This window comes from Sunxiuqinia elliptica (assembly GCF_900113005.1).
In the GTDB taxonomy this organism is placed as follows: domain Bacteria; phylum Bacteroidota; class Bacteroidia; order Bacteroidales; family Prolixibacteraceae; genus Sunxiuqinia; species Sunxiuqinia elliptica.
The window spans coordinates 1-115,343 of sequence record NZ_FONW01000008.1 but is presented as its reverse complement, the minus strand read 5'-3'; the positions used below and the strand labels follow the sequence as shown (position 1 = coordinate 115,343).

Below are 115,343 nucleotides of genomic sequence, written 5' to 3'. Positions count from 1 at the left end.
GCTTTCGGGTGCAGAAGCCTCAAAGTTTCGAAACTGAGTTGGTATTTGATGGGACAGGAGTGATTGCCAACGATTTATTGCCGGGGTCGAACCTGTTGGGAACAAAGCAAGTTGAATCGGTTGATGCCCAAATTGAACGGTTTAAGGCAATTGTCTTCAAGTACAACGGCGATACTCATGCCCCGAACTTGTTGCAAGTTCAGTGGGGAAGTTTTTTGTTTCGCGGAAAGCTGAAGGACCTGACGTTGACTTATACCTTGTTTAAGCCGGATGGAACTCCACTCAGAGCAAAAGCGAAGTGTGTTTTTGTCGCTTCCATTGCTGATTCGTTGCGTGCTGCCCAAGAGCGTTCCGAATCACCGGATCTAACGCATATTCGCATTCAAAAGGAAGAAGAAACACTGCCTTTGATGGCTCATCGTATTTACAAGGACCCGGGCTATTACTGTGAGGTTGCCCAAGCGAATAAGCTGAAAAGTTTACGTCGAATTCCGGTGGGAACGACGCTTTATTTCCCCCCAATCGAAAAAAATAAAGGATGACTAACGAGCGTAACATACCGATTGGCTCTCCGGCTGAAGTGGTCACTTCAACCATTCTGATCAATGGCGAACCAATACCGGGCACCATTGGCATTTCAAGCATTCAGCTGGTGAAAAGCGTTAATCACATTTCGGCAGCCAGCATCATTATTCGTGATGGATCAGCAGCCGATGAAGATTTTGCAATTAGCAGTGGCGAATGGTTTGTGCCGGGAAATGAAATAGAAATTCAGCTTGGATACAGTTCCGATGAGCATTCGCTTTTTAAAGGCGTAGTTGTAAAGCATGGCTTGAAAACCCGTCGAAATCGATCCTCTGTTTTGAAGGTGGAATGCCGCGATAAAGCTTATCAAATGACTTTAAAGAAGAAGAGTAGGTACTTTCATGAGCTGACTGACAGTGAACTTTGTGAAGAGTTGATAGCTGCCTATCCTTTGGAAATAGGAACTATTGAAAGTACGGATTTTACACATGCCCGCCTGGTTCAGGTTCACAGTTCAGATTGGGACTTCTTGTTGGCACGGGCAAATGCTTGTGGCAAGATGCTGTTTACGGATGATGGCGCGGTGCATTTTAAAGCTCCTGATTTGACGAGCGAGCCCGTTCTGAGTTTAACGTATGGTGCTAACATACTTTCGTTTGAAGCTGAACTGGATGCGCGGACGCAGTGGGGGCGTGTTGTTGGAGAATCGTGGGATGGGGCTTCTCAGGAATTGCTTTCACAGGAAGCTGCCGATAATCCAGTGACTGAATCCGGCAACCTGTCAAGTGCAGATCTGGCAGATCTGGCCGGATTGGAAGAACAACTTTTTAAGCATGCAGGACAGCTGCCGGCCGAAGAGCTTCAATCCTGGATTGATACAGAATGGCTAAAGAGTAAGCTTTCTAAACTACGGGGGCAAGCGAGTTTTCATGGTTTTTCGGAAGTTAAACCAGGTGATTTGGTTGAACTGCAAGGCCTGGGTGATCGGTTTAATGGATTGGTATGGGTGTCTGCTGTGAGGCACGATGTTTCGCAAGGAAACTGGACAACTCACCTGCAATTTGGAATGGAAGACGATTGGTTGGAAAAGTGGAATAATGATAGCCAGAAAGGTTTTGCTGCCAATGTTATTCCTCCAATTCAGGGTTTGCAGGTGGGCATTGTTTCGGCCTTGCAGGATGATCCGGAAGGAGAATTCCGGGTGCAGGTTCGCTTGCCTTTGGTGTCTGCCGATGATGAAGGTATCTGGAGTCGTATTGCTACGCTGGATGCTGGCGAAAACCGGGGAACATTCTTTCTACCGGAGATTGGCGATGAGGTTATTGTTGGCTTTTTGAATAATGATCCGCGGGATGCCATTGTACTAGGCATGCTGAATAGTAGTTCAAAACCAGCTGCTTTTGATGCCAGCGATGAGAATCCAGAAAAGGGCTATGTGAGTCGCGAAGGGTTGAAAGTTGTGTTTAACGATGACGAAAAAAGTATCACGATTGCGACCCCGGAAGGAAAGACGATGCAGCTGAGCGAAGATAGCGGGCAAGTGTTGCTTGAAGATGAGCACGGGAATAGCTTCTCGATGAGCGATTCCGGAATCGAAGTGGCTTCATCGTCCGATATGGTTTTTAAAGCCAACGGTAATATTGAATTTGAAGGAACAAATCTGGAACTGAAATCGAATGCTCAGTTAGTGTTGAGTGGGGCCGCTTCCACCGAGCTAAACTCATCAGGAGTATTGAAAATTGAAGGTTCTTTGGTTCAGATCAACTAAAAAATTAAACGAATGACATTAGCCGCACGAGTAGGAGATATGCACACTTGTCCAATGGTTACAGGAACGGTTCCTCATGTTGGAGGCCCGGTTGCTCCGCCTGGTTGCCCAACGGTTCTTATTGAGGGGATACCTGCCGCTCGGGTAGGCGATATGGCGATTTGTACAGGCCCGCCAGATAGTATTGTTACTGGCTCTGGAACAGTAATGATTGGAGGGATGCCCGCTGCACGAATGGGTGATTCTACAGCACACGGCGGTACTATTGTGATTGGTGCTGGAACGGTAATGATTGGTGGCTAAATACATTAGGTAGAAAGGCTTTAAAAATGGGAAAGAATAACTTTTTAACCTCTTTTTTAGGAACTGGCTGGAGTTTTCCACCCGAGTTTTCGCGTAAGTCAGGCTCTGTGCGTATGTCGAGCGATGAGCAAGACATTGAAGAAAGTCTGCAAATTCTGTTGGCTACCAAGTTGGGCGAGCGGTTAATGCATCCTGATTATGGATGTGACTTGTCGTACCTGGTGTTTGAGCCACTTAGTGTTTCTGTAAAGACTTACATCTCGAACTTGATTGAAACAGCCATTCTGTATCACGAACCTCGCATTTTGCTGGATGATGTGACCATGGTAGCAGGAGAGGAAAACGAGGGACTGATTCGGATTATTATTTCTTATACCATTAGTGCTACCAACTCACGAAAAAACTACGTCTATCCATTTTATATCAACGAAGGCAGTAACATTAAGGAGTAAGGTATGAAAGTTGGCAAGAAACATATTTCTGTTTTACAGCGCAATGGGACCAGTCAATCTCAGCGGTTTCCTGAGTCGTTAGATCCAGAACAGTTGAAGATTGACGGAAGAACTGAAGCTGACCTGATTGACTATGCCCTTGAGTTTGCTGAGCAGTTGAATTTTTACACGCTCGATAATCTTGCCAATGGAGATTGGCGTCCGTTCTTTGAACAGTTGAAGGCGGCTCCCTTGGAGACCTTGGATGGTCAACTATCCCCGCAAGCTGGCTTGTTCCTGGCCTTTTTACGTCTTTTCAAAAAGCAGCAAGATCAGCTAAATGGACTGACTAAAAAGCACCTTGACTTATTTTTTCGGGACATCCTAAAAATAAAGCCCAAACAAGCTGAAGGTGACCAGGTTCATCTGCTATTTGAGCTTTCGGGGAAATTGCCGCCAGCCAAAATTGCAAAAGGGAGCTTGTTTAAAGCTGGTAAGGACAGCGATGGTTTGGAGCTTTCTTATGAATTGAATGAAGATATCATTGTTAATCATGCGATCGTGGAGTCGATCCGGTCTGTATTGGTTGATACAACAAATAACCAGCTGGTTCATAAAGGAGAGGCTGCTAATACGGCCGATGGCGTAGAAGCAAAGCTACCCGAAGAGAATCCGAAGTGGCCAGCTTTTGGAAAACGAAATTTTGCTCCAGCCGATTTGGGCTTTGCTTTTGCGAGTCCGGTATTGTGGTTGCAGGAAGGAACCCGGAAAATCGTTGTTACGCTCTTTTTGCGTGGAGACGAAAGCTTGGAGATTCCTGACGATGCACTTAATAATTCGCTTAAGGTATGGTTAAGCGGAGAAGAGGAATGGTTGGGGCCATACTTTGCTACTCCTTCTCAAAAAGAGGTATCCGGACGCTATCAGCTTCGTTTCGAGCTGCAACTGCCTGAAACGGAAAAGCCGGTGTCTTTCTTTAATAGCAGTGTTTTAACAGGTGATTTTCAGACCGTCTTTCCGGTGATGAAAGTTGTTCCGGATACCGCTTCATTTAGTTACCTCAATGCCTTTTTACAAGGAGCAGTGCTTGAAGATGTACGCATTGAAGTTGATGTAAAAGGGATCGAAAACTTCGATTTAAAAAATGATCAAGGCAAACTGGATGCTTCCAAAGCTTTTTTCCCGTTTGGCGCTGAGCCTGTGCGAGGTGCATCCTTTGAAGTGGGGTGCGAAGAGGCCTTTACTAAAAAGCTGAACAGCTTTTCGCTGGAAGTGGATTGGCTGGATGTCCCGTCAACAAATATGCGAACTCATTATGGGAGTTCATATGGTGGCAATCAGGCGGGCTTGAATTATTACATCTCATCCAATCAGTTTAAAGCCTTATTAAGCTACCGGAATAAGCGTGATCAGCCAACAAGAAAGACGGTCGATCTTTTTTACTCTTCCAACAATCAGTCTCAAGTAACCTATGACGTTGATAATACTGCTTTCATTGGGAAGATTGTTCCTTTAATGCCAGCTGTATTGTTGGCCGGTATGACTGAGAATCGAATGTTGGGATTGGCTCAGCAAAAATACCGCTTGCTGCCTGGTAATAAACGTTTAGGGCGAAAGTCAATCATTCGGGACTTACGTGTTGAAGCTCCGGATAAAGGTTATGTGAGTTTGGAACTGCTGGATGATTTTTTCCATCGCCAATATCGACAGAAGTACGTTAAGGCAACAGTTGAGCATCAAAGTGGTGGTGACTTGTTTTTACCCAAAGAACCTTATAGCCCGAAAATAAAGAAGCTTCGTTTGAACTACAAAGCGGTAGCATCTCAAGCAAATCTGAAGGAGGATAGCGAATCGGCTTTTCTGCAACGCGACATTGAGTTTTTCCAGTTAGGAGCGTTCGGACAACGCGAAGTTCATGCTTATTTGCAGCGGCAGGCAGCATGGACTACCAATGACGAAACCACCCTGTTGGCGGACTATTCGCAGCAGGGGGAGTTGTTCGTTGGGGTGAAAAACTGGGTAGCTGGACAAACACTGCAATTGCTTATTCAAGTGGCTGAAGGAAGTGCAAACCCTGAAAAGGATAAAGAGCTTGTTCAATGGTCGTTGTTGATGAGTGATGCTTGGCGCCCTCTGACTACCGAGTATTTATTGGCAGATGGGACAAATGGCTTGTTGCGAAGTGGAATTGTAAAAGTGAACTTACCGGAGGGAAAAGTAACTGAAAGTGGATGGATGCCGGTCGGTTTGGTTTGGCTTCGGGCTTCTGTTCAGGCTAATCCAGATGCGGTATGCCAACTGATTGGAGTTCATGCCCAAGCAGGGATTGCTTCGGTTGTCAGCCCACAAAAACATCCGGCTCATTTGAAGCAGCCCTTGCCGGCTGAAACCATTAGTAAGTTGCAGCGGCCCAATCCGGCCATCAAAAGGGTGATGCAACCATATGCAAGCTTTGGAGGAAGGGCTGTTGAGGCAGATACTGCCTATTACACCCGGGTGAGCGAACGTCTGCGGCATAAGAATCGTGCGATAAACCTGTGGGATTACGAACGCTTGGTTTTACAGGAGTTTCCGGACTTGAGCCAGGTAAAATGCCTGAATCATAGTTGCCCATCTAAGAATCTGGCCCCGGGACATGTGCATTTGATTGTTGTTCCTAATCTTCAAAATAAGAATGCAGTTAATCGCCTTCAACCTCGTGTTAGTAAAGATTTGTTGGATCAAATTCGGCGTTTTGTTGGTAGGCTGAGTTCTATTTTTGTCGAGCTTCATGTTAGTAATCCATTTTATGAAGAAGTTCAACTAGAATTTGAAGTAAGTTTTCTAAGGGATTATGAATTTGGGTATTATCAGAAAGAACTCAATCGAGAGTTGGTTGAATTCTTATCGCCGTGGTCGATTGGGAAACAAACCGAGTTTTCGTTTGGTGGTCGAATTGAAAAATCTGTGTTATTGAAGTTTGTTGAAACGCGTCACTATGTTGATTTTGTTTCGCATTTCAAGATGTATCACGAAGGCGGAACCGATCAGGAGTCCGCTATTGCAAGCAGCCCAAAAGCTATTTTAGTGTCTCACCGCGAACATCTCATTCATCGTTACACCAGAAATAATTAAGCTATGAGAGTAAGTCCCGTCATACCTAAAATTGATAAAAAGAAGGCCGATGCCGGAAATTATTATTGGTTACGCTCCGAAGGATTGAACTATATTCAGGAGTTGTCGGGCCGAATCTGGACGGATTACAACACACATGATCCGGGAGTGACCATTCTTGAAACACTTTGTTTTGCATTGACTGACTTGGATTATCGGACAAACTTTCCGATAGCGGATCTATTGGCCGAAGAAAAAGACAATGAGCAAGCGATGCATAAGCAGTTTTTGTCGGCTATTCGTGCGTTGCCTTCTCGTCCGGTTAGTATTGCTGATTACCGGCGGTTGCTAATTGATATTCCTGGTGTTCGAAATGCCTGGTTGGGGGAAGGTAAGCAAGAGGCTCCAATCTATTTTAAGCCGGATGAAAAAGAGCTTTCCACCTTGAAAGGGCAAGCTAAAAATATTGAATCCATTCATTTACGAGGAATTTATAAGGTTTGGCTCGAGTTGGATGAAGACCTTGGCAAGCAGGAGCAAGCTAAGGTGAGTGCCGAGGTTAAAAGGCGTTTGCAAGCAAATCGGAACCTGTGCGAAGTTTTTCAGGATCCAAAACCAATTGGTTCGCAGGATTTTATTCTGTGCGGTGAAATAAGCTTGAGTCCCAATGCTTCAGTAGAGCAGGTTCAAGCCAGGATCTTGTTTGAGGTTCAGTCTTATCTGACGCCTGCTGTGAAGGCTTATTCTTTGCAGGAAATGCTTGACTTGGGCAAAACGCCCGAGGAGATTTTTGAAGGACCATTGTATCAGGATCGCGAGCAACGGTTCTCGGGAGGCTTTATTACAAATGAAGATTTGGAAGCCTCGGAATTGCGCTCGACAATCTATTTGTCAGACATTATTCAGCGAATCATGGCTATTGATGGAGTCGAGGCCGTTCGCGACTTGGTGATTCAGCCCAATACGGCAAAGCTACCGGCCAATTGGGACAAATGGGTGGTGCCGGTTGAGGCCGGATGTCAGGCCATTATCGATTCTGAGCAATCTCGTTTTGTATTTTATAAAGACGTTTTGGCCTTTAGAGCGAATGATGAATTGGTACAAGAGAATCTGGACGAGCTGAACTTAGCAGCTCGCCAGGAACGTGAATCGATTCAGATTTCAGACTTGCCGATGGTGCAGGGAGAGTTTGTTGATCCGGAGCATTACGAATCAATCACGACCGAATTTCCGTTGAATTATGGGATTGGTGAGCACGGTCTTTCTCCACGGGCAAGTAAACAGGAGCACGCGAAAGCCAAACAGTTAAAAGCTTATCTGTTATTTTACGACCAGTTGATGGCGAATTTCTTTGCACAGCTGGCTAGTGTTAAGCAGTTGTTCTCAAACGATAGTGAAATCAAACAAACCTATTTTAGCCAACTTGTTTCTGGAATGAATGGCTTGGAGTATCTACTTGCCGATGGAGAGCATTTCCCAGAGAAACTTAAGGAGATCGGAGAGACGAAAGCGCTGTTTTTTGAGCGCCGTCACCAATTCCTGGATCATCTTTTGAGTCGTTTCAACGAACAGTTCAATGAGTATGTTTGGCTGATGTATTCCATGTCGGGAGAGCTGGATGAGCGGCAGGCCATGTTGGAAGAAAAAGCTCATTTTCTGGAAAATTATGAATGGATTTCCAGACATCGCTCCGCTGGCTTTGACTACAGCTTGATTGATGAATTATGGGATACCGATAATGTTTCCGGGCTTCAGCATCGTGTGGCACATTTGTTGGGATTTCGAAATTACAGGCGCCGAAACCTGGCCTACATTCAATATGATATTTATAATGAAGAAGATGATGATGACCTGGAGGAATACCGCTTTCGGGTGATCGATAGCCAAACCGATAAAATTTTGATCAGCAGCAGTACGCGTTATTTGGATGAAGATGATGCAATTGCTGAAATGAAGCGATGTGTTGAGTTGGGAACGGAATTGGCAAGTTATGAGCTGAAAGAAACGACTGATGGACGCTTTTACTTCAATTTGATTGATGAAACGAGTGAGGTCATTGGACGTCGTATCGAATATTTTGATACCCCGGAAGAACGCAAAGAAGCGATCGACTACCTCCGGCGCTTTTTGAAAACAAACTACAGCAGTGAGGGATTTTTTGTGGTTGAGCATATTTTGCTCCGGCCGCTAGCTGCTGGTTATCCGGTCTTTCGGGTTTGCGAGGGCAGTGAAAATGACTGCGTTCAGCGTGATCCTTATTCCTTTCAGGTGTCAGTTATTCTGCCGGCCTGGGAGAAACGTTTTCAGAATATGGATTTCCGAAAGTTTGCGGAAAAGACTATACGTATGGAAACTCCGGCTCACATATTTCCTAAAATATGCTGGGTGAATGAATTGCAGCTCTCGGAGTTTGAAGACTGCTATAAAGATTGGTTGTTGGCTCGTTCTGTTTATCCGAAGAAAGCTTCCAAATACAAAGAAATACTGGATTGCTTGCTTCGGAGTCTGGAGAAATTGAACACGGTTTATCCGGAGGGGACTTTACACGATTGTGTTGACGGTCAAGTCGATAATCCAATGGTTTTGAACTTGACGAGCCTGGGGACTATGAAAAAGCAGAAGGACTAGGTGGACTAAGAAAAGATACAATTGCCTATACGCACATTGCAGCAACTTTTAAGAAACAGCATCATGGAAAGTAATTTTTTAGAATTGAAAAACAGACTGGATCGTTATCCGGTGTTCGAAGAAAATCAGGTGCTTACCGAGGAGCATCTCAATGAGGTGGTAACTTACCTCGACCAACAAACCCGTTTGAATCGTCGCAATCTGCATGGCTATGGCGTGGTGTGCGGCCTGAAATTGAGTTTGGTAAATAGGCGGTTGCAGCTTTCCAAGGGATGTGCTTTAACAACGGATGGTGATTTATTGGAATGGCCGAAAACCGTCGCATTTCCAAATTTTAGGTTGTTTGAGGATTCAAATGCTGACTATCCTTTGTTTAAGGAGCTTGCTGTTTATGAGCTAATCCCTCAGGGGGTGAAGGAAGAGGGGCAGTTGCCGTTCAGTCAGCTAAATCAGCATACGAATAAGAAGTTGAGTGATTTTGCTGTTTTGCTGTATTTAGAGAGTTACCTTTTCGATCCGGATTTGTGCACCGGTGGTGATTGTGACAATAAGGGGCAAAAGCAAATCAACAAACTTCGGGTTTTACTAGTTCCTAAAAAGTTAGCTTCCAGGCAGCCATCCTTGCAAACTTCAAGTAAAGCTTTTTTCAATCTTCAAAAACTTTCCATCAAGCGTTTGCCGTTAACCCCCGGTGCTTTCGACAGTTATTCCAAATTGGCTAATGCTTACCAGTCCATCATTGCAAGTACAAGTAAATCTTTGCAAGGGGCCATTCGCAAATCTTATGCGCAGTTTCAATTCTTATTGGCTGATGCTTTTAATAATATTGACCCAACAGCTGCCTGGGCGCAACAGCTGGCTAGCATTAGTGGAACAACAACAACAGCTGGGAAGCAGTATGTTTATGCATTTATGCAGGATTTAATTGATGCCTACAATGAGTTTGTTGATTCTTGTTACCAGATAGATGTTGCTTGTTTACCCGATGTGGACCTTAGTCCCAAACATGCATTTTTGGGAGATGCAGCCGCGCAAATTAACGATCGAAAAGATCCCTATCGCCAGCACTTTGTGGCAATAGCCAAAGGGCAGCAAGAGGAGCAGAAATTGAAACGTTGTATTTTTAATTTTCAGCGGATTGGAGCACTGATACAGTCTGCCGGATTTGCGAATCTTGCTGCGATTCGAATTACGCCTTCACAATTTGACGGTTATCTAGGGAAAAAGGCAATTCCTGCTTATTACACGGTAAGTGGGGCTCAAAAGCTCTCTGAGCATTGGGATTTTGATCGCACTGAAAAGGAAGAAACTGATCAGATTGGTTCCTATCATGCTGCGCAGTACTCTTCGCGTGATGACATTCGCAATCCACTAGCCTATAACTTGTCTCCCTTCAATCATTTCCGAGTTGAAGGACATTTGGGACAACCATTTAAGAGTGCGTTGGAGGAAATTCAACAGCTTATCAGGTCACATAATCTTCCGATTAAGGTGCTTCCAATTATGATTGAAACTGATTTTACCCGGGCTTGGGTTTGGCCGGGACTGAAATACTATGGCATGGAGATTCTGCACAAGCTTTATCGTGATGAGCTGGTAAATAATCTCAACGAACTGAAGCGTTTTAATCAGGAGCTGAATACGAAAGTTCAGGCTGCTGCCGATGATGAACTGCCGCCATTGAATATTGAAGCTAATGCGTTGTCAATAAAAGCTTTTACGGCACAGCAAACCCAATTGGTTAATCAAAAGATTGGCGATACGAAAATGTTTCTGGCGAAGTCGATCGTTGATTTTGATCATGATGCATTTGAAAATAACTACAAAGAAGTGGTGGCCCAGGGTGCAATGCTGAATAAAGGGATTAAAGGAGTGACCTTTGCTTCTTCTTACACGCCACTTGAGAAAACGGTAAACAACATTAATTTTAGCAAGTTGAAAGGCTTAGCTGATTTAATTCGCAAGCGGGAGGAAAAGAGCAAAGAGAAGTCGATGTTGCAAACTTTTATTGAGGAAAATCCAGGCTTGGAGCATACCGGAGGCGTACAGCCTGGAGGTACATTTGTGCTGCTCTACAGTTCAACCTCAAAGCGGGTTGTTGCCGATATGAGTTTGCCCTATTGGTATATTGATCAGCCTATCCAGGAAGTTCCTGAGGAAACGGATATTTCAGACGATAATTTGGTGCTGGATTGGAAATTCAACAACGACATTTTTGTTTACACCAATCAGAATAAAAAATTGAAAGAAAATCTGGCAGAGCTTAACCTGCAGTTGGATCAGGTGAAGTTTGATTTAGCATCGCAAAAAACAAACTTAAACACCTATCAGGGAAGCATTAATACACTGATTCAAACAATTCCGAATTACCAGATTGACTATGGAAATATCGGAACAGTTGGAGAATTCGTCAATCCAGACCTTGCTAAAAATGTTGGTTTGCTGACCGAGATGAATAATTACAAAATGTATCTGGATAATCAAATAAAATCGGGTGCAGCAACAGAGTCAGAAAAGGCGGTTTACAATGATATGGAATTGGTGATGGCAGGAATTGTGGAAGATACAATTGAGAAGACTTCAAAATCAACCGTGGATATTCAAGCTGGTAGTGAGGAAGCAAAATCACTTGAAATGATGGTAGATATGACTAAAAACTTAACCAATGACAGTGCTGTTTCAAAGGTTAAGAATACGATTGAAAGTGCTAAGACAAGTTCTGGAAGTAAGACCAATTATTTGGCTGCTCTAAACTTGTTTAAACTGTAAGCTCATTTAGAAGATGACAAAAAAGCATTCACATATTATTCAGGGGATGCAGGTGGACTTTAGGGTAGATGATCGTTCTGCTGGCGATGAGGTTTTGCAAATGGCTGGTGATATTGTCAAAAGCAAGATTGTTCCAATTACAGAAAAAGTGCTGGATGAATGGGATGAGGACAATACACGGATTAAGTTGGATCGCTTGGAGATTGATTTGGGAACCATGCCTTTGGAAAGTTTTGTGAGTTCGATGCCTGATGTATTTGAAAAACGGATACGGGATAGTTTGAGTGAACTTTTTTCGAGAAGCAGTCCTAAAAAGAAGCAGGTGAAGAAAGTGGCTCAGGAGAAGGCCCTGTTAGAGGAGTTTATTGCTTATTTGAAGTTTGGTCGTTTTTCCTGGCAAGTGCATCGGGAGCTTACTCAGACCCCGGATGAGATGCTGGTTGTTCTGTTGGAGTGTAACAAAAAACAGCTGTTGAAAGAGCTGAAATCTTTACTCGATCAGCCTGTTATATTGAATCGCTTAGTCAGATCCTTAAAGACAGATACGATGGATTTGTTGTTGGCAGAGATGGCTTTTGGTGACGCTGCCACTCAGGCTATGTTGCTTATTGGGGCGTTGTGTCGTTTCACCCATGAGCAGTCAATTGAGCTGTCTCGTCAGCAGGTGGAGCGAGCGGTGTATCGTCAGGCACTAGGGAGGGCTATTCGTAATCAGGTGATATTCTCAGGGAAAACAGTGGCAAGTATCTTTCACGATTTAATGAATTTCTTGCAGGTCGATTCCGTAGAGAAGAGGCAATACGTGAAGTATTTTGCCAAGTTCAGGAAGAATGATGACTTTTTAAAGCAATATGCCGATTTGAAAAATAGCTTAAAGAAGGAGAATGAACTTGATTTGAGTGAAGAAGATAAACAGGTGTTTGTAACAGGGTCAAATGAAGAGAGCTCAAAAGAAGAAACTGCAAAGGATGCAGAGTCTCTTGAGCCAAAAGAAATGATTTTCCCAATAAAAAATGCGGGCTTAGTTTTAGTGTATCCCTATCTGAAGACACTGTTTGAGCGTATGGAGTGGATGTCGGCTAATACTTTCTCCAATGCCAGATCGGCCCAGCATGCTGTGTTGTTAACGGATTATCTTGTTTATGGCGATAAAGCAATTGTTGCTGAGCATGACTTGGTGTTAAATAAGCTGCTTTGTGGTTTATTGCCGCAACAAAGTATTGATCCTTTGCTGAGCATAGAAGAGCAGCATCGAAAGGAAGCTGATAGTTTGCTGGAATCTGCCATTCAGCATTGGTCGGTTCTAAAAAATACTTCAATAGAAGGTTATCGCTACTCCTTTTTGCAGCGCGAAGGGGTATTGTCTTACCGGGAGTCTCATTGGCACTTACGGGTGGAACGTAAAAGTATGGACTTGCTGCTCGAAGCTTTGCCTTATACCTTAAGTATTATTCAATTGCCATGGATGGCTGAAAAACTTGTTGTTGAATGGTAGCCGATAATGCACATAAAAATGCTGTTTCAATGGAGCAGGAGTTGAATTGGTTTTCAAAGGTACTCGATACCCGTTTGAAATTGCACATGGGGCAGGAGTGTTCGTATCAATCCATTGAAGAGGTTGAGGCGCCAAAGCATCAGGGAAAAGATTCGATTTATGCCGCTTTTATCAATTATTACCAATTGGATTTTGCAGAGCGCCTTTTGTTGATGTTGGCTTTCATTCCGCATATTCGTCCTCAGTTGCTCGATCCGTTAATGATCGAAAATAAGATGACAAATCGAGGATGGACAGAGTTTGGAGGTATCCTTGGGAAGAATCACAGTGGTGTTTTGCCAACAGGAGAGACCTTTTTGTTTCTAATGGCGGGCAATCACCTGGAGCAGCGTTTTTGGCTGACCAAACTTTTTCAAGGAGAACATATTTTTGCGCGTCATCATATTTTAAAACTTGATCCAGCTCCGGATGGGGAGCCGTTTTTGTCTGGAGTAATTCAATTGTCGCGCGATATGTTGGATTACCTGACGATGGGCGAATATCATCAGCCGGTGATGAGCTCACGTTTTCCAGCTAAGCGAATTACCACCGAACGGGATTGGAGTGATTTGGTCGTTGATGATAAAACGCGTATTCAGATTGATGAAATAAAAACCTGGTTGGAGTATGGAAATGCCTTGCTTTATGATTGGGGGATGAGTAAGAAACTTCGCAAAGGCTACCGCTGCCTGTTTTATGGGCCATCCGGAACTGGGAAAACGATGATCGCCTGTTTGTTGGGAAAAGATACCAATCGGGATGTGTATCGGGTTGATCTGTCCTTGGTGGTGTCCAAGTATATTGGAGAAACCGAGAAGAATTTGTCTGCTGTTTTTGATCAGGCAGAGCATAAAAACTGGATTTTGTTTTTTGATGAGGCCGATGCCTTGTTCGGAAAGCGAACAAATGTTTCTGATGCTCATGATCGCTTTGCAAATCAGGAAGTTTCTTACTTGTTGCAGCGAATTGAAGACTACAATGGACTGGTAGTGCTGGCATCCAATCAAAAAGATAATATGGATGATGCTTTTACGCGTCGTTTTGATAACATGATCAATTTTGCACTTCCGAAACCGGGGCAACGACTCAAAATCTGGGAGCAAGCTTTTGCTGAAAAATCGTCCTTGGCTCCAGATGTTTCTTTAAATGAATTGGCCAAAAACTACGAACTGTCGGGTGGGGCAATAATGAATGCTGTTGGCTATGCCTCACTGATGACTCTGAAGAAAAACTCGAAAGAGATTGCTAAAAATGACCTTCTTGCTGGTGTTCATAAAGAGTTTCAGAAGGAAGGGCGAACTGTTTGATGTTAAAAAATGGCAGCTATGCGAACTGAAAAACAAACAAAAGAAAAAGAAGAAGGTCGGGCCTTGGCTAATCAAATACAAACCGGGCAGAAGAAGAAAAACAAGCACTTCTCCGAAGACCTGCAAAACCGGGCTGAGTCGTCACTGGGCGAAGATCTTTCGTCTGTCAATATTCATCCAGAGTCAAAGCAGGCGGGGCAGCTCAATGCGAAGGCTTTTACTCGAGGAGAAAATATTCACTTTGCGCCGGGGCAATTTAAACCGAATACAACAGAAGGACAAAAGCTGCTGGGGCACGAGCTTGCGCATGTACAGCAACAGCGCCAAGGGAGAGTGAAACCGACACACCGGTTTGGGCAAACTCTGTTGAATGACAATCAAGGCTTGGAAGCTGAAGCCAATCAAAAAGGGCAGGAGTTGGCTAATTCCTCGAGTCGTTTCATCGCTGGGAACAATGGACAGAAGAGGGCTTCGGGCCGTGTTGCTTCTGAGGCTCAGGCTCCGGTACAGCGATTTAAAATAGGCGCCACAGATGAAAAGAAATACATCCGTTTTTCATCGTTTGTAAAAAGTGAGATGCCCAAGAAGCACAACGATCCTCGTGCACTTGCAGCACTCAATAAGTATGGCACTAACACGGGAGCCACCAAAAAAGATATTGCCGAGGAAATGAAGTGGGGGAAAGGGCCAATTATTAATGTTACGGCACTCTCTGGCGCCAATGGCGAGTTTTCGCCAGGCATCGGGTCGCAGGAATTACGAATTGATGATACCATCGTGAATGCTTATGAAAAGGCAAAAACCGATTTGCCGGCCCATAAATTGTTTTTAGAGTCAACAATTCTGCACGAGTTTACTCACTTTCTGGATGATCAGGATAGTACTGACCGCGCCGGAGAAGAAGGACAGGATTTTGAGGAAGCAACTTATGGGGTTGACATTGATTCGGTTAGCGATGCACCCAGTGTGCTGAATGCGCAGTATGGGCCTGGAAACTGGACAATCTCCTTGGTTGGAAAGAATGCCAGCTACAAACAAAGGTACATTGTATCGGGAGCTGCCAAAGGAAATGGAACTTACGAAGTTGATGGAACTGCATTTACAAAGAGCATTGAAGGACCAAAAGCTGGGAAATGGCGTATTCGCATCCAGCATAACGATGGCTCTGGCTGGAAAAACTCAGAACTTCGCAATGTGAAAGAAAGTGCGGGAGAATATACGTTACGTTCAGAAGATTGGACGGACTCTGATTTTAATGATCTGGAACTGAAGGTCAAGAAAAAGTAAGATTGGCTTATTCCGTTTCTTGAACTTGAAACTCTGGATTTTCTTGATTTATAGCTTCTTCGTTCTGATTTAGATTGAATTCTTTTCGAAGCAGTAAAATACATCCGATTGCTACGATCACTCCACAGGCTGTAATCAGGATCATATTTAGCATGCCTCCGTAATATTCTGCCGCTGGAGTCATCACTTCATCGGGCCCTACCAAGTGAAGTTGGATGAACGCAATTCCATTATTGGTCAGGTGAATTAGAATTGGCAACCACAGATTTTTTGTTCGATAATAGATCCACCCGGAGAACATCCCAATAACCATGGCTGCTACGAATTGCCATGGGTTGAGATGGACCAACCCGAAAAGAAAACTGGAAAACAGGATCGCTTTAACTGGAGAGTATCGTTTGAGCAGTCCATCCAAAATAATTCCCCGAAAGATCAGTTCTTCCAGAATTGGCGCTGCAATAACAATTGCTATAAAGGAAAGAAAACCCTTTTGGCCCGCAAACTCCATGAAAATCTGTTTGATAAAATCAGACATGGGAATAAGCTCTGTAATTGGAGCAACTACACCTATCTGAATGCCGAAGATACCAAGAGCCGCTAATAAGGTTATTTTTGTCGTCGTGAAGCTGAATGGATAGCTAGTCTGGCGGGTTTTGTCTTGTCTGATGCGATTGACGATGAAAAATGTTCCTCCCATTGAAAGCAGGTAGTAAACTAGAAAGCTAACTTCTTTACCTGCAGATTCATTCAGAATTAAATTGACCGGAGCCAGCACAAGCATGGCTAAAATGGCAATCCCAAAGATTCCCCAGCTTTGTTTTATTGAAGGATAAGATTTGGTGGTAGCTTGAGCTTTTTCGTCAGGCTGATTGGTAGTCATCGATAATTGGTTGTTTGAGTTTGTGTTTTCGATTTTAGCGAATATTTGAATAAAATGCAAGATTTAGATCCATATCGTGTTGGAAAACACTCGAAAGGGATGATGTTGAGGAAGTGGTGATTGGAAGTGGAGCAATAAAGGGATTGTTGCTAGATGGGATTACGCTATAAATTGTTAGAGTGGCTGCTATTTCCAGTTGTTTTTCTTTTTAATATCGTTCCATTCAGAGCGTAAAATACTATAGTAAATCGTATCTCTTCTTCGGTTATGAGTCATTAGGGTATGGCTTCTCAATATTCCTTCTTCAGTCATTCCAATTCTGGCTAATGCTTTTCTTGCAGGAAGATTTAAAACATCAGTTTTGGATTCGACCCGTTCAAAACCGATGTTTTCAAAACAATACTTTAGCATCAAGTACTTAATTTGGTCATTTATTCCTTTTCCTTGGAATTCTTTTGCAATCCAGGTCCAACCAATCTCAACCCTTTTGTTATTGTATGAAATATTCCCAAGGCTTGTAGACCCAATTATTTCAGCGTTTGCCTTGTTTTCGATTGTAAAGGCAAGCCTTTGTTGTTTTAATATTTGTTGGCAGGCAGTGTCAATCCATTTTTCTAATTCATTGTCAATAGATAAATCACTGGTGAAATAAGTCCACAACGAAGGCGTATTGGTTGTTTGACGGTACTGACTCAAGTCCTCTTTTTGCAATGGCCTCAATCGGACTTTTTTCGTTTCAAGGATAACATCAAAATCTATCATATTGGCTCAGGCTAATTGACAACTGCGAAAAGAAAGGGCTTACTCTTCTTTTTTGTTTATAAAGTTAAGCGATGCAGAGTTCACGCAATGCCGGGTGTTTTTGTCGGTAAACCGTTCTCCGTAAAAAACATGTCCCAAGTGGCCGCCGCAGTTGGTGCAGGTGATTTCTGTTCTCCTGCCGTCGGCATCGACTGATTTTGTGATTGCTCCGGCTATTTCATCATCAAAACTTGGCCAGCCGCAGCCCGAATCAAATTTATCCGAGGAACGGAAGAGGGGAGCATCACAACGTCTGCAACAATAAGTTCCTTCAGCTTTATTTTTATAGTACTTCCCAGTAAAAGCGGGCTCAGTTCCTTTGTTTATAAGCACGTATTCTTCAAATGGACTCAGTTCATTGTATTTCATACTTCACTCTTTTAACTTGCCGTAAAGGCAAGAATTTACACACAAACAATTCTCTTTTACACTAAGACAGATGAAGACGCCAGTTGGTTTGATGAAAGACTGAAAATGGAATGATATTATCGAGGCCGAATTCCGATTCCTGGCCGATCATTTAACGTTACTTTTCCGTCAATGATCTTAATACCATCGTAAACGTCGTTGCTTATCAATAGATTCCCATCCAGGTCGGCCCAATTGGTTAGCGGGGCAATTTGTGCAGCAGCAGATACGGCACAGGACGTCTCGGTCATGCAGCCAATCATTACCTTCATGCCAAGCGATTTAGCCAGCGATATCATTTTGTAAGCTTCACGCATTCCGGTACATTTCATTAGTTTCACATTGATGCCCGAATAAACTTGGTGAGCCTTTAAAACGTCCGGAAAACGTTGCAAGGCTTCATCGGCAATCGTCGGAAGCGGACTGTGTTGTGTTAGCCAGGCCATATCATCAATCGCTGTTTTGGGCATGGGCTGTTCGACAAAAACAATTCCTTTTTCTTTCAGCCAATGAATCATTTCCAGTGCTTCTTTTTTGTCTGTCCATCCTTGATTGACATCCACACATAGGGGAACATCAGAGACTGAACGAATTGTTTCGATCATTTCCTTGTCGTTTCCTGCACCTAGTTTAACCTTAAGGATTTTGAAATGGGCAGCTTCTTTTACTTTTTGTCGTACAACTTCAGGTTTGTCAATGCCAATCGTAAAAGAGGTGTTGGGAGTTTTGTCCGGATTTAGTCCCCAGAGTTTGTACCAAGGTTGCTTGACCAGCTTCCCAACCAAGTCGTGAAGTGCAATGTCAACTGATGCTTTGGCCGCAGCGTTTCCGGGCGCTAGCTCATCCACGTAGGCTAAAATTTCTTCCATCTTAAACGGATCTTTAAATTGACTCAAATCCAATTTAGAAAGAAAAGCGGTAGCTGTTTGGTGGCTTTCTCCCAAATACGGAGGCATGGATGCTTCTCCATACCCAATTACTCCATCGCATTCGAGCTCTGTTAGCATAACGGGAGTTGTTGTGCGCGAGCTGTTGGCTAGGGTGAATACATGTTTTAGCTGCAGATCATAAGGTCTGAATCGTAGCTTCAATCCCTTGTTGGACGAGGATGAGAATGCCGGAAATGAAGGGTATAACATACTGGTTGTGCTTATTATTGTTGCTTTTTTGATGAATTGTCTGCGTGAATTATTCATAGGTTTTGATTTGTTCGTTATTGGATTGCTGTTAATTATACCAAGGGTGTTGCTTTGCGGTTTGAATACCCGGAGTATTTAGCTGGCTTTTTATGCGACGTGCATGCAACAAGCTACTTTTTCGGTATTCGCTATAGCGCTCACTTGCTGGGTCAAGACTGTTAATTTTGATTGTTCCCGAAGCATGAACGTAATTTGCTCCGCCCAATGAAAATGCCACATGGGTAACACGTTCAGGCGATGACTCAGTTGCATTTCTGCCAAAATAGAGCAAGTCTCCTTCTTGTAGGTTTTGGAAGCCATTTTCCAACGAAACGGCCTCGCCATGCCGTACTTGAAGAGAAGCATCACGGGCAAGAATAATTCCTTGAGACCAATACAGTGTTTTTATAAAACCCGAGCAGTCCATCCCGACAGGAGAGGTGCCTCCCCAAAGGTAGGAGCGACCTAGTAGCTGGAATGCTAATTCCTGAAGCAAGTTGGTATTCACACTACTGTTTAAGCTCCATTCTCGGTAATCGGTTGCTGCCGTTTGTGGAAGGTAGCCAACTTGTTTGTTGGGTAGTTCAACTTCAAAAAAGTTGCCCTTGGTTCCTCGGTTGACTAAAAGGCTTCCTTTATAAAGCGTTGAAATACGAGGTGCTTCCGACTTCGCTTCACTTAAAACATAGGCTTGATCAGCAGTTAGTATTAATCTGTCACTAGCTTTCCATTGGCTGATTTGTTGGTCATCCATTTGGTTGACAGAACCGCTTAAAACCCAGGAAATATAGTTGTCAGGTGTTTGTATCAGCAACCAGCCATCCTCCTTTTTTAATACCATTACGGGAGTGCCTGCCAGAGCTTGAGTTACTAATTCGGCGCTGTATGCGGGCTTACTTCTGAGGTTTGAAACCGGAAGTATGGTTAAGCCCCAAGGTTTTTGATCTGTGGAGGGAAGCACAGCTACCTGATCAATCAGTGGAAAGGAGAATTCTTTTGCGAAGAGCGCTTCATGCGCTTCTTTGAGGTTGGTTTCGCCGGTTAACAAGAAGCTTTTTCCTTGTTGTTCAATTGCGATTTGAAACAATGCTTCACGTTTATCCGGAGCATACGTTTGCTGAATGGTATTGACGTGTTCTACTAATTCAGAGGGAATTGTGGGAGCCGAATTTTGACAGCCAATTAAGCTGATGAACAGCAAAAGGAGTAAGAAACTGAAGTTTTTTTGTTTGGTCATGATACGTTAGTTTAATTCTTTTACAACCAGCGAGTAAGTCCATTGGTCAAAGTATAGATTACCATTTTTCCACTCCACTTCGCCACGCTGGAAATCAATGGGTTCGCTTCTGGGATATGCTTTCTGGGGATTGAATTCCTGGCTGAAATCGTCATTGAAAATCAGGCGGTAACGATCCATCCCGTTGATATAGAAGTCACGTAATTGTTGATTTTGGGTGTTTTGTAAGCCGAAGGACTGGTCAAGAGGTACCCAGCCAATCCCTTCGTAGTAAACCTCACACCAATCGTGTAGGTTTTTGTTTCCTGGATGAAGCATCCAGCCGCTTTGCCATTTGCAGGGGATCCCTTTAATTCTTGCTAAGGTCATGAAAAGCAAGGTTTGCATACCACAATCACCTTTTTGATGGTCCAAAACATAAGCTGGGATGCATTCAAATGTTGAATACTCTAATGCGGATGCCCAAGGGATATGACGATTAATCCAATAATAGATTTTTTGGACCTTTTCAATTGGATCTTTACTGTCTCCAACTATGGAGTCAGCTAAATCCTTCATGCGTTGACTAAAGACAATGTGTGGTGGACGTTCGGAGATGTAATGTTGAAAGAGGGAATCATTGGTATGATAAGATTCCACTGATAGTTGGTTGAGGTTGAAATATGCTGGAAGTGTTTCAAATGAAGCGGTGTAGCTAAATTTTGTTGGTGTTTTCGCTAGCGCTTTTTGCTCCATGTACAGACTTCGCTGTAACTGTTGGTTATCTGCCAATTGGTAATTGTCTTGACTCGTTTTATGCAGTTCCACATTGGTTTGTCGTGGCGGAGCAACACGTGGAAATGGAAGCCAACAACGGAGGGTTTCTCCAGCAGGAACTGCATCGGCGTCAACTGTGAGCGTAAATGTTATTTCAAATTGTTTTGGTTCAAATCTTCCTGTTGCTTTTAGCTCGTTTAGTAAATTTTGAGTGTGCTGTAAGCGAAATGCAGGTAAGGTGGAGGAGTCGGGGCCATCAACTTTTAACTTGGCTTGATGAGCTACAGAATCCACCCGAAACAAGTTTGGAACAGCATTTCTAAAAAAACGCCTTTCTCCATTAATTAGACGATTCTCCAGTTTCTGAGATTGTTGCCATTGCAGGAACTGTTCTTCATCCAAGTCAGGAAAGTAAGCAGCCAGTTCGGCTCGAATGGTCTTTTCATCTTTTGAAAAATCAAGACTTATTCGTCGGTTCATATCATCCATTGACGCGTTTTTTAGTGGACTTTGACATGCTGTTACCAAAGAAATTAGTGTTAATATGTAAGATGTATGACATCTTAAATTCTTGGTGTGTAAAATGTTAGCTAATAATTCAATTCGTTTCACGGGTTTAGTCTTTATATGCTACTAAAAATAGTACTTTTGATTTTAAATCAAAACACCCTCATTGAATGGATATTCCTGTAATTTTTCAAGACGAATATTTAGTCGTTGTCGATAAGCCCGTCGACCTTCCGGTCCATAAAAATGATTTTATGCCGCATGATGCACCCTACTTAACAAAGCTCATTGGTGACCAATATGGAAAGTGGATCTATAATGTTCATCGGTTGGATTCCAAGACCTCTGGTCTTATTGTTTTGGCTTTTTCATCGGAGGTTGCTCATGAGCTGACTTTACAGTTTGAGCGGAAAGAGATTCTTAAAGAATATGCTGCGATTGTGGTTGGAGAGCTTCCAGAAAAAGGGGTGTTTGACGAGAAAGTGTTGGTTAAAAAGAAAAGTAAGTTTAAAAAGCCCGCAGTTACTCATTTCGAAAGGGAGAAGCTGGTGCCCACTTCTATTTCTTACAAGGAACAAGATGAGGTTTTCCTAAGTTTAGCCCGGGTTATGCCTGAAACGGGGCGATGGCACCAGATTCGCCAGCATTTTGCAAAGAACAGGCATGATATTGTTGGGGATTCTCATCATGGGGACTTTACATTGAATAAGCTGATCCGCGCAGAATGGGGCTTCAACCGATTGATGCTTCACGCACGGAAGCTTGGCTTTAAACATCCTGAGACAGAAGAGAACTTGTTGTTTGAAACAAACCTTCCTGATGAGTTTGAGGCTTTGCTTCAAGCAGTAGCTCCTAAATAGTCTTTGGAAGAAAACTTCAGGAAACAAATAGTTTGCTTACAAGGACTAAATGGGTAATAGGTACAGAAAGGCAAAAAAGTGACAAACAGAGCCACCGAGTATAAACAGGTGGAAGACCAAGTGAAAAAACGGAACCTTGGGGAAAAGGTAAAAAATGGCACCGGCCGTGTAGCTAATTCCACCTGCCAGTAAGAACCAAAGCGAAGTGTTCGGAACTTGCCTGATGACAGGTACAATCGCAAGAATTATAAGCCAGCCCATGGCAACATAAAGCCAAGCGGACAGGTTTCTCCATTTGGATGAATAGAACCAAATTTTAAAAATGATTCCGGCGATAGCTAAGGCCCAGATTAACCCAAAAATTGTCCATCCAACCCAGCCACGTAATGATATCAATGAAATTGGAGTGTATGAGCCGGCAATTAGAATGTAAATTGCCGAATGGTCAAACTTGTTCAACTTTATTTTTAACCTCGGGTTGGTGGCACTATGGTAGAGTGTCGATGCCAAATACAATAATACCATGCTTGCGCCAAAAACAGCAAAGCTAACAATGTGCCAGGCATTGCCATAGAGGGCGCCAAACACCGTTAGAAGTGTAACTCCGGCAACAGCCAGAGCAATCCCAATACCATGCGATACTGTATTGGCAATCTCTTCCGCCCGAACCAATCTTTTGCTCTTTCGTTTTGCCATCCTTGAATTGCTTTTTTTGCTGTTTAATTACAACTGGCAAAAATAGGAATTGTTGTTTCAGCTTTAAGTCCAAAATGGTGAATTGCATGTTTTATTGAGCTATCAGGAGGTTATTAAACGTATTTAGTTTGCTCAAATTGAGTGGTATGCCTGCTCCAATTCTGCTATGTTAATTTTTTTCATCTGAAAGAATGCTTTTAAAACTTGTTTTGACTTTTGACTGTCTGAGCTGGAAAGTAGTTGGTTGAGCATTTTGGGAACAATCTGCCAGGATACTCCAAATTGATCTTTCAACCAGCCGCACTGTTGAGCTTGTGGATTTCCGCCAACACGAAGCTTATCCCAATAGAAATCGGTTTCCTGTTGAGAATGAGTTTCAATAAGAAATGACGTGGCTTCGTTGAAGCTAGCCTGATGATTAAGATGACTGTCCATAGCGACAAAACCGGTATTGTGAATGCTGAATTTGGCATGTTTTATCGTACCAGGGATTCCTTGATCATTAGGCTCGTATGGATGCACTTCACCAATGTTGCTCTGTTCGAAAATTGATGTATAAAACTCTATGGCTTGAGCCGCTTTCCCGTGTTGCTCACCAGTAAACATCAGGCATGGTCGTATCGCATACTCATCGGGTGCATGAATTAGCTGCCAGGAGACCCCGAACCGATCCATGACCCAACCGTATTTTGAACTGAACGGGTAGGAGTCGAGCGGCATCATAACTTGCCCTTCTTTGGCAAGCTCTTTCCATAGTCGATCAATTTCATCTGTGGTAAGACAACTTACGTAAAATGAGATGGTCGGGTTAAATTGAAAAAGATCGCCTCCGTTTAGTGCGATGAATGGTTGGTTTAGTAGTTTGAATGATTGAGTCATTAAGCTACCGGGTTGCTGTCCATGCATTTCCTGTCCTTCCTCAGAGTATAACGTAGAGCTTCCGATTGCAGAAGGCTGAAAAATCTGGGTGTAAAAATTGATAGCTTCTGCTGCTTGGTTGTTAAACCATAAAAAGGGGGTGATGGGGGATTGATTTGCTTTCATTTTCCAATGTTTTAATCATTACTGAATAATCTTATTCTACTGGGTGAAAGGTGTAAGGTGCTGTTAGATTTTGGTTTAACCTTTAGCAAACTTAATGAATGTTTAACTTGTTTATACTGTGTAATGCCGACAATTGCCAGGGCAAAATACGACAACCCCCAAAAACTGATCTTATGAAACATGTTTCAATCCTTATTCCCAACGGACATTATAGTTTGGTAAATGTAGAAGGAACCTATCAGATATTCTCTTGGGTGAATGACTATTTAAGCCAAACGAATCAAGAGCCACTTTTTGAATTGCACTTAGTTGGACAAAGTCAAAAAGTGACCCAAACCAATGGCTTATTTACCATAACTCCTGATGTGTTATTGGATGATGTTTCAGCAACGGATCTGATTGTTGTTCCTGCCATTCATGGAGATTTGGATGAAAATTTGAAGAATAACTCGGATCTGGTCCCTTGGGTTCTAAAACATCATGAAGGGGGAGCAGAGGTGGTTGGTTTGTGTATTGGGGCTTTTTTTTTGGCAGCCATCGGATTATTGGATGGCAAACCGTGCTCAACACATTGGCAATTTGCCAATAAATTTCGCGAGCTATTTCCAAAAGTACATCTGATGGATCATAAAATTATGACCGAGTCCGATGGAATATACACCAGTGGAGGCGCTTATTCGTTTACGAATTTATTGATTTACCTGGTTGAAAAATATGGTGGGAGAGATTTGGCCGTGCTCGCATCTAAAGCATTTATGATTGATATAGACAGAAGTAGCCAGTCGCCATTTATCATTTTTTCAGGACAAAAGGCTCATCAGGATCAGTTGGTGCTGGATGTCCAGGAGTTTATTGAGCAGCATTTTGAAACAAAGATCTCCATTGATGAACTAGCTCGTGAGTTTAATATTGGCCGTCGCACATTGGAACGACGCTTTAAACGGGCTACTTCCAATACTATTGTAGAATATGCTCAACGCGTGAAGATTGAGGCTGCAAAGAAAGAATTGGAGTTGGGAACAACAACCGTAAGCGAAACCATGTATCATGTTGGGTATGCAGATACGAAAGCATTTCGTGATGTTTTTAGGCGGTTTGCAGGAATGTCGCCAGTTGATTATCGTAACAAATATGTCCGGGAGCTAAGTTCATATTCAGAATAAGAGCTGCTGAAAGTGGAGGTAAAATAAAAAGAGGCCCATTCATAATCGAAAGTGCCTCTCTAAAAAGATATCTTCTATTTGTTAGACTGCAGCAATTACTCGTTCCAGTCGTTCTGTAATATCGCTGGCAATCGCTCCTAAATTTTCGTTTTCAACAGCCATCATGGATGCAATTGGGTTGACTGCAGCCACCTCGACTTCACTTTCATTAAGTTGCTGTACAATAACATTACAAGGAAGCATGGTTCCTATTTTATCTTCAGCTTGCAAGGCCTTGTAGGCAGCGGGAGGATTGCAAGCTCCCAGTATGCGGTACTTTCTAAAATCAACATCCATTTTTTCTTTCAACTTCTCGTGGATATTAATCTCGGTTAGTACGCCAAAGCCTTCCTTTTTTAGCTCTTCAGTTACTTTTTGAATGGCCTCATCAAATGAATAGCTTGTCTTTTTCTCAATATAATACTTCATCGTTGGAGATTTTTATTGATTTATACTTGTGTTGTGATTTTCTTGATTTCTATTTTTTGAATGAAATCGGTCAAATGTTCAATTATTGTTGTATAGAAAACGATTGAGACAGCCCTTTTGTTTGAACCAGTTGAAAATAAACAAGAAGAGGGGCGAAAGGATTAGATTGCAGCTTGTAGGGTAAAAATAAAAAAGAGCTGAAAGCATCATTGAAATAATGCCTACAGCTCTTTCTTGCCAAAATTACTATTTAAAAAGTTGGTGCCAATAGCTCACAAACTTCCTCTAGAAAGCTTTGGTCGTTTGGGGTAAATGGAGCAGGCGAGTGGCTGTCGATATCTAGTTCGGCAATAAAATCACCATTTTTCAGAACGGGAACTACAATTTCTGACTGCACATCGAGGCTGCAAGCAATGTAGTTGTCTTCTTGGCTTACATCCTGAACAATGATGGTGGCTTTTTTCTCGGCAACTTGACCACACACACCTTTGCCAATTGCAATTTGGGTATGATCGGTAGGCTTACCTACATAGTCACCTAATTGTAATAAGCCATCTTTTAAAAGGTAAAAACCCACCCAGTCGTAGTGGTAAATCTTCGCTTTTAATATTTGGCAAACTTGTAGATGCAGATCAGATGGTTTTTGTGCTACCAACTCTTTGATCTCGGCTAAAACACCTTCGAAATCAGCTTTAATATCCATTTTCTTACTTCTCAATTAGTCGTTTACTTAATAACCATTTGGCTTTCATTCGTAATCTTTTCACAATACTTGCATTTCAATGCAACCGGTGATTTTGAAATGACTGAAAACGAGGTTGTAATGGGCTCGGCATTGGTGATGCATTTGGGATTAAAGCATTTTACGATGCCAACAACCTGGTCCGGAATCTCAACCACTTTTTTCTCAACAACTTCGTAATCCTTGATGATGTTGAGCTTTGCATGAGGGGCAATTAGGGCAATTTTATTAATCTCATCGTTTTCAAAGAACTGGTTAGAGACCTTAATAATTGCTTTATTGACCAACTTATCGCTGTCCAGATTAGCTCCAAAAGTAATCATGTTTGGAGTTTTGTCCAATTCCAGAATCGAGATGACATCAAACAGATTTTCGGATGGAATATGATCGATCACGGTACCTTGACTAATGGCACTTACTTTTAGTTTTAATTTCTTTTTCTGCTCTTTCATGATGATTACTTTAAGTTAAGGGCATGTGCAATGATTGCTTCACGGGTATACATACCATTCAGTGCCTGCTGGAAGTAGTAAGCTTTTTCGTTTTTGTCAACATCGGTTGCAATTTCATTTACTCGTGGAAGTGGATGAAGAATCCGCATGTTTGACTTGGTATTTGCTAGCATGCTGTTTTTCAGGATGTATACGTTTTTAACTTCTTCGTATTCCATTGGGTCTGAAAAACGTTCTTTCTGAACCCGGGTCATGTACATGATGTCTGCTTCGGAGATGATGTCGGTGAATTCACGATGTTCGAAGTAACGGATGTTTCGGTCGCGCAGAAACATTTTGTATTCCTCGGGCATTTGGAGTTCGTCCGGAGCAATGAAGTTGAAAATAGGATTTTCAAATTCAGACATGGCCATAAGCAAAGAATGAACTGTGCGTCCATAGCGCAGGTCACCAATCATGAAAATGTTCAGATTGTCAAAGGTTTGCTGGGTTTTCAAAATTGAATACATATCCAGCAAGGTTTGGGTCGGGTGCTGGTTGGCACCGTCGCCCGCATTAATAACTGGAACCGAAGAAACTTCGGCGGCGTAGCGAGCACTACCTTCCAAAGGATGGCGCATAACAATGAGGTCTGCGTATTGAGATACCATTCGTATGGTATCATGCAGCGTTTCTCCTTTGGTAACACTGGATGAACCGGCATCTGTAAATCCAACGATTCGTCCTCCCATTCGGCTAATCGCCGTTTCAAAACTTAAGCGGGTGCGGGTTGATGGCTCAAAGAACAACGAGGCTACCACTTTTCCTTCCAGAAGATTCTGGTTGGGATTTTTCTCGAAGTCAGCAGCCAGTTCCATAATTTTCAGGTACTCATCCTTGGAGTAATCCGTGATGGAAATTAAATCTTTTTTCTTCATGCGATCTGTTTCATTAAGGTTTCAAAAAAAAACCAACAGGATTAGAAATAATCACTGTTGGTTTTTCAATAGCCGGATAATATGCCGGTAATAAACTACTAAAATGCTTAGTAAATAAATGCCTTTTAAAAAGGCTGATGATACGTTTAACAAATGGGAAAAAATTTGTCAGGCGATCCTGATCACCGTTGGGAAAATCATATTGAATGATTAAACGTCTCATCAAAGCTCAAAAATAGGTATTCCCTCTGATTTAAATTTATGACGAAAGACAGGATTTATCACCAACTTATTAACAAATCGGCATTATTCAACGACCACTATTTCAACGCCTTCGATTTTTTTTAACTTTTCGATGATTCTTTCTGCCTCACTTTTTCTTACCGAAGAGGTGATTTTACAGCGTAATTCAAACTGATTTTCATGTTGTTTTAATCCTTCTTCTTTGAAAAGACGCATCACCGGATTCATATTGGGGTAATCAAAATACACCTGAAACTTCGTTTCAACCAGCTTTTCTACGATTGTTGCCCGTTCGAGCACATCGGCTGCAGACTCTTTATATGCATTGATTAGGCCGCTAACTCCCAAAAGTGTTCCTCCGAAGTAACGGACAACGACCACTAATACGTTGGTTAAGTTTAAGCGTCTTATTTGGCCCAGTATTGGCTTTCCGGCTGTTGATGAAGGTTCGCCATCGTCGTTGGCTCGAAAATGCTTCATGGAAGCCCCTAGTCGCCAGGCATAACAATGGTGTCGTGCCGAATGATGAGACTTTTTAAGTTGGTCAATGTGTTCTTTGATTTCCTCTTCAGTCTCTACAGGAAACGCATAAGCAATAAACTTGCTGCCTTTATCTTTAAACAAGCCTTCTTCTGCTTTTGCAATCGTTAGAAATGAATCGGTCATAGTTATTTAAAAAAAAGGCAGATCAAGTAGATCTGCCAGTTCCAATTACATATTAAGTTTCTTTTCTATCTCGTCAACAAACACCCTGAAATTTTTATCGGTGTCTTTGAGGTTATTGACTGTCTTGCAGGCGTGGAGGACCGTTGCGTGGTCTTTCTTCCCAATTTGAGCCCCAATAGAGGCGAGTGACGATTTTGTCAGACTTTTGGAGAAGTACATCGCCAACTGACGAGCCTGTACAATTTCTCGTTTGCGGGTTCGTGCCTGAAGCGTGTCAACCGGCATATTGAAATAATCGCAAACCACTTTTGAAATGTAATCAATGGAGAGTTCTCTTTTCGAGCTTTTTACCAGTTTGTTAACCATTTCGCTTGCCAACTCAATCGTCACCTCTTTGCGGTTCAAGGTTGACTGTGCTAACAAGGAAACTAAAGCTCCTTCGAGTTCACGGACATTATTACCAATGTGGGATGCAACGTATTCCAGTACTTCTTCGCTGATTTCGATACCATCTTTGTAGGTTTTTCTTTTCAGAATTTCCATACGGGTTTCAAAATCTGGCACCTGAAGGTCAGCGGTTAATCCCCATTTAAATCGAGAGAGCAGACGCTGTTCCATTCCTTTCAACTCGATTGGCGGTTTATCTGATGTTAGAATCAATTGTTTTCCGCTTTGGTGCAAATGGTTGAAAATGTGGAAGAAAGTTTCTTGTGTCTTTTCTTTCCCCGCAAATTCTTGAACATCATCAAGAATTAATACGTCGATCATTTGATAGAAGTGCAAAAAGTCATTGCGGTTATTGTTCCGGACTGCTTCAGTAAACTGAGTCTGAAACTTGTTTGCATTGACGTAAAGCACAATTTTATCTGGAAAACGTTCTTTAACCTCAATACCAATGGCTTGTCCTAAGTGAGTTTTTCCAAGTCCCGAAGCTCCATAAATCATCAGCGGGTTAAATGCGGTTCCCCCTGGATTTTGAGCTACGGCAAAGCCTGCACTTCTGGCTAAGCGGTTACATTCACCTTCAACAAAGTTTTCGAAAGTGTTGTCAGCCTTCAGTTGTGGATCAACTTGCAACTTTTGGATACCCGGAATGATAAACGGGTTTTTAATAGACGGTTTTCCCTCTGTCTTTAATGGTACGTTAAGTGGTTTGTTTTGAAGTTTACTATTGTTAGTTGTTGGATATTTGACCGTGTAGGGTTGGGCGTCGCTTTGATTGTTGCCCATCACCACTACATATTCCAATTTGGCATCGTTGCCCACTTCTTTGCGAAGTGTCTTCCTTAACAAGTCAATGTATTGCTCTTCCAGATATTCATAAAAGAAAGGGCTGGGGACCTGTATGGTCAATACTTGATTGTTAATTTTGATTGGAACAATTGGTTCAAACCAGGTTTTAAAACTAATTGCAGGAACATTATCTTTAATAACGGAAAGACAACGATTCCATACACCAAGATGATTGTTACTCATTTTGAACAGCAGGATTAATATATATTCGACAAATTTTTTCCCTATTTCGATTTCCCAAGAGCAAATTTTGTGAAAAAAAAAGTATTAAAAAAATCAATTTCCGCTTGACTTTTACAAAACGAATATAACCACTTTAGCAGTCAGCTAGTTAAAGATTTTCATTTTTTTATGCTTTATAACAATCAGAAAAACAGACTTTTACATGGGGACCTTTCTGAAACTCCTGTATTTAGAGGGACTTGCAGATTATGATATTTTTTAAGAAAAATTAAGATACTAATTTCCTAATCTGCGAAGAGCCTTTTCCAGCCTTACTTTTCGGCCATTCTTAAAGGCAATGATACTTGCGTCAGGAAAAATAACTTTTGCCTGCGTGTGAGTTTTCATAATTTTTGCGATGTCGCTTGTATTTCCTGTCATATAGTTGTAAACTCCCGAAACTTCAATTTCTTCAACTTGGTCAAAGTCGTCAAAAAGGGTATTATCCTTTGCCAGTCGAGTAGGGCTTGATATAAGGTGAACCTTGAATGTATAGGCTTCACTGTTTTTCTTCAGACTATTATTACGAGGAGAGATATAAACGTCCTTTCCGAGATCGAAGGCTGAGAAATGGACATAGCGTTTAGGATTATTACGAATGTCTTTCAATAAGAAATCGAGGCTTTGACTCATTTCAGTCAAGTTGGCGTAGAGTTGATCATCATTCATTAGTTTACCAACAGAGCCTTTGCCTTGCTCTATTTTGCCCAAGATGCTGTTAATTCCTTTTGCAGATGATTGGAGTTCGGTAACCAGCAGAGCTAAATCAGCGGCAGCTAAGCTATCGCTGATGGAAGAGAAGTTGCCCATCATGTTCGAAAAGTCATCTGAACTTTCATTTAAGGTAGCGCTAATCTCATTCACATTTTGAATAATCCCTTGTAGGTTGCCTTTTTCTGCGGTCAATAGTTCACTCAATTCGCTAGAAGCTTTTTCCAGGTTCAAAATGGTTTGATTGATATGCGCGAAGCTTTCTGATAAGTTTTTGCGGGCTTCGGCATTAAATACATAGGTTACAACAGTAATGGCCGAATCTAAGGACGCCAGTAGCTGTTCTGCCTTATTTTTTAGCGGGAGTACTTGCATGCTAACCTGCTCTTTCAGATCTTCCTCAATACTTCCTTTAATGGTATCTCCGGATGCATAATAAGCGTTTGAGGGAACGATCTGTAATTTGATCGATTTGGTTCCCATCAAATCTGACGAGACAATACGTGCAACTGATCCTTTGGGTATTTTAAAATCCCCCTCAAGTGAAAATGTAACCATTAAGCTGCCATCATTTCGATCGGTGAATTCAATGGTTTTCACTTGGCCTACCTGGTAGCCGTTCATCATGACGGCGCTTGATTCAAGTAAGCCGTCAATTCGTTCATAAATAACTTTATAGCTAGTATTTTGTTTGAAAAAATCAATGCCTTTCAGGTAGTTCATTCCCCAAATGAAAATAGCAAAACTAAATACAATTAGAATGCCTAGTTTGGCGTACTTAGAGAGTCTCATAGTGTTTTCTGCTTGTTTATACAATATTAAGAAGCATTCGCATAGAATACAAACATTGTGGATGTAACTATGGTTTTAATTTCCGCAACGCTTTATTTATTGAAATTGGTTTTTCGCCTTCAAAGGCAACAATGAATGCATCCGGATAAAGTGATTTGACCTGGTTTCTTAATTGCTTGATGGATTCAAAAGAACTGGTCTTTCCGTAGTAATATTTGTAGATAGATTGCACTTGCTTGCGTTGCACTTCTTTCAACCCTTTGAAATTGTAGGGAGCAGTTGCTAGTTTTTTACCCGATGCAGCAAGTTGAATACTAAAGAAGATGTCAGTATTGGATGTTTTAACAGTTGGAGTAGGGGGCGTTTCCGGTTGCTTAATGGTTTCCTGTGCTAATTCCTGAGTTGTTTGTGCAACCAGTTTATAATTGCTTTTGTTGTCAATGGCTTTTTTATAATCTCTAACGGCACGATAAATTGCAGATGCCAGATGACTCTGTCCCGTCGAACTTTTCATGTAATTCGCTTCTCCATTGTTGCTCAGAAATCCTGCTTCGACCAGGACACTGGGCATGCTGGTTCGCCTGAGTACCAAGAAACCAGCTTGTTTTACGCCGCGATCTTTCCGGCCTGCGCGATTCTTAAACTGTCCTTGAATAGCAGCGGCAACATCAATGCTTTGAGTTAGGTGTTCATCCTGTACCATTTCAAACATGATGTAGGACTCAGAAGAATTGGGATCAAACCCTTGGTAGGTCGAAGAATAATCATCCTCCATCAAAATTACCGCATTTTCCTTTTTGGCAACTTCCAGGTTCTCTTCGGTTCGGTGTAAACCCAGGACAAAAGTTTCGGTTCCGGTAATGGCCGGAGTGCCGCAATAGTTGGCATGTAACGAGATGAATAAGTCTGCCTTGCTTTTATTGGCAATGTCAGCTCGACGGTGCAACGGGACAAATACATCCTTGTCTCGTGTATACACAACTTTTACGTCGGGAAGGTTTTCTTTTATATATTGTCCTAATTTTAGTCCAATATTAAGCACAATATCTTTTTCTTTAATCTGTTTAAATACTGCTCCCGGATCTTTACCGCCGTGTCCCGGATCGATAATTACAGTGAACGGTTTGTCTGGCGTGTTTTTTGCATGGGCAACAGGCGCAAACAAGATTAAAATGAGAAAACTAGTCAAGTATATTTTGAGGCTGGTATTCATATTCATGTTTATTGAACGAAACAAAAATAGAAATATTAAAATTATTTTGCATTTGTTCAGCCCTTTGTCTGGGTTGAATTTATATTTTTGCAATCCAATGTAACCGCAATGGCTAACATTTTACCGGATTTGATAAGAAAACTAGTACCATACCTGTTCGTTCTCTTGTGCATCTCAACCTATGCACAAGATGGACCTGAAATCAGTCAACTTAAAGAGTTAGAGACCGAGTTTCCTGCTGATTCAATTATGTTCGATGATGAGCCTGTTGTCATTCAGGATTCTGTGGCAGTAGCCGATTCGTCCAGATCAACTGTATTGGATGCCAAGATTGCATACAATGCCTTGGATTCAATCGTTGTTTCGTTGGATGGACAGAAAGTATATCTGTATAATGATGCAGTCGTGACCTACCAATCGATTGAGTTAAAAGCAGACTATATCGAATTGGACCTTCAAAATAAGGAGGTTTATGCAGAAGGGGTTCCTGATTCTGCTGATGTAGTGCAAGGAAATCCGATCTTTAGAGATGGCGAAGAAGAGTTTGAAAGCAAAACCATGCGCTACAACTTCGAAAGTGAGAAAGGGATTATCACCGACGTTAAAACAGAACAGGGAGAAGGGTATGTGCATAGTGAGCGAACAAAGAAGATTGATGCTGAGTCTTTCATTTTGAAGAAAGGAAAATATACAACTTGTGATGCGGATCATCCACACTTCTATTTGCGGATGACCAAAGCAAAAGTAATATCGAATAAGAAAATTATCACCGGTCCGGCATACTTGGTGTTGGAAGATTTTCCAATTTATTTTCCGATGATTCCTTTTGGTTTCTTCCCAAATTCCCCGAGTTACTCGTCAGGAATAATTATTCCTTCATATGGAGAGGAGCAACGAAGAGGCTTTTTCCTGAAAGAAGGAGGTTATTATTGGGCAGCAAGCGAGTTTTTTGATTTGACTGTTAAAGGGGATATTTACTCAAAAGGATCGTGGGCAACCAAAATGAATACGAACTATAAAAAGCGTTATAAATTTTCGGGAGCGTTGGATTTTAGCTATAATGTAAACCGCTTTAGTGAGCCGGGATTGCCCGATTTTAGTCGAAGCCCTGGTTTTTCGGTCCGTTGGAGACATTCTCAGGATCCTAAAGCGAATCCTTTTCAAACGTTTTCAGCCAGTGTAAACTTGAGTACAAGTAGTTTTGAAAAAGAAAATGCGAATACGATTCAGAACTATTTGTCGACAACCAAATCGTCAAGTATTTCTTATTCAAAAAAATGGGAGAATAGCCCGTTCAATATGTCTGCCAGTTTTCGACATTCTCAAAACTCACAGGATACAACGATTTCATTGACAGTGCCAGAGCTGACTTTTTCGATGTCCAAAATTTATCCATTTAAGCAGAAAGATCGTGTTGGTAAGCCAAAATGGTATGAGAAAATTGGGATTAGCTACACTGGTAATATTCGAAATTCAATATCAACTAAGGAATATGAGTTATTTGAGAAATCATTGATAGGTGATTGGAAGAATGGATGGAAGCACTCGATTCCAATTACGCTTCCTAATTTCAATATCCTTAAACATATTAATGTAAGCCCAAGTGTGAGTTACAACGAGCGTTGGTATACCAGTTACATCAACCGTGAATATGCGTTTGATCATGTTGCGCAGGAGGCTACGATATTTGAAGATACTATCTATCGTTTTAGACGTAATTATGACTACGCATTTAGCTTGAGCACACAGACCAATATTTATGGGATGTACAATATGAAAAATCCCAATAGCCGTATTAAAGCTATTCGTCATAAAATGTCTCCATCAATCAGCTTTAGTTACCGTCCCGATTTCGGAGCAGATAAATATAATTTCTGGGATCGATACCGGGATGTTAATGGGAAGACGATTTATTACAATCGCTTTGAGTATGGAATTTTTGGCGGTGCAGGACGCGGGGAAAGTGGTTCAATTAACTTTAGCTTAGCCAACAACTTGGAGGCTAAGGTGGCTGCTAAAAATGACACAACGGGTAACGAGGATAAGTTTGAAAAGATTAAGATCATAGATAACTTGAGTTTATCGACTTCCTATAACTTAATTGCAGATTCATTGAATTTGAGTCCGATTCGAGTTAATGGGCGGACAACCATTAAAGGGGTGAACCTGAACTTTGGAGGTACGATTAATCCTTATGCAACAGATACAACTGGGGCTCTTGTTGATCGGTATATGTGGAATGAAGCCTCGGGCTTATCGAAGCTTGGTCGATTAACCAATGCCAACCTTTCTTTTGGAATGTCATTTAAATCGAAAGACAAGAAGAAAGGGGCAGAGGGCGATGAAGGAACTCACCCGGAAGATATGATCATGCCTACAGCAGGTCAGTTTGAATATTATGATTTTGACGTTCCTTGGGATTTCCGATTTGACTATAGTTTCAATTACTCAAGGACTAACCCTTATAAGAAAGCTCGGATTAATCAGAGTTTGAACTTCAGGGGACGAATGAATTTGACAAGAGAATGGAACCTCTCGTTAACGACAAACTTTGATATTGAGGCAGGGGAGTTTTCTTTCACAACCTTTAATATCAACCGGAAACTACACTGTTGGAATATGAGCTTTAACTTTGTGCCATTTGGGCAACGGAAGAGCTACAGTTTCACCATTAATGCTTCGTCAGCCATGCTAAAAGACTTGAAAGTTGATAAAAAACGAAGCTGGTTTGACAATAACTAATGATCTTTATAAGTTTATTAAAAATACGCAAAAGGCTTCTCGAAAACAGAGGAGCCTTTCTTTTGTTTAATAAGGTAGAACTTAAAACACATGATAGAAGGAAAATATGCAAAGAATATGAACCAAGGTTAAACCAACCGAACTTTATGATGTTATCATTAAATGTGATATTTTCGGAGCTTTGAGGCTTTTTATTATATCAATGTTTTTTATTTCTTTGCATTAATTATTCAAAATCAATCTAAATAATTAAAGATGGCAATTACTAAAAACACGATGGTTTCTTTGACTTACGATCTAAAAATCGAAGGAGCAAACGGAGAATTGATTGAACAAGCTACAGCAGAGAAACCATTAACCTTTGTTTATGGTGCAGGACTGATGTTGCCTAAGTTTGAAGCACTTATTGAAGGGCTTGAGCAAGGTAATGACTTCAATATAAATCTTCCTTGTGAAGATGCCTATGGGCAAGTTGATGAAAATGCAATTGTAGATCTTCCAAAACACCTGTTTATGGTGGAAGGAAAATTTGACGAAGAAATTATTAAAGTTGGAAATATTGTTCCAATGATGAGTGCTGGTGGCCAACGCATGAATGGTTTGGTGCTTGAAATCACTGAAGAGCATGTAAAAATGGACTTCAATCACCCACTGGCTGGTGAAGATTTATTCTTTAGTGGAAAAGTACTTGAAGTTCGCGATGCAACGGACGAGGAAATTGCTGCGACATTACAATCGGGATGTGGTTGCGATAGTGGCGGTTGTGGTTGTGAAGAAACAAGCTGCGAAACAGAAGGCGCTAACGGTGGCGGTTGCGGATGTGGCTGCTAAATAAACGTATTTTTTGATGTTGCTTCTGAGTAATCAGGAGCAATATTTTTTTAAACGATAAGCATGAATAGCTTCGGACAAATTTTCAGATTAACTTCTTTTGGAGAATCACATGGCGTGGGTATAGGTGGAATTATCGATGGTTGCCCTGCAGGTATTGAAATCGATTTAGAATTCATTCAGCAAGAGTTAGATCGTCGTAAGCCAGGCCAATCTAAAATAACAACACAGCGAAAAGAAACCGATCAGGTTGAGTTTTTATCCGGTATTTTTGAGGGCAAAACCCAGGGAACTCCTATTGGATTTCTCATTCGAAATAAGGATCAACACTCGAACGATTACAACAACCTGAAGGATATTTTTCGGCCATCGCATGCAGACTATACTTATCTGAAAAAGTATGGAAGCCGCGATCATCGTGGAGGTGGCCGCTCTTCGGCGAGAGAAACCATTGCTCGGGTCGTTGCCGGTTCCATCGCTAAGTTGATGCTGAAACACTACGGAGTTAGTATCCAGGCTTTTGTTAAAAGAGTGGGCGAAGTTGAGCTCACCAAGAGTTACCGAGAGTTGGATTTAAATCTTACCGAAAGTAATATCGTTCGCTGTCCCGATCCGGAAACTGCAGAAAAAATGATTGAACGAATTGTAGCCGCTGGTGAGAACCATGATACGGTTGGCGGTGTTATACAAGGGGTCATTCAAGGAGTTCCTGTAGGATTGGGTGAACCGGTATTCAATAAGCTGCATGCGGACTTGGGACATGCCATGTTAGGCATCAACGCCGTTAAAGGCTTTGAATATGGTTCAGGCTTTGACGGAACGAAGCTTAGTGGTTCGGAGCACAATGATGTGTTTATCAAGACAGAAGCCGGTGTACGCACTAAAACCAATAACTCTGGCGGTATTCAAGGAGGAATTTCCAACGGAGAAGATATTTATTTTAATGTGGCTTTTAAGCCGATAGCAACATTATTGAAAGAGCAACAGACGGTTGATAAAGAAGAGAACGAAGTGACAATCAATCCCAAAGGACGTCACGACCCTTGTGTGTTACCACGCGCAGTGCCAATTGTTGAAGCAATGGCGGCGCTGGTGATTGCTGATCATTATTTGTTGAAACAAGTAAATCAAAGTTAGATGCCACGTAAAAAAAGACAACGCCGTTTATTGGCACCCCCCTCAGTGAAAGGATTTTCCGTTTTTGGACCAAAGAACAGGGCCGAACAGGTTGTATTGTTTTTTGAAGAGTATGAAGCGATAAAACTGTTGGATTACGATAATCTGACACAGGAAGAGGCTGCGGTTTGCATGGAAGTTTCTCGTCCAACGCTTACGCGGATATATGAGTCTGCCCGAAATAAAGTGGCGCAAGCCATGGTTGAAGGAAAAGACCTTTTAATACGCGGTGGCAACTTCCAATTCGATGAGAATTGGTACTGCTGTAGCGACTGTAAAGCCCGCTTCAATATGGCGGCAGAAGACAAAGACTGTCCTGTTTGTAATTCCAGTGAGATTGTTTCGCTGAATGCTTTTTTTCAAGCAAGCAGCACCAACTAAACAGGCAAGTCTTCTCCCTCGCTTTTAGCGATAATTACTGCTCCACAGCTATCGCTCCACACGTTGGTAGCTGTTCGGAACATATCTAAAATACGATCGACAGCCAGGATTAACCCAATTCCTTCCAGGGGAAGTCCTATGGCTGTTAATATTACACTAATCATCACCAATCCAGCCATCGGGATAGCAGCAGCGCCAATCGACGCTAATAAGGCTGTTGTTACAATAATCATTTGCTGAACAATCGTTAAATCGTATCCATAAGCTTGGGCAATAAAGATGGCTGCAACACACTCATAGAGGGCGGTACCATCCATATTGATTGTAGCTCCGAGGGGCAATGTAAAACTGCTGATTTTATTTGAAACTCCCGACTTGGATTCAACGGCTTCAATGGTCAGGGGTAAGGTTGCACCAGAAGAAGAGGTTGAAAAAGCGGTAAGCAGGGGAGTGGTCATGTTTCTGAAATGCTTCCAAGCATTCGATTTACTAAGAAATTTCATCAACAATGGGAGCGTTATAAAGAAGTGAACCGATAAAGCAGCAATAACAGTTCCCATATAAATTCCCATTCTCGACATCAAACTTGCCAGGTCATCCTGATCCGCAATAACTTTAGCGACAATACCAAAGATCCCCAGCGGAGTGAAACGGATGATGAACAGGGTTATTTTCATCATCACATCGAAAATGGCGTTAAACGCTTTCTTGAGAACCTCACGGCTAACCAAATCAACTTTAGTCACGAAAAAGCCAAATAAAACCGCAAAGAAGATGATGGAAAGCATATCGCTTTCATTAAATGCCCGGAAAATATTATCGGGGACAATTTCAATTAAAATATCTCTTAATGAGCGTTGTTTTTCAACCAGTCCTGCAACTTTCTCCTGAAAATTCAGATCGGCTCCAATCCCTGGTTTAAAAAGGTTGACAAATAAAAGGCCCGTACCAATTGCCAAAACAGAAGTAATCAAGTAATAGCCCATGGTTTTCAGGCCCAAGCGTCCGAGATTTTTACCCGTTCCAATATTCGTGATTCCTGATATCAGTGAGCTTAGAATCAGGGGGATAATCAGCATTTTTAACGAGCGTAAAAATAAATCACCCATCCAACTGACAGCATTGACCTGCGAATTACTATAGCTCGCTTGCCGGATGTTATATTGGTAAGCCTCGTATTCCTGAGGACTTAAGCTTGTTTTTAAGGCTTGTTGAAATTCTTGGAGGGTGGTGAATTCCTTTCCGGAATGCTGGTTGAGTTGCTCGAGGAGCTCATTTGAAACTTGTGCCTTCTGCAAGGATTGAATTGCTTCAGGACTGATGTTGTATGTTGTAGGAAATAAAAGACCATATACTATTGCTAGTATCAGTGCAATTAGAATCTGCCAGTGCAGTTGTAATCTAAATAGTTTCATATGATGATAGTGATAATTCTACAAATCTAACTTTTTATAGCATGCTGTCCAACATCATTTTTGAATCAAAATCTTATTATTTTAGCAGCACAGTACAGCACAATACAATAACCTAAAAATAAATTTTAAAAAAATGAAAACTCGTCTAATTGGTCGTTTGCCTAAAGTAGGAATTCGTCCTGTTATTGATGGTCGTGAACGCGGAGTTCGCGAATCATTGGAAACACAAACCATGAATATGGCTAAAGCAGCCGCTCAATTAATTGAAGAAAATCTTCGCTTTCCATCAGGCGAAAAAGTGGAATGTGTGATTGCAGACACAACCATTGGTGGTGTAGCAGATGCCGCTCGTTGTGCCGACAAATTTTCACGTGAAGGAGTTGGTGTTTCATTAACAGTAACCCCTTGTTGGTGCTATGGAACAGAAGTGATGGATACTGATACACTTGTTCCGAAAGCTGTTTGGGGATTTAATGGAACTGAGCGTCCGGGAGCAGTGTATTTGGCCGCAGCATTAGCTAGTTACACCCAAAAAGGCTTGCCTGCCTTCGGTATTTACGGACGTGATGTACAAGATTCAGATGATACCAGTATTCCAGAGGATGTGAGCGAAAAGATTTTGCGTTTCGTTCGCGCAGCCATTGCAGCAGCTCAAATGAAAGGAAAGTCATACCTGTCGTTGGGATACACTTCAATGGGAATTGCTGGCTCGATGGTTGATTCAAACTTCTTTCAGGACTACCTGGGGATGCGAACAGAGTTTGTGGAATCAGTTGAAGTGATTCGTCGCATGGAAGAAGGTATTTACGACCATGAAGAGTTTGAAAAAGCTTTGGCTTGGGTGAAAGAGAATTGCAAGGAAGGTGAGGACCGTAATGAACCGGATAAACAACGCGATCCTGAGCGCAAAGAGTGGGAATGGGAAACAGTGGTTAAAATGACCTTGATTTGTCGTGACTTGATGATTGGCAATCCGAAATTGGCTGAACTTGGCTTTGGAGAAGAAGCTCGCGGGCACAATGCCATCGCGGGAGGTTTCCAAGGACAGCGCCAGTGGACGGACTACTATCCAAATGCTGACTTCACTGAAGCGATTCTGAATTCATCGTTTGACTGGAATGGTTTACGCGAAGCATTTGTGTTTGCGACAGAGAACGATAGCTTGAATGCCGTTCCTATGTTATTTGGCCATTTATTGACCAATACAGCCCAAATTTTCTCTGATGTTCGTACATTCTGGAGTCCTGAAGCCGTTAAACGCGTTAGTGGTAAAGAGCTAACCGGATTGGCTCGTGATGGTATTATTCACCTGATCAATTCCGGATCAACAACATTGGATGCTACGGCTCAGCAAAAAGACGCAGAAGGCAATTCGGTGATGAAACCTTACTGGGATGTAACAGAAGACGAAGCACAAGCTTGCTTGGATAATACTCGTTGGTGCCCTGCAAGTCTGGGATATTTCCGTGGTGGCGGTTATTCTTCGCAGTTCAAAACGGCTGGAAAAATGCCAGTGACCATGTCACGCGTTAACTTGGTGAAAGGCTTGGGACCTGTTCTTCAAATTGCTGAAGGTTGGACCGTTGAGTTACCTGAAGATATCCATAAAGTATTGGACGAGCGGACCGACCCAACATGGCCAACAACTTGGTTTGTACCACGTTTGAATGATTGCGATGCCTTTAAAGACGTATATAGTGTAATGGCCAACTGGGGAGCCAACCACGGTGCAATCAGCTATGGTCATATTGGAGCTGACTTGATTACACTGGCTTCCATTCTACGGATTCCGGTTTCAATGCATAATGTTGACGAAAAAGATATTTTCCGTCCTAGTGCATGGGGCTCATTTGGAACTCATAAAGAGTCGGCAGATTATAAGGCCTGTGAAAACTACGGCCCAATTTACGGCTAGTTTATTATCTTTAATGGCTTGAAAAAAATGATTTGATGCTTAGAAATACATCAATCATCACCATAACAATAAATTGGCTGGCCGTTGCCGTTGTGGCAAGTTTACTGGCCTGTACAAGTGAAAAAGATCAATCTATGGATTTTACAAAAGGCCAGTATGGCTATGACCTGGAGAAGCTACAACAGCATTACAGTACAATAGAATTAGTTGCGGGACCATCACGTTTAGTGGTGGTCCCCGAATTTCAGGGGAGAGTGATGACCAGCACAACAGATGGTTCGGAAGGATTTTCTTTTGGCTGGGTGAATCATGAGTTGCTGGAAACCGATCAGCTTTCGGAGCAATTCAATGCCTTTGGTGGAGAAGAACGCTTTTGGATTGGACCAGAAGGTGGGCAATTTTCCTTCTATTTTGACCAGGGTAAGCCCATGACCATGGAAAATTGGCGGGTACCATCGGCTATTGACTCCATGCCTTGGGATGTGATTGAAGCCAATCCTGAAACAGCTACTTTTCGCAAAACGTTCGAGTTGGATAACTATTCGGGTGTTCGTTTTAAGATTGAAGCAACACGTCGGGTTTCCATTATCGATCCCATTGAACTGGATGAGTACTTACCATTAAAACCGGATACATCTGTGCGTGTGGTTGCTTACGAATCCTTAAATCAACTTAAGAATGCAGGCGACTTCGCATGGGACAAAACAACGGGAATGCCCTCCATTTGGATGCTGTCCATGTATCGTCCTTCTCCGGAAGTGACCATGGTTCTTCCTTTCAAAAAAGATGGCGAAGGCCCCGTGGTTACCGATGATTACTTTGGAGAGGTCCCTTCGGAGCGTTTAAAAGTTGATGATGGAGTCATCTATTTTAAAGCTGATGGTAAGTATCGGAGTAAGCTGGGGATTTCGCCAGAGAGAGCAGTGCCGATTATGGGAAGTTATGATGCTGAAAATGCTTGCCTGACAATCCTGATGTGTTCTTTGGATACGTTAACTACTGAATTTGTTAATTCAGCCTGGGAGGAAAAGCAGGACAAACCTTTTAAAGGTGATGCCATTAATGCCTATAACGATGGGCCACTGGCTGATGGAGGACAATTGGGACCATTCTACGAGCTGGAATCTTCGTCATCGGTTGCTGCTTTGGCTAGCGGCGAAGTGAAGATGCATTTCCAGCGAACCTTTCACTTCGAAGGGGCTGAGGAGAAGCTTGACCCAATTGCACGACAATTGCTGGGCGTTTCTATTGATCAAATTAAGCAGGCTTTAAGCGACGACGGATAGCCTGATTTTCAAACCAAACCAAACAACTAAAAAACTAAACAGTGAAACAAAAAGATAAAGTAATCCCTGGGGAATACCTGATTCCCTTCATTCTGATTACAAGTTGCTTTGCCCTTTGGGGCTTTGCCAATGATATTACCAACCCGATGGTGGAAGCATTCTCGCGAATCTTCAACATGGGAGTTGGAGGTGGAACCTGGGTGCAGGTGGTGTTTTACGGTGGCTATGGTGCCATGGCTTTTCCTGCAGCTTTTTTCATCAAACGCTATACCTACAAAGCTGGAATCTTGGTTGGGCTTGGCTTGTATGCTACAGGAGCCTTGTTATTTATTCCGGCCAGCGCAATTGGGTTATACTACCCGTTTTTGATCGCCTACTTTGTGATGACTTGCGGTCTATCCTTTCTCGAAACCAGTGCTAATCCTTACATCTTGTTTATGGGGCCCGACAGCACGGCTACACGACGTTTGAACTTTGCTCAGGCGTTTAACCCGATGGGATCGTTAACTGGAATGTTTGTGGCCAAAAACCTGATTCAGGCACGGCTGGACCCACGTGGTGCTGCCGAGCGTATGGATTTGTCGGCTGCTGAGTTTGAGAAAGTAAAAATGTCGGATCTGGAGATTCTGAGTTCGCCTTACATTGCGATCGGTGGCGTAATCATTGTGATGTTTTTGATTATTCTTTTCGTGAAAATGCCGAAGAATGATGATTCAAATCACAAGATCAACTTCATTGGAGCAGTTCGAAACCTGTTGCGAGTGAAACGGTACCGCGAAGGGGTCGTAGCCCAGCTTTTTTATGTTGGAGCTCAAATTATGTGCTGGACCTTTATTGTACAGTATGGACAACGGATTTTTGTAGAGCAATTTGGCATGACTCCCGGCGAAGGGGCACAGAAAGCGCAGTACTATAACATCATCGCCATGTCTATCTTCTTGGTTGCCCGTTTTGTATGTACCTTCTTGTTGAAATACATTCAACCGGGTAAATTATTGATGATTTTGGCTATGGGAGGTATCGGACTGGCATTTGGAACCATCTTCTTACAAGATATTAATGGCTTGTATTGCTTGGTGGGAATTTCGGCTTGTATGTCGTTGATGTTCCCAACCATTTACGGAATTGCCTTGCGAGGCATGGGCGAAGATGCCAAGTTTGGAGCAGCTGGACTGATCATGTCAATTGTGGGAGGAACTTTTCTTCCAAAATTGCAGGCATTCATTATCGATCAGGAAGTCGTATTTAACTTACCGGCCGTCAATGTGTCTTTTGTCGTTCCGTTGATTTGTTTCTTGATAATTGCAGTGTACGGATACCGTACTGTGAAATTTCACTTAAACGAAGGATAATCCTTACTTTTGCCTGATTTAGCAGAGAAGATATGAAGGAAGCAGCATTTACTTTTAAACTCGACGAAAGCTCAGCGCAGACTAAAATGCAGCAGTTGATTCATGCCATTACCGAGGCCATCAGTAATGGAGCTTTACACGAAGGCGATTTTCTCCCTTCTGTAAATAAATTGAGTCGCGAAAGTGGCTTATCGCGCGATACGATTTTTAAAGCTTACACCACCTTGAAGCATCGCAGTGTGATTGCCAGTACGCCAACCAAGGGGTATTTTGTAAGCAATGAATCGTTTAAAGTGATGGTGCTGCTAGATGACTTTAGTGCGTTTAAGGAACAATTGTATGGAAGCTTTCGCAATGCTTTACCTGAAAATTATACGGTTGACTTGCTTTTTCACCATTACAATCCGGATGTGTTTGAGCAACTCATTTTAAATGGTTTGGGACGATACAGCATGTATGTGGTGATGAATATTCGGGATGAACGTATTGAAAAGGTGGTGCGAAAGATTGATCCCAACAAGCTTTTGATTTTGGATATGGGCAGTCCTGGAGTGGATGAAATGGCCTACATTATTCAGGATTTTGATGAAGCTTTTAAGTCCTGCCTGGAGCAAGGTTTGGAACGGATTGAGCAATACCAGGAATTTAACCTGGTGTTTCCGGCTTCAACCCCGCATCCTAAAATGGCCATTGTTGCTTTCAATCAGTTTTGCGAGCAGCACCAACTGAAGGGGACTGTTATTCATCATCTGAAGGACCAGCCTATTCAAAAGGGGCAAGTTTTTTTGGTTATTAAAGACGATGACTTGGTGTATATCATCAAAGCTTGTCGCGAGCAAGGACTGAAGTTGGGCGAGGATGTTGGTATTATTTCATACAATGATTCGCCGATGAAAGAAGTTGTTGGTGAAGGTATCACCGTTATTTCGGTCGATTTTGAAGAGATGGGCGAGAAGGCTGCCCATTTTGTAGAAAACAAACAAAAGATTTTCGAAGTGCTGCCTCCAAGGTTGATCTTAAGAAATTCCTTGTAGCACGGAGAAAGATTAGTGGATAGATTTTTTAGGTGAGCGGCTCTTTTCCTTAGGGGAGAGAGCCGCTTTTTGTTTGTAGGCAGTTTGTATCGCCTGAAAATGCCCGATTTTTTCCTTCCCTTGCTTGTAGCCGGTTGGGGCGTAATGTTCAAGTTGATGTCCTAACCTAGAACTAAGTCAGCTGATTGGTGTTTTAGTAACTGTTTGAGAAGAATAAGCTAATGAGCTTTCAAAGGCAGTGAAATATGGACGAAATACGTAAACTATTGATTCAATTGATTGGAATAGATGAGCAGGAGTGGCGCTCTTTTCAGAAAGAATTGGTTCCAGAACATTATGCTGCTAAATCAGTGATTGTTAGAGCAGGGACCGTAGCTCATCGATTATACTTTATTGAGCGAGGGCTTGCCCGTACCTACTATATTCAGGATGGAAAGGAAGTTAATACGTACTTTTCGAGCGATAATCAGTTTATTTCAACATTCGAAAGCTTCATCACCCAACGGGCATCATCTGAATTTTTAGAGACGATTGAAGATAGTCAAGTCTATTCGTTGTCTTATAAAGCGTTAACTGGTTTATACCGCGAAAATTCAAAATTCGAGAAGTTGGGGCGGATTTTAGCCGAGGAAAACTACCTCTGTGTGCTCGACCGTACATTTGCAATGCAAACAAAAACAGCCAAAGAAAAGTATATCTATTTCCTCGAAAAGTATGATGCCAAAATTGTTCAACGAGTTCCACAACACATGATTGCCAGCTTTCTGGGAATAGCTCCTGAATCCCTGAGTCGTATCAGAAGGCAATTGGTTACTTCTTAACAAATGTCAATGCAGATGTTTGGTGCCCCAGCTAATTTGGCCTTTTTATTTAATCATTTAAAGGTAAAATTATGCATACTCAAATTAAAACACTGGCTAGTACAATCGTCGTATTTTGTATTCTGTTTTTTTCTTTTCAATCCTGCTCCTTCTCTCCGGTTGCTTGGTCTCCGCCAGCCAAGCCGGAACTGATTGGGGCGATTGCCGAAAATGAATTATTGAGGACGACCGAATGGATTGACCTCGGAGGATGGTATGGTCCGGAGGACATTGCCATTGATTCTGTTGGAAACCTGTATTGTGGGGTGCACGTTTCAAAAAAGGATTTTTCGGATGGGCGGATATTGAAAATTGACACTTTGGGAGTTATTTCCACCTATTGCAATACCGGATCTTGGGTGGCAGGGCTTCATTTTGATCGACAAGGAAACCTGGTTGCCTGCGATCAAAAGCGAGGATTGATTCGTGTTGATCAACAAGGAAAGATCACCATTTTGGCAAGTGAAGATGAACAAGGCAACAAGTTTTTAATTCCCAATGATGTTGATATTGCCAGTGATGGGATGATTTACTTTTCGAATACTTCATCAAAATACCGATTCAGCAGAAGTAACATCCGAAAAGTGCTGTTGGAAGTTAAACCAGATGGTGGCTTGTATCGCTATAACCCGGCGACCAGGCAAGTGACAAGCTTGATCGACAGCTCGTTCTTTGGGAATGGAGTGGCGGTGTCTCTGCACAGTGATTTTGTATTAATGGCTGATTTAACGAAATATCGTATTCTACGGCATTGGTTGAAGGGAGAACAGCGGGGACAAACTGAGGTATTTGTACAGAATTTGCCCGGATTGCCCAACGGCATTTCCAGACGCGCAGATGGTAGTTTCTGGATTGGGTTTTCAACCCGAAGGAATGATTTGTTGGATAAAATTCAAGGAAAGCCTGCAATCAAGAAGATGTTGGTTGGCATGCCTTGGCTACAACCCAAACAAGAGGCCTATGGAATGCTTATGCATCTGAGTCAGGAAGGAGAAATACTAAAAACCTACTACGATACGACGGGGGAGAAAGTGGCTGAAGCCAGTTCCGTTGAAGAACACCAGGGGCACCTGTACCTGGGAGGTGATATGGCTGGCCATATTGGGAAATACAAACTGACTGACTAGCATGCTTAGTTATTGTGAATTTCGGAGAAGATTCTTCTGAATGGTAACCGGTCAGCGTGTCTAAGTCAAATCTTGGTTATCAATTATGTCAAAAATTACGTATGAAATGCTACATTCAATTTAAATACTACCTTTGTGTCCGTTATTGACCTCCCTGAAAGGTTCTCGCCAATTTTCAGATGGGAACAATTTGAACCATGCGCTCAACATCGAATTTGATTAGCCGCCTTGATCAAGTATGAAGGTGAAATTTCGTAAACTATGCCCTTGGTTCGCAAGTAAATAAAGGATTTTAATTATATGAAATTTGAAGAATTAGAAATTGTTGAGCCAATACTAAAGGCTCTGAAAGAAGAGAAATACGAAGAACCAACCTCCATACAAGAACAAGCAATACCATTGATATTGAACCGAAGAGATGTGCTGGGAAGTGCGCAAACCGGAACCGGAAAAACGGCCGCTTTTGCCATTCCTATTTTACAGCATCTGTTTAACGATCAGCGGCAACGGCGCCACCATCGAGCAATTAAGGCTTTGATTGTTACGCCAACGCGGGAGTTAGCGATCCAGATTGGTGATAGCTTTTCGACTTATGGCAAATATACCGGACTAACGAACACGGTTATTTTTGGAGGAGTGAAGCAAGCAGCTCAAACAAAGGTGCTGAGTCAAGGTGTTGACATTTTAGTAGCTACTCCCGGGCGTTTGCTCGATTTGATGGATCAGGGATTTATTGCCTTGGATCGTTTGGAGTACTTTGTATTGGATGAAGCTGATCGGATGTTGGATATGGGCTTTGTTCACGAAATTCGTAAGCTGATTGCCCGATTGCCAAAAGAACGGCAGTCGTTGTTCTTTTCGGCTACCATGCCTCCAAACATAGTGGAGCTGTCGAATAAGATTTTACGGAAGCCTGCCAAAATCGCGATTAGCCCGGTGTCGTCAACTGCCGAAACCATTCAGCAGTACTTGTATCTGACCAACCGCGAGACCAAAAAAGAGCTGTTAATTCACATCCTGAAAGACCAGGATATTGACCCGGTTTTGCTGTTTACCCGGACCAAACATGGGGCTGATAAGATTGTCCGCTACCTGAAGAAGAAAAACATTACTTCGGCGGCTATTCATGGCGATAAAGCGCAGAATCAGCGTCAAAAAGCTTTGGATAAATTCAAACGCAAGGAGATTAGGGTGTTGGTGGCAACCGACATTGCTGCCCGCGGAATCGATATTGACAAGTTGCGGTATGTGATTAATTTTGACATTCCGAATGTGGCAGAAACCTATGTGCACCGGATCGGTCGCTCGGGAAGGGCAGGAGAAGAGGGTGTTTCCATTTCGCTGTGCGAGCCGGAAGAAAATGCTTACATCCGTGATATTGAACGGCTGATTAAGCTGAAAATTGATCGCGTGGAGGACAACCCGTTTCCACAAACCGACAAGCCAATGACGGAGAAGGAAAAGAAGGCCTTTGAAAAGGAAAAGCGCTTACGCCGCGAAGCTTTTTTTGCTGCTCGGAAAAAGAGTAAACAACATGGCCAGGGCAGTCACCCAGCCAAACGAAGATAAACAACAAAAGGCTGTCTCCACGGGGACAGCCTCTTTTGTTATTGCTTGGAAAAGGTTTGATCACCAGGATCTGTTAGCCGCTAGCTTGCTGTTTCATTTGAAACACGGTCCATCCTGTCTCCGTTTTCCTCTCTGCTCTTTGTCAGCCCAATCAACGCCCCAACGGGGCTAAAGCATTAGCTCGAGGCAACGCCTTGAGGATATTAAGGTAAAAATGATTATTGGCGCAATTGCGAAGTCTTTGAATTGAGCTTAGGCAAGCATGCGCCAAATAAATAAACGTTTTTTAAAGACAATTCCTTTTCTCCTTGGATGAGAAAAGGAACCAAAAGAATCAAGGCTGACGATGCTTTTGAATGAAAACTACGGATCAGTCACTCCCCGAAAACCAACTCCTCCCGCTGGTCGTCAAACAGGTTTTTCTTAGCGAGTGCTTGCGCAAATTCCCTCCCTTGTTTTCTGGTTCAAAACCCTCGTAGGCCCTTCCTTTTACCGATAATTCGAATTTGAATTCGTGCCTTCATTGAGTTGAGCGTCTTCCTGAACTTGTTTCAGGATCTACTTCCACCATGCTACACTTCTATTTGAAAAACTGCCCATCCTGTTTTCGTCTTCCGGTCTCCGATTCCTCTCTGCTCTTTGTCAGCCCAATCAACGCCCCAACGGGGCTAAAGCATTAGCTCGAGGCAACGCCTTGAGGATATTAAGGTAAAAAATGATTATTGGCGCAATTGCGAAGTTTTTGAATTGAGCTTAGGCAAGCATGCGCCAAATAAATAAACGTTTTTTAAAGACAATTCCTTTTCTCCTTGGATGAGAAAAAGAACGAAAAGATCAGCGCTGACGATGCTTTTGAATGAAAACAACGGATCAGTCACTCCCCGAAACCCAACTCCTCCCGCTGGTCGTCAAACAGGGTTTTCTTAGCGAGTGCCTGGGCAAATTCCTTCCCTTGTTTTCTGGTTCAAAACCCTCGTAGGCCAATCCTTTCTGTGATCATTAGTCTTTGAATTAGTGACTTCATCGGGTTTTGTGTCTTCCTGAACTTGTTTCGAAACTCTCCCCAAGCCCGCTTTACGACTCCGGGGAGAGTTCGATTGAAATAAAACCGGTCTCCCGGTCTCTGTTCCCTGTTTTACTCAGCTATCCCAATTCTTCTCTGCTCTTTGCTCCATGCTCTCTGCTCATAGCAGTTAGCTTGCAAAAAAGCCTGCAAATACCATCTTTTCTCTTCCTTCCCAAGGAGGAGTGGCATCTGTTTACTGATGTCGAGGTGGTTCGCTTTCCTGTCAAACGAATAGAAGATCGCTCAATTATTAACCCTTCCGGTTCCGATGATCGGAACCACCTTCCCTTGAAAAAGGGAAGGAAACCCAAGCGCTGACTTTATTGCAGATCCGAAGAAGACATTTTGCCATCAGGACGCTTAGTAACGCGTCTTCCTGAACTCGTTTCAGGATCTGTCAGCGTCTTGCTAAGCTTTCATCTGAAACACTGCCCACCCTGTCTCCGTTTTCCTCTTTGCGCTCTGCTCTCTGCTCTTTTCTTTGCCCCAACGGGGCCAAAGCATTAGCTTGAGGCAACGCCTTGAGGATATTAAGGTAAAAATGATTACTGGCGCAATTGCGAAGTTTTTGAATTGAGCTTAGGCAAGCATGCGCCAAATAAATAAACGTTTTTTAAGATAATTCCTTTTCTCATCCAGGGAGAAAAGGAACCAAAAGAATCAAGGCTGACGATGCTTTTAGCGCTAATTGGAATTCGAATTCGTGTCTTCATCGGGGTGAGCGTCTTCCTGAAATTGTTTCAAAACTTTCCCCAAGCCCGCGAAGCGGGCTTGGGGAACGATTAATCGGTGACGAGGTGGTTTAAAGCGTATGGGATCATTAAAACAAATCGATTTGATAAATGGCTCAAAAACAAGATAACAATATCAATTATTATTGCTAATTTAATGCCTTGTATTGATAAGGGATGAAATACGAAGACGATGGCGCTAAGCCAATTAAAAAGAGATAACTCAATTGAAAATATGAAATATACATACACAATATTTTATGTCGAAAATGTGGCGGAAACGATTGAATTCTATGAAAAAGCATTTGGATTTAGTCGAAAATTTATAACACCTGAAAACGATTACGGAGAATTAATTACAGGAGAAACGACAATCGCATTTGCTTCAACAGAATTGGGAAATTCGAATTTTAAAAATGGATTTGAGAGAATTAATAAGTCAGGAAAACCATTTGGTGTAGAACTAGCTTTTACGACCGAAAATATAGAAACGGATTTTGAAAACGCAATAAAATCAGGTGCAACTGAGTTTGAACCGCTGACCGAAAAGCCTTGGGGACAAAAAGTAGGATATTTAAGAGATAATAATGGATTTCTAATTGAAATTTGTACACCAATTAAAACGGAATGAAAATCACGAACCAAAACAAATAGAAAGAAAAGCCAGATTGACAATACTGGTAGCCGTTGCACAACACCATAAATTTTAGTGCATTGCCAATTTCCCATCTCAACCCGGCTCCAATACCAATCGCTGCTAATTTTTCCAATTTGTTTCACGACCTCTTGACATAAGGTTGTCACTTGCCCGATATACGTTTGTGCATATTAATTTCTAAAACACATCAAAATGACAAACGTAATTAACTGGTTTGAAATCCCAGCAGTAGATTTCGCAAGAGCAATGAAATTCTATTCCGAAGTATTGCAAGTAGAGATGTCTGAAATGCCTTCTCCTGACGGAAAGATGAGATACGGGTGCTTTCCGTATGAGGAGGATGGATCTGCTGTTAGCGGCGGAATTGTAGAAATGAAAGGTTTTACACCGACTACAGAGGGACCAATACTTTACCTGAATGGGGGAGATGATTTGAACATTCCATTGTCGCGAGTTGAAGCTGCAGGTGGAAAGGTCACGATGCCAAAAACGCCACTTGAAGTCATGTTCATTGCAGAGTTTATCGATTCCGAAGGGAATCGGATGCGGTTCCATTCAATGCATTAATTGATTCTAAAGCTCGCGGATCATAAAGGGATCTGCGAGCTTTAGATGATGTCGCAATCTTAGAAATTTTGGGTTATACATTTTATAGTTCAAAGCTCTATATATTTATTGATTTATCAATAATATATGATTAGTTTTACTAACATGGAATAGTGCAACAGGGTGTTGTATATGTAAAGCAGGTAAGGTCGTAGCAGAATTAACGCTTGTGTTTTGCCTTTAAGCTCATAATTGCTTGTTCCCCATATATTTGTCCGATGCCAATAATTTAAGCGACCCTGACAATGAATTCTTTATATCAGAAAGAAAGAAAAGAACTAAGAAGCTATAAAATCAAAAAGGATGGGCTTCTTATTGAATGGCAAATTGACGGAAGATTTAAATCTTTTATTATGCCTTTTGAAAAAATAGGATTTAATAAAATTATTACAAGCAAAGAAATCAATCCATTTGAACTGGGACTTTTTATTTCTGTATTTTTTAATCTAATGCTAGTTCTACTATTGCTCTCAGACTGGTTAGTAAAATTGACTAATGATGAAATCATTACTTCTACATTAGGGATGGGAATTTCAGCAGGCCTAACGGTTTGGGCAATTGGACTTTTTAAACGGAAAAAGGAGCTAACCTTGGAGGGGATTGAAAAATTGTTCTTTTTATATGATAAAAAGCATGAAGATGAAGTAGATAAATTTGTTGAGTCACTAAGAAGTAAGCAAAGAGAATACATTCGAAAAAGGTATATGAAAATTGACGATCTGAATAATAAAGAAAATCAAGAGTATACTTTTCGGTGGTTATTTGAAAGTGAATTTATAAGTCGTGATGAATTAGAATTGATGTTGAATGAATTAGAGAATAGAAAGATTATCAAAGGAAGCTAAAGTTATTGGAAACATTAAGCGTCAGTTCAGAGCAGAGCGCAATGACTGAAGAGGTGGTGATACGTAAACTGAATTGGTGGCGTTAGTCATTTTATGATGTTGGAAATCCCGGAAGTATTGAATCAACTAATCGCACGGTATTTAACGAAGATGAATTTTGAGGTGTCGGGACGGCTAAATACGATGTTCCCGAAGAGAAGAACAAAGTTTGAGAAATTGATTTCGATTGAATAAAAAGAAAGAACAACTAGCCCTAATAAATTGTCATATAGCAAGGAGTAATGGAAATCGGATGATTATCCCGATCATACTCAAAACAATTTGAATACACATGCAGTACGTTCGTAGAAAATTCAATTATTGTATGTGATTTTCATTGTGAACTAATAATCAATAGGTATACTCAAAAAATTGAAACTTAATGAAAAGAAAATTTAAATGTATTGTTTTCCTTATTTGTTTAGTTCCATTTATAGCTAAGTCTCAGTCGAATAAAACACAAATTCTTATTTTGGGAACACCTCACTTACAGCAAATAGATGGTGTTGAAGCGCCTATGCTGGATAAGGTCATTACAAAATTAGATTCCTTTGATTTCGATGTCATTTGCATCGAAAAAATGTCAGGAGAACTTTTGTATGATATTCAATCAAGACAAGATTCGGCTTTTGATGGGATTACAAAAGGGCGTTTTGGTGCTGAATTTCTTTCATTAGCTGATACCGTACAAGCGATTAACGGAGTTGCTTTTTTAGAAGCTAAAAAGAATGTTCTGAAACAAGTGAGTGAGGAAAAGCTTACGATAAACGAACGAAAAGAGTTGTTGTTTAATCTTCTGGCAACAACCGATTTACCCTCTGCGGCTTTGCAATATGAATACATCAACAATAAAACAGTATTTGCAACTGATTTTGAAAAATACATAGCCAATATTATTGAAAAGAAGATTGCCAGCCAGAATGAATATTATAGCTTGGCAGCTTCATTGGCCAAACGAGAAAATATTAATCAATTGGAGTCAATTGATAACTTGCAGGATGAAGCGCTTTTATTTATGTATTATCCTGATTTTGTTCAAGAGTATAAAGACCAGGATGGTCCCTTAGATCAGATCAATGAGTTGCCAGTGTATCAAAAAATTAACCAGCTAAGTCAAGAAGGAGTTCAAGCCAATGACTTATCAAATTTGTATGCGTTCTTTAATAGTAATGAATATAAGCAGCAAGATTACAGTGGACAGTGGGAGATCTGGCTTAAAACCAATTTCCCATCAGGGGCTGACCGTGCAAGGTATGCTTTATGGGAAATGAGAAACCTTCAAATTACGGCTAATATTATGAATGTGGTTGCTCGTTATCCTGAAAGAAAAATACTCGTTATCATTGGTGCTTCACATGGTGCATTTATTGAAAAATATTTAGAGCAAGTCGAACATCTAGAGGTGTTGAAGTATAACTAGCGATAAGCTTCTTCCTTTCGATAGTTAAAGAAGTGATTGGCTTCTGTCTTTCTGAAAAGAAGATCTTATGAAACCATGCAATGTCGTTTATTGAGGCTTATCAATCTTTGCTTTGGGAATGTAGCTTGTATATAGGGCGGAGTATCATGAGATTGATGGCGTTAGTCATTTTCTGATGTTGGAAATCCTGGAAGTATTGAATTAACTAATCGCACGGTATTTAACGAAGATGAATTTTAAGGTGTAATACTTAAATTTACACCAGATTTTGAAGGAACAGAAAATGATTTAAAAATGAATGAAGTTGATAAAATAGCCCTCATTGATACTCAAAACGGACAAATCTTAAGTACGAAATCGAAAGGGAAGACCAAATACTACATTCCCGGAGGAAAGAGAGAGCCCGGCGAAACGGACGAACAGACCTTGGTTCGGGAGATTGCAGAAGAGCTAAGCGTTAACATCGATAGAACAACGATTGAGTATGTTGGTACTTTTAAAGCGCAATCTGACGGCGCGGCGAAGGGCGTGGTGGTTAAAATGACTTGCTACAAGGCAAAGTACCAGGGCGTTCCAAAGCCAACCAGCGAAATCGAAGAAGTGAAATGGCTAAACTACAGCGATCTTGACCGTATTTCGGAGGTCGATAAAAAGATATTTGAATTTCTCAGAGAACAAGGGGAGTTGAAATAGCCAATGGAGAAACACGGATGCATATAAAAGGCAACATCCCCTTGCTACTGTATAATCGTATTGTATGGTTTAGTCATCATCTATTTTGCAAATTGGATTGCAGTTCATTTGATTGTGCAGAAGAACATGGTTTATTGAATGTGATTGTCGAAAAAATGAATTGCCTTCAGCAATGACACGGATTATAACTCCGCGCCAGCAGGGGGGAGAGGTTGTTATTCCCCAAAGATGGATGTATAAAGAACATTGGTGAGCATAGAAAACTCGAGAAAATTAAGTAAAGATTTTGTATATCATACATCTATCAGTCGAGCTATGATTTAACTTATTTTTACATAAGATTTAAACAGTTTCTTTAATAAAAAATTTATATTTGCATCTGCTTCTTCCATAGAGTGAGACCCCCGTTCTGGGGAGTGAAGAGAAAAATCTTAAGGGACTTAAAAGAAAAAATTGCCTAGAAGGCAAAGTGGAACCGATATCTATTTTTAAAAGGGAAAAAACCGGCCCTTTGAAAAAGAAACCGGCTTAGTCAAATTTGTATTAAACGGGTGGGGAGTTGGAGCTACCCATCCCATAAACCATATAAAATTATGAAAAAGATCAAATTTTTTGCCATGCTGGCTCGTGTTAACAACTCTTGGTGCCTGTAAGTAGGATGAGCCTGTCGTGGAGCAACTTCAAGCTGAGCCTTGGGGTCATGGAAAGGCTGATGTTTGTATGGGAAATGGCTATCTGGCCTTCAAAGATTATGAAACAATAGATAGCGTTGCAAAAAACTTGAATGGTTCTGACTATGGGACTAATCCCAAAAATCAGTTGGCTATCATCTTATTTATGATACTGAGGGTAAGGCATTGGAGGAGATTACAACTACTCTTAACGTTTACAACCTTAATGCTGAATTCTGGTCAGACTACGTTCGGATTCATAATAGCATTATTTATAATTAATTGACAACAATGAACAGAAACAGTAGGTAAGGCCAGCGTAGCTGGTCTTATTTCAAAAATCATAGCTATGAAAAACAGAAATATTACAATCGTTCTTTTTATGCTTTTCCTTTTGGGTGCTAAGTTTGCAAACGCACAAGGAAAAACTGAAATCGGTATTACAGCGGGAGTTGCTCGATTTAATCCGGAGATGATCCATTACAGCATTTACACTTCGATCGACCAAATGGACAAAGGTGCCGGATGGACGGCTGGTGCGTTTATACAACGTTACCTGACCCCAAAAGTCCAGCAAATCATTGAAATCAACTATGTTTCCTTATCTAGTGATATTACTATGCTAAAAGTGTCGGAAGGGACAGGGGGAGGGGGCGTTGGTGATGATCAACCATATTCTACTCGTGCAGAATTTAGGAATACATCGTTTCCTTCTCTATCAGCTTCTTGGGGAACAAAATATTATCTAACAAAAAAACTATTTGCCTATCCGGCTTTTGTAGTGGCCAGATCATTAAATCAAGACATGTACAACAATAAAATCGACTACCGGGTAAAACTGGGACTGGGATTGAAGTTGAAAAAGACGCATGTGATTCTGGAATATGCTTATGGTCTGAGAGACCAAAGCCATGTGCTTGACCCTTCAGTGCCTTTTCGAAATACTGTGCGTACAGAGTATTTGCAGCTAAAAGCACAGGTTCCATTGTGGCGATTAAGATAATGTCAAATTTGAGATCATGATTAAGCAATGTGTTAGCTGTCTTTTTTATCTGGCTATTGTCTTTGCATTGAATGGCTGTATTCAGGATGTGGATGTTAATTTCGCAGACAAGGATCAAACCTATGTTTTGAATGGAACTCTCGATGCCAGCCAGGAAACCGTGACAGTCTGGTTAACCAAATCAAGGCCATTGGCTTCAGATATAGCGTTTGAAGTAGTTGAAGATGCACAAATCTCCCTTTTGGAGAATGATCAAAAGGTGGGAGAGTTTACCCGAAGTGACAGCAGTGCCTATCTATTGAATTATCGGCCACAACCCGGAAAATCATACCGGGTTGAAGCTCATGTTGACGATGAGTTGGTGTGGGCAGAAACTACAGTTCCTTCAAGCCCGGTAGCCAACATCCGGGTCGCACAATCCAGATATATCAGCTTTTACCAAATCCAGTTGTCTGATTCGAAGGAAGAAACAAATTTTTATTGGGTATCGGCCATCGGGTATGAAGGCTCGGAGGAAGCGGGGAATAGAAATATTGCCTGTGCTGTTTATTCAAGCTTTGTTTACGCAGATGATTTCAACCAAACCCATGGAGATATCTCAATGTATGGGTGGGAGCATGAGTATTATATGCGGTTCAACGACCATGAAATTCAAGGGAAAACAGTCGATATTAATTTCATGCCTCAATGTATTAACAGGCCTATAACGATTTTTATTCTTTCGGTTGATACGAGTCTTGATAAGTATATGAAGTCAAGCTTATTGCAAAAGAACCGGGAGGATTTATCCGGTGAAATACCCATTGCTTATTCCCCTTTTCCCATCTATTCCAATATTCATGGCGGAACCGGCATTTTCGGTTCGGTAAACAGCACCTCAAAAGTTTTCAGACAGGTTAATCATGAATAAAAGCCTACTAAAGCGGATTTTTGCTACGCTCCTTTTTAACTTATTATTTGTCCTGCTTTTATCGGGACAAAATAAATTCACCGTTAGCGGGTTTGTTTCAGACCGGGCAACAGGTGAACGATTGGCCGGTGCAACGGTTTTTAATTCAGAGTCAAAGTCGGGCACTGCGTGTAACAATTATGGTTTTTTTAGTTTGAAGGTTCCTGACGGTCGGGTGACTCTGCTTGTCCGTTTTGTGGGTTACGAAACGCAAGTTCAACAATTACAGTTGAAAAATGATACAGTTCTGGACTTCCGTTTGTCGACCAACAACCAGCTGGGGGAAGTAAAGGTACAAGCAAATTCGAATGAAAACTTTATACGATCGACAGCGTTAGGAGTGAATCGATTGACGGGGAATGAAGTCGAGAAAATCCCAACTGTTTTAGGAGAACCAGATATTTTGAAGGCCATCAAACTGCTTCCAGGTGTTTCTTTTGCTAGCGAAGGAACGTCGGGATTTAGTGTCCGCGGAGGCAGTCCTGATCAAACACTGATTATGCTTGACGGTGTGCCAGTGTACAACGTTAACCATCTCCTGGGCTTTTTGTCCCTGTTCAATAACGATGCAATCAATGATTCAAAACTTTACAAAGGTAGTTTGCCTGCCCGGTTCGGAGGCCGCTTGAGTTCGGTGTTGGACATCAGTATGAAAGAAGGAAACCTGGAAAAGCAAGCTGGCACTTTTTCTTTGAGTCCGATTGCTGGACGATATACGATGGAAGGCCCCATTGTGAAAAACAAAGCGTCGTACATGGTTTCTGCGCGCCGAAGCTGGATTGATGTCCTTTTTATGGAAGCTCAAAAGCAAGTGGGAAACAGTGAACAATTTCTCACATACGGGTTCTGGGATATTAATGCCAAAGCCAACTGGATCATCAATCGAAACAATCGCCTGTTTCTGAGCTTTTATACCGGCAGGGATGCGTACCAGATGAGAGAAGGCGAGAAGGACGACAGCAACTATGTCAAGTTTAGCTACAATTGGCAAAACCTGACTGGTGTTTTACGGTGGAATCATGTTTTTTCCCCTGATCTGTTTGCCAATTTTTCTGTCTACAACAGCCGTTACAAACAGACTTATTTGATTAAATACAATGTGCAAGGGAACAACCATTACAAGGGCTTTAACAATTTGAATGACGTTAGCCTAAAAGGCGACTTTGACTGGTTTAATTCGGAACATCAGTCATTTCAATTTGGTTATCAACTTTCGTATAAAAAATTCAGTCCCGAAATTATTTCTATCAAGGATGACAGTACTTCTATTGAGTTGAATAAAGATATCTTTACGGAAAATCTGCTTTCAGAAGTTTATTTTGAAGGAAATATTCAGTTGACAGATCGACTGAAAAGCAACGTCGGTTTTCGAACAGGAATGATGTCAACTTCAGGGAAAAATTATTTTAGTTTTCGTCCGCGACTTTCGTTGCGATACCTTTTTTCGGACAAGCTATCAGGAAAACTGGCCTATTCAAGAATGACGCAATATTTGCATCAACTGCAGAACACCACCTTGGGTATCCCCACCGAACTTTGGGTTGCTTCCACCAAACGGGTGATTCCCGGAACATCCGACTTATTTTCAGCAGGTGCTTTTTATCAGCCATCGCCGGCTTATGATTTTTCAGCTGAAATTTATTTGTCGAATTTACATCATGCCATTCAGTATAAACCAAGCACCATGGCTTTCAAAAACAGGGGAGAAAGCTGGGAAGATTATGTGACAACGGGCAAAGGAAAATCTTACGGGTTGGAACTCATGGCTAAAAAGAAAACCGGGAGATTGACCGGCTTGCTCTCTTACACCCTTTCGAAAAGCACTCGCCAGTTTGCTGATATTAATTTTGGTGAGTCATTCCCGTTTGCATACGATCGAAGACACCAAGTGCATGTCGTTGGCGATTTATTTCTGGGAGAAAAACAGAAAAAAGGCATCGCCATCCGAAAAAGTCTTTCAGCCAATTTCAACTTTGCATCGGGCAACTACATTACCCTGGCCGAGCGGGAATATCAAGGAATTCCTTTACCTTACATGGACGGATCACGGTACGATGCCAATTGGTTGAGCCAACTAAGTTTGATTGAGCGCATCAATAATTACCGAATGCCCGCTTTTCACAACCTCCATTTGTCCTATCAACTGAAGAGAAAGAAAGCAGATAAAACCGTGATTTGGAATTTCTCGGTGTACAATGTTTATGACCGTTTAAATCCGTGGTACTATTACAAAAAAGGGAATCGGTTAAGGCAAATCAGTTTGTTCCCGATTATTCCGTCGGTTTCGTATACTTATAAGTGGTAATAGTTGCCCAAATAAATAAAATTCATCTTAAAATGGTAGTGTTTCCAAATCCACATTTCAACTACTTCGGATGATGCCCACTTTTTTGCCGATGGTATTTACTTTGCTTTTGAGAATGGCAGCCAAGAGCAATGTTACTGACGGTTCTACTGTGATTTTCATCCAATTTGCCGGTTCAGTGGAATTGGTGAGTTGAATGAAGCTGAAAGAGCTATCTTTGCTTGTTGAAGTTACGATAAATAGAAGGAAGATTTCTTTGGTCTATAAATTCTATCAGCATTAATCATTACAACGTTTTTACTTTTGCTCCGGGAAAAGAAGGCTCTTGCTTATTATTTTCAATAGGAGAGGCTGACTCTCTTTTTTCGTAGATTTTAATACCAAATTGACAGATAACTTTTAAACATGGAAACAATTGCATCGACACCACAAGATTGGTTCAACTACATCGCGCGCGGACTTAGCTCAAATGCGTTAATTCAATATGTTATCCGGCTGGATGGCGAGATTGATTATGCGTTACTTTCCCAAGCCGTTTTACGCTCCATTCTGGTAGAGCCTGTTTTGGGTTGTAGGGTTCGGGAAGAAGAACAACAACTCGTTTGGACGCCTGTCGCACTTGAAGCCAAAAGCCTTTGTCTGCTGGTTGAGACAAATGATATTCAAAAGGAAATTGATCGTTTTTTGGGCCAAGAGCTGGATGCAGCCCAAGAACCACCCATCAAGCTGAGCTTGATCAAGAATAACAAGCAGAACGTAATTGTTGTAAAACTTAACCATGCGGTTTGCGATGGTGCAGGCTCGAAGTATTTCCTAAAGCTTTTGGCTAAAAGCTATACGCGATTATGCCGGAAGGAGGCTGTTATTCCGGCAGAAAACAAGTTGCCACGAGACATGCAGGCCTTTTACGAGGCTTTAGGTATTCAAGAACCTCAAAGCTATTTTGATCCGAAGAAGGCTGAGTTGTCCTCCTCTTGGGGTTTCCCAGTTGAAGATGGGGAAACAGCGACTCCTGTGTTTTCTCACCAGTTGTTGCGACTTGGAAAAACCGATTTTCTGCGAATACGGCAGTTTGCGAAAGAACATGGGTATTCGATTAACTCGGTGTTGATGGTTGCCTATTACCTGGCATTGCGAGGGGTGTTAACCCCAGCTGAAAGGGCCAATGAACTTCAGTTTTCCGTTGATCTTCGCAGTTATTTACCTGCGGATATCGAGCAAACAATTTGCAACCTGTCGGCAATTTTAAATGCAGACTTGCCAACCCCAAATGCCGATTTTTCAGTGATGGTGGGCCTCGTTGAAAAAGCGGTGAAAGCGGCTTTGGTTTCGGATGGCCTGGTGCACGGAACAATTGGTGGAGATTTAGCCGGAACATTCGGTTTTCAGGCTACTGCAGACTTTTTCAAAGCGGATTGGACAAACATTCTTGAAACCGGAAAATGCACGCCTATGATTTCAAACTTGGGACGTTTGGATACAAGCCCAATGAGTTTTGGTGGGATAACAATCAGCGATTTGTATTTGGTGTCTCCGGCATTTTACGCCCCTGCTTTTATGATTGGAGTTAGCACTTACGAGGATGTTTTGACGGTTTGCGCCAGTTATTACAATCCAGGAATCAGCCATGAACATATTCAGAAACTGTTGGCTATCATGAAGAATCACTTAGCGACCTGCTGTTAAGCAAGCTGAATAATTAAAAACTGGATACAAAACGATATCTTAGCTAAAAACAAACTTGATGGCGATAAACTAAGGCATTATGGATTTTCACTATCGGTAGGCTTAAAATATCGTTTGTAAGTAGTGATGAAATCAAACAATTCAAATACCTAAAATTGAATAGCTAAATGAAATATCGCGAAATAGCAGTTGATGGCTTTTTACACCATTTCGTTCAGTGTTTTTGGGAATACGAAAATGGAAAGCAGCCCATTGTGCATACCATTTTGCCTGATGGCTATTTCGATTTGATCATGACCTTTGAAGAAAGGAAATTGATGTCCGTTCAACTCACCGGATCGTGGACAAAGCCGATTGACGTGAGTATTCCAAAGCACTCAAAAATGTTTGCAATTCGTTTTAAACTGTTGGCCACCGAATATTTGTTTCAACAGGAAATCAAGTCGATTCTGGATACAACCAAACAGTTGCCCGGTAAGTTTTGGAACCTGGAGCGCTATGAGAGTAATCAATTTGAGGTATTTGTTGCTGATACGATCCAGCATTTAAAAGAGTCAATCCGGCACTTAAAGGAAATTGATCAGCGAAAGCTAGAGCTCTTTGAACTGATTTATGAGGGCAAACTGAATTCTGTTGCCGATCTATCACAGGAGGTTCACTGGTCGAGCAGGCAAATGAACCGTTATTTCAATAATCAGTTTGGTTTTCCGCTAAAAGAGTTTCTGAAAATTGTGCGTTGCCGGTCGAGCTATAAAGATATTGCCGAGGGCGTCTTATTTCCGCAAAAATCCTATTTCGATCAGGCTCATTTCATTAAAGAGGTGAAGAAATACACCGGAACAACTCCCAAAGAACTTCATAAGAATACAAACGACCGATTTTTACAATTATCCTCGCGGGAGCAAGCGTAAGTTTGTGCTGAAATCATAAAAGTAAAAACCAATGAAAGCAAACAAATTGACTCCGAACTTAGAGGTTCGTGATATCAAAAAGACGGTCGAATTTTATACGACAAAGCTTGGATTTAAACTGGTGATGGCTGTTCCCGAAAGTCAGGATGGTATTGATCAGGAATTGGCAAATGACAAAGCTTACGTTTATGCTTTGATGCAAAAAGATCAGGTAGAATTGATGTTTCAACGCTCCGATTCGTTTAAAGAAGATGTTGTTTTTGCCAAAGGCTTGCCAATTGGCGCCAGTGTTTCCTTTTACATGGAAATGGAAGGAATAAAGGAGCTGCATGCAGAATTGTCAAGTCAGGGCTTGGAGGTGACAGAACTTAAAATGGCTTGGTACGGGATGCGTGAATTTTACCTGAAAGACTTGAATGGTTACCTACTCGGTTTTGGTGAGAAAGCGGAATAAAAGCTTCAAAAACAGGCAAAATATGTAGAAAAATCATCTTTTCGGAGCTGCTGGAGTTAGCGATTGTATACGCAGTTTTTCTATTTTTAGAATGATATTTTGAGTCGTTGCAAAGGCTGACTCCAGTCGTTCATTTTAATCGATAAAAGATGTATTTCGACGAAATCGTAAAAGATGTCTTCCAGGAAATCAATTCACTTGAAGGGAGAGGGGAAGTGGCTTCTTACATCCCTGAATTGCGGAAAGTTGATCCTGAAAAGTTTGGTGTTTACCTTTCAACCATTGACAACTCCGGCTTTGGCATTGGTGATTGTTATGAAGCTTTTTCGATTCAGAGTATCGCCAAAGTTCTGTCACTGAGCTTGGCTTATCGTATGCTTGGCGAAAAAATATGGGAGCGTTTGGGGGTTGAGCCTTCAGGAACAGCTTTCAACTCACTGGTTCAGCTTGAAGTGGAAAACGGAATTCCGCGGAACCCATTCATCAATGCCGGCGCACTGGTTATTTCCGATATTTTGCTCACCAAACTGGATCATCCCAAAGAAGATTTTCTGGCTTTTATTCGTTCGCTTTCCAACAATTCGAAGATTGACTATTCGCCTCGAATTGCAACTTCTGAGAAGAATGTTGGGTATCGCAATGTGGCCTTGTGTAACCTGATCAAATCGTTTGGCAATATTGAAAACGAACCAGCCGATGTGCTTGATTTTTACTTTAACCTTTGCTCATTGGAAGTCAATTGCCAGGAGCTTTCCAACTTGTTTCTGTTTCTGGCGAATGATGGCTGCACCTTGTCAGGTCGAAGGGTGTTGGGACAAAGTCAGGCTAAAAGGGTGAAAGCTTTGATGCAGACTTGTGGCTTTTATGATGAGTCAGGAGAGTTCTCCTTTAAAGTTGGCCTCCCCGGCAAAAGTGGAGTGGGAGGAGGAATTGTGGCCGTTCATCCGAAACAATATGCCATTGCAGTTTGGAGTCCCCGCTTGAATCACAAAGGCAATTCGTACAAAGGCATGAAGTTTCTGGAGGAATTTACGACCAAATCCCAGCTGTCCATTTTCTAAGTGAAAAGGAGGAGGAAATATTCATAAAAACAGCTTTTAAGCTTTCTCGCTAAGTTCGAGCCAGCGCATTTCCTTTTCGTCCAATTCATCGGTTAACACCCCAAATCGTTTTGATTTCTCGGTCAACTCGTCTGGTGTAAGCTCTCCGGAATTAAGGGCTTCTTCCAATTGGCTTTTTTCTTCTTCCAGCTGTGCAATGTCTTGCTCCAATTGCTCGAATTCGCGTTTTTCATTGAAACTCATTTTCAATGGCGATTTCTTCTTCGGCTTTTCTGCTGCTGGTTTCGCTTGGTTGATGGCTTGCTGCTGTTTCTTTTTCTGCTCTTCTTCCTCTTCTACCTGGTTGCGGTAAATGGTGTAATTCCCCGGAAAATCGCGAATGGTACCGTTCCCATCAAAAACAAACAAGTGGTCTACAATTTTATCCATGAAATAGCGGTCGTGCGATACAATGACGACACAACCACCAAAAGCCGCCAAATAATCTTCCAGAACATTCAGGGTCATGATGTCCAAGTCATTGGTTGGCTCATCCAGAATCAGAAAGTTGGGGTTTTGCATCAAGATGGTGCATAGGTACAGGCGACGTCGTTCACCACCACTCAGTTTCTCCACAAAGTTATACTGAACCTCCGGAGGAAACAGAAAACGGGTTAGCAATTGGCTGGCAGTCATACGTTGGCCATCTTCAAAAACAATAACCTCCGCGATGTTTTTTACAATGTCAATGACCTTTTCATCGGGCTTAAAGTTAATTCCTTCCTGCCGGTAATAACCAATTTGAATGGTTTGGCCCCAGTCAATCGTACCCGAGTCGGGAGCTATTGCTTTGGTAATGACATTCAGGAAGGTTGATTTCCCCGTTCCGTTTTTACCAACAATGCCAACTTTCTCAAAACGTGAGAATTTATAGCTAAAATCGGTAATGAGCTTTAAGTCGCCGTAGCCTTTGGATATATGTTCCAGCTCCAAAATCTTTTTCCCCAATCGTGATGAAGCCATGTTCAGCTCCAGGTTGTCCTCCTGACGGCGTTGACTGGCTTTATCTTTCAACTCGTGAAACTGGTCGATCCGGTACTTGGCTTTATGGCTGCGGGCCTTGGGCATTCGTCGCATCCATTCTTGCTCGGTACGTAGCAGGTTTCTGGCTTTCTCGGTCGATGCTTGTTCCTGCTCAATACGTTCCTGTCGCTTTTGGAGGTAGTAACTGTAGTTGCCCCGGTAGTCGTAGGTTTGATTTTGATCAATCTCAATGATTTCGTTACAGACCCGATCCAGGAAATAACGGTCGTGAGTAACCATGAACAAGGTACAGTTTGTTTTTTCGAGGTAGGCCTCCAGCCATTCAATCATGTCGAGGTCCAAGTGGTTGGTAGGCTCATCCAACAACAGGAGGTCGGGTTCATTGACCAAAACGTTGGCTAAGGCCAATCGCTTGCGCTGTCCTCCAGAAAGCTCGCGAACGGGCTGGTCAAAGTCCGTAATCTTTAGCTGGCTCAAAACCTGCTTCACCCGAACATCAAAATCCCAAGCTCCCAGCTCTTCCATTTTGATCGTCAGGCTTTCAATGGCTTTCTGGTCGTTATGGTTGACAGCTGCTTCAAACTGGGCAATAACGTCCAGCGCCGGATTTTCTGAGCGCAGTGCTTCCTGAAGTACCGTAAGGTTGTCATTCAGTTCCGGATCTTGTTTCAGATAGCCAATTTTAATGTCATTGGTTACAGTCACCTGTCCTTCATCAGGCGTATCTATTCCTGCAATAATATCCATCAGGGTGGTTTTACCAGCCCCATTTTTGGCAATTAAAGCAACTTTTTGATCTTTAAAAATGGTAAACGAAATACCTTCGAACAACATTTGTTCGCCGTATCGTTTCGAAATAGACTCAGCCTGTAGGTAGGGGATCATAGCACTAATTTTGTGCAAAAATAGAAATTATAATTGGCAATGGGCAGGTTCTGCATTTTCTTGCCAGATAAATTAAACCCCGAGGCTTAAAGCTTGTTCTATTTTGAAAACCTTATTTTTGTCTTTCAACCTTGAATAATAAATGAACATGTTAAAGAAAGAACGTTACCAACGAGTCATTGAATATTTTCAGCAAGCCATGCCCGTTGCCGAAACGGAGCTGGAATACAATAATCCATATGAGTTGCTTGTGGCTGTCATTTTATCGGCTCAATGTACCGATAAGCGGGTGAATCAAATTACGCCAGAGCTGTTTCAACGCTTCCCAAAGCCCGAAATGATGGCTGAGGTAGAGGCTGCCGAGGTGTTTGAGTACATTCGTTCGTGTTCTTATCCGAACAACAAAGCCAAGCATTTGGTGGGAATGGCCCGTATGCTGGTTAACGATTTTAAAGGCGTTGTACCGGATGATATTGTTGAACTGCAGAAGCTCCCTGGGGTGGGGCGTAAGACAGCCAATGTGATTGCTTCGGTAGTTTATGAAAAGCCGGCTTTTGCGGTGGATACGCACGTATTTCGCGTGGCTAACCGAATTGGGCTGACGAACAACTCAAAAACTCCTTTGGAAACAGAAAAGGAATTGATGAAGTATTTTCCGGACGAGATTGTTCCTTTGGCGCATCACTGGCTGATTCTGCATGGCCGTTACACGTGTTTGGCACGGACCCCGAAATGTGCTAAATGCGGATTAACAGACTGTTGCAAATATTACCAGCAACTCGAGAAAAAGAAACAGTCCAAAGCCGCAAAGTAAAAGGGCAGGCATTGTTCTTATCGTTAAAGTCAAGATTGATTAAGGGAAATATTAACTCCAATTTAAGTGTTGATTTTGTTGGAATAAATTTATGTATCAATTGCTTTGATTTTTTGCCAAACTTTGTACTTTTGCTCCTAATCTCTAACTTAAAAATGAAGTGTTATGGCTTATGTAATTTCAGATGAGTGCATTGCATGCGGAACATGTATTGATGAATGTCCTGTGGATGCAATTTCAGAAGGTGACATCTATTCAATTGATGCTGACCTTTGCACCGATTGTGGCTCATGTGCTGAAGTTTGCCCGGTTGACGCAATTTCTATTGCAGAATAAACGGACAGCATAAAATTTACTACCCGGTATTGAAAAATACCGGGTTTTTTATGCTTTAAAAGAAGGGAAAGTGACTATTGGGAGTTCAAAAACGACATTCTTTTTCGCTTTTAAACTCCCTTTTGAATGTATTTTTTATTAAAAAGAATAAACCTGATCAACAATGCCATACTCGATGGATTCATTGGCGTCCATCCAGTAGTCCCGGTCAAAGTCAGCCATTACCTGATCAACGGTTTGTCCGCAATTGGCAGCCAAAAGCTCAGCTGCTAGTTTTTTTGACTTTAGGATTTGCCGAGCATGAATTTCCAGGTCGCTGGCTTTTCCACGCAAAGCTCCAATGCTGGGTTGGTGAATCATCACCTCACCATGCGGATAGATAAAACGTTTTCCTTTTTCACCGGCGCTTAACAGAATGGAACCCATGGAAGCCGCTAAGCCCATGCATACTGTAGAAACAGGAGAGGAAATCAGGTTCATGGTATCCATGATTGAGAAACCAGAAGTGACCATGCCTCCAGGGCTATTGATAAAGAACGTAATTGGTTTTCCGGGATCAACAGACTCTAAATACAGGAGCTTGCTGACGATATCTTCGGCCGATTCATCATCAACCACGCCCCACAGGAAAACCTGGCGTTGCTTGAGAAAATTCGTTTCAATTTGATTTTTTACGGATTGTTTTTTGACTCCCTCTTCCTGAGGTCGTTCATCATAAATTTCTGTAGAAATCATGGCTTTTCGTTTTGTTCGTATTCAATAAAATTAAGTTGAATAAAACTAGTGAATTTTTAGGGAAGTTTGGTGCCTTTTGCTCCCCCCCAATAAAAACTTTTGAGCACGATGAATTCTTATTTCAGTTTCGCTTTGAATATTTTCCGGAATTTGTCGAGCTTAGGCACAATAACGAATTGGCAATAACCTTGATTCGGATTGTTTTCATAGTAATCTTGGTGGTAGTCCTCAGCTTTAAAAAAGTTTTTCCAAGGACTTATTTCTGTAACAACGGGTTTGCCGAACACATTTTGCTCATTGAGCTGCTGTTTGAATTCTTCGGCCAACTGTCTCTGATGCTCGTTGTGGTAGAAAACTGCAGAGCGGTATTGAGTCCCAACATCGGCTCCTTGCCGGTTTAAGGTTGTTGGATCATGGGTACTCCAAAACACTTCAAGCAGTTCTTGAAAGCTAATAATCGCCGGATCAAATTCAATTTCGATGACCTCAGCATGTCCGGTTCTACCAGTAGTCACTTCCCGGTACGAGGGATTTATAATTTCGCCTCCCGAAAAGCCTGAAGTCACTTCAATTACGCCATTCAGCTCTTTAAAAACAGCTTCGGTACACCAAAAACAACCGTTTCCAAATGTTGCTAATTCCATTGTTTTGCCTTTTTGAGTGGATCCTGAAGAAAGGCTTATCAGCATAAAGAAAACAAGCCAATGCATCGTTTGTTTAATCATCTAGTTTTATTCCGAATCGCCGCAGTAGTTTTTTCTCAAATTTCCAGAAAAAGGTAAACTGTCCGAACAGGGTCCCAAAAATCATTAACATGATCTGGTAGGCCGGTACAATGGTCAGGATATACACAATAGCCGTAAGCCAAAAAGGCCAGTCTGGCGTGTAATCAACCAAATGAAAAACAAGCTTGCGAACCAATAATGCTCCCGAGCCAGAAATTGAGAAAACAATAAAGATGAGGATTAATTGCAGGTTGGACTCAACCTCCCATTTTTCCTTCAACTGTTTAAACATAGTTCCATTATTTTGAATAATATCTACCTTAACAAGCTGTCGAAAGAATGGTTGAATGCGCTTTGTGTAAAATGTGTTGCTATTGAGGAGCAGGAAGGTTTAAACCATTGAACCTGCCATGCTTACTTGTATCTTTATTCTTAGGCAATTTGATGCGTTTGGTAAATGATGTAGCCGTAAACTGCAAACCGTAACAAACGAAACAAGCCAAAATAGAGGTAACGTTTCATGGGGTATTCTGTGGTTCCGACCAACATGCTGATGGCTGACCAAGGCAAGGGAGTTAAGGCCGCAGCGATGATCAGAAAAGAGCCATACTTGCGAAATAGAGGCCAGTATTTGCTGAAAAACTTCCGACCTAAATAGCGGAACAGGACCACCCTGCGCAAGTAGCGCCCAATTAAGAATGCTAGGTAGCCGGCAGCATACGATACGCCTGCGAAAAAGAACAGGTTACCTACATAATGCCAAACATCGCCTTTATAATAAGCCCAGAGCATAAAAAACTCGGGCGGAAATAAGCCGAAGAACACTTCGGACCCGATGTAGATTCCATAAATGATCAAAGGCTGGCTGTAAAAGCGCTCTAGCCATACTTCCTGGTTTTCATCAATAACATATTCTTTGGCAAGAAGGTACAGCGCTGCCAGAATTGCCATCCAAAGCAGCCCTTTCAGCATATTTTCAATAAGGAACTTAAACTTTACCCGTAATTTCATCTATTGTCGAAATTTGTGTCCGTTAGGCCGGATCGTTGCCAGGAATCTTTTGCTCCATGCTTTAGCTGCAATTCGAAACGATGGGGCAAAATGTTCCTAAACTAATGCGTCAATCTTTGAAGCCAACTGATGATCCCGGTCTGTAACATGTCCTTTATCATGACTGGTTAAGCTGATGGTAACCTTTTTATAGTCATGCAACAGAATATCTGGATGGTGATTCATTGCCTCTGCTAGTTCACCAACCTGATTGACAAAGTTCAGTGCTTCCTTAAAATTTTTGAACGTAAACTCTTTGCTTATTTTTTCTTCTTCCTTATTCCAATACATAACACTTGTTTTACTACTTGAAAACAAGTGGATTGAAACATGGTTCAATTCCTGTTAGGCGTTGATTTTTTTTAACAACCAAGCCATGTTTTCACCCAATGTTTGCATGATTTGCATGCCTTCTTCGTCAAGCAAAACTGCCCCTTCGGGGCCTCCAACAGCAAAGTTCCAGTAGCTGGAGCCAGGAACAATCATTTGGCTAATCAGGAAGAAGTTGTTGAGTGTTTCAAAGGCATGCAATTGGCCGCCTCTTCTCACAGCAAGTACTCCGGCTCCAATTTTTCGTTTTAATAAATGTCCGTTGCCACGGGTGACGTAGCCTGCAACATCAATCAGGGCCTTCATTTCCGCACTTACGTCGGCAAAATAGACTGGCGATCCCAGGATGATGGCATCGGCTTCAAGCATTTTTTCGATTGCTAAATTGATGGTGTCGTTTTTTATGTGGCAGCGTCCATCTTTGACCTGCCGGCATTTTCCACAGGCCGTACAGCCATGAACCGGTTTTCCTCCCAACTGGAAGAACTCGGTTTCGATACCTGCTTCCTGCAGGGGGTGAAAAACACGCTCAATAATGAGTTTGGTATTCCCGTTTTTGCGCGGGCTTCCATTTATTGCTAATACTTTCACAATGTCGATTTTTGGTTATTTGCTAAAAACGTATTGAATGAGGTTGGCCCCCATTTCAAGGGCTTTGCGTCTGACCTCCGGAGGATCGTTGTGTACCGAAGGATCTTCCCAGCCATCGCTGATATCTGCTTCGTAGGTGTAAAAACAAACGAGGCGATCTCCAACAAAAAGGCCAAATCCCTGGGGACGCTTGTTGTCGTGCTCATGGATTTTAGGAAGGCCTCTCACGAATTCGAACTTCTGCCGATAAATCGGGTGATCTGGCGGAAGCTCAACAAATTCCTGCTCCGGAAATACTTTTTTCATTTCCCGACGGATGTATTGGTCGAGACCGTAGTTGTCATCGATATACAGAAACCCTCCTGCTTCAAGGTAAAGTCGAAGGTTCTCACTTTCTACTTCTGAAAAAATGATGTTGCCATGCCCGGTAATGTGCACAAAAGGGTAGTTGAAAAGCTCGATGCTACCCGGTTCAACCGTTGCTGGCTGCGGATCAATATTGGTTTTCAATTCCTGGTTGCAAAAACGGATAAGATTGGGTAAAGCCGTAGGATCTGCATACCAGTCACCACCTCCTTTGTATTTGATAAGTGCCAATTTCAGATTTGGATTTTGGCTGAATAGAAAACTTGCCGGGAGAAGCAAAAGAAAGGTTAAAAACAGTCTTTTCATGGCGTAAAATTGAACGAACAAAGATAATAAGAATGAGCAATTTTGCTACTTGAGAGGAGAAAAGCAAAAAGATTAAATCATTCTAAAAGTTAGGGAGAAAGCAGGCATTTTAGAACCGTTTTAAATAAGAGCTGTTATCTTTGATGAATATTTTCAAACTAACCCGCATGAAAAAGAATTTTACAACCCGATCATTGCATGTGCCATTTCCTAAAGATGATGCTTACAATGCACTCGACATGCCTATCTACGAGACTGTTGCCTACGATTTTGGTTCATCAGAAGACATTGCCGCGAATTTTAGGGGTGAGCTACCAGCGCACGTGTACTCCAGAACCAGCAACCCAACTGTCGAGTATTTTGAAATGAAAATGAAAGCGCTAACCGGAGCTCATCAGGTGTTGGCGGTTCCTTCGGGTATGGCAGCTATATCGGCCAGTTTTTTGGCGATTGGGAAAAGCGGGGACAATATTATTTCGGGAAAGCATTTATTTGCGCATTCGCACGCTTTGTTAGATGAAAGCTTGCGAAATTATGGTTTGGAAACGCGCTTTGTGGATACCACCGATGCGGAGGCTGTGGAGCAGCTTATTGATGAGAATACCCGGGCGATTTACTTTGAAACAGTAACCAATCCGCAGCTGGAAATTGCCAATGTTGAAAAGTTGGCAAGCATTGCGAAAAAACACAAGGTGTTATTGATTGCCGACAGCACGGTGACTCCACCCATCGTTTGCCAGGGGAAAGAGCTTGGAATTGATATCGAGGTGATGTCAACGACCAAGCACATCTCTGGAGGAGCAACTTCGTTTGGTGGCGTTATTCTGGATCATGGAACGTACGATTGGAATTTGAATCCGAACTTGAGTCCGCTGACTGCAAAATTTGGGAAGGATACATTTATCGCCCGCTTACGCAAAAACTATTACCGGAACATGGGAAGTGCGATGACTGCTCATACGGCCCATATTCAGAGTATTGGGCTTGATTTGTTGGAGCTGCGCTTCGAACGTTCATATAGCAACTGCATGCAGTTAGGCAATTTTTTGGCAAAGCATGAAAAGGTAAAGCAGGTAACTTATCCGGGCATGCCTGATGCCAGCGATTATGAACTGGCTAAAAAACAGTTTGCAGGTAAGCCTGGTACTATTTTGACTTTTGATTTGGAGTCAGAAAAAGCTTGTTTTGAGTTTATGAATCGCTTACAATTGATTCGTCGGGCAACCAATTTGAATGATAACAAATCGCTGATTATTCACCCTTGGTCAACCATTTATGTCGATTTTCCGGAAGAAGAGCGCTTGAGCATGAAGATTCGTCCAACCATGATGCGGTTATCGGTTGGAATTGAAGGAGCGGAAGATTTGATGGAAGATATTGATCAGGCGTTTAAGGGCTAGAAATTGAGCATTCTACAATAATGAAACACCCGGTACTACAGATGAGTAGCCGGGTGTTTTCAATCCTTATATATCCAAAACTCTAAAACAATTCTTTTTTTCTGAAAATAATGATTCCGAGGGTTGCTAAGGCAACGGAAAAGATAATGATTACAGGGAATGCCCAAGTGTTGCTTTCCAGATGGTTGGGGACATTCATTCCGTAAAGACTAGCCACTAAGGTTGGGATCATCAGGATGATGGAAATAGATGCGAGCTGCTTCATGCGCACGTTCAAATTATTTGAAATAACTGAGGCAAAAGCATCCATCATGCCACTTTGGATGTCCGAATAAATCTGTGACATCTCTAAAGCCTGTTTATTTTCAATAATGGCATCTTCCAACAGATCTTCATTCAGCTCCGTCATATTTTTCTTGAGCGCATTCCGAAGCTTGGCCAATACAATTTCGTTCGCTTTCAACGAAGTGATGAAGAAGACCAAGCACTTCTCCATTTTTAGTAGCTTGTTGAGCTCCTTATTTCGAACAGATTTTTCAAGCTCGGTTTCTATTTGAGTTGTTTGATGATTAATCTGTTTCAGGTACTGTAAGTAGGAACTTCCTGAGCGTAAAAAGAGCCTGATGATAAAATTGAGCTCATCATGAACCAATAAGGTTTGTCCTCGGTACAGAGCCGGCTTCTCTAAAGGAAGCACTTGATTGACCGTTGAACAAAGCGTGATGGTTATTTCATTCGATCGGAAAATGCCAAGAGGTAGGGTGTAATAGGGTACACCGTTGTTCGGACTTTCTACTGGAATACGTAAAATGATTAGTGACCAATCTTCATCCACTTCATACCGGGGACGTTCGTCAACGTCCATAATATCCTGCACAATATCAGCAGGAACCTGAAATTCCTCTTGAAGTTGGTTTAGCTCAGCTTGGGTTGGCTGAACAACATTAATCCAGCATCCTTTCTCAGCTTGTGGTATCTCACTATACCCCCCAAAGCTCTTAAAAATCTTAAGCATGATGTGCCTCCTTTTGATTTGTCTGTAGGAGGCATTAGGCCCCCTTACAGCGAGGTTAATAATTCATATTTATGATGACCAGGGCCTTCGTCCATGAAATCGTCTATTTTTATTTTGCGCTGCAAAGCTAGTCAAAACTATTTGCTAAAAAGAAGTTTTTTAGGGATAATTCGAATAAAAAGTTACAGTATCCTGGGGGTGTGGAGGATATGGCCTTCCTTCGGAAAAGCAAGGCCGGTAAGAGTTTTTGCCTGTTTATTGGTTGATTGGATTAGCCTGAACACCCTCAAAGGTCATGTGCACAGGCTTGATGGATTGGTCTTCGTTGAAGAATAGGCGATCAACGCAAACAACCCGGTGATCTCGTCCTTGGTTCGGAATTGGCCGACGATGATAGACGATGTACCAATCGTTGGAGTTTGGTACATGCAAAATGGAATGGTGCCCTGCTCCTGTGGCAATTTCAGGATCTTGCTCCAGGATGGTCCCCGCGCGCTCAAACGGGCCAAATGGACTGTCAGCCATGGCAAAGGCGACCCGATAGCTGGAATCTCCCCAATTACCTTCAGACCACATAAAATAATAGGTGTTGTTTTTGATAAAGAAGGTTGGTCCTTCTACATAACCTTCGGGAGTAATTTCTTTCACCAGTTGGCCGTCATCAAAAGGGACTAAGCGTTTGAAATCATCGCTTAAGCGTCCAATGTTGCAATGTCCCCATCCGCCATAAACGATGTAATATTGGCCATCCAGTGCTTTGAAAACATATTGATCAATCGGTTGGGCTCCGTGGTAAAAATCCTGAATCAATGGTTTGCCCAGGTAGTCGCGGTAGGGGCCTCCCGGATGATCGGCAACAGCAATACCGATGCCGCCTTGTTTGTTTTTATCGCCTTGTGAGGCATCGTAATACGGACCGCTTTCATTTTGAATGTCGTTACCTGCAAAAAACAGGTAATACTTACCATCTTTCTCGATAATTGACGGCGCCCACATGGCTTTGTGAACCCATGGAACAATTGCGGTATCCAATACGTGTTCATGCTTTTCCCAATGCACTAAATCATTGGATGAAAAAGCATCAAAAAACACCTGCTCTTCGTACTTTGCTGAGTAAGTTGGAAAAATCCAGTAGCTATCGTTTAAGACGGCTACCTCTGGATCGGCATACCAATCGTTGAAAATTGGGTTCCCGGAGGTTTTATCGGTAGCCTTTTGGGCTTGTGTTGAAACGGAAAACCAAAGTCCGCAAAGGATCAAAAAGCAGGTGTGTCTCATAGTTCAAAAGAGTTTGCTTAGTTGAATAATTTTTTTAGTTGATCGCCTACATTTTTCACCGCGTTTTCTAGTTCTTTTTTTGTCGACTTTTTAACCTCTTCCTGAACTTGTTTTTTTGCATCGCTTAGGTCCAAAGAAACTTTCGGGCTTGTCAGGTTCCCAGCAATATCAACGGTAATAGGAATGATTTGAATGTTTTGTGATCCAGGTAAAAATCCAAGTGCATTGTTGATGTCTGTGGTCAAGTCTTCTCTATTCACTTGGAAATCCATTTTTAGATCCAACATTTGTTCTACAGTCAGGTTCCCATGAATAGACACGTCCTGATCGGCAATCTTGGTTTTAAACGGTTTCAATTTGATGTTGCCATCTTCAAAGTTGAAGTAAGCTGTAAAGTCATCAATCCGAACATTCTTAAGTTTCTCCTTCTTGATGAAATTTTTGATTTGATCGAAGGTTGGAGAATCCAAAATTTGCAGGTCCTGTGTGTTAAAGAATCCACGGCCATCAAGGCTGGATGGAATGATTTTAAGCTGCTCGGTCAACTGACCATTAAATTTGAGCTCGGTTGAAAGTAGCCCTTGGCTTCGGGCAGCGATTGGCACATAGCGCTGAACCATGCCAAACGATTGGTAAGCTGCCGGAATTTGAACTTTATTGATCCGCATGTTGAAATCGAAGAATGGTTTATTTTCCTCGGTACTTTTGTAGGAGCCGTCAACAGTTAATTGTCCTTGCAGCATGTCCATATTAAGCTTTTTAAGGGCTAACATCTGATCTTTAACTTCAATTGTTCCTTCGATGTTTCGGATATCCATCCGGTCGAAAGTGGCTCGTTTGATTGCTGAGCTGAACACCAAATCCAATTTTGCTGGCACCTGGAAAGCATAAACGGTATCGTTGGCAACTGTAGTAGTAACAGTATCTTCAGTGACCATTAGGTTGGCAAGCTCGTTGAAATCCATGTAATCAGACTGTAATTTGAAGGTCCCTTTCAAGGTCTTATCCATCAAAAAGTAAGGCAGATAATTGGATAGTTGACCGTTTAGATGGAAGTCACTCTGTCCGGTTTTCGCATCCAAAGAGCTTAATGTGATGGCTTTATTGTTGACTTTTAACTGGCCTGAGTTAATTTCAAAAACTTGGGTCATAGCCGGTGTTTTCACTTTAAAATCTTTAAAGTTGAAAGCTCCATCCGAACTGATTTGTTCGTAATTCTCCTTTTCGATAGCCGACATTCTTCCTTTAACGCTTAGCTTTCCATCCAGCAATCCTTGCAATTGGATGCTGTCCATTGGAATGATTTCAGCCAAACGTGTAAAGTCGATTTTTCCACTGAACGAGGCATCAAAGGCTGGGTCACTCATGGGGTGCGAAAGAGAGAAACGAGCGTCCACGGGGTTTTCCCGAATTTGCGCATGCGCTTTAGAAACATTTACCGTCAGCAGATCCAATCCACCTTCTGGTTTCTCAATTTTTCCATCCAACGTAATCTTTTCAACTTTTTCTGGTGATCCAGCGTAATTTAAGGTCGCATTGTTGACATAAATATGTGTGCTAATGGCAGGATAAAGCTCGTCATAAAACCATCCTTTTACGCTTCCTTCAAAACCGGCCTGTCCTGTTGTTTTGATATCTTCAAGATAGCTTTGGTAGCTTTGAGGAACCATGGCCAGCAAGGTTTCAAAATCGCTTTGTGGTTGTTTAAACTGCAAGTCAAAATACATGCTGTCAGAAGGCATCTCAAAACGTCCGCTTAAGTCCAAAGGCAGTTCATTCAGATGTAGGGTGGTTTCGCCAAATTCAAAATTCATTTTATCGTAGTCGGCCATTAATTGGCTACGAACTTTTAAAACGGTGTTGGCTACGTAATCAACCGAGTCATAGGTGAATTTGAACTCACCAACTTCTCCGTCCAGGTCAAAGTGAGTTATTGTTCCGTCCAACTTCCCGCTGGCATCCAGGTTGGTATTCAGCAATCCGAGTACCATCGCTGAAGCTTCGTCAGCATAAGTCATGCTTAAATCCCGTACTTTAATTTCTTGCAAGGAGATGGCCATTCCTGACTCCTCAGAACTTGCTGTTTCTTCTTCAACGGAAGACGATTTTGCAATATCCCAGTTGACCTGACCGGACGCATTGGCCTTTAGGTGCACATGAGCATCAGTTAGCCGTAGGCTTTGAATGGTGAAATCCTCGCCACCAAACAGATCACTAAGCGAAATGTCGGTTGCAAGGGATTGTATGGCAACTAAGGTGTCGCCTGCAAACTGATCACGGCCAATAACTGTTAAGCCTTCCAGTTCAACCATTACATTGGGGAAACTTCTCAGCAAACTGAGGTTGAAATCAGTGAATTCTACTTCGGCATTAACTTGTTCATTGATGGTTGTTTTTACCTTTTTCAATAAAGGCCCTTTAAATAGGACCGGAACAATGATTAATGCAGCGATTAGCACAAAAACAATGACTGCTATGGTAATAACTACTTTCTTCATTTTTCTATCTATTTATTGTTTTTGATGATTAGCCTGCCTAGCTAATCTCATTTCATTGAGTGTATTAAAATAACAAAATTCCGGGGTTAAAACTCCTCTTGTAACTTATAAACGAATGAATTGCTAAAAGAATCATGCTAAAACTGGATTTTCTTTCAAAATCAACTGACGAAGCTGATTGATTGCCGCTTGTGATGACCTTAGGATATTTCGTTCGCGGTTGTGTGCAAAGTTGTAGCAATGGACTGTTTGATTCTTTTTACTGACCACAGCAATCCAGACTGTACCCACCGGTTTTTCTTCACTTCCTCCATCAGGCCCGGCAATGCCAGTTGTGGCAATTGCATAATCGGTTTGGAGGGCATCCAAAGCTCCTTGTGCCATTTCTAAAGCCACTTCACGACTAACTGCTCCATGTGCTTCAAGAGTTGTTGCTTGAACATGCAACAGGGCTTCTTTCACTTCGTTGGAATAGGCAACAATACCTCCCTTTAGGTAAACCGAACTTCCTGGGTTCTCAGTAAACATATGGGCGATATTTCCTCCGGTACAACTCTCTGCTATTCCGAGGGTAAGTTTTCCTTTTGCAAGTAATTGGCCGGTAACTCCGGCTAGCGAATCGTTGTTGTATCCAAAGATTTGCTCGGGTAAATAGGTTCTCAGTAAGTCAATTTGTTGGCTGACCTCTGTTTCCAATACTTCTTTATTGGAGCCATAAGCACTTAAGCGCAGCCGAATCATAAGTTGATTGGGCAAATAAGCCAGTTTGATGAAGTCAGGAAGTGCATTTTCCCACGGCTCAATTTTTTCAGCAAGCATGGACTCTGGAACGCCATAAACCAAGACGGTTTGATGGTAGATGGATTTTACTTTACCATTTTTTTGCAATCGTGGAAGAATTGCTTGCTCCATTAAGCCGATCATTTCAAAAGGAACTCCGGGCATAGAGATATAAATGGTATCGTTTTGTTCGAACCACATTCCGGGAGCTGTGCCATTGGGATTGTGGAGCACATCACATTTTTCGGGCACCAATGCCTGATCCTTGTTAAGTTGGTTGATGTCGATATTTCGCCGTGACAGCATGGTGGTAACATGCTCCAGCACTTGCTCGTTTAAAACCAGCTTGCAGTCAAAGTAGTCACACAGTACTTTTTTGGTGATGTCGTCTTTTGTTGGTCCAAGCCCTCCGGTAATCAGCACCAAATCGGCATGCTGAGCTGCTTGGCTTATTGCTTCCTTGATTTGAAGTGCATCGTCATGCACCGATGTAATCTGAAAGACTTCAATGCCGTATCGGTTCAGTTGTTCGCCAATCCATGCTGAATTGGTATCTACAACCTGGCCAATGAGTATTTCGTCGCCTATTGTAATAATTTCTGCTTTCATGATCTATCTAAATATGTAATCTGCGAATTTAGGAATTTGCTTGTACCTTACTGAGTGCTGATAAACGCTGCAATAAGGTAGGGTGCGAATAATGAACAAATACATAAGCTGGGTGTGGCCTCAAATTGCTCAGGTTTTGTACCGATAGCTTTTTCAGTGCGTTGGCTAAAGCTGTTCCTGAATAGTGGCTTGCAGCAAAGGCATCAGCTTCGTATTCATTTTTTCGCGAGAAAATATTCATACCAATTCCAATCAATGAGGACAGGGGAGAGTAGAGGATCCCAAAGGCGATAAGTCCAATATGAAAGCTTGGTGTTTTAACCCCCAAGGCTTCTGATAAGGCTGGACTATCAATAAACAGTGAAAAAATGAACAGCATAAGACCGGTTTGGATAATTCCTAATAGAAGGCTCCAAACGATGTGTTTCTTTTTGTAGTGTCCAATTTCGTGAGCCAGCACTGCTACGAGCTCTTCTGTACTCATATCTTTAATTAGGGTGTCGTAAAGAACGATGCGTTTTTTGCTTCCCAAACCTGTAAAATAGGCGTTTGCCTTTGTGGAGCGTTTGCTGCCGTCAATGACAAAAATATTATCCAGTTTAAAGCCAACTTTGCTGGCAAAAGCCTGAATGGCTTGTTTCAATTCACCATCTTCCAAAGGGGTTTGTTTGTTGAATAAGGGAACGATCAGCGACGAATAAAACATGGCCATAAAAATGGAAAAACCACTGATTACGGCCCAAACATACAGCCAAAACCATTCCCCGGTTTTCAGGTAGATGAAAATAATTAAAGCCAGCAAACCACCTCCAATAATTGCTCCCAATAACCAACCTTTTAGTTTGTCAGCCAGGTAGGTTTTGATGGTGGTTTTATTGAATCCGTACTTCTCTTCAATAACAAAGGTTGCATACCAATCAAAAGGCGTATTGAGAAGATCAGAGGCAAAAAACAGGATGCCGAAGAACAATAGAGCGCTCCAAATTGGGCTGGTGCTTATGTTGGTTGCCCATCCATTGATTAATGCAAATCCTTCGAAGAAAAGCATCAATACAATTAAAAGAAAGCTGTAAGAACTGGTCAGCATACCAAACCGATGATTGGTTTTTGAATAGGCTTGTTGCTTTCGGTATTTTTCTTCGTCATAAATGCCCTTCACTTCATCAGGAAGACTGGTGCTCCACTTGGTGGTGTTCAGGTAGTCAAGCCATCGTTCCAAAATAAAGTCAAAAACTAAGATGCCTAATATGATCCAGAATAATGTTGTCATGAGACGTTCTATTTAAGAAAATGTTTATTTGCTATTGAATGAACTCTTGTGTTCTGTTTTTATTTTACGCCAATAAGCCGAATAAGGGCTGAATGTCCTTGATGAAAATCTCCTTCATCCAGTTCCATTTCCAGTTCTTCAAATTGAAGGTGGCTAAACGATGAGAAATCAGCAGCCAGTTCTTTTTTCGAAAAAAGCATATTGATGTCGCGAGGTCCTCCTGTATTGTTATTGATCTGGGCTTTTGAAAATGTTTCCATAATCAAGGTGCCGCCAGGCTTTAGTCCAGCAGCTAGCTTTTGATGAAGTGCTTGCCGGGGAATTGGAGGCAGATGGGTATAAACAAGACCAATACAGTCGAATGCTTCCTCTGGAATTGGCATGGATTCATACGAGGCCAGCTGATAATCCAACTCAACCTGATGATTTGAGGCTAACTGCAGGGCTTTTTTTTGCCCTTCATAACTGGAGTCGAAGGCAAGCACCTGCCAGCCTTGTTGCGCTGCATAAACAGCATTTCTTCCTTCTCCTTCTCCTGGTAATAAAAGCTTGCCTGGAGTTAATTTATCCAACTCTTGTTTAAAAAAAGTATTTGGTGCGGTTCCGTAAACATAGTTGGAACCAGCAAATCGTTCATCCCAAAAATTTTTCATGGCTTTCAATTTTTAAGAAGGAAACAACCCACAGTGGCTTATGTTTGCACTGTGGGTTGCTTTGTATTGTTATTGTTTGGTTAAGCCAACGCTTCATAAAGAACTTCAATCGGATGCAAGGCTTCGCGGCCTGTTCCTTCCTTTATATGGTGACGACAAGAAGTCCCCGGAGCTGAAACAAGCATTTCCGCTGTGGCCTGCCGTACTGCAGGGAACAAGACTAGCTCTCCAATCTTCTGGCTCAGTTCGTAATGCTCTTTCTCGTAGCCAAAGGACCCAGCCATTCCGCAACAGCCACTGGGAATTTCCGAGACTGAATAGTTTTTTGGAATTTCCAGCATCTTTTTCGTAGGAGCTGTTGACGCAATAGCCTTTTGCTGACAGTGCCCATGCAGTTTGATTTCTTTACTTTCTGTAATGAATAGGGAAGAATCAATGTTTCCTTTTTCAAATTCAGCAGCAATAAACTCATCAAGCATGAAGGTATTTTGTGCAAGCTCCTTGGCAGCCTCCTTTTGCGGATCGTGCACCAATTCGGGGTATTCATCGCGGAAAGCCAAAATTGCTGATGGCTCAATGCCAAGCAAAGGGGTTTCAGCAGTTACAAGTGGCTGAAGCCACTTGACGTTTTGGGTCGCAATTTCCTTGGCTGTTTTTACCAGTCCTTTCGATAGATAGGTTCGGCCACTTTCCCGGTGTTTTGGAATGGCCACTTCATAGCCTAGTTTATTCAGCAGAAGAATGGCCTTAACCCCAATATGGCTTTCATTGTCGTTGGTAAATTCATCAGCAAACAGGTAAACTTTCCCTTTGCGCTTACCATCCAGTTCGATGGGCTTTTTATACCACTGGCGCAAACTCAGTTTCGACATTTTCGGGACCTGACGTTCCACGGCAAAACCTACCGAACGTTTGAACAGAGCGGTGTTCGTTATGTAGTTGGTTAAAGGACGAACCAAGCGCCCTAGTTTATTCAACTGCGGCAGATAGGCGATAAGCTTAGCCCTAAAAGGAACTCCGTGAATTTCGTAATAATGTTGCAAGAACTCAGCCTTAAACTTGGCCATATCAACATTGGAAGGGCACTCAGCTTTACAAGCTTTACACGACAGGCAAAGGTCAAGTACTTCGTAAATTTCCTGGTGGTCGAATGGATTTGCTTTTTCTGACCGGGTTAAAAACTCACGTAAAATATTGGCCCGGCCGCGGGTCGTTTTATCTTCATCTTTAGTGGCCATGTAAGTTGGACACATGCTTCCGCCAATGGCCGCACTTTTTCGGCAATCGCCAGATCCGTTACATTTCTCAATGGCGCGCAAATAACCTTTTTGATCTGAAAAATCGAAGGTCGTTTCAAACTCTTTAGTGGCACCAACCAGAAAACGAAGTTTCTCAGTAATTGGTGGTGTATCGATGATCTTTCCTGGGTTTAGAATGTTGTCAGGATCCCAGGTTCTCTTCAGGTCTTTTATCAATTGGTAGTTCCGTTCGCCGAGCATAAAGGGAATGAACTCTCCCCGCAAACGGCCATCGCCATGTTCTCCACTTAACGAACCTTTGTATTTTTTTACCAAGGCCGCAATTTCTTTGGCAATGGTGTGGTAAAGCTCAATATCTTTTTCATCCTTCAGATTTAACAGCGGGCGTAAATGAATTTCGCCAGTTGCAATGTGTGCATATTTAACACAACTGAGTCCGTAACCTGCTAAAATATCGTCAAACTCACCCATGTAGTCTGGCAAGTATTCCGGAGCCACAGCCGTGTCCTCAATAACCGTCACACTTCTTCGGTCTCCGGGGATATTAGATAACAAGCCTAAACCGGCTGTACGAAGTGCCCAAACCTGTTTGATTTTTGCATCGCCTTGCACCAATGGGAAATGATACCCCAAATTTGCAGCACGAAAATCGGCTTCCAATTGTTGGGCAATGGCTTCAATTTCTTCTTGGGTGTCCCGTGCAAATTCAATCATCAACATGGCTTTGGGATCACCCTGAATGAAAAAGCGGTTTTTCCGTTGTTCAATATTTTCTTTGGTGCAATTCATGATGATGTCATCCATCAATTCAATTGCTCCGGGCTGGTGTTTTAATGCAATTAAATTACCGAGGTAAGCTTCTTGCAAGCTATTGAAGTGGGCACAAACCAATCCCTTGTGTTTTGGAGGGAGAGGGATGAGGTTTAACTTGAAACTGGTTGAAAAAGCCAGAGTCCCTTCACTTCCGGCTAAAAGTTTGCAGACATTGATCTGCTCACCTTGTTCGGTAAATGGTTCCGTTTCCAGCAAGATGTCAATGGCGTAACCATTGTTTCTGCGTCGAACTTTCGGATCAGGAAATTCAGCTCGGATACTGGCTTGATTTTCCGGATCGCTTAAGATTTTCTTGATGTTTTGATAGATCTTGGTTTCAAGACTTCTTGCGTCCCTTTGGCATTTGGCCTCAAACTCATCTTTACTAAGGGCTTTAAAAAGGACGTTGGATCCATCAGATAAAATGCAATCTGCTTCGAGAATGTGTTCGCGGGCGCTGCCATAGATTAAGGAGTGCAAGCCACAAGAGTTATTTCCAACCATACCTCCAATGCAGCAGCGGTTAGCTGTTGAAGTTTCCGGCCCGTATTGCAGCCCATGTGGAGCAAGGTATTGGTTCAACTCCGCCAAATTAACGCCGGGCTCAACAATAACCCAATTTTCGTCTACATTGAGTTCCAGTATCCGGTTCATGTATTTCGATACATCAACGACAACTCCTTTTCCAACAACTTGACCGGCTAAGGAGGTCCCTCCGGCGCGGGGAATGACTGAGGTTTTATTTTGATGAGCAAATGTTATGATTTGCCGAATATCTTCTTTGGATTTAGGTTTACAGACAGCTTGAGGGATTTCCCGGTAAGATGATGCATCAGTTGCATAAATAATGCGTTGAACATTACTCGTGTACACATCGCCTTCTAATTGCTGTTTTAGTGGAAAAAATAGGTCTTCTTTGTTCATGTTAATTGGTTTGATCGGAAAACAAAAGTATCAATTTATTTTGGGTGGTTGAAGCATTATTTATTTGGACTTATTTTAAAAAAACAGAAATTGATCAGTGTCAGGTTTTTCTAGAACGAAGGATCTTATTTATGCAATCGATTGTCGTGTGGTCTTTTACTGAGGCTAACCAGTTGGTTTTAAAATCCTAATTTTTGTCAGGATTAACAATTAATTAGCCTTCTCAGGGACATTGACACGTTATTTTCGCTACTTTTGCCTTTTGAATCTTTTGCTCGAAAGTTTAAATTCTGAGACTTTTGTAAGAAACAAACAAATGTGAAAATCAAATTGCTTGAAAATAGATGGAATTGTGGGGGTTTAGATTGAAAGATCGTGTAAAATCAAGCAGTTTTGTAAGGTTCAGATAAGAGGATTGATAGTTACTAAATTAGATAAGTTTTTTTCGAATGAAATTACTTGAACGTGTTATAAAAAACGCACAAAGTTATCAAAAGCGTATTGTTCTTCCCGAAGGGAACGAACCCAGGACTCTTAGAGCCACTGAAATCATTTTAAATGAAAATATCGCCCGGATCATTTTATTAGGGAATCCGGTAGAAATTATGCAAGCTGCCGAAGAATGTGGTGTAAACATTAAAGGCGCTGTATTGGTTGATCCCAAAACGGATGAACGTCGGTCACACTATGCTGATCTGATGGTTGAAATCAGAAAGTCAAAAGGACTGACAAAAGAAGAAGCGTTGGAAATGCTGAATGACCCTTTGGTATTCGCTCCAATGATGATTAAAAATGGTGATGCGGATGGGGAAATTGCAGGAGCAATCAATGCTACTGGTGATGTGTTGCGTCCAGCTTTCCAGTTTGTAAAAACCTTGCCGGGAGTAAGTGTTGTTTCCGGAGCCTTCTTAATGTTCGTGAATGATCCTCATTTTGGACACGACGGAATTCTTGTTTTTGCTGACTGTGCTGTTATGCCAGACCCAGACGAACGCCAGTTGGCTGAAATTGCTATAACAACAGCTAAAACTGCTAAATCTATTGTTGGTATGGAACCTCGGGTTGCCATGTTAAGCTTCTCAACCAAAGGAAGTGCTCAACATGAGCGCGTGAGCAAAGTTGAAAATGCCACTCGCATTGCAAAGGAATTGGACAGCACTGTGAAAATTGATGGTGAATTGCAATTGGATGCAGCATTGATTCCTGAAGTAGCCAAGTTGAAAGCTCCGGACAGCGAAGTAGCTGGCCGTGCGAATGTGTTGGTGTTCCCCGGACTGGAAGCAGCTAACATTGGTTATAAGCTGGTACAGCGTTTGGCAAAGGCCGAAGCAATTGGTCCCGTTCTGCAAGGAATGGCAGCTCCAATTAACGACCTTTCAAGAGGGTGTTCTGTAAGTGACATTGTAAATATGGCAGCAATTACCTCAAACCAGGCGGCTGCTTTATTTGAATAAATTAAAGTTTAAAATGGCTAGTGAAGTTATTTATGAACCAATCGAAGAGTTTGGTTTAATTAAGAAAAAGGTTTCTAAAGCCCTTTTTTCGAAGATCGGTATCGTAGGATGTGGACTTGTGGGGCAGAATATTGCTCGCGTAGCTAGTTTCTATGGTATCGAGGTTGTTTTTATTGAAGTTAGTGAAGAAAAAATCAGAGAAGCTTACCGGAACATCGGTAAAATTCTTGATCACCGCATCGAGCATTGGGGATTAACTCAAGGCGAGAAAAGAGCAATCTTAGCGCGCATCAAAGGAAGCCTGGATTATAAAGATTTAGCCGGCTGCGACTTTGTTGTTGAGGCGATCCGTGCCGTTGATCGTGGTGGGAAAATTAAAGAGCGGAAGAAAATATTTAGAAAGATCGAAGAGGTTGTTTCCCGTGATTGTATCATTGGAACCAACTCAACAACCATTATTATCACCGAGCTTTCTTCCGAAATGAAATACAAGGATCGTTGCGTAAGCTTCCATTTCTCAGTTTCGTCACGCGAAGCTCGTATCATGGAAGTAGTCAAAGGTCTTTACACCTCCGAGGAGGCTTATGAAAAGGTTTGCCAATTTGTTAAACTCATCAATCGAAAAATTATTCCGGTTGAAGAGTCAGCAGGCTTAGTGAGTGTGCGGCTGTTTGTTGTGTTGTTGAATGAAGCTTGTGAAACCTTGCTGGAAGGAGTGGCTTCGATGGAAGATATTGACGCAACCATGAAAATCGGTTTGGGTATGCGCTTAGGACCATTTGAAGTAGCTGATAAAATGGGATTGGATAAAATTGTTCGATGGATGGAAAATATCTATGCCGAATTTGGTGACGTCCATTATAAACCATCTCCATTTATCAAACGTCTGGTGAGAGCCAAGCAATTGGGCGTTTCTACAGGGAAAGGATTTTATGAATATGATGAAGATGGAAATCGCCTGACGACAACTAACACCAACTGTTAAGGTCAATTGATTTCGATAATACAGATAATTTAATCACAAGAAACAGCCTTGATAGAAGCACATCGTATTCTTTTCGTGTTTGTATCTTGGTTTTAATTTAAAACAGATGAAAATTCTGGTACTAAACTGCGGTAGCAGTTCGATCAAATATCAACTCTTTAATATGGACGATCAGTCGGTGATTGCCAAAGGGGGAGTTGAAAAATTAGGAATGAAAGGTTCCTTCTTAAAACACAAACATGCTGATGGTCGTCAAATCGTTTTTGAAGGCGAAATTCTCGATCATAAAAGCGGGATTGAATACATTCTGGGAGTGTTAACCAGCTCCAAATATGGATGTTTAGAGAGCTTGGAGGAAATTGATGCTGTCGGGCACCGTGTGGTTCATGGTGGTGAGTATTTTGCTTCCAGCGAATTGATTAATGATGAGGTTATTGATGCATTGGTAAAATGTACCGACTTGGCCCCACTGCATAACCCTCCAAACCTGAAAGGGATTTACGCAATGGAAGAACTTATTCCAGGCATTCCTCAGGTGGGGGTTTTTGATACAGCTTTCCACCAAACCATGGAGGCTCAATCGTACATGTATGGAATCCCCTATGTGCTTTACGAAAAGTATGGCATTCGTCGCTATGGTTTCCACGGAACCAGCCATCGCTATGTTACCAAACGAGCCTGCGAATTACTGGGAGTAGAATACGAAAACCAGAAGATTATTTCATGCCACTTGGGTAACGGGGCTTCAATTGCTGCAGTAAAAGATGGAAAGTCATTTGACACCAGTATGGGCTTCACCCCAATCGAAGGATTGGTGATGGGAACACGCTCGGGAGATTTGGACATCGGTGTGGTAACCTACATCATGGAAAAAGAAGAATTAGGATTGAAGTCGGCCAATACGCTGTTTAATAAGCACAGTGGAATGCTAGGCTTGTCTGGAGTTTCTTCTGATATGCGCGAGATTGAAGACGCCAAAGACAGTGGCAATGAGCGTGCAAAAATGGCATTGGATATCTACAATTACCATGTTCGCAAGTACATTGGCTCATACATTGCAGGCATGAATGGACTTGATGTATTGATTTTTACTGGTGGTATTGGAGAGAATGCTGACACAACAAGAGCTGGAGTAGCCAGTGAACTGGACTACCTGGGAGTTAAATTGGATGAATCGAAAAATAATGGTTTCAGAAGTGAAGGCGTTATCAGCACGGATGATTCGCCGGTGAAAGTTGTTGTGGTGCCAACCAACGAAGAATTAATGATTGCATTGGATACAGAAAAGAAAGTTAAGGAGCATGTGAAATTGTAAGTTCTTGGACTTGCAAAGAACAAATCTAAAACTTTATTCTATCAAATATTTGTCTTTTAACATCCGGAGCTCTTCAGCTCCGGATGTTTTGTTTTACAAGGATTTTAAAACATTTTTTAGACTGATTTTTGTTCTGTAATTTAGATTGTTCTTATTGTATTTTCACGCTATCAAACCGAAAATATGAAGATAAAAATACTTGCTGATCTATTCCTTTTAGTCAAAGGAAAAGCTCGTCAAAAGATGGTGGTAGTAAATGGAATTGATACACATAGCATTGAAGCCGCCGAAGAAGCCCGCAAATTGGGAGTTGTAGACGTTATTTTAACAGGAGATCCAGCTCAAATTGAAGCAACATGTAAAAAATTGGGGGTTGAAGCTTCTGCTTTCAAGGTTGTTGCGGCTGACACCGAAGAAAGTGCTGCGCACGAGGCCGTAAAAATGATTCATGAAGGAGCGGCTGATTTTATTATGAAAGGGCTGATAAGTACAGACAAGTACATGCGAGCCATTTTAAATAAAGAATTTGGCTTGGTTGAACCAGGGGCCTTGTTAACCCATGTGACAGTGATTGAAAATCCTGCCTATCATAAATTGCTAACGGTGAGCGATGTGGCTATTATTCCATATCCGAACTTAAAGCAAAAGCAAATCATGATTCGATACTTGATGCAGGTTGCTATTAAGCTTGGTGTTGAGTGTCCAAAGTTGGCACTAATTGCTCCAACTGAACAAATTATCGAATCGATACCGGCATGTGTTGATGCCGCCCAACTGACTAAGATGGCTTCTGAAGGAGCTTTCCCAGAGGGAATTGTTGATGGTCCAATGGCCTTGGATGTTGCCTTGGATAAGGAGTCAGCTCAAATAAAAAATATCGAAGCGAAAACCGCAGGCGATGCCGATTGTTTATTATTCCCAAATATTGATGCTGGGAACGTGTTTTATAAAGTGAATTCAAAGTTTTGTTATGCCAAACAAGCAGCGCTGGTCTATGGTGCAAAAGTTCCGGTAGTTCTATCATCGCGAGGCGATAGTTCTGAAACAAAACTAAATTCCATCGTTTTGGCGGCATTAATGAGTCATTAGCATATTATGAATGAGTACCGAATTTTAGCAATTAATCCAGGATCAACATCTACAAAGTTTGCTGTTTACTACAATGAAGAATGCAAATTGACAAAGACCTTGCGTCACTCAATTACCGAGCTTTCTCGTTATAAAAGTATTCTTCATCAATTTGATTACCGTAAGGGAATGATCATTGATGCGTTGGTTGAAGAAGGCTTTGATGTGGACAGCATAAAATACATCATCGGACGAGGAGGACTGACTTATCCATTAGAGTCTGGTGTTTACTTGGTTAATAATAAAATGCTGGCGCATGCCAGTGAAGGAGTCTACGGACAGCATGCCAGTAATTTAGGACCGCTTATTGCTGATTTTATTGCGAACCAAATTCCCGGGGCGAAGGCTTTTATTGCCGATCCGGTGGTAACCGATGAAATTGATGAAATAGCTCGGCTTACTGGACATCCCAAGTTTAAGAAGCGTTCGATTTTTCATGCTTTAAATCAAAAAGCTACCGCACGTTTACACGCCAAAAAGGTAGGGAAGGATTATGAAGCCCTAAACTTGGTTGTTGCCCATTTGGGAGGCGGAATTTCTGTTGGTGCCCATAAAAAAGGACGCGTTGTTGATGTAAACAATGGGCTTGATGGTGATGGTCCTTTTAGTCCTGAGCGAAGTGGAGGCCTTCCTACCGGACAAATTATTGATTGGTGCTTTGAAGGCAAAATGTCAAAAGAGGAAATCCGTCGGATGGTGGTTGGCGAAGGAGGTTATGTGGCTTATCTAAAAACAAACAGTGCCAAAGAAGTAAAAGAAAGGGCTCAGGCAGGAGATGCTGAGGCTGGTTTAGTTCAGGATGCAATGGCCTATCAAATTGCCAAGTCAATTGGCGAAATGGCCGTGGTAATGGATGGAGCAGTTGATGGCATTGTGCTTACTGGAGGTGTAGCTTACAACGAATATTTAACGAGCTACATCGAAAAGAAGGTGAGCTTTATAGCCCCTGTCTTTGTTTATCCAGGAGAAGATGAACTGGAAGCATTGGCTCAAAATGCCCTCCGTGTAGCACGTAGCGAAACGCAGGCGAAAGAATATAGTCCTAAAATGATAGAGCAGGAGGTTTAGTCTCTGTTTTTTTGATCGAAAGTGAGCCACATTTGTGCATTCAGCGGTATAAGTTGAAGTGCAAATGTGGCTTTTTTTGTACTTGAAGAAGGCTGTCTATTTCTGATTCTTGTCGCTGAAGCATTTTTACAACACTTTTCCATTCATAATGAATAGTGCACTTAAACCTTTCTTTCTTTTTTTGACTTATATTAGGGAAAGGTTTTTCATAATAAAGACCGGTGAGATTGCTTGAATGAAGTTTTCGATATTAACTATGCGAAAAGTTGGACGATATAGATAGAGTTTTAAGCTACTCGTGCTGCCGATGAAATAAAAGTTCTAGGGATGTATCTATTTTAAATAGAAATTGATATTGTTTATTACTAACAAGATGATTCAAACAAAGAAGGAGGAGTTATGGCCAAAAAAGAGAAGTTAAGAAAGGAACTAGGATTATTCGATGTTTTCTCCATTAGTACTGGTGCGATGTTCAGTTCCGGATTTTTCTTGTTACCTGGACTTGCTTCCCAATTTACAGGACCTTCTGTTTTTGTTGGTTATCTAATTGCTGGTTTATTGATCTTGCCTGCCATGTTTAGTATGGCTGAGATTTCAACAGCGTTACCACGTTCCGGAGGGGCTTATTTCTTTTTGGATCGAAGTTTAGGCCCCCTTATTGGTACCATTGGGGGGCTGGGAACTTACCTCGCTTTGGTATTTAAAACAGCCTTTGCCATTGTTGGTATTGGTGCATATGCTGCATTTTTCTGGGATGTACCGGTTAAAACAATTGCGATCGCTGCCACTTTTGCATTTATGGGATTGAACTTGGTTGGAGCCAAGAAGACTTCTCGGCTTCAAAACTTTTTTGTGGTTTTCCTTTTAATCGTTCTCGGAACTTTTGTGGTTGAAGGGCTTTATCGAATCTTCTTTACAGAGGGAATTAATATGCCAGGGGCGAATAATCATTTTGAGCCATTTTTTACCAATGGCTTTGAAGGAATTATAACCACTGCTGGCTTTGTGTTCGTATCGTACTTGGGCTTAACTAAAATTGCCAGTGTTGCAGAAGAGATAAAAAATCCGGAACGAAATATTCCGATGGGAATGCTTTTGTCTTTGGTTGTTACCGGTTCCGTCTATGTTCTTGGCGTCTTTATTATGGTTTCGTTGATTGATCCGAGTGCTTTTGCAAACGATCTTGCACCTGCAGCAACAGCAGCCGAGCATCTTTTTGGCTGGCTGCCTGGCGAAACAGGAACTTACCTGATGATTGGTGCTGCAATGGCTGCGTTTGCCTCAACGGGAAATGCTGGCTTGCTTTCATCTTCTCGTTATCCGTTTGCCATGGGACGAGATAAATTACTTCCGCGCGTTTTTTCAACTGTTGGAAAAAGTGGTGCTCCGGTCACTTCAATCTTATTGACAACCGGCTTGGTAATCACGTTTATCCTGGTTTTTTCAGAGGAGGGAATTGCGAAACTGGCGAGTACCTTCAACTTAATTATCTTCATGCTGATTAATTTCGCAGTTATTGTCTTTCGTAAAAGTAACATCGAATCTTATGATCCAGGCTTTAAATCACCACTATATCCTTGGGTTCAATGGGCCGGAATTCTCATTTCCTTCATTTTGATTATTTACATGGGATGGATGTCTATTTTGTTTAGTGGCATCATTATCCTGTTATCTATTTTGTGGTTTAACTATTATGCAAAGGGGAAAGTTCGCCGAGAGGGAGCCATTTTCCATTGGTTTGCCTTATTGGGAAAAAATCAGCATGTCGAATTGGAGAATGAGTTTATGACCATTTTGAAAGAGAAAGGTTTGCGACATGGAGATCCTTTTGATGCGACCATTATCAAGGCGAAAGTGATTGTTGCTGACAAGCAAATGAATTTCGATGGTTTGGTTGATCATGTTTCTGGCATGTTAGCAAAGAAATTGCAGGTTGATAAAGACATGCTGGTGACCGAATTTAACACTCAGGGGACAATTGATTCCACACTGGTGACTCCGGAAATATCAGTTCAGTATGCTCGTAGCGAAGAAGTAACGGAACCGACGCTTCATATTGTTCTTGCTAAACAGGGTATTTTAAAGCCTGTGGGCAAGGGGGAGATAAAGTCGGAAGACCTCATCAAAATCTTTTTCTTTTTAGTAAACCCAGCCAAAGAATTTCGCTTGCAGTTGAGAATGCTTTCCCGTTTAATGGATATTGTCGAACGGGATGACTTTGTGACAAATATATTGAAACAAAATAATGAGCGGGAAATAAAAGAATACCTGCTGCATAATGAGCGTTTCATTACCGTTAAACTACTTCGAAATACAGTGCAGTCCGAAATGATCAGGAAGCAATTAAAAGATATCAAATTGCCGGCCGAGGTACTTGTAGCGTTGGTTGAACGCGATGGACGATCATTTGCGCCCCATGGTTATACAACCATGATGGAAAATGATGTTTTAACTATCATCGGAGAGCCAAAATCGATTAAGCAAATGTTTGACCTTTACATGGGAGCAAAGGAATCAACGGAGGAAAAATAGTTCCTGTTTTTTCGGTATCAGAGGACTAGCATTTTGATGCGAATTGAATAAAAAAATTGAGCGTGTCAGTGGCGAGCTTATTTGTATCTTGGGGCATAAAAAGGTAAGTTTGCAGCATGAGTGCGTACCTTTTTGTGATCAACCTTTGCGTTGTAGTTATCATATCTTTTTTCTTCAATCTACTAGCCAAAAAAACGAATATCCCAAGTGTCTTAATGTTGATTCTATTGGGACTGGGCATTCAGCAGGTTTTAAACTATTTCGGAATAAAGCCGGAGTATTTTAACACGTTGGAGGTGTTGGGAATTGTTGGGTTGATCATGATTGTGTTGGAAGCAGCTCTTGATTTGGAATTGAAACGAGAGAAGTGGCCGATTATCTGGAAATCTTTTGTTATCGCATTTGTTTCGTTGGTACTTTCTAGTGTATTAATCACCTTTGTTATTCAACTTTTTATTCAAAACCTGGATTTTTTGTCGGCTTTAATTTATGCCATTCCCTTTTCAATAATGAGTAGTGCAATCATCATTCCCAGTGTCTCAAACTTATCGAAAGAAAAACGGGAGTTTATGATCTACGAAAGTACTTTTTCTGATATTTTGGGAATCTTGTTTTTTTATTCGCTAATCGAAAATATCAATGCAAATGGGGCTGGAGAAGTGGCTTTTGCTCTGGGAGGGAACATCTTTTTAACTTTGGTGATTTCAGTGGTATTAAGTTATGCGCTGATTTACTTGATTCAGAATATCAGAACCGAAGCACGGTTTTTCTTATTCTTGGCTGTATTGGTTTTGCTGTATGCTGTGGCAAAGCTGTTCCATTTATCATCGCTGCTAATTATTTTGATGTTCGGACTTCTACTTCGAAATCATAAGGTGTTGCTGTGGGGAAAACTGGAACGTTGGCTTGATGATGAAGCCATTGATGGCTTGTTCGAAAATTTCAAGATGATTACCGTTGAGAGTTCTTTTTTGGTTAGAACCTTTTTCTTTGTTGTTTTCGGAATTAGCTTGTCGCTTAGTACATTGGAAAACTGGAAAGTTTGGCTTATGAGTGGGCTCTTCTTGGTCATTCTATATGTGACTCGGTACATCATGTTTTATGCCGTAGAACGTCGCGATATTTTCCCTCAGATATTTCTTGCTCCCCGAGGCTTGATTTCGATTTTATTATTCTTTGCGATTCCAGACGATTTTAAAGTCCCTGAATTTGAAAGTGGCGCTCTGTTAGTGATTATCATATGCTCCAGCTTAATCATGGCTTGGTCTTTAATTTCTGAGAGTACCAATAAAAAGTCCAATAACGAGATTGTCGATGGTGGTAACTCAATCGGATCTTGAGTTGATAACTTAAAAGAGCCACTAGCCAACAAGTATTGCGTGTTGTTGTTATCATTTAAAATCATCAGAAACAGCTGACGATATTTGCCAAGATCAAAAGAAAACACCTATTTTTATAGGGAAAGAGAGAATAAAAAACTGAAAAAACTACTAAACGATGGACAACTTCCTATTAATCTTCTTATCTCTTCTTATCAGTATTAATGTATCGGCTCAATTAAATCAGGTTAACTATGATGAGAAAGAGGTTCCTGAGTATAAATTACCCGAATTATTGATTTCGAAGTCTGGTCGGAAAATAAAAAATACAAAACGTTGGGAGAAAATTCGCCGGCCGGAGATTTTGAAGCTTTTTGAGCAGGAAATTTATGGGAAAGTTCCGCAAACAATTAGTATTTCGGAGGTAAATGTACATGAAGAGACTACGGATATTTTTGATGGATTGGCAACTCGTACACAGGTTGAGCTCGTTTTTCGTAAAGACGATCAGGAGTTGGGCGTGAATGTATTGCTTTACCTACCAAAAGATACGGCCAAAGTGCCGGTTTTTGTTGGTTATAATTTCAAAGGAAACCACGCTATAAATGATGATCCCGATATCCTTTTAACAGATTCGTGGGTGCCAGACAACCCGTCGCTTGGGATTGTACACAATCAAGTAACTGAACAGTCACGAGGGGTTTCAAACGAGCGATGGCCAATTGAAGAGATACTGAAGTCTGGCTATGGTATTGTGACAGCTTACTACGGAGATGTTGATCCGGACAGGGATAATTTCCAGGATGGGATTCATCCATTTACTTATCGTTTGGGGCAATTTCGGCCTGGAAATGATGAATGGGGAGCCGTTAGTGCTTGGGCATGGGGCTTGTCCCGTATTATGGATTATTTGGAAACAGTTCCCACAATTGATGCCTCTAAAGTCGTTGTGTTTGGACATTCGCGTTTAGGAAAAACAGCACTGTGGGCAGCTGCAAAGGACCAGCGGTTTGCCATGTGTATTTCCAATAATTCAGGCTGCCTTGGAGCCGCATTGTCACGGCGCCAGTTTGGGGAGACCATTGGGAAAATCACATCAACTTTTCCGCATTGGTTTTGCGAAAATCTGAATAAGTATTCGGCAAGGGAAGAATTGCTCCCTGTTGATCAGCACATGCTTTTGGGGTTAATTGCTCCGCGTCCGTTGTATGTAACAAGTGCAACGGCTGACTTGTGGGCGGATCCGAAAGGTGAATTTCTCTCTGCTTCAGAAGCTGGGAAAGTGTATGCCTTATATGAAAAAGAAGGTTTACCTGTGGCCGAAATGCCTGAACCTAATTCCCCGGTAATGGGAACTATTGGCTACCATATTCGCAAGGGAAAGCACAATATTACTGCTTATGACTGGAAACAGTTCATCCGTTTCGCTGAAAAGCATTTTGCACCTGTCATTGCAATAGAATAAACTCATCTCGTGCTAAAATCAATTCAATGAAGTTTGCTGTTTTTTTAAGAGGAATTAATGTTGGGGGACATCATAAGGTTCCGGTGACAGAATTAAAAACTCTGCTAAAATCAATGGGATTCTCCGGTGTTAAAACATTTTTGGCTAGTGGCAACATTGTTTTGGAAGGCAGCGAAGAGATCGTCTTGACAATTCAGGAACGCTTGGAACAGCATTTTAGCTTTTCTATTCCCTGTTTTATCATTCCTTTTGAAGAGCTCAGAAAACTTGTTGAAAGTGCACCTTTCGATACGGTCGAAGCAGGGAAAAAGATCAAGCACTATGTCACTTTTTCAGTAGATGGTGTTAGCATCCCGGAGCCTTTGCCCTGGAGTTCTGTTGATGGTTCATTTCATATTATCCAGCAGCAAAAATCGACTGTTTATAGCTTCATTGATTTAGATAAAGGGAAGACAACAGAGGCGATGAAAGTATTGGAAACGTTTTTAGGTAAAAATGTAACGACTCGGAATTTCAATACATTAAAGAAGATTGTCGTTGCTTAAAGCTAGTGATGCACACATTCAGGATTGAGCAGGACAGCTAGCAATGAATTTATCCTTTATTTTGAGTAATGAACAAATTATAACAGCCTAAAGCTATTCATATGCAAGGAAAACATTTTTTGGCTTTCGACCTTGGGGCTTCAAGCGGAAGAGCAATACTTGGAACACTACAAAACGAAAAACTAGAGCTAACAGAAATACATCGGTTCGAAAACCAGATGCAACAGATAAATGGTCATTTTTTTTGGAATATTTTTAGCTTGTTTAGCGAGCTTAAAACTGGACTGAAGAAATGTATACAGGAGCATGGCATACAACCCGATTCTATCGGAGTGGATACTTGGGGCGTTGATTTTGTTCATCTGAACCGGGAGGGCATGATTATTTCACTTCCTTTTGCTTATCGTGATTCCAGAACCGATACGGCTATGGAAGACTTGTTCAAGGAAATTCCGGCAGAGGAAGTCTATTCGCAAACAGGCATTCAGTTTATGCAGTTTAACAGCCTGTTTCAATTATTTTCGATGGTGAAGGAAAAGTCTTCACTTTTGGATATTACCGATAAGGTATTGTTCATGCCTGACGCGTTAAATTATTTGTTTTCAGGGAAAGCAGTAACTGAGCGTACCATTGCCAGTACAAGTCAGCTTTTGGTCCCCGGGGAAATGAAGTGGCAGCATCCTTTAATTGAGAAAGCAGGTATTCCGGCGTCAATTTTGACCGATTTGGTGGAGCCGGGAACGATCATCGGATCGTTAAAAGAGGAGATTGGAAAAGAAACAGGAAGTAAAGCTGTTCCTGTAATCGCTGTTGCCGGACATGATACTGCTTCGGCGATTGCTTCAGTACCTGCAGAGGGAGACGACTTTGCTTACATTAGTTCAGGTACCTGGTCGTTGATGGGAATTGAGAGTCCACAGCCATTTGTGTCTGCGCAAAGTTTGGAAATGAATTACACCAATGAAGGGGGAGTGGAAGGAACAACTCGCTTTCTGAAAAATATTATGGGTATGTGGCTCATTCAAGAGTGCCGTCGGGCATGGATGGATGAGAAAGACTACAGCTGGGATGAAATGGTTCAACTGGCTCAAGAAGCAGAACCATTCAAATACCTCATCAATCCTGACGATTCATCGTTTCTGAATCCGGGGAATATGCCGGAGGCAATCAAAGCATTTTGTCGTAAAACGGGACAGGAAGAGCCTGAATCTCATGCAGCGATTATCCGTTGTGTGTACGACAGCTTGGCTTTAAAATATCGCTTTACCTTGGAGCAGCTTCGGAAGATTAGCCAGAAGCCGATTAGTTGTATTCATATCATTGGAGGAGGTGCCAATAATCGGTTTTTGAACCAACTAACAGCCGATGCAACAGGAATGAAGGTAATTGCGGGGCCTGCAGAGGCGACGGCCACCGGGAATATTCTCGTCCAAGCCAAAGCATTGGGCGCTTTAGCCTCTTTAAGGGAAATGCGGAAGGTTGTTCGAAACTCGTTTCCAGTTGAAGAATTTCAACCTCAGGCTCAGTTAAATTGGGATAAGGCTTATCGGCGATTTAAACAATTGTAGAACGCTTGTTTAAAATAGCCTTTTAAGAATATTAACGAATCCCAAAGTGAATAGTGCTATTCATTTTGGGATTTTTTATGTCAATTTGATTTGTGTTCTTTTAATGAATTTGTAATATTTTGTTAAGTTTAGCTCTGGAGTACTTTTTGAAATATGATAGGAGTGAGGCATTTTGTCTATCAAAACATGCTTTTGAGTGATCAAACGAGGAGATATTTTGTTGTTATTGCTGATAATTATGCCAAGCAGCAACAAATTAGTGTTTGATTTCTAAAAGCGATGGCTTAACTTGTAGCATAGAAGTCCATCTTCTGCTAGAAATGAACAAATTTTCATAATCGATTCGTTTCGTGAAAACTACAAAAAATATCAGCGTGAGAGTACTGGGTATTTTTATAGCCATAATCTCTCTTTGTGTGCATTCCGCGAGCTCAATAGCGCAATCCAATTTTCAAATTGATGCTGAAAAAATTGAATTAATAGGAGGAACAAGGCCTTTTAAGTCTGATCTGGAAATCGAAAGGCTTTCAGTTGATCGCTACCAGGTATTTTTTCGGCTGCATGCATCTGCCCCAAGCATACCACCCGAGTTTGCTCTGACATTTCGTTTTCCAAAAGATAAAGTGAATCAATTGTGGAATTCTCAGACATGGTCGAACCGTTCCTTTTTCTCGTTACCATCATATGATCGGGCTGCTGCTGATTTTTCTATCGTTTCTGGCTTAACTCTGAATGATCAGAATCAAATCACCTTTACATCCGATGATCGATTTGATTCACGTTACATTAGTACATTCGTTCAGGAAAAGAATGATACGTTGATTTTTGGTCTGGGCTTTTTTGCAGACAACCCTCCTATATCACAAATGCAGGAATACGAAGTCCGCATTTTGGTTGACCTTCGGAATATTCCTTTTGCCGAAGCCGTTTCTGATGCTTCTAAATGGCGCTTGAATGATTTATTCCAGCAAGCAGCCATCAAAAAACAAAACGATGACTATCCGGTGTACTCAACTTGGTATCCAATGCACCGAAATATTCCTTTGGAAAACATCGCACGTGAACTGGACTCTCTAAAAACATTTGGATTCAAATCAATTTTAGTTGATGACGGATGGCGCTCATTGGTTAAGATGAAGGTTGATACGATGTATGATTATGATGAGAATAGCCTACAAACCATGCATCTTTTTAATGAGAAACGGAAAGAAATGGGTTTGAAGCTGTACCTATGGTATTCGCTTCCCTTTATGGGTGGAAATCCGGTTATTACTAAAAAATTTGCTCCGAGGTATATTCGGTATAAAGCACCGATGCAAATTCATGTTTTAGATCCGCGTTATCCGGAAGTCAGGAATCACCTGGTAAGTACCTATGCCAATTTTTATGAAAGCTGGCCTTCCGATGGGTTTTGGTTTGATTTTTTGAATGAGTTTTATCCCAATGCGCCAACCATTATTTGTGATGATCTTGGCCGTGATTTTATCGATACCCAGCTTGCTGTAGATCAATTAATGGAGGGGATGAATCAACGTTTACAAAAAATTAATCCGGGTATTTTTATGGGGCAGGAGTTTGCTTCTGCAGGTCCTGACCAAGCAGCAGGGCAAAGCTTTTTAGCTGGTTTTGTTGGCATCAATAGTGCTGCTGTTGTTCGCGAAAAAATGGTCAATAATCGACTTTTGTATGGGCAACATACGCCATTCATGGAAATAATGGGAGTACATCCGCGTGATAAAAGTGAAGAGGTTGCACGTAAACTACAGGCAATTCTCTTTGGGAATCCACATCTGTCTTTCTTCACGACGACTCTGCCGGAAGATACAAAAGAAACCATTCGCTTTTGGCTTGACTATTGGAAGGAGAATCGGAAGATACTTATGGAGTCAGAGTTTGAACCGATGCAGGTTGCTAATCTGTATCCGATCATTAAAGTGGCGAACGAAGCAAAAATCATTTATGGCCTCTATGCCGATTACAACCTAAGCCTTCCCTTGGTTGTCAAGCAGCCCATTGACGTAATCAATGCCAAGGAATCTTTACTAATTTCTTTTGTTGTTAATCATGATGGAAGTGGCTATGATTATGAAATGTATAATCACATGGGGCAACTTGTTGCACAAGACCACCTCAAAACGAAACGAAAAAATACCGTTGAGGTAGAAGTACCCTCGGGAGGTTTCATTCGTTTTCTTCCGGATGCGACAGCCGGGCGATAGCGCTTTTTCATAATGCGTAGCCCTAAAACTCAAGTTTTCTTTTGACGCTAAGGTTAAATTACGGTCAAGTTCGCACATGATACAAGCTTGCTCTTAATTTTAAGTGTACATTTGCCGCCTTGTAATAAAGAAAACAAGGATCGATCAAATGATTACAGTATCAAATCTAGGAATTCAATTCGGAAAACGAGTGTTATTTCAGGATGTGAACCTGAAATTTACAGCGGGCAATTGCTATGGTATTATTGGTGCCAATGGGGCAGGGAAGTCAACATTTCTAAAAATGTTGTATGGTGCTCAGGACCCAACTTTTGGCCATGTTAGTATTGCCTCAGGAGAACGTCTTTCGGTGTTAAAGCAAGATCACCAAGAGTTTGATGATGCTCCGGTATTGGATACCGTAATGATGGGACACGACCAGCTTTGGAAGATTAAAGTTGAAAAGGATCAACTTTACATGAAAGAGGATTTTACCGAAGCTGACGGAATAAAAGCATCTGAATTGGAAGATCAGTTTGCTGAAATGGATGGCTGGAATGCTGAAAGTGATGCTGCCAGTTTGCTCAGCGGATTAGGAATTCAAGAAGATCTTCATTATAAGTTGATGAAGGAGTTAAGTGGAAAAGAAAAGGTGAAAGTACTGTTAGCACAGGCTTTGTTTGGAAAACCAGATAATTTATTACTGGATGAGCCAACGAACGACCTTGACTTGGAAACCGTGTCCTGGTTAGAGAACTACCTATCGAATATTGATCAGACTGTTTTGGTTGTTTCTCACGACCGTCACTTTTTGGACGCTATCTGTACACATACAGTCGATATCGATTTTGGGAAAGTACAGCAGTTTGCCGGAAACTACAGTTTTTGGTATGAGTCAAGCCAATTGGCTTTAAGACAGCAGGCCGCCCAGAATAAGAAAGCTGAAGAGAAGAAGAAAGAGCTGTTGGAGTTTATCGCTCGATTTTCAGCCAACGTAGCTAAGTCAAAGCAAACGACCAGCCGTAAGAAGATGTTGGAAAAGCTGAATGTGGAAGAAATCCAACCATCAACACGTAAATATCCTGGAATTATTTTTACCCCTGAACGCGAACCTGGAAACTCGATTTTGGAAGTGCGTAATTTGAGTAAAACGGTTGCTGGCGACTTGCTTTTCAAAGATGTTAACTTTACGGTTGAGAAGAATGATAAGATCGTTTTCCTTTCGCGTGATCCTCGTGCGATGACGGCTTTATTTGAAGTATTATATGGAAATACGGAAGCCGATACGGGGGATTTTGATTGGGGAGTGACCATCACGAAAGCATACCTACCTCTGGATAATTCCGGATTCTTCGAAAAAGACTTATCCTTGGTTGATTGGCTGGGGCAATACAGCTCAGATACTAGCGAGCAGTTTTTGCGTGGTTATTTAGGAAAAATGCTGTTCTCGGGAGAGGAAATCTTTAAGAATACGAAAGTCCTTTCGGGAGGGGAGAAGATGCGTTGTATGATTGCCAAAATGATGTTGGCCAATGCCAACCTGATGTTATTGGATACCCCAACCAACCACTTGGATTTGGAGTCTATCCAGGCTTTTAATAACCGCTTAACCCAGTTTAAAGGAAATATTCTGATGTCATCTCATGACCACGAGTTTATTCATACGGTTTGTAACCGGATTATTGAATTGACTCCGAATGGAATTATTGACAAGCAAATGGAATATGACGATTACATCAGTAGTGATGAAATCAAAGAACAACGAAATCGAATGTATCAATAATAATTGAATGAAAAAGGAAGCCCTAACAAGCTTCCTTTTTTTATGATTGAAGAATTAGCTCAGCTTATTCTTATAGTCTTCATAAGTAAATTTTCGAATCAGTTTAAACTGGCCATTGGAGTCAAGCATGCCAATGGATGGATGTTGGACGCCATTGAAAAAAGTGGTTTTTACCATCGTGTAATGAATCATATCTTCAAAGATGATTTCATCGCCCACCTCCAGTTCCTTGTCAAATGACCAATATCCCATATAATCTCCGCTCAAACAGCTGTTTCCACCCATGCGGTAGGTCAGCTTTCCTGTAATTGCTTCTGATTGTGCTCCCCGAATTCGAGGTTGGTAAGGCATCTCTAAACAATCGGGCATATGGGCTGCAAACGAGACATTCAACATGGCTGTTTTGATGCCTTTATTTTCAACAATATCCAAAATGCTTGCTTTCAGAAAACCTGTTTCCCAAGCAAAGGCACTCCCTGGTTCCAGAATAATATGAAGGTGAGGATAACGGTTTTTAAACGCTTTTAAAATACGAATGAGCCGGTCGATATCATACCCTTTGCGAGTCATGAGGTGACCACCGCCCATATTGAGCCATTTAACCTGCTGCAAGTAGTTTGAAAATCGTTGTTCAACAGCAGCTAGGGTTTTCTCCAAATCTTCAGAGCCCGATTCACACAAGGTATGAAAGTGAAGCCCTTCAATTCCTGCAGGCAGTGTTTCTGGCAATTGCTCTGCAACGATTCCAAGCCTTGATCCGGGAGCACAAGGGTTGTACAACTCTGTTTCAACTTCTGAAAACTCAGGATTAATCCGTAACCCGGCCGAAACTTGATGATCAGCCTGCTGCAATTCTTTGTCAAAACGTTGATATTGGCTCAGCGAGTTGAAGGTAATGTGACTGGAGCAGTCCATTAATTCTGCAAACTCAGCCGGATCGTAAACCGGCGCATAGGTATGGGCTAATCGGCCCATTTCCTGCTTACAAAGAGTTGCTTCGTTGAGTGAGCTGGCTGTCGCACCTTTGAAATATTCGCGTACGATCGGAAAAGCACTCCACATGGCAAATCCCTTAAAAGCCAGAATGATTTCAATGTCAGCGGCCTGCGAAACCGATTGAATTAACTGTAAATTCTTACGAAGCAAGTCTTCTTCCAAAACAAAACATGGTGATGGAATTTGAGAAGTTTTTGTCATTATCTACTTTAAAACATGGTTTAAAAAACAAGAATGCACACAGCAATAGAGCTGTTGAATTCTACTCGCAAAATAAACAATTTTAAGGAAGGATGTTTCTCCTAATTCTAAATGTTAGCTTGTTCCAATACACTTTTAAGAGCATGAAAAAAGGGGCAAATCGAAATTTACCCCTCTCTTTTATCTTTTGGTATTTTGTCTATAGCAAAGTTGCCATTTCTTTTTCAAGATCGGCATACAGTTTTTGGCTAATAGGATAAATTGGTAAACGAACAACGTTTTTCGCCTTTCCAGCGATTTCCATGGCTGCTTTTATTCCTCCAGGATTTCCTTCTCGGAAAAGCAATTTGAAGAAGTCAATCATTTGCAGGTGCAATTCGCGCGCTTCAATAAATTTTCCATCATTGGCCAAGTGAATCAGTTGGCTCAATTTGCCTGGAAGGGCATTGGCCGCTACCGAAATCACACCAATTCCACCTACCGCAATGACTGGCAAGGCAAGCAGATCGTCTCCAGAAATTACAGCAAAGTGATCAGGCCCGTGTTTGGCCATACGGGCAACTTGAGATGAAATGCCCGAAGCTTCTTTAATTGCCACGGCATTCGGACAAGCCTCTGCAATTTCCACTGAAGTTCTTCCTTTCATGTTTACGCCTGTTCGCGAAGGAACATTGTATAAAATAACCGGCACAGGGCTGGCTTTACAAACTAATTTGTAGTGCTCCACCAATCCTTTTTGTGAGGGTTTGTTGTAATATGGAGTAACAGATAAGATTCCATCCACATCTGTAAAATCAGTTTCTTCGATGCTTTTGATGATTTTGTATGGGTCATTACCGCCCATACCCAAAACCAGTGGAACCCGTTTATTGATTTTAGATTTGATACATGCAACTACTTCCTTTTGCTCTTCCAACGACAAAGTAGGTGTCTCAGCGGTAGTGCCAAGCGCAACCAAGTAATCCATGCCATTGCTAATTTGATCTTCCACCAGGTCTTCCAGTGCATTAAAATCAATTGAAAAATCTTCTTTAAATGGAGTTGCTAAAGCAACTCCGGCTCCTTTAAACGGGTGTGTCATATTTAAATTATTATGAATTACGTTATTCTATTTCATTAACCACTTGCTGCTTGTTTAGTTCAGCTAAATAGTAAAGCAATTGTTCCACCAGGTAACCTGGCTCTTTCTGACTGCTTACATCAATGGTCATATCAAAAAAATTTGGTTCGGCATTTGACCAGCCTACCTTAAAAGCTGCTTTTGATAGCCCCCGAATGTATTGCATTTCAATCCCGGAACTCAAGCTAATATCAATCAGAATATCTGATTTTTCATCTATGAATTGTTGAATTTCCGAATTCTTAATCTTTCCGAAAAGAGAAAAATCAGCTGGACTAAAAATAGCCTCTCCCTGAACGGATCCTCGTTGCTCGGAGAAACAGAGAGCGTGCACCGAAATGCCCTGTTTCTTCAGCTGGCTGACCAAAAGTTTGAAGACTTTTTGATCTTCCATTTTCCAGAGTATTCCAGCTGTTTTTATTTTATTCAGATTGACAGCCCGAACTTGCCTGTTTTGTTCGTTTTGCTTACGATTTAAAACCCAGCTTAGGAATTGATCTTTTAAACTCATAGATAAAGGGCAAAAATAATAAATTGTTTGTGATCTGAATAGTCTGGTGTAACCAAAAGCAAAAAGTCATTCGATAAAAGCAGACTTCTCCTGAAATAAAAGATATTAGCAGCTGAATAGAGCCGCTTTAAACTTCTATTCGATCATTTTTAAAAACTCATCTTCAGAAATAACAGGAACACCTAATTTTGTTACTTTTTCGATTTTTGAGGGGCCGATGTTGCTTCCTCCGAGCAAATAAGATGTTTTTTTCGAGATAGAGCCCACGTTCTTTCCGCCATGTTTCTCAATCAGTTGTTTTAGCTCATCGCGCGAGTGTTTCTCAAAAGTGCCGGATATTACAATGCTCAATCCCTCCAGCTTATTGCTTCTTCCTTCAAGACGACTTTCATTTAGGGTGAACTGCAGCCCATGTTTTTTTAACGAGTCAATTAAGCGAAGATTGTCTTCATTATCGAAATACTGCCCGATGCTTTCGGCAATTCGTCCACCAATTTCATCGATTTCAATTAATTGGTCGTAGGTTGATTCTTGAAGGGCATTGATGGTAATAAGTTTGTTTGCAAGCTTTTTGGCAACAGTCTCACCGACAAAGCGAATGCCAAGAGCAAACAGTACCCGTTCGAAAGGAACTTCTTTCGATTGTTCCAGACTTTTAAGAATCCGATCTGCCGATTTTTCGCCCATGCGCTCTAGTCCAATAAGCTGTTCTGCTTTTAATTCGTACAAGTCAGCACTATTCTTAATCAATCCTTCGTTGAAAAGCAGTTCAATGGTTTCCTGTCCCAAACCATCAATATCCATCGCCTTGCGACTGATGAAGTGTTCTATTCTCCCTTTTATTTGGGGGGCACAGCCTGTTTCGTTGGGGCAGTAGTGGGCGGCTTCTCCTTCGTTCCGCTGTAGTGCTGTGCCGCATTCCGGACAGTGGTGAATAAATTCAACTTTGGGCGCATCGGCTTTGCGCGCCGATTCATCAACCCGAACAATTTTGGGAATGATTTCACCACCTTTTTCGACGAAGACGACATCTTCTAAATGTAAGTTTAGCTTTTCGATAATGTCGGCATTATGCAGCGAAGCACGTTTTACTGTTGTGCCTGCGAGGAGCACAGGACTCAGGTTTGCAACGGGAGTTACGGCTCCGGTTCGGCCAACCTGGTAGCTGACAGACTCCAGTTTTGTGCTCACCTGCTCGGCCATGAATTTATAGGCAATGGCCCACCGTGGGGATTTTGCGGTGTATCCCAAGTTGTTTTGTAAACGGCGTGAATTGACCTTGATCACAATTCCGTCAGTTGCAACGGGAAGGTCAAAACGGGCCGCATCCCAGTAGGTAATGTATTCTAACACTTCTTCGATTGAGGCGCACTTTTTGGTGTGCTCAGATGTTTTAAAGCCCCATTTCCCAGCTTCCTGAATGGTTTCGTAGTGCCCATCTTCTGGGAGGTTTTCACCCAAGACATAGTAGAAGTAGGCATCCAACTTGCGTTTGGCAACCTCGGCCGAGTTTTGCATTTTCAATGAGCCGGAAGCCGTGTTTCGAGGATTGGCATATAGGGGCTCTCCGGCCTCTTCCCGAGCTTTATTAAGTTCTGCAAACACTTCGAAAGGCAATAAAACTTCACCTCGAATTTCAAATAAATCAGGATAGTTTGTTCCTTTCAATTTTAAAGGAACACTCCGGATGGTTCGGGCATTGGCGGTTACATCATCTCCCTTTTCGCCATCACCACGAGTGACTGCTCGCACCAATTGCCCATTTTCATACAATAAGCTTAATGAGGCCCCATCAAATTTGAGTTCACACACGTAATCAAAATCATCTCCAATTAATTTGCGGATGCGCGTGTCAAAGTCCTGTAATTCTGTTTTGGAGTACGAATTACTCAACGAAAGCATGGGGTATTGATGCTTAATTTGCTTGAATTCTTGGTTGATGTCGCTTCCAACACGTTGCGTTGGGGAATTGGAATCCTGATATTCCGGATGATCTTGCTCCAGCTTTTCCAATTCTTTCAACTTCATGTCATAATCGAAGTCGCTGATTGTTGGGGCAGACAATACGTAGTACTTATAGTTGTGATCTTCAAGTTCTTGTCGAAGTTGTAATATCTTTTGTTCGATGTTTGTTGTCGTCATAATCTAAAATTTGGGCTAAAAATACGAAATCAAGTCCGTAAGAAAATTACTTTATTTGTAGAAATGTTGTTTTAAAAAGCAACACAATGTTTGCTATTAAACTTTAAAATTAGAATAAAAGATGAAACGAGTTATTTCAACACCCAATGCACCTGCAGCTATCGGACCTTACAGCCAGGCCATTGAAGTAAACGGAACGCTTTATATTTCAGGGCAAGTTCCAATCGACTCTCAAACAGCTCAGGTAGTTGAAGGAGACATTACCGTACAAACCGAGCAAGTCATGAAAAACATTGGAGCCATTCTTGAAGCGGCTGGATATTCGTATGCTGATGTTGTAAAGTCAACTTGCTTGTTAAGCGACATGGGAAACTTTAAGGCAATGAACGAAGTTTACGGAAAATACTATCAGGAAAATCCTCCAGCGAGAGCTGCTTTTGCGGTCAAGGAACTTCCGTTGAGCGTGCTGGTTGAAATAGAAACTATCGCTGTAAAATAGTAATTCTATTCCTCACAAAATCAGAACATCAGGTTTGCAAAAGTATTCTTAATGTCATTTTTTTCTAAAAAAGTGTAACATTTTTAAGAGCTAATAGTCTTTTAATAGTGAAACATTGGATTTCTTTTTGGCATTTTGTCAAAATTGAAAAATGCCCAATGAAAGAAAACGACTTACTAGAATTCTTAATAGCCTTAAAGACAAAAGCATGAAAACCAGGTGTCTGATTTTGGATGATGACCCTTTGGCACGTAATATAACTTATCGGCATACGCAGAAATTTGAAACATTGAATGTTGTCGCTCAATGTATGGATACAGAGCATGCTGCTCAGGTATTGAGCGAAGTTCCTATCGACTTGATATTTCTGGATGTCCATCTGCCCTTAACTTCAGGAATTGATTTCCTGAAATCGTTAGCTAGTCCTCCGCATGTAATTGTAACCTCCGCACACCGAGAGTATGCCTGGGAGTGTTTTGAGATGGATGTTGTTGACTTTTTGCTTAAGCCAATTACGTTTGAACGATTTATGCGGGCAGTTCATAAATTCCAACATTTAACCAGTTCTTTCCAGCTTGATTTTAATGCTGGAGTGCCATGTTTGTTTGTGCGCGAAAATAAAAAGGTGGTTAAAATTCCATTGTGCGAAATTCAATATGTAGAAGGGCTGGGAGAGTATATTCAAATTCATACCCAGAATCGGAAGATCGTCACCAAAATGGGAATGAGCCAGATTGAAGAGAAACTTCCTTCTCGCTTTTTTCTTCGGATTCATAAGTCCTACCTCATTTCTTTAACAAAGGTACAAGCCTATACTTCGAGCAATGTAGAAATTAACGGAACGGATTTACCGATTGGGAGAAGTTATAAGAATACGGTAATGAATGTTCTGAATTTTGAGGGGATTATGTCTGGAGGGCAGTTTTAGTCGGCAGCTTAATTAAGAAACGGCTTCCTCTTCCAGGAGCCGATTCCAATTCAATCGTACCATGCAGCGCTTCTACAATTCCTTTACTGATGGATAAGCCCAGGCCAAAGCCCGCTCCGGTCTTTTTTGAGGTGGAGGTCTGTTTAAAACGTTCAAAAATGATTTCCTGATTTTCGGGAGCAATTCCCGAGCCGGTATCTTCAATCCAGATTTGCACTTCCGAATTCTCGAGCCGGTAGCCAATGGCAATCCACCCTTCAGCAGTATATTTAATTGCATTATCCATGAGGTTGACCAACACTTGCAGGAGTCGGGAAGGATCTGTTTCAATGATCAAAGACTCTGATTCCAGTCGATTCAAGACACGAAGTTCAAGTCCTTTCTTTTTAAAGACATTTCCGTTTAGCGTATAAGCCTTGATAAAATTATCAAGCATTAAGGAGAGATCGACTTGTTCATAGCTAATAGCCAATTGATCTTCTTGAATTTTAGAAACTTCAATAATGTCGTTGATGATTTTGAGCAGTAGTTTCCCGTTGCTGTTAATTTGTTTTAGGTAGAGTTGTTTTTGTTCTACCGGAACATCTTCTTCCGAAATTAAATTACTGAATCCCAAGATTCCGTTAAGCGGGGTGCGGATTTCATGCGACATGTTCGAAAGGAAGGCTGTTTTCAAACGGTCTGATTCTTCTGCTTTTAAACGGGCTGCTTCCAGCTCATCGAGTAACCTGTTTTTTCTTTTCATTTGCCGTCTGATTAACCAATAGAGCATCAAGGCAGTCACGGCAATGTAAAACCATCCCTTGTAATTTTGCCATTTGGTAAGCATATCTAAATCGACAATGAAAAACGTCAGCAAGTAATCTGAAAACAGAATCCATAGAAAGCCCAAGATGAAATAAGCTACTGCAATTTTTAGAGCAAAATACCGTTCCATACCTGTTTTTTTGCAAAAACATTAATAATTGGTAAAAAGCATTTAATAAATAAGATTTATGCTTTTATTCTACCGAGTTCCACCTTAAATTTATGGCCTTTAAATAAAGATTCAAAGCATGTTAGATCCTCAAGGAGCATTTTTGATACAAGATCATCAGTTGATCTCTGCTTCAGAAGAAACGAAAATACCCGCTGAAAGCCTTCTCATTTACGAAGTTGTACGAATTGTCGACGCTGCTTGTTTGTTTTGCCAAGAGCATTTTAATCGGCTGAAATTTTCTTCAAAATTAGCTGGAATTCAGCTGAATATTTCAGAAAGAGAGTTTCGATCAGACCTTCAACAGTTGATTGAGGCAAATAATTGTCAAGAAGGAAATGTCAAGATTTTGCTGCAATACCATAACGGGACACAAGTCGTTTATTTTTATTTCATCCCGCACAGTTATCCATCAGCGGATGACTATAAGCATGGTGTAAAAGCTGCTTTTTTAAAAGCAGAACGTTTGGAACCTCAGGTGAAAATTGTTCAGGAAAACCTTCGAAATAAGGCTAATCAGTTTATTCAGGAAAATGGTTTATATGATGCCATTTTAGTGAATTCGCTTAATCAAGTGCTGGAAGGTAGTCGTACCAATGTCTTTCTGGTGAGAGGGAAGGAGTTTTATACTTCGCCAGCGAAGCATGTTTTAAGTGGGATTACCCGTGAAAAAGTGATGGCCTGCTTGCATGAGTTAGGGTACTCATGTTTTGAGAAGGAAATCGACTGTGAATCGATAGCTGATTTTGATGCGGTTTTCTTTACCGGCACTTCGCCTAAAATTCTCCCTGTAGCCAAAATAGGAAAGCACTCCTTTAATGTTGATCATAAACCTTTACGCGAGCTAATGCTTGCTTATGATGAGCTTGTGGCTGCTTATTTGCGAGAAGTTTTAAGCAGATAGAATCCAAACCAGAATCTGAAGAAATTCGAATATCGGTAAAAATGGGGTGGATATTCGCCCCTCGTTCATCCGAATGTGTTATCTTTGTTACCCTTTGAAATTGACCTTTTACAAAAAGGGATAATACATAGAACCAAATAATTAATAATCTTTTGAATAGCGTAAGTTATGTCTGAATTTAAGTATCAAAAACCGTTTCCAATTCTAAAAGATACCACTCCTTACCGTATATTGACCAAGGACTATGTGTCAACTGTTGAAGTTGATGGCCGTAAAATCCTTAAAGTAGATCCTAAAGGATTGGAATACTTGGCAAAAGAAGCTTTTGCAGATGTTTCCTTTTATTTGCGTCCAACACACCTGGAAAAACTTCAGAATATTTTGGGTGACGAAGAAGCATCAGATAACGACCGTTTTGTTGCGCATACCATGCTGATGAACCAAGTGGTTTCAGCTGAAGGCGAACTTCCAACCTGCCAGGATACCGGAACGGCTATTGTTCTCGGGAAAAAAGGTGAAAACGTATATACAGGAGCTGAAGATGCAGATTTCCTTTCTCGGGGAATTTTTAATACCTACCAGGAACGAAACTTGCGCTACTCTCAGGTGGTTCCATTTTCGATGTTCGAAGAAAAGAATACCGGAAATAACCTGCCTGCACAAGTTGATATCTATGCTGAGCAAGGGAATAAATATGAATTCCTTTTCATTACCAAAGGTGGTGGTTCAGGTAATAAGACCTTCCTTTATCAGCAAACAAAATCCTTGTTGAACGAAGAGAACCTGACCAGCTTTGTCAAGGAAAAGATTAAAGATCTTGGAACCTCAGCATGTCCTCCTTATCACTTAGCATTGGTGATTGGTGGAACTTCTGCCGAAGCAACTTTGGCAACAGTTAAGAAAGCATCTGCTGGTTATTACGATCACCTGCCAACTGAAGGTAATGAAGGTGGTCAGGCATTCCGTGATTTGGAGTGGGAAGCCAAGGTGCAAAAGATTTGCCAGGAAAGCGAAGTGGGTGCTCAGTTCGGAGGTAAGTACTTTGTGCACGATGTTCGCGTTATTCGTTTACCACGTCACGCAGCATCTTGTCCGGTAGGATTGGGCGTTAGCTGTAGTGCTGACCGTAACATTAAAGCAAAAATTACTGAAGAAGGTATTTTTGTAGAAGAACTGGAAAAGAATCCAGCTAAATATTTACCAGAACAAGCTCCTGAATTAGCTCCTGCAGTGGATATTGATTTGGATCGCCCAATGGAAGAAGTGTTGGCTGAGTTGAGCAAATACCCAATCAAAACACGTTTGAACTTGAAAGGGACCTTGATTGTCGCTCGCGATATGGCTCATGCCCGCTTGAAGCAAATGGTTGATGAGGGGCAAGAAATGCCTGAATACTTCAAAAAACACCCGGTTTATTACGCTGGACCTGCAAAAACTCCAAATGGAATGGCTTCAGGTAGTTTTGGCCCAACAACAGCCGGACGGATGGACCCTTATGTTGATCTGTTCCAAAGTTTAGGTGGTTCAATGATTATGCTGGCTAAAGGAAACCGCTCACAGCAAGTAACTGATGCTTGTCAAAAATACGGTGGTTTCTACCTGGGATCAATTGGTGGTCCAGCTGCAATTCTTGCGAAAAGTAGTATCAAATCGGTAGAGGTGGTCGATTTTGAGGAGTTAGGCATGGAGGCTATTCGTAAAATCCGTGTAGAAAATTTCCCAGCTTTTATCATTGTTGATGATAAAGGAAACGACTTTTTCAAACAAATTTAAAAAGATTGAAACTGAAGTTATTTAATAACTAATACGATCTATTAAAGGGCATTCCAAGTGTTTGGAGTGCCCTTTTTGTATTGCTTCTTATGAAATGAGCATTTTTCATCCGGGCTGCAAAGGAGGAAATGGTAACGCAAAAACTTCAGGCAAATTGTGAATGGCTTGAATGACTGGTACAAGATTTGTAAAGGACAAAAACTGTAGATTTAAAAAAGGGAACTATGAGATTTAAATTTGGACATTTAATGGGAGCTGCGCTGTTGTTTTTTGTAGGATGTAGTGCTCCCAAAGTAACAACATCATACCGAAACATTGCAGAACAGGCTGTTGCAGCGGGAAATTATGAAGCGGCAACAGAAAACTGGAAATTATACTTTGATCAGCAAATGTTGGACAATGAACCAATTGCTCCTGAGCTTTTTGCAGAGGCCGGGCAAATGGCCTTTAAAGCCAATAAGACTGAATTAGCTTTGAACTGGTTAAAGCAAGCACAGGCGTCAAATTATGACAATGCAGAGATGTATGTAGCCTTAGCTGAGTTGTATAAACAAGAAAATAACCTTTCGAAAGAATTAGAGAGTTTGGAATTTTTCCGCGCGAGCTACCCAACAGCGGATCAGGAAAAAGTGACGAACAGGCTTTTTGAAATTTATACCGAAATTAACGCTCGGGAAAAAGCAGTCGAGTTGTGGAATGCAATGAGTGCGGAAAGCCAACAGGAAGAACGATATTTGGAAGAGTACTTTAGCTTGCAAAAGCAATTGAAAAATGAAGAAGTTGCTGATTCTGTTGCCTCAGCTTTGTTGAATGTAAATCCCAATCATACCAAAGCTTTGGAGTGGTTAGGCGCTAAGTATTATAACCAGGCCGAAGACCGTTATCAAAAGGAAATGAAGGCGTATGAAAAGAATCATACCCGGGTTCAGCATATTAAATTAACTCAGGCATTGAAAGAGGTTACTGCTGATTTTCGGAAGTCGGCCGAATACTTTAAAACCCTTTGGGAACAAGAGCAGGATTCAAAATATGCAACTTATTTGGTAAACATTTATAATCGGTTTGATGATAAGAAAACGTCCGATTATTACCGGAAGTTTTTGAAGTAGTCGGCAAATAAATTTGTTGCTGACCCATTGGAATTTTCTAAAATATTGGAACTAATTCTCGGAAAATATTATCTTCGCCGAGGTTATAAAATTCAAATTGTATGTTAAAGGGAATTATGTCGATAGCAGGCCAGCCAGGACTTTTTAAACTGGTTGCAGAAGCAAAGAATAGCATTATCGTTGAGTCATTGATTACCGGCAAGCGCATGCCAGCGTATTCCACTTCTAAAATCAGTGCACTGGAGGACATCGCAATTTTCACAGAAACTGGCGAAGTTGCTTTGAAAGAAGTATTCAAAAACATTAGTGAGAAAGAAGACGGGGGAGAAGTAGCCAAAAAAGGTTCTGGTGAAGAGCTGAAAGCTTATTTTGGAGAAGTGCTTCCGGAATACGACGAAGATCGTGTTTATGTGTCTGATATGAAGAAAGTTATTCAGTGGTATAACCTCCTTCAAGGAAAAGACTTGCTGAACTTTGAAGAAGACGAAAATAACACGGAAGATCAAGCAAGCGAAGAAGAGGAAGCCTAATTCTCGGTTTCTTTTAAAGCATATAGAAAGTAGCAAATCGTGCATGAAAATGCGGGTTTGCTACTTTTTTTTATTATGCTGAAATTTGTTGCTATGGAAGAACAATTGCTCAGTCAAATAAGTCGTGATTACGCCGAGAAGTTTGGAGCAGAACTTCAGATAAGCCGTAAGTCTGCTGTTGGTGGGGGCTGCATCAGTCATAGCCTGAAACTTGAAACCAATCAAGGAAGCTACTTTCTGAAATGGAACAGCTCAACGCCTGATGATTTGTTTATTCGCGAAGCAGAATCGCTTCAGGAGTTGGGAGAAGCAGATCAATCGGAGCTAACGATTCCCAAGGTTATTTTGGCCAGCGAAGCCAATGAACTTCCGGGCTATTTGCTTTTGGAAAACCTGGAAGAGGGACATACAGCTGCGGAAGACGAACGCCTGGGGATTGGCTTGGCCCAGTTGCATCAAAAGACGGCTGCTGCTTTCGGATTTCAGCAGGCTAACTATTGCGGAGCCACCTTGCAAAACAACCGTTGGAATACGGATTGGATTGAGTTCTTTGGCCATCAGCGTATCTTGTTTTTGATTGAAAAGATAGAGCAGGTTCGTTCACTCTCTGTGGCTGAAAAGAACACTTACCTGAAGCTGGTTGAGCGATTGCCTGTGTTGATTCCCTCCGACTCGAAACCAGCCTTGATTCATGGAGATTTGTGGTCGGGAAACTATCTGTACACCACCCATGGTCCGGCCTTGATTGATCCGGCAGCTTATTATGCCGACCGGGAAATGGAACTTTCCATGATGACCATGTTTGGCGGTTTTTCAACGACGACCTGGAAAGCTTATCAAAACGAATACCCACTGGCCCCGGGATGGGAAGAACGTGTGCAGCTTTACCAACTTTACCATATTCTGAATCACTATTACCTGTTTGGTGGATCCTACGGAAATCAAGCCCTTCGCGTAGCTCAACGGTATTTGTAGAAGGATAGTTTGGTGGCAAACCTGCAAAGCCTGTTTGCATTTTCATCCAGGCTTTTTAATAGTCGTTACAAACGACCTATCGCTTTACCCCTCGTCACCGCTGATGCTAAGACGAGGGAGAGGTAATTTTCGTCTTAGATTTCGACCAATTGGTTTTTGATGGCATACATCACCAATTGAGCGGTATTTTTGCTTTCGCTCTTTTCAAGAATATTCGAGCGATGTTTATCCACGGTCCGTTTTGAGATGAATAGTTGGTCGGCAATTTCCTGGTTGGAGAAGCCCTGACAAATCAAAATGAGAATTTCGGTTTCTCTTTCTGATAAAACATTCTGTTTTTCGTGCTGTTGCGATTTCGATCTTAAGCTGCTCACCAAGTTTTGTAGCAATTCCGATGAAAAATAGCTTCCGCCCTCCAAAACAGTTTGCATGGCTGCTTTGACTTCGTTGATATCCGAGTTCTTTAATAAAAAGCCTTTGACGCCGGCATCCACCATTTTGTAATAATAGTCCTCTTCGCCGTACATCGACAGGGTAATGATCTTCAATTCCGGGTACTTCTTCAATGCCCGGTTAGCCGCTTCAATACCGTCCATAACAGGCATATCAATATCCAGTAACACCAAGTCTGGTCTTTGCTTATCGAGTAGTTCCAGAAACTCTTCGCCATTGGCTGCTTCGGCACAAATGGTATATTCCTGCTGATTATTCAGTAAAATCCGAAGCCCGTTACGAAATAGGGTGTGGTCATCGACCAGTATAATTTGATATTGTCTGTTATTCATTTTCAGTATTTACTTGAATGTAAACGTGTGTCCCTTTCTTGGGTTCACTTTCAATTTGAATATCTCCTTTCAACGAATTGATTCGCGAATAGATGTTCGAAAATCCCATGCCGCCCATCATGGGTAACTCTTCCAGCTTTTCTTTATTAAAACCTTTCCCGTTATCCCGGTAGTCAATGCTTAAAACGCCTTCCTGGTGTTGTAAGTCAATGCTTATGTTTTTGGCCGAAGCATGCTTAATGGTATTATTGATCAGCTCGCACACGACCCGGTATAAAACTACTTCAATATTATTGCTAAACCGCTCATCGGCTAAGTTTGATTTGAGTTGAATCCGGATTGCTTTTGTCGCATTGATTTTGTTGGTAAAGTTGCGCAATGCCCGCAATAAACCAAAATTATTCAAGACATGTGGGCTTAAATTGTCCGAAATTTCTTTTAAGGATTTGATGGCTTCATTAATGACCATTTCAGTATTGGCAACAATCTCTTGCGATGCTTTATCGTGTTCGAGCTGAGCCAGCGATGAGACCGACATCTTAACGGTTGAGAGCAAAGGTCCGAGTCCGTCATGCAAGTCCTTGGCAAATCGTTTACGCTCTTTTTCTTCCGTTTGAATGATGGCGTTCAGAAACATTTTCTCTGTCAGTCGGCGGGAATCTTCCACGCGTTTCATGTACTTGAATATGCGTTGAATCATGAATACCCCAATGGCGAATGAAACCGAAATAACCACTCCAAACCACACAAAAACTTCCCCTAAATCCTGGGGTTCAAAGTCACTAATAAAGGGTAAAAACTCGACAAGCCTACGGATTCCCATAAAGATGAATCCAATGGTTAACAGGATCCATGAGAAGTTATATTTCGTTACCCGTGTTAATTTTATTGCAACTCCCACAGCAAAAAATTGCAGGATGATGGTAATAACCAGCAGTATTTGAAGAACCATAAGCCGAGATTTAATGTCTGCTTACAAATGTACAATTGCCAGCATTTCAAATCAAAAAAAAGACGGTTTATCTCGTCGTCTTCGGCAGTGATGTGTTGCTTGCAAGTAAGGGTTTCACTCAAAGTAAAGCCCTCACTAGATTGATGGATAAGCTGCATCGGAGGGCTGTCAGTCTGGTGTCGCGAACTCCGATTCGCGATTGACTACCCTTAAGGGTTATGGCTTGGCTTAAAGATGCTGCC

General features: G+C 41.6%; 97 protein-coding genes (1 of these 97 running past the window's edge). 57 read left to right on the top strand and 40 right to left on the bottom strand.

The features are described from left to right. From BM156_RS14485 to BM156_RS14440, 10 genes are all read left to right on the top strand, one after another. A protein-coding gene (locus tag BM156_RS14485) for a CIS tube protein (protein ID WP_093920613.1) crosses the window boundary here: on the top strand, positions 1–542 show its 3' portion. It extends 196 nt beyond the left edge of the window; 542 of the gene's 738 nt are visible here — the last part of the coding sequence; the start codon falls outside the window, past its left edge; the stop codon is at positions 540–542. Further along, positions 539–2,293 carry a type VI secretion system tip protein VgrG gene (vgrG, locus tag BM156_RS14480; RefSeq protein WP_093920612.1) on the top strand — a complete coding sequence of 585 codons (1,755 nt, stop codon included), beginning with the start codon at positions 539–541 and terminating at the stop codon, positions 2,291–2,293. The genes BM156_RS14485 and vgrG overlap by 4 nt, the downstream gene beginning before the upstream one ends. Positions 2,294–2,305: 12 nt before the next feature. Further along, positions 2,306–2,596, top strand: coding sequence for a PAAR domain-containing protein (locus BM156_RS14475; protein WP_093920611.1), 291 nt, complete (start codon positions 2,306–2,308; stop codon positions 2,594–2,596). 26 nt (positions 2,597–2,622) lie between these two features. Next, positions 2,623–3,048, top strand: coding sequence for a GPW/gp25 family protein (locus BM156_RS14470; RefSeq protein ID WP_093920610.1), 426 nt, complete (start codon positions 2,623–2,625; stop codon positions 3,046–3,048). Positions 3,049–3,051: 3 nt separating this feature from the next. Further along, positions 3,052–6,141: a baseplate J/gp47 family protein gene (locus BM156_RS14465; protein WP_093920609.1), complete on the top strand. Its 3,090-nt coding sequence runs from the start codon at positions 3,052–3,054 to the stop codon at positions 6,139–6,141. Positions 6,142–6,144: 3 nt separating this feature from the next. Beyond that, positions 6,145–8,748: a YegP family protein gene (locus BM156_RS14460; RefSeq protein ID WP_093920608.1), complete on the top strand. Its 2,604-nt coding sequence runs from the start codon at positions 6,145–6,147 to the stop codon at positions 8,746–8,748. 63 nt (positions 8,749–8,811) lie between these two features. After that, positions 8,812–11,517, top strand: coding sequence for a hypothetical protein (locus BM156_RS14455; RefSeq protein ID WP_093920607.1), 2,706 nt, complete (start codon positions 8,812–8,814; stop codon positions 11,515–11,517). A gap of 13 nt (positions 11,518–11,530) precedes the next feature. Beyond that, complete coding sequence (locus BM156_RS14450) at positions 11,531–13,012, top strand: contractile injection system tape measure protein (protein WP_093920606.1); 1,482 nt, start codon at positions 11,531–11,533, stop codon at positions 13,010–13,012. Then, positions 13,006–14,358 carry an ATP-binding protein gene (locus tag BM156_RS14445; RefSeq protein ID WP_093920605.1) on the top strand — a complete coding sequence of 451 codons (1,353 nt, stop codon included), beginning with the start codon at positions 13,006–13,008 and terminating at the stop codon, positions 14,356–14,358. Before BM156_RS14450 ends, BM156_RS14445 begins: the two co-directional genes overlap by 7 nt. Positions 14,359–14,376: 18 nt before the next feature. Continuing rightward, complete coding sequence (locus BM156_RS14440; RefSeq protein WP_170846966.1) at positions 14,377–15,645, top strand: eCIS core domain-containing protein; 1,269 nt, start codon at positions 14,377–14,379, stop codon at positions 15,643–15,645. Between the two features lie 7 nt (positions 15,646–15,652). Here the strand turns inward: BM156_RS14440 and BM156_RS14435 are convergent, their stop codons facing one another. The 6 genes from BM156_RS14435 to BM156_RS14410 form a co-directional block, all read right to left on the bottom strand. Next, entirely contained in the window at positions 15,653–16,525 is an 873-nt protein-coding gene (locus BM156_RS14435) for a CPBP family intramembrane glutamic endopeptidase (RefSeq protein WP_093920603.1), read from the bottom strand. A 186-nt stretch (positions 16,526–16,711) separates the two neighbouring features. Continuing rightward, positions 16,712–17,287, bottom strand: coding sequence for a GNAT family N-acetyltransferase (locus BM156_RS14430; protein WP_093920602.1), 576 nt, complete (start codon positions 17,285–17,287; stop codon positions 16,712–16,714). Between the two features lie 39 nt (positions 17,288–17,326). Further along, positions 17,327–17,695, bottom strand: coding sequence for a methionine-R-sulfoxide reductase (locus BM156_RS14425; protein WP_093920601.1), 369 nt, complete (start codon positions 17,693–17,695; stop codon positions 17,327–17,329). 116 nt (positions 17,696–17,811) lie between these two features. After that, complete coding sequence (locus BM156_RS14420) at positions 17,812–18,930, bottom strand: dipeptide epimerase (RefSeq protein WP_093920600.1); 1,119 nt, start codon at positions 18,928–18,930, stop codon at positions 17,812–17,814. A 31-nt stretch (positions 18,931–18,961) separates the two neighbouring features. After that, positions 18,962–20,149 (bottom strand): C40 family peptidase, encoded by a 1,188-nt coding sequence (locus tag BM156_RS14415; RefSeq protein ID WP_093920599.1) that lies wholly within the window; start codon positions 20,147–20,149, stop codon positions 18,962–18,964. A gap of 6 nt (positions 20,150–20,155) precedes the next feature. Then, complete coding sequence (locus BM156_RS14410; RefSeq protein ID WP_093920598.1) at positions 20,156–21,394, bottom strand: transglutaminase-like domain-containing protein; 1,239 nt, start codon at positions 21,392–21,394, stop codon at positions 20,156–20,158. A gap of 188 nt (positions 21,395–21,582) precedes the next feature. Between BM156_RS14410 and BM156_RS14405 the strand changes: the two genes are divergently transcribed. Further along, the gene (locus BM156_RS14405) at positions 21,583–22,272 is read left to right on the top strand and encodes an RluA family pseudouridine synthase (RefSeq protein ID WP_093920597.1); all 690 of its coding nucleotides are present in this window, start codon (positions 21,583–21,585) and stop codon (positions 22,270–22,272) included. Positions 22,273–22,317: 45 nt separating this feature from the next. Here the strand turns inward: BM156_RS14405 and trhA are convergent, their stop codons facing one another. Both trhA and BM156_RS14395 read right to left on the bottom strand, forming a co-directional pair. Beyond that, entirely contained in the window at positions 22,318–22,968 is a 651-nt protein-coding gene (gene trhA, locus BM156_RS14400; RefSeq protein ID WP_093920596.1) for a PAQR family membrane homeostasis protein TrhA, read from the bottom strand. Positions 22,969–23,100: 132 nt separating this feature from the next. Beyond that, complete coding sequence (locus tag BM156_RS14395; RefSeq protein WP_093920595.1) at positions 23,101–24,012, bottom strand: VOC family protein; 912 nt, start codon at positions 24,010–24,012, stop codon at positions 23,101–23,103. A 173-nt stretch (positions 24,013–24,185) separates the two neighbouring features. Here BM156_RS14395 and BM156_RS14390 point away from each other — a divergent pair, with 173 nt between their 5' ends. Then, entirely contained in the window at positions 24,186–25,175 is a 990-nt protein-coding gene (locus BM156_RS14390) for a GlxA family transcriptional regulator (protein ID WP_093920594.1), read from the top strand. 81 nt (positions 25,176–25,256) lie between these two features. Here the strand turns inward: BM156_RS14390 and BM156_RS14385 are convergent, their stop codons facing one another. From BM156_RS14385 to BM156_RS14350, 9 genes are all read right to left on the bottom strand, one after another. After that, positions 25,257–25,643 (bottom strand): DUF302 domain-containing protein, encoded by a 387-nt coding sequence (locus tag BM156_RS14385; protein WP_093920593.1) that lies wholly within the window; start codon positions 25,641–25,643, stop codon positions 25,257–25,259. Between the two features lie 250 nt (positions 25,644–25,893). Then, the gene (locus BM156_RS14380; RefSeq protein WP_093920592.1) at positions 25,894–26,346 is read right to left on the bottom strand and encodes a GAF domain-containing protein; all 453 of its coding nucleotides are present in this window, start codon (positions 26,344–26,346) and stop codon (positions 25,894–25,896) included. 23 nt (positions 26,347–26,369) lie between these two features. After that, positions 26,370–26,837, bottom strand: a complete 468-nt coding sequence (pyrI, locus tag BM156_RS14375) for an aspartate carbamoyltransferase regulatory subunit (RefSeq protein WP_093920591.1) — start codon at positions 26,835–26,837, stop codon at positions 26,370–26,372. A gap of 5 nt (positions 26,838–26,842) precedes the next feature. Continuing rightward, a complete protein-coding gene (gene pyrB / locus BM156_RS14370; RefSeq protein WP_093920590.1) occupies positions 26,843–27,754 on the bottom strand; it encodes an aspartate carbamoyltransferase in 912 nt (303 codons plus the stop codon). A gap of 13 nt (positions 27,755–27,767) precedes the next feature. Then, entirely contained in the window at positions 27,768–27,977 is a 210-nt protein-coding gene (locus BM156_RS20610) for a hypothetical protein (RefSeq protein WP_139218292.1), read from the bottom strand. A gap of 83 nt (positions 27,978–28,060) precedes the next feature. Then, a complete protein-coding gene (locus BM156_RS14365; RefSeq protein ID WP_093920589.1) occupies positions 28,061–28,663 on the bottom strand; it encodes an IMPACT family protein in 603 nt (200 codons plus the stop codon). A gap of 45 nt (positions 28,664–28,708) precedes the next feature. Next, positions 28,709–30,139 (bottom strand): chromosomal replication initiator protein DnaA, encoded by a 1,431-nt coding sequence (gene dnaA, locus BM156_RS14360; RefSeq protein ID WP_093920588.1) that lies wholly within the window; start codon positions 30,137–30,139, stop codon positions 28,709–28,711. Between the two features lie 276 nt (positions 30,140–30,415). After that, a complete protein-coding gene (locus BM156_RS14355) occupies positions 30,416–31,681 on the bottom strand; it encodes an MlaD family protein (RefSeq protein ID WP_093920587.1) in 1,266 nt (421 codons plus the stop codon). A 67-nt stretch (positions 31,682–31,748) separates the two neighbouring features. Further along, entirely contained in the window at positions 31,749–32,894 is a 1,146-nt protein-coding gene (locus tag BM156_RS14350) for an N-acetylmuramoyl-L-alanine amidase family protein (protein ID WP_093920699.1), read from the bottom strand. Between the two features lie 108 nt (positions 32,895–33,002). Here BM156_RS14350 and BM156_RS14345 point away from each other — a divergent pair, with 108 nt between their 5' ends. From BM156_RS14345 to BM156_RS14325, 4 genes are all read left to right on the top strand, one after another. After that, positions 33,003–35,636, top strand: coding sequence for a putative LPS assembly protein LptD (locus tag BM156_RS14345; RefSeq protein WP_139218291.1), 2,634 nt, complete (start codon positions 33,003–33,005; stop codon positions 35,634–35,636). A gap of 255 nt (positions 35,637–35,891) precedes the next feature. Next, positions 35,892–36,467: an FKBP-type peptidyl-prolyl cis-trans isomerase gene (locus BM156_RS14335; RefSeq protein ID WP_093920584.1), complete on the top strand. Its 576-nt coding sequence runs from the start codon at positions 35,892–35,894 to the stop codon at positions 36,465–36,467. A gap of 63 nt (positions 36,468–36,530) precedes the next feature. Beyond that, positions 36,531–37,604 (top strand): chorismate synthase, encoded by a 1,074-nt coding sequence (gene aroC / locus BM156_RS14330; RefSeq protein ID WP_093920583.1) that lies wholly within the window; start codon positions 36,531–36,533, stop codon positions 37,602–37,604. Next, positions 37,605–38,024, top strand: coding sequence for a DUF134 domain-containing protein (locus BM156_RS14325; RefSeq protein WP_093920582.1), 420 nt, complete (start codon positions 37,605–37,607; stop codon positions 38,022–38,024). Here BM156_RS14325 and BM156_RS14320 read toward each other — a convergent pair. After that, positions 38,021–39,439 carry a dicarboxylate/amino acid:cation symporter gene (locus tag BM156_RS14320; RefSeq protein WP_093920581.1) on the bottom strand — a complete coding sequence of 473 codons (1,419 nt, stop codon included), beginning with the start codon at positions 39,437–39,439 and terminating at the stop codon, positions 38,021–38,023. The two genes, BM156_RS14325 and BM156_RS14320, sit on opposite strands and share 4 nt — an antisense overlap. Before the next feature lie 133 nt (positions 39,440–39,572). On the opposite strand from BM156_RS14320, the gene BM156_RS14315 reads away from it, so the two are divergent. The 19 genes from BM156_RS14315 (at position 39,573) to BM156_RS14215 (ending at position 63,680) form a co-directional block, all read left to right on the top strand. Continuing rightward, positions 39,573–41,354, top strand: a complete 1,782-nt coding sequence (locus BM156_RS14315; RefSeq protein WP_093920580.1) for an L-fucose isomerase — start codon at positions 39,573–39,575, stop codon at positions 41,352–41,354. Positions 41,355–41,389: 35 nt separating this feature from the next. After that, complete coding sequence (locus tag BM156_RS14310) at positions 41,390–42,640, top strand: DUF6786 family protein (protein ID WP_093920579.1); 1,251 nt, start codon at positions 41,390–41,392, stop codon at positions 42,638–42,640. Between the two features lie 41 nt (positions 42,641–42,681). Beyond that, positions 42,682–43,992, top strand: coding sequence for an L-fucose:H+ symporter permease (gene fucP / locus BM156_RS14305; protein WP_093920578.1), 1,311 nt, complete (start codon positions 42,682–42,684; stop codon positions 43,990–43,992). Positions 43,993–44,024: 32 nt separating this feature from the next. Next, the gene (locus BM156_RS14300; RefSeq protein ID WP_093920577.1) at positions 44,025–45,026 is read left to right on the top strand and encodes a GntR family transcriptional regulator; all 1,002 of its coding nucleotides are present in this window, start codon (positions 44,025–44,027) and stop codon (positions 45,024–45,026) included. Positions 45,027–45,271: 245 nt separating this feature from the next. Continuing rightward, the gene (locus tag BM156_RS14295) at positions 45,272–45,847 is read left to right on the top strand and encodes a Crp/Fnr family transcriptional regulator (protein WP_093920576.1); all 576 of its coding nucleotides are present in this window, start codon (positions 45,272–45,274) and stop codon (positions 45,845–45,847) included. A gap of 71 nt (positions 45,848–45,918) precedes the next feature. Then, complete coding sequence (locus tag BM156_RS14290; RefSeq protein ID WP_093920575.1) at positions 45,919–47,013, top strand: SMP-30/gluconolactonase/LRE family protein; 1,095 nt, start codon at positions 45,919–45,921, stop codon at positions 47,011–47,013. Positions 47,014–47,313: 300 nt separating this feature from the next. After that, positions 47,314–48,582 carry a DEAD/DEAH box helicase gene (locus BM156_RS14285; RefSeq protein ID WP_093920574.1) on the top strand — a complete coding sequence of 423 codons (1,269 nt, stop codon included), beginning with the start codon at positions 47,314–47,316 and terminating at the stop codon, positions 48,580–48,582. Between the two features lie 1,990 nt (positions 48,583–50,572). After that, positions 50,573–51,010: a VOC family protein gene (locus BM156_RS14275; RefSeq protein ID WP_212733521.1), complete on the top strand. Its 438-nt coding sequence runs from the start codon at positions 50,573–50,575 to the stop codon at positions 51,008–51,010. A 219-nt stretch (positions 51,011–51,229) separates the two neighbouring features. After that, positions 51,230–51,604 (top strand): VOC family protein, encoded by a 375-nt coding sequence (locus BM156_RS14270; protein WP_093920572.1) that lies wholly within the window; start codon positions 51,230–51,232, stop codon positions 51,602–51,604. 284 nt (positions 51,605–51,888) lie between these two features. Beyond that, positions 51,889–52,488 (top strand): hypothetical protein, encoded by a 600-nt coding sequence (locus BM156_RS14265; protein WP_093920571.1) that lies wholly within the window; start codon positions 51,889–51,891, stop codon positions 52,486–52,488. A 421-nt stretch (positions 52,489–52,909) separates the two neighbouring features. Next, positions 52,910–53,947, top strand: coding sequence for a DUF5694 domain-containing protein (locus tag BM156_RS14260; protein ID WP_093920570.1), 1,038 nt, complete (start codon positions 52,910–52,912; stop codon positions 53,945–53,947). A gap of 294 nt (positions 53,948–54,241) precedes the next feature. After that, positions 54,242–54,640, top strand: coding sequence for an NUDIX hydrolase (locus tag BM156_RS14255; RefSeq protein WP_093920569.1), 399 nt, complete (start codon positions 54,242–54,244; stop codon positions 54,638–54,640). Between the two features lie 1,020 nt (positions 54,641–55,660). Next, positions 55,661–56,314, top strand: coding sequence for a hypothetical protein (locus tag BM156_RS14245; RefSeq protein ID WP_093920567.1), 654 nt, complete (start codon positions 55,661–55,663; stop codon positions 56,312–56,314). Between the two features lie 16 nt (positions 56,315–56,330). Continuing rightward, the gene (locus BM156_RS14240; RefSeq protein ID WP_093920566.1) at positions 56,331–57,224 is read left to right on the top strand and encodes a DUF4249 domain-containing protein; all 894 of its coding nucleotides are present in this window, start codon (positions 56,331–56,333) and stop codon (positions 57,222–57,224) included. Then, positions 57,217–59,568: a TonB-dependent receptor gene (locus BM156_RS14235; protein WP_093920565.1), complete on the top strand. Its 2,352-nt coding sequence runs from the start codon at positions 57,217–57,219 to the stop codon at positions 59,566–59,568. The genes BM156_RS14240 and BM156_RS14235 overlap by 8 nt, the downstream gene beginning before the upstream one ends. A gap of 405 nt (positions 59,569–59,973) precedes the next feature. Beyond that, positions 59,974–61,254, top strand: a complete 1,281-nt coding sequence (locus tag BM156_RS14230; RefSeq protein ID WP_093920564.1) for a condensation domain-containing protein — start codon at positions 59,974–59,976, stop codon at positions 61,252–61,254. Positions 61,255–61,421: 167 nt separating this feature from the next. After that, entirely contained in the window at positions 61,422–62,165 is a 744-nt protein-coding gene (locus BM156_RS14225; protein WP_093920563.1) for a helix-turn-helix domain-containing protein, read from the top strand. A 31-nt stretch (positions 62,166–62,196) separates the two neighbouring features. Then, the gene (locus tag BM156_RS14220; protein ID WP_093920562.1) at positions 62,197–62,619 is read left to right on the top strand and encodes a VOC family protein; all 423 of its coding nucleotides are present in this window, start codon (positions 62,197–62,199) and stop codon (positions 62,617–62,619) included. Positions 62,620–62,768: 149 nt separating this feature from the next. Then, positions 62,769–63,680: a glutaminase gene (locus tag BM156_RS14215; RefSeq protein ID WP_093920561.1), complete on the top strand. Its 912-nt coding sequence runs from the start codon at positions 62,769–62,771 to the stop codon at positions 63,678–63,680. A gap of 36 nt (positions 63,681–63,716) precedes the next feature. Here the strand turns inward: BM156_RS14215 and BM156_RS14210 are convergent, their stop codons facing one another. After that, a complete protein-coding gene (locus BM156_RS14210) occupies positions 63,717–65,588 on the bottom strand; it encodes an ABC-F family ATP-binding cassette domain-containing protein (protein ID WP_093920560.1) in 1,872 nt (623 codons plus the stop codon). Positions 65,589–65,736: 148 nt separating this feature from the next. On the opposite strand from BM156_RS14210, the gene nth reads away from it, so the two are divergent. Both nth and BM156_RS14200 read left to right on the top strand, forming a co-directional pair. Continuing rightward, positions 65,737–66,402, top strand: coding sequence for an endonuclease III (gene nth, locus BM156_RS14205; RefSeq protein WP_093920697.1), 666 nt, complete (start codon positions 65,737–65,739; stop codon positions 66,400–66,402). Between the two features lie 165 nt (positions 66,403–66,567). Then, on the top strand, positions 66,568–66,738 hold the full coding sequence (locus BM156_RS14200) for a DUF362 domain-containing protein (RefSeq protein ID WP_093920559.1): 171 nt from the start codon (positions 66,568–66,570) through the stop codon (positions 66,736–66,738). 138 nt (positions 66,739–66,876) lie between these two features. Here BM156_RS14200 and BM156_RS14195 read toward each other — a convergent pair whose 3' ends face one another. The 7 genes from BM156_RS14195 to BM156_RS14165 all read right to left on the bottom strand — a co-directional run bounded on the left by BM156_RS14195 (position 66,877) and on the right by BM156_RS14165 (position 70,841). After that, positions 66,877–67,473 carry a ClpP family protease gene (locus tag BM156_RS14195; protein ID WP_093920558.1) on the bottom strand — a complete coding sequence of 199 codons (597 nt, stop codon included), beginning with the start codon at positions 67,471–67,473 and terminating at the stop codon, positions 66,877–66,879. Positions 67,474–67,589: 116 nt separating this feature from the next. After that, positions 67,590–68,117, bottom strand: a complete 528-nt coding sequence (gene msrA / locus BM156_RS14190; protein WP_093920696.1) for a peptide-methionine (S)-S-oxide reductase MsrA — start codon at positions 68,115–68,117, stop codon at positions 67,590–67,592. A 73-nt stretch (positions 68,118–68,190) separates the two neighbouring features. Next, positions 68,191–68,490: a DUF6787 family protein gene (locus BM156_RS14185; RefSeq protein WP_093920557.1), complete on the bottom strand. Its 300-nt coding sequence runs from the start codon at positions 68,488–68,490 to the stop codon at positions 68,191–68,193. A 140-nt stretch (positions 68,491–68,630) separates the two neighbouring features. Continuing rightward, entirely contained in the window at positions 68,631–69,209 is a 579-nt protein-coding gene (locus tag BM156_RS14180; RefSeq protein WP_139218290.1) for an SNARE-associated domain-containing protein, read from the bottom strand. A 96-nt stretch (positions 69,210–69,305) separates the two neighbouring features. Then, positions 69,306–69,539, bottom strand: a complete 234-nt coding sequence (locus tag BM156_RS14175) for a 4a-hydroxytetrahydrobiopterin dehydratase (protein ID WP_093920555.1) — start codon at positions 69,537–69,539, stop codon at positions 69,306–69,308. Positions 69,540–69,593: 54 nt separating this feature from the next. Further along, a complete protein-coding gene (locus BM156_RS14170) occupies positions 69,594–70,169 on the bottom strand; it encodes a flavodoxin family protein (protein WP_093920554.1) in 576 nt (191 codons plus the stop codon). A 15-nt stretch (positions 70,170–70,184) separates the two neighbouring features. Beyond that, positions 70,185–70,841 carry a DUF4159 domain-containing protein gene (locus tag BM156_RS14165; protein ID WP_093920553.1) on the bottom strand — a complete coding sequence of 219 codons (657 nt, stop codon included), beginning with the start codon at positions 70,839–70,841 and terminating at the stop codon, positions 70,185–70,187. Between the two features lie 167 nt (positions 70,842–71,008). Here BM156_RS14165 and BM156_RS14160 point away from each other — a divergent pair, with 167 nt between their 5' ends. Continuing rightward, positions 71,009–72,241, top strand: a complete 1,233-nt coding sequence (locus tag BM156_RS14160) for an aminotransferase class I/II-fold pyridoxal phosphate-dependent enzyme (protein ID WP_170846965.1) — start codon at positions 71,009–71,011, stop codon at positions 72,239–72,241. Between the two features lie 82 nt (positions 72,242–72,323). Here BM156_RS14160 and BM156_RS14155 read toward each other — a convergent pair whose 3' ends face one another. The 7 genes from BM156_RS14155 to BM156_RS14125 all read right to left on the bottom strand — a co-directional run bounded on the left by BM156_RS14155 (position 72,324) and on the right by BM156_RS14125 (position 83,340). Next, positions 72,324–73,256: a magnesium transporter CorA family protein gene (locus tag BM156_RS14155; protein ID WP_093920551.1), complete on the bottom strand. Its 933-nt coding sequence runs from the start codon at positions 73,254–73,256 to the stop codon at positions 72,324–72,326. A gap of 255 nt (positions 73,257–73,511) precedes the next feature. Then, a complete protein-coding gene (locus BM156_RS14150; protein ID WP_093920550.1) occupies positions 73,512–74,534 on the bottom strand; it encodes a glycoside hydrolase family 43 protein in 1,023 nt (340 codons plus the stop codon). 17 nt (positions 74,535–74,551) lie between these two features. Further along, entirely contained in the window at positions 74,552–77,032 is a 2,481-nt protein-coding gene (locus tag BM156_RS14145; protein WP_093920549.1) for an AsmA family protein, read from the bottom strand. Positions 77,033–77,164: 132 nt separating this feature from the next. Beyond that, on the bottom strand, positions 77,165–78,421 hold the full coding sequence (locus tag BM156_RS14140; RefSeq protein WP_093920548.1) for a competence/damage-inducible protein A: 1,257 nt from the start codon (positions 78,419–78,421) through the stop codon (positions 77,165–77,167). 28 nt (positions 78,422–78,449) lie between these two features. Further along, the gene (locus BM156_RS14135; RefSeq protein ID WP_093920547.1) at positions 78,450–79,691 is read right to left on the bottom strand and encodes a M48 family metallopeptidase; all 1,242 of its coding nucleotides are present in this window, start codon (positions 79,689–79,691) and stop codon (positions 78,450–78,452) included. Between the two features lie 59 nt (positions 79,692–79,750). Beyond that, positions 79,751–80,344: a class I SAM-dependent methyltransferase gene (locus BM156_RS14130; protein ID WP_093920546.1), complete on the bottom strand. Its 594-nt coding sequence runs from the start codon at positions 80,342–80,344 to the stop codon at positions 79,751–79,753. A gap of 80 nt (positions 80,345–80,424) precedes the next feature. After that, positions 80,425–83,340 (bottom strand): FAD-binding and (Fe-S)-binding domain-containing protein, encoded by a 2,916-nt coding sequence (locus tag BM156_RS14125; RefSeq protein WP_093920545.1) that lies wholly within the window; start codon positions 83,338–83,340, stop codon positions 80,425–80,427. 449 nt (positions 83,341–83,789) lie between these two features. Here BM156_RS14125 and pta point away from each other — a divergent pair, with 449 nt between their 5' ends. The 12 genes from pta (at position 83,790) to BM156_RS14065 (ending at position 100,700) form a co-directional block, all read left to right on the top strand. After that, entirely contained in the window at positions 83,790–84,794 is a 1,005-nt protein-coding gene (gene pta / locus BM156_RS14120) for a phosphate acetyltransferase (RefSeq protein WP_093920544.1), read from the top strand. A 13-nt stretch (positions 84,795–84,807) separates the two neighbouring features. Beyond that, positions 84,808–85,779, top strand: a complete 972-nt coding sequence (locus BM156_RS14115) for a 3-hydroxyacyl-CoA dehydrogenase family protein (protein WP_093920695.1) — start codon at positions 84,808–84,810, stop codon at positions 85,777–85,779. A gap of 106 nt (positions 85,780–85,885) precedes the next feature. Further along, entirely contained in the window at positions 85,886–87,094 is a 1,209-nt protein-coding gene (locus BM156_RS14110) for an acetate/propionate family kinase (RefSeq protein WP_093920543.1), read from the top strand. 183 nt (positions 87,095–87,277) lie between these two features. Continuing rightward, the gene (locus BM156_RS14105) at positions 87,278–88,183 is read left to right on the top strand and encodes a phosphate acyltransferase (protein WP_093920542.1); all 906 of its coding nucleotides are present in this window, start codon (positions 87,278–87,280) and stop codon (positions 88,181–88,183) included. A 6-nt stretch (positions 88,184–88,189) separates the two neighbouring features. After that, entirely contained in the window at positions 88,190–89,290 is a 1,101-nt protein-coding gene (gene buk / locus BM156_RS14100; protein WP_093920541.1) for a butyrate kinase, read from the top strand. A 399-nt stretch (positions 89,291–89,689) separates the two neighbouring features. Then, positions 89,690–91,822 (top strand): amino acid permease, encoded by a 2,133-nt coding sequence (locus BM156_RS14095; protein WP_093920540.1) that lies wholly within the window; start codon positions 89,690–89,692, stop codon positions 91,820–91,822. 116 nt (positions 91,823–91,938) lie between these two features. Continuing rightward, positions 91,939–93,162, top strand: coding sequence for a cation:proton antiporter domain-containing protein (locus BM156_RS14090; RefSeq protein WP_093920539.1), 1,224 nt, complete (start codon positions 91,939–91,941; stop codon positions 93,160–93,162). 157 nt (positions 93,163–93,319) lie between these two features. After that, positions 93,320–94,606: a glucuronyl esterase domain-containing protein gene (locus BM156_RS14085; RefSeq protein ID WP_093920538.1), complete on the top strand. Its 1,287-nt coding sequence runs from the start codon at positions 93,320–93,322 to the stop codon at positions 94,604–94,606. 26 nt (positions 94,607–94,632) lie between these two features. Beyond that, positions 94,633–95,151, top strand: coding sequence for a DUF1697 domain-containing protein (locus BM156_RS14080; RefSeq protein ID WP_093920537.1), 519 nt, complete (start codon positions 94,633–94,635; stop codon positions 95,149–95,151). 101 nt (positions 95,152–95,252) lie between these two features. Beyond that, positions 95,253–96,719, top strand: coding sequence for a rhamnulokinase (gene rhaB / locus BM156_RS14075; RefSeq protein WP_093920536.1), 1,467 nt, complete (start codon positions 95,253–95,255; stop codon positions 96,717–96,719). A 350-nt stretch (positions 96,720–97,069) separates the two neighbouring features. Then, on the top strand, positions 97,070–98,938 hold the full coding sequence (locus BM156_RS14070) for an alpha-amylase family protein (protein ID WP_139218289.1): 1,869 nt from the start codon (positions 97,070–97,072) through the stop codon (positions 98,936–98,938). 148 nt (positions 98,939–99,086) lie between these two features. Further along, a complete protein-coding gene (locus BM156_RS14065) occupies positions 99,087–100,700 on the top strand; it encodes an ABC-F family ATP-binding cassette domain-containing protein (RefSeq protein ID WP_093920534.1) in 1,614 nt (537 codons plus the stop codon). A 54-nt stretch (positions 100,701–100,754) separates the two neighbouring features. Here the strand turns inward: BM156_RS14065 and nspC are convergent, their stop codons facing one another. From nspC to ligA, 4 genes are all read right to left on the bottom strand, one after another. Then, positions 100,755–101,897, bottom strand: a complete 1,143-nt coding sequence (nspC, locus tag BM156_RS14060; RefSeq protein ID WP_093920533.1) for a carboxynorspermidine decarboxylase — start codon at positions 101,895–101,897, stop codon at positions 100,755–100,757. Between the two features lie 199 nt (positions 101,898–102,096). Continuing rightward, a complete protein-coding gene (dapA, locus tag BM156_RS14055; RefSeq protein ID WP_093920532.1) occupies positions 102,097–102,978 on the bottom strand; it encodes a 4-hydroxy-tetrahydrodipicolinate synthase in 882 nt (293 codons plus the stop codon). 22 nt (positions 102,979–103,000) lie between these two features. After that, entirely contained in the window at positions 103,001–103,528 is a 528-nt protein-coding gene (locus tag BM156_RS14050) for a DUF6913 domain-containing protein (RefSeq protein WP_093920531.1), read from the bottom strand. A 135-nt stretch (positions 103,529–103,663) separates the two neighbouring features. After that, entirely contained in the window at positions 103,664–105,670 is a 2,007-nt protein-coding gene (ligA, locus tag BM156_RS14045; protein ID WP_093920530.1) for an NAD-dependent DNA ligase LigA, read from the bottom strand. Positions 105,671–105,791: 121 nt separating this feature from the next. Between ligA and BM156_RS14040 the strand changes: the two genes are divergently transcribed. After that, positions 105,792–106,169 (top strand): RidA family protein, encoded by a 378-nt coding sequence (locus BM156_RS14040; RefSeq protein WP_093920529.1) that lies wholly within the window; start codon positions 105,792–105,794, stop codon positions 106,167–106,169. A 208-nt stretch (positions 106,170–106,377) separates the two neighbouring features. Beyond that, a complete protein-coding gene (locus BM156_RS14035) occupies positions 106,378–107,097 on the top strand; it encodes a LytR/AlgR family response regulator transcription factor (protein ID WP_170846964.1) in 720 nt (239 codons plus the stop codon). On the opposite strand, the gene BM156_RS14030 is transcribed toward BM156_RS14035, so the two are convergent. Further along, entirely contained in the window at positions 107,075–108,034 is a 960-nt protein-coding gene (locus BM156_RS14030; protein ID WP_093920527.1) for a sensor histidine kinase, read from the bottom strand. The genes BM156_RS14035 and BM156_RS14030 overlap by 23 nt on opposite strands. A gap of 118 nt (positions 108,035–108,152) precedes the next feature. On the opposite strand from BM156_RS14030, the gene BM156_RS14025 reads away from it, so the two are divergent. The 5 genes from BM156_RS14025 to BM156_RS14005 all read left to right on the top strand — a co-directional run bounded on the left by BM156_RS14025 (position 108,153) and on the right by BM156_RS14005 (position 113,364). Further along, entirely contained in the window at positions 108,153–108,977 is an 825-nt protein-coding gene (locus BM156_RS14025) for an aminotransferase class IV (RefSeq protein WP_093920526.1), read from the top strand. A 168-nt stretch (positions 108,978–109,145) separates the two neighbouring features. After that, positions 109,146–110,750 (top strand): fumarate hydratase, encoded by a 1,605-nt coding sequence (locus tag BM156_RS14020; protein WP_093920525.1) that lies wholly within the window; start codon positions 109,146–109,148, stop codon positions 110,748–110,750. A gap of 224 nt (positions 110,751–110,974) precedes the next feature. Continuing rightward, on the top strand, positions 110,975–111,859 hold the full coding sequence (locus BM156_RS14015; protein WP_093920524.1) for a tetratricopeptide repeat protein: 885 nt from the start codon (positions 110,975–110,977) through the stop codon (positions 111,857–111,859). Positions 111,860–111,960: 101 nt separating this feature from the next. Beyond that, entirely contained in the window at positions 111,961–112,389 is a 429-nt protein-coding gene (locus BM156_RS14010) for a DUF5606 family protein (RefSeq protein WP_093920523.1), read from the top strand. A gap of 93 nt (positions 112,390–112,482) precedes the next feature. Next, entirely contained in the window at positions 112,483–113,364 is an 882-nt protein-coding gene (locus BM156_RS14005) for a fructosamine kinase family protein (RefSeq protein ID WP_170846963.1), read from the top strand. A 134-nt stretch (positions 113,365–113,498) separates the two neighbouring features. On the opposite strand, the gene BM156_RS14000 is transcribed toward BM156_RS14005, so the two are convergent. Beyond that, positions 113,499–114,149 (bottom strand): response regulator, encoded by a 651-nt coding sequence (locus tag BM156_RS14000; protein ID WP_093920521.1) that lies wholly within the window; start codon positions 114,147–114,149, stop codon positions 113,499–113,501. After that, the gene (locus BM156_RS13995) at positions 114,142–115,101 is read right to left on the bottom strand and encodes a sensor histidine kinase (protein ID WP_093920520.1); all 960 of its coding nucleotides are present in this window, start codon (positions 115,099–115,101) and stop codon (positions 114,142–114,144) included. Before BM156_RS13995 ends, BM156_RS14000 begins: the two co-directional genes overlap by 8 nt. Positions 115,102–115,343 lie beyond the last annotated feature (242 nt).

Coding starts and splice junctions, on each gene's coding strand:
- vgrG (WP_093920612.1), top strand. CDS start 539: ATGACTAACGAGCGTAACATACCGATTGGCTCTCCGGCTGAAGTGGTC.
- BM156_RS14475 (WP_093920611.1), top strand. CDS start 2,306: ATGACATTAGCCGCACGAGTAGGAGATATGCACACTTGTCCAATGGTT.
- BM156_RS14470 (WP_093920610.1), top strand. CDS start 2,623: ATGGGAAAGAATAACTTTTTAACCTCTTTTTTAGGAACTGGCTGGAGT.
- BM156_RS14465 (WP_093920609.1), top strand. CDS start 3,052: ATGAAAGTTGGCAAGAAACATATTTCTGTTTTACAGCGCAATGGGACC.
- BM156_RS14460 (WP_093920608.1), top strand. CDS start 6,145: ATGAGAGTAAGTCCCGTCATACCTAAAATTGATAAAAAGAAGGCCGAT.
- BM156_RS14455 (WP_093920607.1), top strand. CDS start 8,812: ATGGAAAGTAATTTTTTAGAATTGAAAAACAGACTGGATCGTTATCCG.
- BM156_RS14450 (WP_093920606.1), top strand. CDS start 11,531: ATGACAAAAAAGCATTCACATATTATTCAGGGGATGCAGGTGGACTTT.
- BM156_RS14445 (WP_093920605.1), top strand. CDS start 13,006: ATGGTAGCCGATAATGCACATAAAAATGCTGTTTCAATGGAGCAGGAG.
- BM156_RS14440 (WP_170846966.1), top strand. CDS start 14,377: ATGCGAACTGAAAAACAAACAAAAGAAAAAGAAGAAGGTCGGGCCTTG.
- BM156_RS14435 (WP_093920603.1), bottom strand. CDS start 16,525: ATGACTACCAATCAGCCTGACGAAAAAGCTCAAGCTACCACCAAATCT.
- BM156_RS14430 (WP_093920602.1), bottom strand. CDS start 17,287: ATGATAGATTTTGATGTTATCCTTGAAACGAAAAAAGTCCGATTGAGG.
- BM156_RS14425 (WP_093920601.1), bottom strand. CDS start 17,695: ATGAAATACAATGAACTGAGTCCATTTGAAGAATACGTGCTTATAAAC.
- BM156_RS14420 (WP_093920600.1), bottom strand. CDS start 18,930: ATGAATAATTCACGCAGACAATTCATCAAAAAAGCAACAATAATAAGC.
- BM156_RS14415 (WP_093920599.1), bottom strand. CDS start 20,149: ATGACCAAACAAAAAAACTTCAGTTTCTTACTCCTTTTGCTGTTCATC.
- BM156_RS14410 (WP_093920598.1), bottom strand. CDS start 21,394: ATGGATGATATGAACCGACGAATAAGTCTTGATTTTTCAAAAGATGAA.
- BM156_RS14405 (WP_093920597.1), top strand. CDS start 21,583: ATGGATATTCCTGTAATTTTTCAAGACGAATATTTAGTCGTTGTCGAT.
- trhA (WP_093920596.1), bottom strand. CDS start 22,968: ATGGCAAAACGAAAGAGCAAAAGATTGGTTCGGGCGGAAGAGATTGCC.
- BM156_RS14395 (WP_093920595.1), bottom strand. CDS start 24,012: ATGAAAGCAAATCAATCCCCCATCACCCCCTTTTTATGGTTTAACAAC.
- BM156_RS14390 (WP_093920594.1), top strand. CDS start 24,186: ATGAAACATGTTTCAATCCTTATTCCCAACGGACATTATAGTTTGGTA.
- BM156_RS14385 (WP_093920593.1), bottom strand. CDS start 25,643: ATGAAGTATTATATTGAGAAAAAGACAAGCTATTCATTTGATGAGGCC.
- BM156_RS14380 (WP_093920592.1), bottom strand. CDS start 26,346: ATGGATATTAAAGCTGATTTCGAAGGTGTTTTAGCCGAGATCAAAGAG.
- pyrI (WP_093920591.1), bottom strand. CDS start 26,837: ATGAAAGAGCAGAAAAAGAAATTAAAACTAAAAGTAAGTGCCATTAGT.
- pyrB (WP_093920590.1), bottom strand. CDS start 27,754: ATGAAGAAAAAAGATTTAATTTCCATCACGGATTACTCCAAGGATGAG.
- BM156_RS20610 (WP_139218292.1), bottom strand. CDS start 27,977: ATGAGACGTTTAATCATTCAATATGATTTTCCCAACGGTGATCAGGAT.
- BM156_RS14365 (WP_093920589.1), bottom strand. CDS start 28,663: ATGACCGATTCATTTCTAACGATTGCAAAAGCAGAAGAAGGCTTGTTT.
- dnaA (WP_093920588.1), bottom strand. CDS start 30,139: ATGAGTAACAATCATCTTGGTGTATGGAATCGTTGTCTTTCCGTTATT.
- BM156_RS14355 (WP_093920587.1), bottom strand. CDS start 31,681: ATGAGACTCTCTAAGTACGCCAAACTAGGCATTCTAATTGTATTTAGT.
- BM156_RS14350 (WP_093920699.1), bottom strand. CDS start 32,894: ATGAATACCAGCCTCAAAATATACTTGACTAGTTTTCTCATTTTAATC.
- BM156_RS14345 (WP_139218291.1), top strand. CDS start 33,003: ATGGCTAACATTTTACCGGATTTGATAAGAAAACTAGTACCATACCTG.
- BM156_RS14335 (WP_093920584.1), top strand. CDS start 35,892: ATGGCAATTACTAAAAACACGATGGTTTCTTTGACTTACGATCTAAAA.
- aroC (WP_093920583.1), top strand. CDS start 36,531: ATGAATAGCTTCGGACAAATTTTCAGATTAACTTCTTTTGGAGAATCA.
- BM156_RS14325 (WP_093920582.1), top strand. CDS start 37,605: ATGCCACGTAAAAAAAGACAACGCCGTTTATTGGCACCCCCCTCAGTG.
- BM156_RS14320 (WP_093920581.1), bottom strand. CDS start 39,439: ATGAAACTATTTAGATTACAACTGCACTGGCAGATTCTAATTGCACTG.
- BM156_RS14315 (WP_093920580.1), top strand. CDS start 39,573: ATGAAAACTCGTCTAATTGGTCGTTTGCCTAAAGTAGGAATTCGTCCT.
- BM156_RS14310 (WP_093920579.1), top strand. CDS start 41,390: ATGCTTAGAAATACATCAATCATCACCATAACAATAAATTGGCTGGCC.
- BM156_RS14300 (WP_093920577.1), top strand. CDS start 44,025: ATGAAGGAAGCAGCATTTACTTTTAAACTCGACGAAAGCTCAGCGCAG.
- BM156_RS14295 (WP_093920576.1), top strand. CDS start 45,272: ATGGACGAAATACGTAAACTATTGATTCAATTGATTGGAATAGATGAG.
- BM156_RS14290 (WP_093920575.1), top strand. CDS start 45,919: ATGCATACTCAAATTAAAACACTGGCTAGTACAATCGTCGTATTTTGT.
- BM156_RS14285 (WP_093920574.1), top strand. CDS start 47,314: ATGAAATTTGAAGAATTAGAAATTGTTGAGCCAATACTAAAGGCTCTG.
- BM156_RS14275 (WP_212733521.1), top strand. CDS start 50,573: ATGGCGCTAAGCCAATTAAAAAGAGATAACTCAATTGAAAATATGAAA.
- BM156_RS14270 (WP_093920572.1), top strand. CDS start 51,230: ATGACAAACGTAATTAACTGGTTTGAAATCCCAGCAGTAGATTTCGCA.
- BM156_RS14265 (WP_093920571.1), top strand. CDS start 51,889: ATGAATTCTTTATATCAGAAAGAAAGAAAAGAACTAAGAAGCTATAAA.
- BM156_RS14260 (WP_093920570.1), top strand. CDS start 52,910: ATGAAAAGAAAATTTAAATGTATTGTTTTCCTTATTTGTTTAGTTCCA.
- BM156_RS14255 (WP_093920569.1), top strand. CDS start 54,242: ATGAATGAAGTTGATAAAATAGCCCTCATTGATACTCAAAACGGACAA.
- BM156_RS14245 (WP_093920567.1), top strand. CDS start 55,661: ATGAAAAACAGAAATATTACAATCGTTCTTTTTATGCTTTTCCTTTTG.
- BM156_RS14240 (WP_093920566.1), top strand. CDS start 56,331: ATGATTAAGCAATGTGTTAGCTGTCTTTTTTATCTGGCTATTGTCTTT.
- BM156_RS14235 (WP_093920565.1), top strand. CDS start 57,217: ATGAATAAAAGCCTACTAAAGCGGATTTTTGCTACGCTCCTTTTTAAC.
- BM156_RS14230 (WP_093920564.1), top strand. CDS start 59,974: ATGGAAACAATTGCATCGACACCACAAGATTGGTTCAACTACATCGCG.
- BM156_RS14225 (WP_093920563.1), top strand. CDS start 61,422: ATGAAATATCGCGAAATAGCAGTTGATGGCTTTTTACACCATTTCGTT.
- BM156_RS14220 (WP_093920562.1), top strand. CDS start 62,197: ATGAAAGCAAACAAATTGACTCCGAACTTAGAGGTTCGTGATATCAAA.
- BM156_RS14215 (WP_093920561.1), top strand. CDS start 62,769: ATGTATTTCGACGAAATCGTAAAAGATGTCTTCCAGGAAATCAATTCA.
- BM156_RS14210 (WP_093920560.1), bottom strand. CDS start 65,588: ATGATCCCCTACCTACAGGCTGAGTCTATTTCGAAACGATACGGCGAA.
- nth (WP_093920697.1), top strand. CDS start 65,737: ATGTTAAAGAAAGAACGTTACCAACGAGTCATTGAATATTTTCAGCAA.
- BM156_RS14200 (WP_093920559.1), top strand. CDS start 66,568: ATGGCTTATGTAATTTCAGATGAGTGCATTGCATGCGGAACATGTATT.
- BM156_RS14195 (WP_093920558.1), bottom strand. CDS start 67,473: ATGATTTCTACAGAAATTTATGATGAACGACCTCAGGAAGAGGGAGTC.
- msrA (WP_093920696.1), bottom strand. CDS start 68,117: ATGGAATTAGCAACATTTGGAAACGGTTGTTTTTGGTGTACCGAAGCT.
- BM156_RS14185 (WP_093920557.1), bottom strand. CDS start 68,490: ATGTTTAAACAGTTGAAGGAAAAATGGGAGGTTGAGTCCAACCTGCAA.
- BM156_RS14180 (WP_139218290.1), bottom strand. CDS start 69,209: ATGAAATTACGGGTAAAGTTTAAGTTCCTTATTGAAAATATGCTGAAA.
- BM156_RS14175 (WP_093920555.1), bottom strand. CDS start 69,539: ATGTATTGGAATAAGGAAGAAGAAAAAATAAGCAAAGAGTTTACGTTC.
- BM156_RS14165 (WP_093920553.1), bottom strand. CDS start 70,841: ATGAAAAGACTGTTTTTAACCTTTCTTTTGCTTCTCCCGGCAAGTTTT.
- BM156_RS14160 (WP_170846965.1), top strand. CDS start 71,009: ATGAAAAAGAATTTTACAACCCGATCATTGCATGTGCCATTTCCTAAA.
- BM156_RS14155 (WP_093920551.1), bottom strand. CDS start 73,256: ATGCTTAAGATTTTTAAGAGCTTTGGGGGGTATAGTGAGATACCACAA.
- BM156_RS14150 (WP_093920550.1), bottom strand. CDS start 74,534: ATGAGACACACCTGCTTTTTGATCCTTTGCGGACTTTGGTTTTCCGTT.
- BM156_RS14145 (WP_093920549.1), bottom strand. CDS start 77,032: ATGAAGAAAGTAGTTATTACCATAGCAGTCATTGTTTTTGTGCTAATC.
- BM156_RS14140 (WP_093920548.1), bottom strand. CDS start 78,421: ATGAAAGCAGAAATTATTACAATAGGCGACGAAATACTCATTGGCCAG.
- BM156_RS14135 (WP_093920547.1), bottom strand. CDS start 79,691: ATGACAACATTATTCTGGATCATATTAGGCATCTTAGTTTTTGACTTT.
- BM156_RS14130 (WP_093920546.1), bottom strand. CDS start 80,344: ATGAAAAATTTTTGGGATGAACGATTTGCTGGTTCCAACTATGTTTAC.
- BM156_RS14125 (WP_093920545.1), bottom strand. CDS start 83,340: ATGAACAAAGAAGACCTATTTTTTCCACTAAAACAGCAATTAGAAGGC.
- pta (WP_093920544.1), top strand. CDS start 83,790: ATGAAATTACTTGAACGTGTTATAAAAAACGCACAAAGTTATCAAAAG.
- BM156_RS14115 (WP_093920695.1), top strand. CDS start 84,808: ATGGCTAGTGAAGTTATTTATGAACCAATCGAAGAGTTTGGTTTAATT.
- BM156_RS14110 (WP_093920543.1), top strand. CDS start 85,886: ATGAAAATTCTGGTACTAAACTGCGGTAGCAGTTCGATCAAATATCAA.
- BM156_RS14105 (WP_093920542.1), top strand. CDS start 87,278: ATGAAGATAAAAATACTTGCTGATCTATTCCTTTTAGTCAAAGGAAAA.
- buk (WP_093920541.1), top strand. CDS start 88,190: ATGAATGAGTACCGAATTTTAGCAATTAATCCAGGATCAACATCTACA.
- BM156_RS14095 (WP_093920540.1), top strand. CDS start 89,690: ATGGCCAAAAAAGAGAAGTTAAGAAAGGAACTAGGATTATTCGATGTT.
- BM156_RS14090 (WP_093920539.1), top strand. CDS start 91,939: ATGAGTGCGTACCTTTTTGTGATCAACCTTTGCGTTGTAGTTATCATA.
- BM156_RS14085 (WP_093920538.1), top strand. CDS start 93,320: ATGGACAACTTCCTATTAATCTTCTTATCTCTTCTTATCAGTATTAAT.
- BM156_RS14080 (WP_093920537.1), top strand. CDS start 94,633: ATGAAGTTTGCTGTTTTTTTAAGAGGAATTAATGTTGGGGGACATCAT.
- rhaB (WP_093920536.1), top strand. CDS start 95,253: ATGCAAGGAAAACATTTTTTGGCTTTCGACCTTGGGGCTTCAAGCGGA.
- BM156_RS14065 (WP_093920534.1), top strand. CDS start 99,087: ATGATTACAGTATCAAATCTAGGAATTCAATTCGGAAAACGAGTGTTA.
- nspC (WP_093920533.1), bottom strand. CDS start 101,897: ATGACAAAAACTTCTCAAATTCCATCACCATGTTTTGTTTTGGAAGAA.
- dapA (WP_093920532.1), bottom strand. CDS start 102,978: ATGACACACCCGTTTAAAGGAGCCGGAGTTGCTTTAGCAACTCCATTT.
- BM156_RS14050 (WP_093920531.1), bottom strand. CDS start 103,528: ATGAGTTTAAAAGATCAATTCCTAAGCTGGGTTTTAAATCGTAAGCAA.
- ligA (WP_093920530.1), bottom strand. CDS start 105,670: ATGACGACAACAAACATCGAACAAAAGATATTACAACTTCGACAAGAA.
- BM156_RS14040 (WP_093920529.1), top strand. CDS start 105,792: ATGAAACGAGTTATTTCAACACCCAATGCACCTGCAGCTATCGGACCT.
- BM156_RS14035 (WP_170846964.1), top strand. CDS start 106,378: ATGAAAACCAGGTGTCTGATTTTGGATGATGACCCTTTGGCACGTAAT.
- BM156_RS14030 (WP_093920527.1), bottom strand. CDS start 108,034: ATGGAACGGTATTTTGCTCTAAAAATTGCAGTAGCTTATTTCATCTTG.
- BM156_RS14025 (WP_093920526.1), top strand. CDS start 108,153: ATGTTAGATCCTCAAGGAGCATTTTTGATACAAGATCATCAGTTGATC.
- BM156_RS14020 (WP_093920525.1), top strand. CDS start 109,146: ATGTCTGAATTTAAGTATCAAAAACCGTTTCCAATTCTAAAAGATACC.
- BM156_RS14015 (WP_093920524.1), top strand. CDS start 110,975: ATGAGATTTAAATTTGGACATTTAATGGGAGCTGCGCTGTTGTTTTTT.
- BM156_RS14010 (WP_093920523.1), top strand. CDS start 111,961: ATGTTAAAGGGAATTATGTCGATAGCAGGCCAGCCAGGACTTTTTAAA.
- BM156_RS14005 (WP_170846963.1), top strand. CDS start 112,483: ATGGAAGAACAATTGCTCAGTCAAATAAGTCGTGATTACGCCGAGAAG.
- BM156_RS14000 (WP_093920521.1), bottom strand. CDS start 114,149: ATGAATAACAGACAATATCAAATTATACTGGTCGATGACCACACCCTA.
- BM156_RS13995 (WP_093920520.1), bottom strand. CDS start 115,101: ATGGTTCTTCAAATACTGCTGGTTATTACCATCATCCTGCAATTTTTT.